The sequence below is a fragment of the Sphingomonas sp. SL1004 genome, assembly GCF_057815015.1.
Window position 1 is genome coordinate 4159842 of sequence record NZ_JBYMUX010000001.1, and the last position, 114410, is coordinate 4274251.

Sequence of the window (114410 nt, forward strand, 5' to 3'; positions counted from 1 at the left end):
CCAAGTCGTGCCCGACGGTCTGGCGATGCTGCCGGTGACGTTCCGGCGGCGGTTGCAGGTGACGCACCAGGCGCGGATCGAGGATATTGACGCGGTGCGTGCTAAATATGCCGAGCATCATATTCCCGCCGAGCTGGCGACGTACCTGCCGGATATGCCCGAGCAGCTGGCGTGGGCGCACCTGGTGATCGCACGCGCGGGGGCATCGACGATTTCGGAGCTGACCGCGGCGGGGCGCCCGGCGATTCTTGTGCCTCTGCCGAGTGCGACCGACGATCACCAGACGGTGAACGCGCGCGAAATCACGAAGGCCGGCGGCGCGCGGACGATCGCGCAGGGAGATTTTACCGCAGTGGAACTGGCCAAGCAGATGCAGAAACTCGGGCTCGATCCGGCGGCGTTGCAGAATGCGGCAGGGCGTGCGCGGAGTTGCGGGCGGCCGAACGCGGCGAGCGATCTGGCCGATCTGGTCGAGAGCCTCGATGCGCCATTGTCGCGCATTCCGGTCGGTGCGCCCTCGAAGCCCAAGGCGCAGTTCGCATGAAGGGCGTCGCAACGGATATCGGCACGATCCATTTCGTCGGCATCGGCGGGATCGGCATGTCGGGCATCGCCGAGGTGATGAAGAACCTCGGCTACCGCGTGCAGGGGTCGGACGTGGCAGAGGGCTATGTCGTGCAGGGGTTGCGCGACAAGGGCATTCCGGTCGCGATCGGCCATGCCGCGTCGAACATCGGCGACGCCGCGGTGGTGGTCGTCTCGACCGCGATCGTGCGCTCGAACCCGGAGGTTGAGGCGGCGCTGAACGCCCGCGTGCCCGTCGTGCGGCGGGCGGAAATGCTCGCTGAGCTGATGCGGTTGAAGTCGACCGTCGCCGTGGCCGGCACGCATGGGAAAACCACGACGACGTCGATGGTGGCGGCTTTGCTCGATGCGGGCGGGGTCGATCCGACGGTCATCAATGGCGGGATCATCAACTCGTACGGCTCGAACGCGCGATTGGGCGCGAGCGACTGGATGGTCGTGGAAGCGGATGAGAGCGACGGCAGTTTCCTGCGGCTCGACGGGACGATCGCGGTCGTCACCAACATCGATCCCGAGCATCTCGATCATTACGGCTCGTTCGATGCGGTGAAGGATGCGTTCGTCGAGTTCGTCGAGAACGTGCCTTTTTACGGCGCGGCGCTGCTGTGCCTTGATCATCCGGAGGTGCAGGGGATTCTCCCTCGGGTGCGCGATCGTCGTGTGGTGACGTACGGTTTTTCGGCGCAGGCGGACGTGCGCGGTGTCGAGGTCACGCCGATCCCTGGCGGCAACCGCTTTGATTGCGTGGTGCGCGAGCGTGATGGTGCGACGCGGACGATCGCGGGGATCGAGATGCCGATGCCGGGTCGGCACAACGTGCAGAACGCGCTGGCGGCGATCGGCGTGGCGCTGGAGTTGGGGATCGCGGATGCGACGATCCAGCAGGGGTTTGCCAAGTTCGGCGGCGTGAAGCGGCGGTTCACCAAGGTCGGCGAAGTGGCTGGTGTCACGATCATCGACGATTACGGCCATCATCCGGTCGAGATCCGCGCCGTGCTCGCGGCGGCGCGCGAGGGCGTGAAGGGGCGCGTGATCGCGGTGGTGCAGCCGCATCGGTATTCGCGTCTCGGCAATCTGATGGAGGATTTCCAGACCGCCTTCAACGACGCGGACCGGGTGCTGGTGACGCCGGTTTACGCGGCCGGCGAGGCGCCTGTGGAGGGCGTCGACGCGGCAGCTCTGGTCGAGGGGTTGAAGCGGCGCGGGCACCGGTTCGCGGGTGTGGTCTCGGATGCTGATGCGCTCGCAGTGGAGTTGGCGGCAACGATAGAGGCGGATGACATGGTCGTGTGTCTCGGCGCTGGCGACATCACGAAATGGGCTGCTGGCCTCGCCGACGCGATCGCGGCCGAGCGCGCGAAGGTGCTGGCGTGAGTGGCGCGCCGCAAATCCTCCCCGGGACGGGGAGGGGGACCATGCAAAGCATGGTGGAGGGGGCTGTCCGCGAGCGTAACGCTTCTGGCGGCGCCCCCTCCACCGCCTTTGGCGGTCCCCCTCCCCGTGCCGGGGAGGATCTGCGTGGTACTCTGACGGCTAATGGCAGTCTGGCGGACTTCATCTGGTTTCGTACAGGTGGCCCGGCGGAGTGGCTGGTGCGACCTTCGGATGTCGATGATCTGGCGGGGTTGCTGAAGACTCTCGATCCTTCGATTCCAGTTCTACCCGTTGGTGTCGGCTCGAACCTGATCGTGCGGGACGGTGGCGTGCCGGGGGTCGTCGTGCGGCTTCCCAAAGCTATGGCTAAGGTTTCGGTGCAGGACGGTCGCGTTCGTGCGGGCGCGGGGGCGATGGGTATTACCGTTGCCAGCGCTGCGCGGGACGCTGGGATTGCCGGGCTTGAGTTCTTGCGCGGGATTCCGGGAACAGTCGGCGGGGCAGTGCGGATGAACGCAGGCGCTTATGGACGGGATGTCAGCGATATTCTGATCGAGGCTACCGTGGTAACGCGCGACGGTTCAGTCGAGACTTGGCCCGCCGAGAAACTCGGCTTCACCTACCGCCATTCGGACCTCCCGGCCGGCGCGGTGGTCGTCGAGGCAGTATTCTCCGGCACGCCCGGCGAGCCCGCCGTGATCGGTGCGGAGATGGACCGGATCGCGGCCGAGCGCGAGGCTTCGCAGCCTCTCCGTTCGCGGACGGGCGGGTCGACGTTCAAGAATCCCGATGGGCACAAGGCTTGGGCGTTGATCGACGCGGCCGGGTGTCGGGGGCTGACTCGCGGCGACGCGCAGGTCAGCGAGAAGCATTGCAATTTCCTGCTGAACCTCGGGTCCGCGTCGAGCGCGGAGATCGAGGCGCTGGGTGAAGAGGTACGCGACAAGGTGAAGGCGCATTCTGGGGTGGCGTTGGAATGGGAAATCCAGCGGGTTGGCATCGCTGCTCCCTCTTCCCTGCGGGGTGAGGTGCAGCCAAGCAGTGCACCGCCCGCGCTTTCCACCAGCGATGCGGCTGGTGATGGCGGGCGCCCACCCCTCGGTCCCCTCCCGCATGCGGGAGGGGAGGCATGACGGTGGTCCTTCACATCGCGGTGCTAATGGGCGGCTGGTCGGCGGAGCGTGAGGTTTCGCTGATGTCGGGCAATGGCTGTGCCGACGCGCTAGAGTCGCTCGGGCACCGGGTTACGCGGATCGATATGGGGCGGGATGTTGCCGCCAAGCTCGCCGAGGCGAAGCCTGATCTCGTGTTCAACGCGCTCCACGGCACACCTGGCGAGGATGGGTCGGTGCAGGGGCTGCTCGACCTGATGGGCCTCCGCTACACCCATTCGGGTCTTGCGACGTCGGTGATTGCGATCGACAAGGTGCTGACCAAGCTGTTGCTCGTCCCCGCGGGCGTGCCGATGCCAGGTGGGCGGATCGTCAAGTCGGCGGACTTGTTCGAGAGCGATCCGATGGCGCGGCCTTATGTTTTGAAGCCGGTCAACGAGGGATCCTCGGTCGGCGTGGCGATCGTCACCGACAGCGGCAATTACGGCAACCCGATCGCGCGCGACAGCGTCGGGCCGTGGGGCGAGTTCGAGGAATTGCTCGCCGAGCCCTATATCCGTGGGCGTGAACTGACGACCGCGGTGCTCGGCGGCAAGGCACTTGGCGTGACCGAGTTGAAGCCGAAGAGCGGCTGGTACGATTACGACGCGAAATACACCGACGGGATGACGGTGCACGTCTGCCCGGCAGAGATCCCCGACGAGATCACCGATGCCTGCAAGAGCCTCGCGCTCGAAGCGCACCGGCTGCTCGGCTGCAAGGGCGCGTCGCGGTCCGATTTTCGGTGGGACGACGAGCGCGGCGTTGACGGGCTTTTCCTTCTCGAGGTGAATACCCAGCCGGGGATGACGCCGCTGAGCCTCGTGCCCGAACAGGCGCGGCATATCGGGATGAGCTATGCCGAGCTGGTGCAGGCGATCGTCGACGAGGCGCTTCAGGACCATCCTTCTCCATGAGCCGCACGATCAAGCGCGGTCCGCCGCCCAAGCGGCCCGCCCCGCGCCGGAAGGTCGCGGTCAAGAAGGTGTCGGTGATGGACCGGCTGGTCGGGATGCTCCCAGTCAGCGAGGACACGCTCCGGAAGATCGCGACGTGGTCGATCCTCGGCGCGGGCGGGGCTATGGCGATCGCGGCGGCGACGTGGGTCGGCATTCCCGGCATGATCGGCGCGGCGGTGGCCGAGGGCGCCGGGCGCGCGGGCTTCAAGGTCGAGCAGATCGAGGTGACGGGCCTCAAGCGGATGGACCGGATGTCGGTCTATGCGGTCGCGCTGGAGGACAAGCAGAACCAGACGTCGATGCTGTCGGTCGACCTGGAGGCGGTGCGGCAGAAACTGCTGCGCTATGGCTGGATCGCGGACGCGCATGTCTCGCGACGGCTGCCCAACACGATGCTGGTCGACATCGTCGAGCGCACACCCGCCGCGGTGTGGCAGGACAATGGCCAGCTGACGCTGATCGACTCGTCGGGTGTGCTGCTCGAGCCGGTCCAGCCGGATGCGATCCCGAATTTGCCGCTGGTGATCGGGCCGGGTGCGGATCGGCAGGAGGCGTCGTACCAGACGTTGCTCGCCGCCGCGCCGGCGCTGAAACCGCGCGTGAAGGCGGCGACGTGGGTCGGCAATCGCCGCTGGGACCTGACGTTCGAGAGCGGCGAGACGTTGGCGTTGCCGGAAGACGGCGCGCCTCGTGCGCTGGTGAAGTTCGCCGAGCTGGACGGCGCAAGGCCGCTGCTGGGGCGCGGCTGGATCCGGTTCGACATGCGCGATCCGACCAAGCTGGTCGCGCGAAAGCCCGGTGCGAGCCTGGCGCACAGCGTCGACGTGCCGGCGCCAGCGAGCGTGCCGGCAACGGGCACTACAGAGACGACGACCCCGTCGCAAACGGCGGGCGCGAACGTAACGGGCGGGGAGGGATGACATGGCAAAGGTGGCACCGGAAGGGCTGATCACGGCGCTCGATATCGGGTCGTCGAAGGTTTCGGCGATGATCGCGCAGAAGGGGGACGGAGGCGAGCTGATCGTGCTCGGCACCGGCCAGCGCGAGAGCCGGGGCGTCAAGCGCGGCTATATCGCCGACATGGCGACGACCGAGGCAGCAGTGCGGGAGGCGGTCGAGCAGGCCGAACGGATCGCTGGGATCAACATCGAGAACGTCTGGGTCGGCTTCTCCGCCGGCGGGCTGGTGTCCGACGTCGCCGAGGTCGAGTTCGAACTGGGCGGCCACCGCGTCGAGCAGCAGGATATCGACGCCTTGCTTGCCGCCGGGCGCAACTCGATCGATCCGCAGGGGCGCATGGTGCTCCACGCGCAGCCTGCGCTTTATACGCTCGACGGGCTGACGGGGGTGAAGACGCCGCTCGGTCTGCATGCCGATCGGCTCGGGGTGCATATCCATGTCGTCGCGGCGGACGGTTCGCCGGTGCGCAACCTCGACCTGTGCGTGCGGTCCGCACATCTCGAAGTGAAATCGATCATTGCCTCGCCGGTCGCGACGGGCTTGGCTTGCCTCAGCGACGAGGAGCGCGAGCTTGGCGTTGCGTTGGTCGAGATGGGGGCGGGGATCACCAACGTGTCGCTGTTCGCAGGGGGCATGCTGGTCGGGCTGACCTCGATCCCGATCGGTGCGCAGGACATTACCGACGACATCGCCAGCGCATTCGGTACGCGGCGGCAGAATGCCGAGCGGATGAAGTGTTTTCACGGCTCAGCCAACGCCAGCCCCCGCGATAATCACGACATGATCCCGGTCATGCCGATCTCCGCCGAGGACGGTGCGGGCGAGGGGGCTCAGATCACCAAGGCGCAGCTGATCGGCGTGATCCGCCAGCGTCTGGAGCATCAGATGGGCGAGGTGCGCAATGCGCTTACCAAGCTGAAGTTCGAGGGGCCGGTCGGGCGTCAGGTCGTGCTGACCGGCGGTGGTGCCGAACTGAAGGGTATCGCCGATTATGCGCAACAGGCGCTCGGGCGATCGGTGCGGATCGGTCGACCCCGTGGTCTGACCGCGCTGCCGGAAGCGCATGGCGGACCGGCGTTCGCGACGCTAGCGGGGTTGGCCTTCTACGCGGCGACCAACCCGATCGACCTTCGCGGGCTCGCGCCGCAGCGGACGACGGTGCATCGGCCAAAGGGTATGGGCATGATGCGCAAGTTGATTCAGGCGGCACGCGCGAATTATTAAGAGTTTCGAGGGCGCTGGCGTTATTTCGGCTGGAACAGGCCGTGACGTTGGTGCACACAGATTAATCAGGGGCCCGGCCGTAGCGTATCTACCGGGTTGTGCGGAGAACGGCGATGAGCATCGAATTCCTTAGTCCCGAAGTGGACGATCTGGCCCCCCGCATCGCGGTGATCGGCGTCGGCGGCGCGGGCGGCAACGCGATCGCCAACATGATGCGGGCCGACGTCCAGGGCGTCGACTTCCTCGTGGCGAACACCGACGCGCAGGCGTTGAAGCAGTCGACCGCACCGCAGCGGATCCAGCTCGGCACCAAGATCACGCAGGGTCTCGGCGCCGGTAGCCGTCCCGAGATCGGTCGCGCGGCCGCCGAAGAGACGATCGACCAGCTCGCCAAGATGCTCGAAGGCGCGCACATGTGCTTCATCACCGCCGGCATGGGCGGCGGCACGGGTACGGGCGCAGCGCCGGTCATCGCCAAGGCGGCGCGCGACATGGGCATCCTGACGGTCGGCGTCGTGACCAAGCCGTTCGCGTTCGAGGGCAACCGTCGCGCCAAGTCGGCCGAGGGCGGCATCGACGAGCTGCAGAAGTATGTCGACACGCTGATCGTCATCCCGAACCAGAATCTGTTCCTCATCGCCAACGCGAACACGACCTTCAAGGAAGCGTTCACGATGGCGGACGAGGTCCTCCAGCAGGGCGTCCGCAGCATCACCGATCTGATGGTGATGCCGGGCCTCATCAACCTCGATTTCGCCGACGTCCGCTCGGTGATGCAGGAGATGGGCAAGGCGATGATGGGCACCGGCGAGGCAAGCGGCGACAACCGCGCGCTCGAGGCTGCACAGAAGGCGATCTCGAACCCGCTGCTCGAAGGCGTCAGCATGCGCGGCGCGAAGGGTGTCATCATCTCGATCACCGGCGGCGACGACATGCGCCTGCTCGAGGTCGACGAAGCCGCGAATCACATCCGCGACCTGGTCGATCCCGATGCGAACATCATCTGGGGTTCGGCGTTCAACCAGGAGCTGGAAGGCAAGATCCGCGTCTCGGTCGTCGCGACCGGGATCGACGCCGATGCGCGCCCGCCGGAAGTCGCGCCTGAGCCGACCCGCTCGTTCAGCTTCGGATCGCGCAAGACCGACGAGAACACCTCGTTCCGTCCGAGCGAGCCTGCCGCGGCCGCGCCTGCGCCGGTCGTGCACGCTGATGAAGAGCCGCTCGACCTGACGGCATCATCCGAAGTCGAGCCGTCGTCGAAGTCGGATGACGAACTCGTGCTCGGCGCTGAGACGATCGTGCCGCAGGCCGCGCCTGCTCCGGTTGCGCCCGCACCGCAGCCGGCCCCTGCGCCGCGCACCTATGGCGACGACTCCTATGGTCGCGGCCCAATCGCGCGTCCGGCTTCGGCATCGGTCGTGCCACCGGCGCGGGCGACGATCGCGCCGGCTATCCCGGTGCCGACTCCGGCGGCCGACGAAGGTGGCGCGCGTCGCCGGTGGCTGGCTCCGGGTGCCGAGGCTACCCCAGAAGCGGTTCCTGCTGCACCACGTGTGAAGCTCGGCGGCACGCTGTTCGAGCGCATGTCGAACGCGGCACGCGGCGCGGCGAAGGACGACGGCGAGGCGGCTCCGCAGGATCCGCTCGACATCCCGCGCTTCCTGCATCGGCAGAACAACCAGTAGGTCGGGGCGAGGACAAGGCCTGCGGGCGTTCGTCCTCTACCATTAAGTGCCACCCCGGCGAAAGCTGGGGCCCAATTGGCAAGATCGTCAAGACGAAGGTTTGTCCTTCGTTTCAACCGTCCCCCAATTGGGCCCCGGCCTTCGCCGGGGTAGTTGCGTCAGTGCAGCTTGAGGCTTGGTCGGACGATCTTGTTGACGTGGCCGACGACGATCAGCGCGGCGCCCTTCAGCCAGCCGTGGATCGCGATCAGGTGCATCCGGTACAGCGACAGATACACGAACCGCGCGAGGCGGCCTTCGATCGCGAGCTTGCCGCCGACCAGATTGCCCATCAGCGTGCCGACCGTCGAGAAGCGGCTGAGCGATACCAGCGAGCCGTGATCCTTGTAGACGAAGGCGCGCGGCGGCTTGCCGGCCATCATCCGGTTGAGATTGTCGAACACCGCCGATGCCATCTGGTGCGCGGCCTGCGCGCGCGGCGGCACGGGGCGATCGCGGCCGGGGAGCAGGCACGACGCGCAGTCGCCCATCGCGAAGACCCGGTCGTCGATCGCGGTCTGGAGCGTCGGCGTGACGACGATCTGGCCGCTGCGCGACAGTTCGAGACCGTCGAGCCCGCCGGGGATCGCCGCCGCCTTCACGCCCGCCGCCCAGACCTGAAGATCGGCGTCGATCCTGTCCCCATTGCCGGTGGTCATGCCCTCGCGATCCGAGGCAGTGACGGGAGTGTTGGTGAGGACACGCACGCCGAGCACTTCCAGTTCGCGCTGTGCCGCCGCCGCCAGTCGTTCGGGCAGCGCGGGTAGGATGCGCGGACCGGCTTCGATCAGCGTCACGTCGAGGCGGCTGCCGTCGAACACTTCGAGGCCGTAATAGCCGAGGGCCGCGGCGGCGTTGAAGAGTTCAGCGGAGAGTTCGACGCCGGTCGCGCCGCCGCCGACGATCGCGACGCGGACGCGCGCGTCGCTGTCGGGATCGGTGGTCATGGTACGCGACACGCGGAGGCACTGGTCGAGCAGGCGATCGCGGAACCGGTCGGCCTGCGCGCGGCTGTCGAGGAAGGTGCAATTCTCGGCGACGCCGGGCGTGCCGAAATCGTTGGTGACCGAGCCATAGGCGAGCACCAGATAATCGTAGCGGATGCTGTGCGCGGCGATGACTTCGCGGCCATCCTCGTCGTTGACCGGCGCGAGATGGACCTGTCGCGCGGTGCGATCGATCGCGGCGAGCGCGCCGTAGAAGAACCGGTAGCCCCAGCGGTGGCAGTGGCTGCGATAGCCGACCTCGTCCATGTTGGCGTCGAGCGAGCCGGTCGCGACCTCGTGCAGCAGCGGCTTCCAGATATGCGTGCGGTAACGGTCGACGACGATGATGTCGTGCCGCTTGCGGCCATAGCGCGCGCCGAGCCGGGTCGCGAGTTCGAGCCCTGCGGCGCCGCCGCCGACGATGACGATCTGAATCTTGGCGGTCATGATAGGATACCTCGTTCAATGGGGCGGGCGGATCGAACCGACGCGGTACGGGCGCGATTGCCAACCATGGTCGGGGCGGCCAAAGGTAGAGCGTGCAGGACAGTTTTACCGAACGAAACCGCCTCGACATCATCGCGGTCGCGACGACGCATTTCGCCGACAAGGGCTTTGCCGGTGCGCGCGTCGACGAGATCGCCGCGGCGACCGCGACATCGAAGCGAATGCTCTATTATCATTTCGGCAGCAAGGACGGTCTGTACCGCGCCGTCCTGACCGAGGCGTATCGCGGCATCCGTTCCGCCGAGCTGGATGCCGGGCTGGGCGCGATGGCGCCGATCGCGGCGCTCGAGCATCTGGTCGCGCTGACGTTCGACTATCATTTCGCGCATCCCGAACTGGTGCGGCTGGTGATGGACGAGAACATGCGACACGGCCCGCATGTCGGCTCGGTCGCGGAGGGGCGCAACGAACTCATCCTGCCCAAGACGCAGGGGCTGCTCGATCGCGGCGTCGCCGACGGCAGCTTCCGGCCGGGGCTCGATGCGGTCGACCTGCACATGACGATCAGCGCGCTCGCCTTTTATTATGTGGCCAACCGCTACACGTTCGGGACGTTGTTCAAGGCGGACATGCAGAGCGCGGAGGCAGCGGCACGACGCCGCGCGCAGGTGGTCGAGACGGTCACGCGCTATTGCCGTGCGGATGCGGACTAGGCGCGGGACGATCAAAACTGCACCTTGACCTGCGACCCTACCGCCAGCGCGTTGCGGGTGGTGCGGAAGCCGAACGCGCCGGGGTCGACGATGTACTGGACGTCGGGGCGGATGCTGAACCAGCGGCGCGCCTGGATGCCGTAGCTCAGTTCGATCGCGGTCTCGCCGGCGGGGAGCGAGGCGTAGCTATCCTCGATAGCTGTCGCTTCGACGGCGGCGTGGCGCAGGCGCGGGTTCGCGATAGCGTGCGTGACGCCCAGCGCGAGCGTGTCGGCGTCGCGGCCCGCGAAGGTGCCGGTCTTGACGAGGCCGGCGGCGTACCAGCGGGTGATCTGCGCCGAGGCTTGCGGATTGGCGGTGAACTGGCCGAAGATCGACAGGCCGCGGGCGCCCTTACCGTCACGCACGATCATCTGGTCGGCGAGGACATAGAGGCCGTGGCGACCGCGGATCGTGCCGGTCTCGCCCTGCCGGGCGACGCGCGACGTGTCGTAATAGGTGCCGAGCTTGTAATGCCCCGGCATGACGCGGCTGCCGGCGATCGTGCCGGGATCATATTCGATTTCGAGCGGCAGGATGACGCCACTGGTGCCGCCGGCAAACGGGCGAAAAGCGTTGCGCTCGTCGCCGAGCCGGGTGTTCACCTGGTACACGCCAGTGCGTAGCGCGATGTCCGGCCGCACCCGGTAGCGGACCGCGCCACCCCAGCGCGCATTCGGATAATTATACCAACCGCTATCGCCCGACAGCGACAAGGGATGCGCGCAGAACGCCGCGTTTACGAAGTTGCAGCCGAGCGCCATCCCGCCGAGATCGTTTCCCATCGCGAAATAGCCGAGCCGCAGGTTGAGCTTGCCGTCCGCGAAATTCTGTTCGTAGCTGAGTTCGCTTAGCCGGGTATATTGGCCGCCATAGGCTTCCTGGATCGGCAGGCGATTGCCGACATAGTCGGACGAGATGCCGACCCCGCGACGATCGTTGAGCGTGACATGGACCTGCGCGCCGGACCAGCCGACCAGAGTATCGAGGTCGAAGTCCATGCCCGCCCGGATCTGCTGCGTGTAGGCGGTGCCGCGCTTTACGCCTCCGCGGACCACGCCGAAGGTTTCGGAGACGTAATCGGCGCGCACGCTGACGCCTGCGTCCTTTAGGTCGGAGCGCAGGCCGCCCCAATCGCCGGTCAGCGTATCGCGCGGGTGAGGCGCGTCGAGCGGCTTGGCGACGGCCGCGCCCTTGGGCACGGCGGCATCCCGTGTCTGCGCTTCGCTGCCGCCGATCGCAATCGCAATCAACAGGCCGCTGCTGGCTAGCCGGACAAGGCCCCGGATGGGGCGGGGGATGTGGCGGATCCCCAGCCCAATTCTTGCGACGGCCACTACAGCGCGTAGGCGATGACATAGTCGCCGCGGTCGGGCGACTGGCGCGTGCCACCGGCGGTGATTACGACATATTGCTTGCCGGTCCTGGGCGACTTGTAGCTCATCGGTCCGCCCTGGCTGCCGACCGGGAGGCGGGCCTTCCATGCTTCGTGGCCGTTCGCCGAGTTGAACGCGCGCAGATAGTAATCCTGCGTGCCGGCGATGAAGACGAGCCCGCCCTGCGTCGCCAATGTACCGCCCAGCGTCGGCAGGCCGATCGGGATCGGCAGGCCCATGCGGATGCCCATCGGGCCGGTATCGCGGACCGTGCCGACCGGGACCTGCCACTTGATCTGGCGGGTCGTCATGTCGATCGCGGTCAGCGTGCCGTAGGGCGGCGCCTGGCAGGGCACGCCGAGCGCGGACAGGAACCGGTCCTTGATCACCGAATAGGGCGTGCCCTTGAGCGGGACGCTGCCCATGCCGGTATTGGTCGCCTCGCCGCCGGTGCTGGCCCCGGTTTTATTGGGAGCCTGCTTCTCATGGGTCTGCGGGAACATCTGTACCCACAGGCCGAGCCGCATGTCGTTGGCGAAGATCGTGTTGGTGGTCGGATCGGTCGACAGCCCGCCCCAGTTCATGCCGCCGAGCGAACCCGGAAAGCTGAGCGACTTGTCGGTGCCGGGCGCGGTGTAGAGCCCTTCGTAGCGCATCCCCTTGAAGGCGATGCGGCACAGCAGCTGGTCGAACGGCGTGGCGCCCCACATGTCCGCCTCGGCGAGCGTGCCCGCGCCGATCTGCGGCATGCCGACCGACAGCGGTTGGGTAAGCGCATAGGGTTCGTTCGGGATATTGGCGGCCTTGACGGGGACGTTGGCGACTTTGGTCAGCGGCCGGCCGGTGGCGCGGTCGAGCACGTAGAGCTGCCCGGCCTTGGTGCCGAACACGAGCGCGGGCACCTTGCGGCCGTTGACCGGGAAGTCGACGAACGACGGCTGCATCGGCAGGTCGAAGTCCCACAGGTCGTTGTGCACGGTCTGGAAATGCCACTTGTCGCGGCCGGTCGTCGCATCGAGCGCGAGCATCGACGCGCCGTAGGTGTGATCGAGCGCGCTGCGGGTCACGCCGTAGAGATCGACCGAGGCGCTGCCGACCGGCATGAAGATGGTGTTGGAGGCCGGATCGTACGACATCGCCGCCCAGACATTGGGGGTCGAGCGCGTGTAGGTCTTGCCCGCGGGCGGCATGCCGGTGATCGCCGGGTTGCCCGGATCGAATGCCCAACGGAGCTTGCCGGTGATGACGTCGAAGCCGCGCATGACGCCGCCCGGCATGTCGGTCTGGACGTTGTCGGCCACGCGGCCGCCGACGATGACCGTCGTGCCGGCGAGCGTCGGTGCCGAGGTCAGCTGATATTTCGGATCGGGTGCATCGCCCATGCCCGCCTTGAGATCGGTCTTGCCGTTGTTGCCGAAGCCCGGGCAGAACTTGCCGGTGTCGGCATCGAGCGCGACCAGTTCGGCGTTGATCGTGTTCATCAGGATGCGGCGCTGGCACACGGCACCGGTGGGCACGGTGACGGCGGTGACCGGCGTGGCGCCGGGGACGTTCGGCTGCTGGAGCGGCGCGTGGACGTCGAAATAGGCGAGGCCGCGGCACCGCATCCACACCGACGCGCGCGCGTTGATGATCGTCTTCCATTTTTCGCGCCCGGTATCGGCGTCGAGCGCGATGACGTTGTTGTGCGGCGTGCAGATGAAGACGGTGTCGCCGACCTGAAGCGGTGTATCCTGGTCCTCTGCGCCATTGCCGTCGCTGACCGCGATGTCGCCGGTGTGATAGGTCCAGGCGACCTTCAAATTCTTGACGGTGTCGCGGTTGATCTGGTCGAGCGCGACGAAGCGGCTGCCGCCGGTGGTGTTACCGTACGCTTCCCAGTTCTTTTGTTCGTGCGCCGCGTCGACCGGGATCAACGGGTTTTCGGTGCCGGCGAAGGCGACCGTGGCATGCGGCACGAACATCGCCGCGGCGCCGCCGGCCGATGCGAGCGCGAGCACGGCGGCGACCCCAAGCGCGGGGCGCCATGCGGGCAGGCGGCCGCTGGCGATGCGGAGCAGCGGATAGGACGCGGCGACCACCGTCGCGCCGACGCTCATCGCCAGCAGGCGGGAGATCAACGGCCAATAGGTGAACCCGACTTCCCACAGCGCCCAGGCGATCGTGACCAGGAACGTGGCGCCGAAGACGAGCGCACCGGCAGGGCGGCGGCGCGCAATCAGGATGCCGGATGCGAGCAGGGCAATGCCTGCGACGACGAAATAAAGGCTGCCGCCGAGCGTGGCGAGCTTGGCGCCGCCGATCGTGAAGACGAGCCCCGCCAGCAGGATGACGGTCCCCAATATGGCGAGCCAAATCTTCGTAAGGCGGCCATTCTTCACGTTCGTGCCCGACATGCGGCAAATCCTTCGGTCCTGGCATGCGTCCAGGACGGACCGCCTGCGATGGTGGCACGCCAACTCTCTTGCCAAACTGGAGTCGTCGTCTCACTCGATGTGTACCATCTAGTACACGTCTCGTCGCAGGGCAATGACCACCTCGGTCGTGAGAGGTTGCCCCGGTGCTCATGCTTGCAAATACTATGGAGAACATACGCGTATCAGCCGAAACCGATCTCGAATTGCTACGTCGGCAAAGCCTAATTGTCAGTCCTCGCGAACCGCCATCCTTCCGGCAGCGCGCGCATGGGGACCGCAATGCACATTCTTCGTTTCACCGCCGCCGTCAGTCTAATCGCCGGTATCGCCACGCCCGCGTTCGCACAGGATACCGCGCCGCCGTCTCCGGTAACCGTAACCGGCTCCGCGACGCTCGCGACCGACTACCGCCTGCGCGGCGTGTCGCAGTCGGACAAGAACGGCGCGATCCAGGGCGGGCTGACGGTCGCGCACGAGAGCGGGTTCTATGTCGGCGCCTGGGGCTCGAACCTGTCGGGCTGGGGCACGTTCGGCGGCTCGAACATGGAGCTCGACCTGATCGGCGGCTACAAACACAAGCTCGCGGACAATGCGACGATCGACGTCGGCCTGACCTGGTACATGTATCCGGGCGGCGCGTCGAAGACCGATTACGCCGAGCCCTATGTGAAGCTCAGCGGCACGACCGGCCCGGCGACGCTGACCGCCAGCGCGTTCTACGCGCCGAGGCAGCAGGCACTCGGCAAATGGTATCGCACCGGCGCCGATGCCGCCGCGGGCGTCTATACGGACGCGGGCGACAAGGAGGACAATCTGTACCTCACCGGAGACGGCGCGTTCGCGCTTCCCGGGACGCCGATCACCGCCAAGGCGCATATCGGCCACAGCTGGGGCAATGACGGGCTTGGTCCGAACGCGACCAGCGCGGCGCCGACCGGCGACTATTGGGATTGGTCGCTGGGTGCGGACACTACGTATCGAAACCTGACGCTGAACGTGAGCTATGTCGACACCGACATTACGCGTCGCAGTGCAGCGTATCTCCAGCCGAGCTTCTCCCGCGGACAGGACGGCACCGGATCGATCGCCGACGGCACCGTGGTTGCCTCGCTCACCGCCGCCTTTTGAAGAGGAACGACCGATGCAGGATCTACTCTGGATAGCGTTCATGGTCGGACTGGTGGCGGCGACGCTCGCCTATGTCCGCCTGTGCGACAACGCCTGAGCCCATGAGGACACCATCATGACCCTCGACCTCTGGCTCGCCGCGATCGTCGCGCTCGGGCTGCTGTTTTACCTCGTGGCGGTGCTCATCCGTCCCGAACGCTTTTAGGAGCGCGTCCTCATGACATTCGAAGGATGGATCCTCATCCTGGGCTTCGTCGGCATCCTGCTGGCATTGACCAAACCGGTCGGCCTGTGGCTGTTCGCCTTGTACGAAGGCCGCCGCACCCCGATCCACGCCATCCTCGGCCCCGTCGAGACCGGCTTCTACAAGCTCAGCGGCATCGACCCGAAACAGGAGCAGGGCTGGCGCCGTTACGCGCTGCACATGATCATGTTCAACGCGATGCTGATGGCGCTGACCTATGCGGTGCTGCGTCTGCAGGGCGTGCTGCCCGGCAATCCGCAGGGCTTGGCGGGGCTCAGCCCCCATCTCGCGTTCAACACCGCGATCAGCTTCACGACGAACACCAACTGGCAGAGCTATGGTGGCGAATCCACCATGTCGAACTTCAGCCAGATGTTCGGCCTGACGATCCACAACTTCCTGTCGGCGGCGACTGGTATCGCGCTGGCGTTCGCGCTGTTCCGCGGGTTCGCGCGTAGGTCGAGTGCGACGATCGGTAATTTCTGGGCCGACATGACTCGCGTCACGCTGTACGTGCTGCTGCCGATCTGCGTCGTCGTGACGCTCTTCTATATCGCCAGTGGCGTACCGCAGACGATGGCCGGCACGGTCGACATTACGACCCTGGAAGGCCTCAAGCAGACACTGACCCTCGGCCCGGTTGCGAGCCAGGAAGCGATCAAGATGCTCGGCACCAATGGTGGCGGCTTCTTCAACGCGAACTCGGCGCATCCGTTCGAAAACCCGACTGCGCTGGTCAACCTCGTGCAGATGCTGTCGATCTTCCTGATCGGCTTCGGCCTCACCTGGACGTTCGGCAAGGCCGTCGGCAACACCAGGCAGGGCTGGGCGATCCTCTCGGCGATGCTCGTGCTGTTCCTTGCCGGCGTCACGATCACCTATTGGCAGGAAGCCGCGGGCAACCCGATCCTCCACAACATCGGCGTCGCGGGCGGTAACATGGAAGGCAAGGAGGTCCGCTTCGGGATCGCCGCATCCGCCTTGTTCTCCGTCGTCACCACTGCCGCATCGTGCGGCGCGGTCAACGCGATGCACGACAGCTTCACGGCCTTAGGCGGCATGATCCCGCTGCTCAACATACAACTCGGCGAAGTCGTCATCGGCGGCGTCGGCGCGGGCATCTACGGCTTCCTGCTGTTCGCCATTCTCGCCGTGTTCGTCGCGGGTCTGATGGTCGGCCGCACGCCCGAATATGTCGGCAAGAAGATCGAGGCGCGCGAAGTGAAACTGGCGGTGCTGGCGATCGCCATCCTGCCACTCGTCATCCTCGGCTTCACCGCGCTCAGCGCCGTGCTGCCGGACGGGCTCGCCGGGCCGCTCAACAAGGGGCCGCACGGGTTCAGCGAGATCCTCTACGCGTTCACCAGCGCGGTCGGGAACAACGGGTCGGCCTTCGCCGGGCTCACCGCCAACACGCCGTATTACAACGGCCTGCTGGGGGTCGCGATGTGGCTCGGGCGCTTCTTCATCATCGTGCCGATGCTCGCCATCGCCGGTGGTCTCGCGGCCAAGAAATACACGCCGGAGAGCGCAGGCTCGTTCCCGACGACGGGCGCACGGTGGGTCGGCCTGCTGGTCGGGATCATCCTGATCGTCGGCGGCCTGACCTTCCTGCCGAGCCTCGCGCTCGGTCCCATCGCCGATCATCTCGCGATGATCAGCGGCAAAACCTTCTGACGGGACAAGCCAAAATGGCACGCACCCCTACCAAGTCGCTGTTCACGGCCGACTTGATCATCCCGGCGATCGGCGACGCTTTCCGGAAACTCGACCCAAGGCAGTTGATCCGCAACCCGGTGATGTTCGTCACCGCCTGTGTCGCCACGCTGTTGACGATCCTCGTCAACGTCGGCGGCGACGGGCTCTCGGTCGGCTTCAAGATTCAGTTGGTGATCTGGCTGTGGCTGACCGTGCTGTTCGGCACCTTCGCCGAAGCGCTCGCCGAAGGACGCGGCAAGGCGCAGGCCGCGTCGCTCCGCGCGACCAAGGCCGAGCTGACCGCACGCCGCATGAAGGGCGACCAGGTCGAGTCCGTCCCCGCCAGCATGCTCCGCGCGGGCGACATCGTCCTCGTCACGATGGGCGACCTTATCCCCGCGGACGGCGAAGTCGTCTGGGGCGTCGCCTCGGTCAACGAAGCCGCGATCACCGGCGAGAGCGCGCCGGTGATCCGCGAGGCGGGCGGCGATCGCTCGGCGGTGACCGCGGGCACGCGCGTCATCTCCGACGAGATCCGGGTCAAGGTCACCGCCAACCCCGGCGAAGGCTTTCTCGACCGCATGATCGCGCTGGTCGAGGGCGCCGAGCGGCAGAAGACGCCGAACGAGATCGCGCTGACGCTGCTGCTCGTCGGCCTGACGATCATCTTCCTGATCGCGGTCGGGACGATCCCCGGGTTTGCCAGCTATGCGGGCGGCCGCGTGCCGGTCGCGATCCTCGCGGCGCTGCTGATCACGCTGATCCCGACGACGATCGCAGCCTTGCTGTCGGCGATCGGGATCGCGGGGATGGACCGTCTGGTGCGCTTCAACGTGCTCGCCAAGTCGGGCCGCGCTGTGGAAGCGGCGGGCGATATCGACGTGCTGCTGCTCGACAAAACCGGCACGATCACGATCGGCGACCGCCAGGCGAGCGAGTTCCGCTCGGTCGGTGGTACGCGTGACGAGGACCTCGCCGAGGCGGCATTGCTCGCCAGCCTCGCCGACGAAACGCCCGAGGGCCGCTCGATCGTCGTCCTCGCGCGCGAGAAGTTCGGCGTGACGACCAGCGAATTGCCGAGCGATGCGGAAGTCATCCCGTTCACCGCGCAGACGCGTATCTCTGGCGTGATCGTCGGCGGTTCGCTGATCCAGAAAGGCGCGGTCGACTCGATCCTGAAGGCCAATCCGGGAGCAGGGGCAACCGCCGCCGCGACCGAACTGCGCCGCATCACCGACGAGATCGCCCGCGCCGGCGGCACGCCGCTGGCAGTCGCCCGCGATGGCCGGTTGCTCGGCGCGATCTTCCTCAAGGACGTCGTGAAGGCCGGCATCCGCGAGCGGTTTGGCGAACTGCGCGCGATGGGCATCCGCACGGTGATGATCACCGGCGACAACCCGCTCACCGCCGCCGCGATCGCCGCCGAGGCCGGCGTCGACGACTTCCTCGCGCAGGCGACGCCAGAGGACAAGCTCGACCTGATCCGCAAGGAACAGCAGGGGGGCAGGCTGGTCGCGATGTGCGGCGACGGCACCAACGATGCGCCGGCGCTCGCACAGGCCGACGTCGGCGTGGCGATGAACACCGGCACGCAGGCCGCGCGCGAGGCGGGCAACATGGTCGACCTCGACAGCGATCCGACCAAGCTGATCGAGATCGTCGGCCTCGGCAAACAGCTGCTGATGACCCGCGGTGCGCTGACGACCTTCTCGGTGGCGAACGACGTGGCGAAGTATTTCGCGATCATCCCGGCGATGTTCGTCGCGCTCTATCCGGGGCTGGGCGTGCTCAACGTGATGCGGCTCGGCTCGCCCGAAAGCGCGATCCTGTCGGCGATCATCTTCAACGCGATCATCATCCCGATGTTGGTGCCGCTCGCGCTGAAGGGCGTGGCGTACAAGCCGATGGCCGCGGGCCCGCTGCTCGCGCGGAACCTCGCGGTGTATGGCCTGGGCGGCCTGATCGCGCCGTTCGTGGGGATCAAGCTTATCGACATCCTGGTCGGTGCCTTGGGGCTGGCATGATGACCGAGACTAACCCGTCATGCGCGCATGCACCCTCACACCAACCCCCAACACCACCCCGGCGAAGGCCGGGGCCCAATTGGAGAGGTCGAGGTAACGAAGTGCAACAGAAGTTGGCGACGTTGCCCAATTGGACCCCGGCCTTCGCCGGGGTGGTGCCAAGGGGAACGGCGGACGAAGCAACCTCCGCCGGCCTCACCCCTGAGAATTGTTCACCCGCGAAGGCGGGTGCCCAGACTGTGTCCCCGCCTCCGCGGGGACACATGGAGACGACAGAATGAACTCCGATTTCACCTCCGCCCTCCGCCCGGCGTTCGTCATGACGATCCTGTTCGCGCTGCTCCTCGGGATCGTCTATCCCCTCGCCATGACCGGGATCGGACAGGCCATCTTCCCCGCGCAAGCGAACGGCAGCCTCATCATGGCCAACGGCAAGGCGATCGGCTCGACCGTCGTCGGCCAGGCCTTCACCACCGACCGCTATTTCCAGACGCGTCCGTCTGCAGCGGGCAAGGGCTATGACGGATTGGCCTCCTCGGGCTCGAACTACGGCCCGACCAGCCAGGCGCTCGTCGATCGCACCAAAGCTGACGTCGTCAAGCGTCGCGCGGAAGGCGTGAGCGGTGCGCTGCCGGCCGACCTAGCTACCGCCTCGGGCTCGGGCCTCGACCCCGATCTGTCGCCAGCCTCGGCCTACGCCCAGGTCGCTCGCGTCGCGCGTACCCGCGGTTTGCCCGCTGATAAGGTCCGCGCGCTGGTCACCGCCAACGTCGAGGGCCCGCTGCTCGGCATCCTCGGCGAGCCGCGCGTCAACGTCCTCGCTCTCAACCGCGCACTGGACGCGACGGGCGCGCGTTGAACGACGACGGACGACCATCCCCCGAGGCCCTTCTGCGACAGGCGTCGCAGGAGGGTCGCGGCCGTCTGAAGATATTTCTCGGCGCCGCCCCCGGTGTCGGCAAAACCTACGAGATGCTCTCCGAAGGCGCCGAACGTCGCCGCGCCGGTGTCGACGTCGTCATCGGCGTGGTCGAGACGCACGGCCGCGTCGAAACCGAAGCCCTCACCAGAGGTCACGAGATCGTCCCGCGCAAAGCGATCCCCTACGAAGGCCGCACGCTCGACGAGATGGACCTCGACGCGATCCTCGAACGCGCGCCCACGCTCGTCCTGGTCGACGAACTCGCCCACACCAACGCGCCCGGCAGCCGCCACCCGAAACGCTACCAGGACGTCGAGGAATTGCTCGCCGCGGGCATCGACGTTTATTCGACGATCAACATCCAGCACATCGAGAGCCTCAACGATGTCGTCGCCTCGTTTACGCGAGTCCGGGTGCGAGAGACCGTCCCCGACAGCATCGTCGAAGCCGCCGAGATCGAAGTCGTCGACATCCCGCCCGACGAACTGATCGAGCGGCTGAAGGCGGGGAAAGTCTACCTCCCGCAGGAGGCCACCCGCGCCCTCTCGCATTTCTTCTCCAAGTCCAACCTGTCCGCGTTGCGCGAACTCGCGTTGCGCCGCGCCGCGCAAGCCGTCGACGCGCAGATGCTCGAACACGTCCGCGCATTGGGCGTCGGCGGCACCTGGGCGGGCGGCGAGCGGATCGTCGTCGCGATCAGCGAACTGCCCGGCGCGCTCGGCCTCGTCCGCGCCACCAAGCGGATTGCCGACGCGATGCACGCGCCCTGGACCGCGGTGTATATCGAGACGCCGCGCGCGCAGACCTTCGGCGAGCCCGAGCACCGCCAGCTCGCCGCGGTCTTCAACCTCGCGACGCAACTCGGCGGCGACGTCGCGACCGTCCCCGCGACGTCAGTGGTCGACGGCCTCAAGACCTTCACGACCGAAGCGCGCGCGACGCAGCTGGTCGTCGGCAAGTCCACCCGCTCGCGCTGGTTCGAACTGCGCCACGGCTCGGTCGTCGACCAGATGGTCCGCGAGTCGCCCGGGATCGCCGTCCACGTCCTGCCGATGGACCCGCCCACCGCGCCCCGCGGCGCGCGCGTGCGGACCGGAGGTTGGGGCAGCAAGGCAGGCTACGCGTGGACGACGGCGATGGTCGCGGGCGTCACCGGCGTCGCGAGCGCGCTGTTCCACATCCTCAACCTCGGCAACGTCGCGCTGCTGTACCTGCTCCCGGTGATGGCCGCGGCGAGCCTGTTCGGCCTGCGCACCGGGCTGTTCGCAGGCATCGCCTCGTCGATCGCGTACAACTTCTTCTTCCTGCCGCCGACCGGCACGCTGACGATCAACAATCCCGAGAACGTGATCTCGATCCTCGTCCTGCTCGGCATCGCGTTCGTGACGAGCCAGCTCACGTCGCGCGTCCGCGCGCAGGCCGATATCGCCGCCGCCAGCGCCCGCACCAACGCCGCGCTCGCGGGTTTCTTGCGCCAACTGACGTCGCTCAACGAGCCCGTCGCACTGGCCCGCGCGATCTGCGAGGAAATCGGCCGGTTGTTCGGAGTGCGCGCGGTGATCCTCGTCGCGGAGGATACTGGCCTCGCGGTGCAGGCGGCGAACGGCGCGGATTACCGGCTAGAGACGATGGAGATGGCGGCCGCGCAATGGGCCTATGACAGCGGCGCTCCGGCGGGTCGCGGGTCGAGCACGCTGGCGGCGTCGGAGTGGTTCTTCCAGCCGTTGCGCTCGGGCGAACGGACGCTGGCGGTGCTCGGACTCGCGCGTGAGGCAGGCGGCGATCCGGTACGGTCGGACCAGTTGCCGTTGCTGATGAGCCTGGTCGATCAGGCGTCGCTGGTGCTCGAACGCGCGCGGCTCGAGGTCGAGATGCGCGATGTCGATGCGGTGCGCGAGCGCGATCGGTTGCGGCAGGCGTTGCTGTCGTCGGTGAGCCACGATTTGCGCACGCCGCTGACGTCGGTGATGGCGGCGGCGGCGGAACTGCACCGCGGCGTCACGCCGGAACTGATCGCGACGATCGAGAGCGAGGCGGCGCGGCTCAACCGGTTCGTCGGCAATCTGCTCGACATGGCGCGGGTCGAGGCGGGGGCGCTCCGGTTGCGGCTTGAACCGGTCGACCTGACCGACGCGGTGGCGGGGGCGGTGCACGACACCAAGCGCGCGCTGGAGGGGCATGCGATCCAGCTCGATGTGCCGCCGAACCTGCCACTGGTCCGCGTCGATCCGCAACTGCTCCACCATTGCCTGCTCAACCTGCTCGACAATGCCGGGCGCTATGCCGATCCGGGGACGCCGATCGTGGTGCGCGGCGATCACCGCTACGGTGTGCTGACGCTGTCTGTGATCGACGAAGGATTGGGCTTGCCGCCGGGTCGCGAGGCCGAGGTGTTCGAGACTTTCCGGCGTCTCGAAGGCTCCGATCGCGCGATTGGCGGGACAGGCCTCGGGCTTGCAATCGTAAAGGCCTTTGCGGAGGCGATGGGGATGACCGTCGAAGCTGCCAACCGTGATCCCGACCAGGGCGGTACGGGCGCGCGGTTCAGTCTGCACTTTCCCAAAGAGCTGTTGGTCCGTGATGCGGAGGGCGGACTTCTGGTGTGAGGGCGCTGGTTCGCCAGGTGCGAACGACGTCGGCCAAGGCGACGTTCGGGCGACGCTCTGCCAGATCTGGCGAGCAGGCGAGCAGGCCGTTGGGGCAGTAGCGGTCGTCGTCCCAGCCGGGGTGATCGAGGATCGGGTAGAGGCACACGCCTTCGACGGGCACGCCGAGCGATTGGGCGATCTTCACCTCGCGCAGGATCATGCGGAGCCAGGCGGGGCGGGAGCTGCCTTCGATGCCGGTTTCCGCGATGAAGATCGGGCGGCCGTAGCGGGCGTACGCGTCGGCGAGGATCGCGTGGAGCGGGCGGCTGAGGGGGTGGTCGTACGACAACGGTGGTCCGCCGTGGATCCACTGGTTGTTGTGGTAGAAATTGACGCCGACGATATCCAGCAGCGCTGAGTGGCCGCCGATCTGGGGCCATGCCTTACCCGCGATCATGTCCCACGCTTGGTATTGCGCGAGGCGGTGGCCTTCGGCGGCGGGGGCGTCGTGCGGGCGGGCGGGGTCGGTGATGACGTTGATGACCGGGTCGGCGTGCACGAACCGCGCGGCAGGGTCGACCGCGAGGATCGCTTCCATCGCGGAGATCGAAGCACGCGCGAGTTGCACCTTGAGTTCGTAGCCGCGTCGTTGCGCGAACGGGTTGAGATAGGCTGCGTCGCCGCCGCCCCAGGCGAAGAACGAGATCTCGTTGACCGGGGCGTAGAAGCGGGTCTCGCCGGGGGCGGCGGGGCCGATATGACGCGCGGCGGCGGCGGCGAAGGCCGCAAAGCGCGTGACGAAGGCGGGTGTCCAGATGTCGATGTCGTCGGGCCAGCCGTAATGGAGCAAGTCCCAGATGACTTCGGTGCCGATCGCCTTCGCGGCTTCCAACTGTCGGTCGAGGCTGGACCAGTCGTAGCGGCCGGGTTCGCGTTCGATCAGATGCCAGCGCAGACCGTCGCGGACCGTCAGGATGCCGAGCTTGGCGAGTTCGGCGTAATCATGCGCGGCGAGGGTGTCGTGATGGCTGGCGGCGATGACGTCGACGCGCTTGTGGTCGTGCGCGCGGCGGTGCGTGGAGGATTCGAAGCCGCCTTGCAGGAAGCTGCGGAAGAGTCCCGTCGGGCGGGGCAGGGGTGGACGGTCGGACAGGACTTCGGCGAACAGCGCTTCCCAGCGGGGGACGACGGCGGCGACGGCGTACTCGCTGTCGACCTTGGCGCGGAGGGCGGTGCCGAGGCGGTTTCGAAGTGCCGGGTCTTCGATGAGTTTCGTGATCGCGGCGGCAACTGTGGGCGGGTGTTCGTGGGGCACGAACAGGCCGCTGACTCCGTCGACGATCTGTTGTTCGGATCCGTTGTCGCGCGTTGCTATGACAGGGAGGCGTGCGGCGCCGGCTTCGGCGATCACGTGCGGCATGCCTTCGCCGCGCGAGAGCCAGACGAAGACGTCGAGCGCGGCGAGCAGGTCCGGCACGTCGTCGCGGTCGCCGAGAAAGGTCAGGGCGGTGTCGAGGCCAAGGGCGTGCGCTCGGTTGCGAAGTGCGACGGCGTATTCGGGGATGAAGGCGTCCGGGCCTCCGATGACGATGAATCTGGCGCGGGGGTGGCGGGCGTGGACGAGCGCGGCGGCTTCAATGAAATCCTCGACGCGTTTCTTCGGGTCGAGACGGCCTAGCCAGCCGATCAGCGGTATGTCGTCGGCGATCCCTAGCGCCGCACGGACTGGCGCGCGTCGGGCGGGGTCGAAGGCGCGCGTATCGACCATCGACGGGATCTCGATCGCGTGGTGTTCGCGGCCGGGCATGCGGCTGGCGGCGGCGTCGCGGATCGAGGCGCAGACGCCGACATAGCGAGCGGTGAAATGCTTGGGACCGGCGAGCGCTTCGGAGACGAGGCCGCCATGCTCGATCAAGGGCGGGCGGAGATGCATGCGTTCGAGCGCAGGATAGATGTCCGCGACGTTCTGGCACGAGACGACCACGTCGTACGCGGGCAGCTTGCTCGCGAGGTAGGCGACGGTCTCGTCGAAGCCGAGCGCGTAGGGCGTGCGGTCGACGGGGACGCCGATCGCTTCCAACTGTGCGTGCGTCTGCTCGGGCATGCCGTCTTTTCGGAAGCAGGCGACGACCTCGATTCGGTAGCGCGTCGGGTCGAGCGCCTGGGCGAGCAGGCGCACCTCCGTCTCCTCGCCGCCGACGACGAGCCAGGCGAAGACGAACAGGATGCGGATCGGGCGGGCGTCGGCAGTGAGTGCGGTACTCAATCGCCGACCTTAAAGACGATCTGGAGGAATTCTGGCCGCTCGCCGACCAGCTTTGCGATGAAGGCGGGGGCGTCGTCATAGGGCACGACATGCGTGATGAGCTGCGCGCGGATCTCGGGGCCGCGGGCGAGCAACAGCTTTACCGTCTCGTTCGCAAGGCGGCGGCGGTCCCATTGGAAGCCAAGCCCGCGCGGGACGCGATTGATCTGCGCGCAGCGCAGGTTGAGGCCGTTGTGGTGGAACTCCTCGCCGAGCCGGAGCCGGTCCGCGCCGCCCTGGTAAAAGGCGAGGTCGATCACCGTGCCCTGCGGTCTCAGCGCGCGCATCGCGGCGTGGAGGCTGGCGGCGTCGGCGCGGGTCTGGAACACGACGTCCGCGCCGCGATCGTCGCCACCGTGCAGCCAGCGTGCCTTGGCATACGCCCAGGCTTGGTCCTCGGTCATCGCGGTGATGCCGAGGCATTCGGCGCGCAGGCGGCGGAAGGGGGACGGGTCGGCGATCACAACTTCGCTCGCGCCCGCAGCCTGCGCGAACAGGGCGGTCAGCATGCCGACGATGCCTGCGCCGATCACTAAGGCGGGGCGACCGCGGATGCCGTCGCCAAGGTTTACCACATTGGGCCCCAGCAGTTCGGCGTCGGCGTGGAGAATGCCGTTGGCGGCGATCGGACCCATCTGGCCGATATAGATGCCGAGGATCGGATCGAGCTCGGGCGGGAGCTTGGTCAGCAGGTCGTTGAACGGGTCTGCGGTGTGGCCGGTCTTGTGCCCGAACACCGTGCCGACGACGTCGCCGTTCGCGAAATCGTCGACCCGGCTGTCGCTGACGCGCGCGCATTCCATGTAGCCGAGGAACGGTACGGGATAGTGGGCGCTCGGCTCGCCAGGGACGAACACGCCGCGCCCTGCGTCCCAGCGGGAGTGGAGATACGGGTTGCTGTTCTTGACGAAGGTGAGCTCGGTCCCGGCGGAAAACCCGGTGTAGAGCAGGTCGAGGCGGACCTGGCCGTCGCCTGGGGGTGCTTCGTCATAGCTGAAGAAATAGGCCTGGCCGGGACGTTCGACACCGAGCGACCGGACGTGGCGCCACTCAGACATGCGCCACCTCGCGCTCGCGGACGTCGATCGCGCGGCCTTCGACGGCGGAGCGTTCGATCGCCAGCGCCAGGCGGAGCGTTTCGAGCGCGGCGGGGTAGGGGCAGCGGATGCGGTTCTCGCCCCCGCGCACCGCGTCGATAAAGTCGCGATCCTCCAGCACGACCGGATCGCTGCCGGTGCCGCGGACCGGACGGCCGCGGCCGATGTCGATCATCACGTCGCGGTCGGTCAGTTCGATCGCGAGTCCTTCGCCGAAGAGGTGGAGGCCGACGCGGTGGTTCCAGTTGAGTAGGCAGGTCGACGCGAAATTCGCGATCGCACCGCTGGCGAAGGTGAGCATCGCGGTGCTGGTGGTGGCGACGTCGAGGCCGGGGAAGGCGGCGCGGTCGATATGGCCCGACTGGCCGTAGACGCGGACGACATCGCCGACGAGATAACGCGCGAGATCGACGAGATGCGTCGTCTGTTCGAGCATCTGGCCGCCCGATGCGTCCTTCTTCCACCACCAGCGCGGCGGCGGGGTGGAGTCTAGCCAATAGCCGGACAACAGGCGGGCGGGGGTTGCCGAGAGGAGCGCCTTCACCTCGTCGACGGTGTCCAGATAACGCCAGTGGTAGCCGACCGCGGTGACGAGGCCGAGCCGGTCGACTGCGGCGGCGACGTCCTCCGCGGTGCCGAGGTCGAGCGCGACGGGCTTCTCGACGAAGAACGGGAGCTTGTGCTCGATCGCGAGGCGTTCGGGTTCGCCGTGCGCGAAGGGCGGCACGCAGATGTAGAGCGCGTCGAGGTCGACCGCGGCCAGCATTGCGGAGGCATCGTCGAACGCGCGCGCGCCGAAGCGGGCGGCGGCTTCGGTCGCGCGCGCCATGTCGACGTCGGCGACCGCGACGATCGCGACGTCGTCGAACTGCTCCAGCACGCCGAAATGGCGATTGGCGATCCCGCCCGCGCCGATGAACCCGATCCGTGTCCGCTCCACGCCGTCTCCCTTTGTGTTTTGGTCTTGCACCGCGGCGTAGACCGCGCGCGTGTCGGCGATCATGCGATCGGCCGAGAATAGGTCCTGCTGGCGTTCGATCGACGCGCTTGCCATTGTTTTCAGGCTCTCGCGATCGGCCAGCAGCGTGACGATCGCATCGGCGAAGCTGGCCGGGTCGGCGGCGGTCAGGCGACCGGTGACGCCGTCCTCGATCGCTTCGGCATTGCCGGGCGCGACGGTGGCGACGACGGGGAGGCCGGCGGCCATCGCTTCGAGTGCGACCAGCGGCAGGCCTTCGAACGCGGACGGCAATACGAGCAGGTCGGCGAGCGTCATCAGGTCAGCGACGTCGTTGCGCGTGCCGAGCATGCGGACAGTGCCAGCCAGCCCCTTGGCGGCAATCGCGCGTGCGGTCTGGGTGAGGAGGGGGCCTTCGCCGGCGAGCAGCACGATCACGTCCGGGTGCGCGTCGCGGATCGCGGGCAGCGCGTCGAGCAGGAGTGCGTGGCCCTTCTGCTCGGCGAAGCGCGCGACCATCAGGAGGACGGGGGCATTGCCGACGCCCCATTCGCCGCGGAGGGCTTCGCGCGAGCGCGAGGGTTTGTGCGCGCCGACGCCGTTGTGGATCGTCGCGACGAAGGCCGGATCGATGCCGGCTGCGCGGTGGCTGTCACCGACCGCGTCCGAGACGCAAATCAGGCGAGCTAGCGCCGCCGACGTATCACGGTGTTCGTCGCGCTGGGCGGGGTCGGTGAGGAGGTAGGGGAGATGTTCGGTGCGGATCACGGGGACGCCAGCCGCGTGCGCAGCGCGGACGGCGGCGTGGCCTTCCCAGCCTATGCCGGCGTGGACGTGGACGATGTCGGGCGCCGCGCGGTCGAGCCAGCGGGCAAGGCCTGCATCGTCGTCGAGCGCTTTCACCGCATAACCCTTGGCGGCGGCGTGTTCGAGCAGGCCGGTTCCGGGCCGCGCGGCGACGACGATCTCGTCTCCGCCCAACCCTTCGGCGAGCGTCATCATATGCGCGCCGACGCCGGACGGGGCGAGGCTGTCGGTCAGCAGGCAGATGCGGGTCATTCGGCGGCCATCACGGGGGTTTCGAGGACGGCGGACTTGGCGACCATCCGGCGATAGGTGGCGAGCGCTTGCCCCACGACCTGGTCCATATTGTAGTAGCGATAGGTCGCGAGCCGCCCGACGAAGGTCACGCCTTCCTCGGCATCGGCGAGCGCCTCGTAGCGTTTGAACAGCGCCTGGTTCTCGGGGCGGGGGATCGGGTAATAGGGATCGCCCTCCGCGCTCGGGAATTCGTAGCTGATGCTGGTCTTCGCGTGGAGCTGCCCGGTCAGGTGCTTATATTCGGTGATGCGCGTCTGTGGCACGGTTTCGTCGGGATAATTGACGACCGCGACCGGCTGGAACTGCGCGGCGTCGTGCGTCTCGTGGCGAAACTGGAGGCTGCGATAGGGCAGCTTGCCGAAGCGGAAGTCGAAATACTCGTCGATCGGGCCGGTGAACACGATGTGGTCGACGTCGACGCGCTCGATCACGTCGCGATATTCCACGCCGAGATCGAGCGTGATGCCGGGGTGATCGAGCATCGCCTCGAACATCCGGGTGTAGCCGTTCGCCGGCATCGCCTGGAATGTGTCGGTGAAATAGCGGTCGTCGGTCGAGGTGCGCGTCGGCACGCGCGCGGTGACGGCGCGGTCGAGTTCGGACGGGTCGAGGCCCCATTGCTTCCGCGTGTAGCCGCGGAAGAACGTCTCGTAGAGATCGCGACCGACTGCGGCGACGACGACGTCTTCGGAGGTGCGAATGTCCTCGACCGATTCCGCGCGGCTGGCGAGGAAGGCGGCGGCTTCCGCGTCGTCCTTGAGTGACAGGCCGTAGAGTTCGTTTAGCGTGGTCCGGTTGATCGGCATCGGCACGAGCTTGTCGTCGACGCTGGCGAGGACGCGATGTTCGTACGGTCGCCAGTCGGTGAAGCGCGACAGATAGTCGAACACGTCGGCGGAATTGGTGTGGAAGATGTGCGGGCCGTAGCGGTGGATCAGCACGCCGGCCGCGTCATGCTCGTCGTACGCATTGCCGCCGATGTGCGGGCGGCGATCGACGACTAGGACGCGCTGGCCGCTGTCGGCGGCGAGCCGTTCCGCCAGCACAGCACCGGCGAAGCCTGCGCCGACGATCAGCGTGTCGTAGCGTTCGCGTTTCGGCGCGGGACGGAAGGTGCGTTTCGCGCCGAGGACGCGGTCGATCTCGGTTGCCATGGCGGTTTGCGTGCGGTCCCAGGATTGCGTGGCGAGCAGGCGGTCGGCTTCGTCGCGCCATGCGCCTTCGCGGGGGAGGGCGAGCGCGGCCTCGCACGCCGCGACGAACGCGTTCGCGTCGGATGCGATCGTCACCGCCGCAGCGTCGCCGTAATGGCGGATCACGTCGACGATCGGTGTCGATACGACGGGCAGGCCGCCGGCGAGATATTCGGGCGTCTTGGTCGGGCTAATGAAACGCGTCGCGGCGTTGATCGCGAACGGCATCAGCGCGACGTCCCAGCCGGAGAGATAGGCGGGGAGCTCGTCGTAGCCGCGTCCGCCGAGCCAGTGGATGTTGGCGCGGCGTGGCAGGTGCGCGGGGTCGATCTTCACGACCGGGCCGATCATGATGAACGACCAGTCGGGCCGGGCTGCGGCGACCGTGTCAAGCAAGGCTAGGTCGATGCGTTCGTCGATGACACCGAAGAAGCCGAGCTTCGGACCGAGGATGCTGCGCTGGTCCTGAGGTTCGATATTCCCGGTCCGCGCGCGTGCGAAATGCGCGACGTCGACTGCCGACGGGAAGGCATGGACGTCGCGGTGACGGCCGCGCTTGGCTTCGTAGAGGCTGTAGCCGCCGGTGAAGACGAGATCGGCGCGCGCGAGCAGCCGCGCTTCGCGGTCGAGCAACGCGGGGTCGGCGAAGCGGAACGCGGACAGTTCGTCCATGCAATCGTAGACGACTGCGGCAGCGTCGAGATGCTCGGCGAACGGGAGCATCATCGGGGTGTAGAACCAGAGGACAGGCTTGGCGCGAACGCTCGTCGCGACCAGCATGTCGAGAAGTTGCCGCAAGCCCGCCTCGACCTGTTCGGCATTCCACCAATGTGGCAGGCGCGGGCGTAGCGCGATCACGTTGTCGGCGGGGAAGGGGTGGTGTTCGAGGAAGGGCAGCGGGTGGTCGCAGGGAATGTGTTCTTCCCAGACGAACACGCTCTGGGTTTGCGCGAACCGCTTCATCAAGTGCTGCGGGCGCTGCGTGACGAAATCCCAGCGGAGATGCGAGAAACAGATCAGCGGCGGGGCACTGGGGTCACCGGATTTCGAGAGGCTGGGAGTAGGTCCGATACCGTGCACGCTCTTCCAATCCGCAAGCCCGCGGTGATCCGCGTTGTCGGTGGAACCTAAGCGCACGTCTCAGACGTGACTATGCAAATGTAATTGCTTTGCATCATGTATTTGCTCGATAATCGGGGAAATCCGGGCAACGCTATGCACCCAAGTCCAACGTTCCAACACGGCTTGGCGGGGCCGGAATTCTTGGTAGGTTTCGCACATTGTAAGGATCGCATCGGCAAACCCGGTCGTCGAAGCGGTCATGCCGGTCTCGGGCAGGATGAACTGCAATCCGCACCGCAATCCGGCATTGGCCAGGACCGGCAGGCCGGCGAGCATGTATTCGGTGAGGATCGCGGGAGCGCCGTCGTCGATGCCGCAGACCACGCCGAATTTCGCGCGGTTCATCAGGCGATTTACCTCGTCGATCGGCACGCCGGGCGGTCCGACGAATTCGATCGAGAGGTTCTGGTCATACGCGCGGCGTCGGAGCGCGTCGGCATCCTCGCCGTAACCGAACACGCAGAGCGCGCGGACGTCGCGCGGCAGTTGTGCGAGCGCGTCTAACAGGATGTCGTGGCGCTTATACGGTTGCGCGGCGGCGACGTAGATCAGGTCGACGTCCTTGGCCGTGCCGAGCGGACGGAACTGATCGATCGCGGCGAACTCGGGCCCGACCGGCAGAATGGTGGTGCGCATGCCGGGGTGGCGCGCTTCCACCTCGTCCGACTGCCACTGCGCACCCGTGATGACGAGGTCGAAATGCGCGCTGACCTCGGGCGGCACGCGCAGTGCGGGAGCGTCGATCGAATTGTAGAGAATGATGCTGCCGGCGCACGCGTCGAGCAATTCGGGTGCGACGCCCAGGCCCAGCACGATCAAGATATGCGGTGCCCCGAATGTTTTAACGAACCCGATCATCTCGGACGACGCGAACGGCGCGGTTTCTTCGTCCAGGCGGAACGCGCGCCGTGCCAATGCTGCAGTGTCACGGCGAAACGGCGGCTCGCCTGCGCCGCGCCAATAATGCCAGATTTCGGCCTGATCGACGATTCCGGCCGCGATCAGCGCGAGCGGCAGGCGTTCCAGATAACCACCCGTAACGTCGACATTCGCGGTACCGTCGCCCGTCCATGGCCGAGACGATGGATCCGTCGCATGCGCTGGAAGTGCGGCCCGATCATCGTCAGACGCACGGTCTCGATGCGAACCCTCGACCCAATCGCTGATCACGACCACCGATCTTTGGTCCGTCAGTCGCACTGCCATCGTCGTTCCTCATCCTGGGCCCGGCCCGAACCCACGATGCCCCACCCAAAATCGGGCGGGGCATCGTGCGTGTTCAAGCTCGGGGCGCATCAGTCCTTGGCGCTGCCGGGCTCTGCCATCTTGCGATGCTGCTCGGCGAGGACCGAGCCGGGAATGACGTTGGCGAGCACACCCTGGACCTTGGTCTTCCAACCCGAAAAGATCGACGCCTTGCCGCCCATCAGCGCGTCCCAGCCGTCCTTGGCGACATCGGCGGGATCGCTCTTGTTCGGATCGGTGCCAACGTCGGTATCGTTCATACCGGCGCGATCGAAGAATTCGGTATCGACGGGCCCCGGCATCAGCGTCGTCAACGTGACTCCGTCGGCGTCCTTGATCTCGTTGCGCAGTGCCTCGGTGAAGCTGTCGATGAACGCCTTGGAGCCATTATACACCGCCTGGAACGCGCCGGGGATGTAGCCCGCGACCGAGCCGACCACGAGCACTTTGCCGTCGTTGCGCGCGACCATCGCTGGCAGCACCTTCTGGATCAGGTACAATGTGCCGGTGATGTTGGTGTCGACCACCAGCCGCCAGTCGTCGACCTTCTGGTCGAGGAAGCCATGACCCAGACCGTGGCCGGCATTGGCGCACAGGACATCGACCTTGCGGCCGTTGGTAGCGGCGAGCAATGCGTCCACACCCTCGATCGTCGAAAGATCCGCCTCGACCGCGGTCACATCGGTGCCGAACTGCTTGAAGTCGGCGGCGGCGGACTGGATCAGCGCTTCGTTGGCGACGACGAGGATGTCGTAACCATCCTTCGCAGCAAGCGTGGCGAGTTCGAAGCCGATGCCCGTCGAGGCGCCGGTAATGATTGCGAATTTATCGGCCATGTCTAAGATCCTCTCAATTGAACCCAGGTTTCAGGACGACCTTGGTCACTTCGTTCTGGTTGTTCTTGAACATGTCATAGCCCTTGGGGGCGTCCTCCAGGTCCATCCGGTGCGAGATCAGGAAGGTGGTGTCGATCTTGCCCTCCAGAATCGCGTTGAGCAGCGCGGGCATGTAATGTTGGACGTGCGTCTGGCCGGTTTTGAGCGTAAGCCCCTTCTCCATGAAGGCGCCGAGCGGGAACTTGTCGATGAACCCGCCATACACCGCCGGCATCGACACCCGCCCGCCCTTGCGGCACGCCAAGATCGCCTGGCGGATCGAATGCGCGCGATCGGTGCCGAGGAAGGTCGACGCCTTGATCTGGTCGATGACGTTGTCGACGAAGAAGCCGTGCGCTTCCAGCCCGACGCTGTCGATCACCGCGTCGGGACCGATCCCGCCGGTCATTACCATCAGCGCCTCGTAGACCGCCGATTGCTCGAAGTTGATCGTCTCCGCGCCGAACTTTTTGGCGAGTTCGAGGCGGTGCGGGAAATGATCGATCGCAATGACGCGCTCGGCACCCATCAGGAACGCCGACTGTACCGCGAACAGCCCGACAGGGCCGCAACCCCAGACTGCAACGGTGTCACCGGGCTCGATCTGCGCATTCTCCGCCGCCATCCATCCGGTCGGCAGGATGTCGGAGAGGAACAGCACCTTTTCGTCCTCGACACCGTCAGGGATCACGATCGGGCCGACGTCGCTGAACGGCACGCGGACATATTCCGCCTGGCCGCCGGCATAACCGCCGGTCATGTGGCTATAGCCGAACAGGCCCGACATGGGCTGGCCGTACAACTCCTGTGCGATGTCCTGGTTGTCGGCGGGAAGGCCGTTGTCGCACGCCGAATACTGGTGCTTGCCGCAATGATAGCAGCTGCCGCACGAGATCGTGAACGGGACGACGACCTTCTGCCCCTTCTTCAAGGTCGATTTCGCGCCGACCTCGACCACTTCGCCCATGAACTCGTGGCCGAGGATGTCGCCCGCCTGCATCGTCGGGATGTAACCGTCGTACAAATGCAGGTCGGAGCCGCAGATCGCCGTCGCGGTGACCTTAATGATGCAGTCGCGTTGATTGACGATTTCGGGGTCGTCGACGGTATCGACACGAACGTCGTGCTTACCGTGCCATGCCAAAGCGCGCATCAGGCCATCTCCTCTTCGCGTTGTTTGCGGTTCATCGCCGCGGTTGCGATCTCGCCGGTTTCCATCAATTGCTTGAAGCGGCGCAGGTCGCGGCGCGCCTGGATCGCAGGTTCGCGCTGAAACATCTTGGCGATCAGTTTGCCGACGATACCGGCGGGCGGATCATAGGCGATCGTCGCGGTGACGACCGTGCCGCGGGCGCCCGCATCGCGGAACTCGACACGGCCGCTGTTGGCGACGTCGGCACCCGGCTCGGACGTCCAGGCGATGACGCTGTCCTGCGCCTCCTCGGTGACGACCGCATCCCATTCGACGGTCTTGCCCGCCGGGGCCTTCACCACCCAGTGCGACCGCGTGTCGCTGAGAATGTCGATCCGTTCGACGTTCTCCATGAACGTCGGCAGATTGGCAAAATCGCGGAAATACGCGAACACTTCGCCGACCGGCCGATTGATTGTCACGGCCCGCGCGACGAACGTGCCGCCCTTCTCATCGGGGATTGCAGACTCCGCCAGGGCATCGCCCTTTTTCCACGTCGTCGGTGGGGCATCGTCGTTATGAGCGGTTCTATCGTCCGTCATGTCGGTTCATCCTGTCCTGTGATGGGGCGGTGTTCGAGGGCTGGCCGGGCGGGTTACATTGTCTTCAGCATCATGATGTGATGCTCGACGACCGGCACGATCCCGGCAGCCGCGGTCTTCAGCGCGGGCGCGGTGCCTTCCGTTGCATAGGCCTTCTGCACGGCGAGAGCCTGGCCATGCGACGCCTTCTGCTGTGCGATATAGGCGGCATCGCGCGCTGTGCCGTTCTCGGCGCGCAGTTCGGTCACCAGCTCCTGCTGCAGCGGCGTGAGCTTCGGCGGTGTCACCTTGACGCGCGACTTCATCGCCGCCGCCTTCACGTCGGCGGTACTCTTGGTGTGCTGCGTCACCATCGTCTGCGCGAAATCGCGCAACGCTGGGTTCTGCGTCGTCTCGAGCACGACCTTGCTCGACGTGATCTCGTACAGATCGCTCGCGCCTGCAGTCATGACGTATTCGCTCGGGGTCATCACCTGCGCCATCGCGGGGGTCGCCAGGAGTGCTGCACCGAATGCAGCGGATATCAGCAAAGTCTTCATGGGGATTGTCCTCTCAGGATCGATCAGTTGCGGATGCCGAAGGCGGCCTTCAGGCGGACGATCGCGTATTGGTTCGCATCATAGGCACCGCGTACGACGGCCCCCATTCCGAACATCTCGTGCGTGACGCCGGGGAAGGTGCGCTGCTCGACCTTGTCGCCGGCCGACTTCATCGCCGCCGCCAGCGTTTCGCCGTCCGAGCGCAGCGGGTCGATCTGCGCGTTGACGATCGTCGTCGGCGGCAGGCCACGCAGGTTCGCACCGACAAGGTTCAGGCGCGGGTCCTGCATGTCGGCCATCGACGACGTATAGTAGTTGCCGAACCACTTGAGCATTGCCGTATTGAGCGGCTTGGCGTCGGCCGAATCTTTGCGCGACGGAAGATCCATGCTGCTGTTGGCGATCGGATAGACCGACAGGATGTGGACCGGCTTCGTCAGATTGTTGTCGCGTGCATAAATTGCGGTCGCGACCGCGAGATTGCCGCCTGCGCTTTCGCCGGCGAGCGCGATCCTAGTCGTGTCGCCACCCCAGGACTGTGCGTTTTGGATCACCCAGGCATAGGCGGCGAAGGCGTCGTCATGCTGTGCCGGGAACTTGAATTCCGGCGCATGCCGATACTCGACCGACACGACGATCGCGTTCAGTTGCTTCGACAAAAGGCGGGGTGCGGAGTCATACGTGTTGACGTCGGCGATCACCCAGCCGCCGCCGTGATAATAGACGATGACCGGCATCGGTGCGCCGGTTGCCGCGACGGGCTTGTAGATGCGGGCGAACTGCATCGGATCGCTGCCATAGGGCAGGTCCTGCGTCGTCACTGCCGGATCGGGCGCGGTCGACAGACCCTTTTGACGCATCACCGCGCGCGCTGCATCTGCAGCCGACGGCTGGATCCGTGCCTTGACCGGGGTCAGCGTCTCGATCGGCTTGGCACCCAGTATCGGGAGCTGGTTGAGCACCGCCTGCATGTCCGGCGCTGCGGCAGCAGGTTGCGTTGCGATATGCTGCAAAACCGGTGGCGGCGGTGCGTTTGTCGACGTGGTGGACTGCGCGATCGTGGCACCCGAGGTCCCGATCAACGCTGCTGCAACAAGAAGTTTCATCGTCATTGTGGTTAACGCCCTGTATCTGCCCCGCGTACCAAGCTTCGCAGGGGGCAGATCGTTCCGATTTTTCCCTGCAGATATGGCCGAACTAACCCAGATTAATCAGAAACTTCCGCTGCCTGCCCCGGTGTCTGCCCCGGTGGCTCTCCGCACTGGCCAGCATATCGGGTCAGGACCAAAGTGATTGACGATGCGCGGTTCGGTATCGACAGCACGATCGGCGTGCCGCGTTCGAATTGATGAGCGCGAACTGGAGTCGAGAACGTGGCAGACGAGGTTTCGAAGGCGTGGAGCGGTGCGACCGTCCGTATCTGGCTGGCGAGTCGGGCTGAGGCGGCGCGTGCCGATCAGGTCGTCGCGGAGAAGGGCGGCCGCGACCGGCAGGACGATTGCGACAAGGCGACCGCGGAGGAAATGGTCTGTTCGCTGATGAACCGGAATGCGGTGATCGAGACGCAGGACGCGTTCGCCAAGGGGCTGGCAACGCTGCTGGATCGCGACGAGTATGTCTGGAGCGGCGTATACAACGACACGCGCTTCGACCGGCACGTGCGATCCTACATCAAGAAACTGGTGAAGATGGCGAAGACCAATACCGGCTTCGAGAACATCACCCATTATCAGTAAGCCGTTCGCTTCGTCGCGGCGATGGTACGACGATAGCACTTTCCACACACCCTGGGACCGCCTAAGCGGCGCCATCCCCGGGGGGCCGCTCATGCGCGGCTGAGAGGTGGGCAGCAGCCCATGACCCGCTGAACCTGATCCGGCTGATACCGGCGTAGGGAGGGTCTGCGGCTGGCCCGTCGTCCCTCCGATTGGAGTGGACATGAGCGTTTTCGACACTGGTTTTCCGTTTTGACCCGCATCGTACGAGCGGCTTCGCAGCGCCGCGTGAGGTGGCTCGCCGTGGCCTTGTCCACGACGATCGTCGCGACGTCAGCGTCGGCGCAGGTGGCATCCGATACGGCTGAAATCCGGGTCGTCGGCAAGCCCGATCCTGCCGGCCTTCTGCCCGATCAAAGCGCGCCGAAAGCGCAGAGCGCGATCTCGTCGGACTTCATCGTGAAACAGGCGCCGACGCTCAACGCGTTCCAGCTGGTGACGTTGCTGCCCGGCGCGAACGTAGCGTCGAGCGATCCATACGGCCTGTCGACGAGTTCTAGCCTGACGTTGCGCGGTCTCGGCCAGGACGAGATCGGCGTGCTGATGGAAGGCGCGCCGCAGAACGACATCGGCTATTATTATGCATACCCGTCACAGTTCGCCGACCCCGAGAATCTGCGGCGGATCACGCTCGCGCAAGGTTCTGCCGATATCGGTTCGCCGACCGTGGGTGGGGCTGGCGGGCTGTTGTCGCTGGCGCTCGACGATCCCAAGACGCATCCGGCCGGGGTCGTCGACCTGTCGCTCGGCAGCTACGCGGCGCGGCGCGGCTTCGTGCGGATCGATAGCGGGACGATCGGTCAGACCGGGCTGAAGGCGTTCCTGTCCTATTCGAACACGCGTGCCGACAATTGGCGCGGCGCGGGCCACGACACCCGCCAGCACATCGACGCCAAGCTGCTGAACGAATGGGGCAACGGCAACCGCGCCAGCCTTGCGCTGTCGTACAATGATGCGAATTCGTCGAGCTATCCGAGCCCGACGCTGGCCGAATGGAACGCGCAAGGTCGCGGGTTCAATTACGACAAGCGGTATAGCGAGGGGAACACCAACTACTGGCGGCTGTACCGCGCGCCGTTCCGCAATCTCTACGGGTCAGCACCGGTGCATCTTGTGCTGAGCGACCGGCTTGCGCTCGACAGCACGAGCTATCTCCAGTTCGGATATGGCAATTCGCCTTACGGGACGCAGCTGACCACGACCGGCAATTATCTCGGCACCGAAGAATTGGCCCAGCCGATCGCGCTGCCGGGTGCTGTAGATGGCTTGGCGACGGTGCTCGGCAATTATACCGGCGATCAGATGCGGACCGGCAACGTGAGCAAGCTGACCCTGAAGGCGGGGGTGCATACGATCACGGCCGGGCTCTGGTTCGACTACGGCACCGACCGCGTCACGCAGTCGTACACGAGCGTCGACGCGGACGGACAGCCGTTCGATCGCTGGGGCTACCGCGCCAAGGCGATCCGCACCGCCGACGGGCGCCTGCTCGCCTATGAGAACCAGCGCACGGTTACGGTGACGAAGAGCTTTTTCGTCGCCGACAGCATACTCGTCGCGCCGCGGCTGACGGTCGATGTCGGGTTCAAGGGCGTCGACTTGCTACGCAACGGCCGCAATTACCTGCCGGGGCCGCAGGACACGGTGCGCAAGGACAGTTTCGCAGCGCTGCCGCGCGCCGCGGTGCATTACCGGATCGACGATCGGCAACAGGTTTTCGCCAATATTACGACCAATTTCCGCACGCCGAACGAGTTCACGCTCTACAACAGCTATTATGGCGGCGAGGTGGTCACGCAGGGCACCAACGCGCTCAAGAACGAATATTCGGTGTCGCAGGAACTGGGCTATCGCTTCATCGGCGAGCAGCTTTCGGCATCGGTTACCGGCTTCCACTACACGTTCCGCAACCGGCAGCTGGCGACCGTGATCGACCAGGGCGGCGCGCAGGTGAACGCGACGCTCAATGCCGGCGGGCAGACCTCGTACGGCGTCGATGCCGAGATCGACTACCGTCCGATCGCCGGTGTCAGCCTGTATCTGTCGGGCGAGTATCTGCATGCGCGGATCGACGACGACCTGCCGGTCGGCGGGGACTTCCTACCGACCAGGGGCAAGCATGCGGTATCCAGCCCGACCGTGCAGTTCGGCGCGGGCGGCACGTATGACGATGGGCGCTTTTTCGGCAGCGTCGCGTCGAAATATCTTGGCCGGCAATATGCGACGTTCATGAACGACGAGCGGATCAAGGGCTATGCGACGTTGGACCTGTCGGTCGGTATGCACCTCGCGGAATGGCTCGACGGCAAGCGCACCGATTTGCGGATCAATGCAATCAACGTCACCGACCCGCATGTCCTGGCCGGCGTGCAGGCGGTCAGCACCAACGCGCAAGATACGGTCGGCCGCGGCGGCACCGTCATCGCTGGCGCGCCGCCGGCCTATTATATCGGCAGCGGGGCGGCGGTGATGGCGACGGTCTCGCGGGCGTTCTGAGGTGAACGCCGTGTCCGCACCCGCACCTGCACCCGCGCCCGCCGATCATCTGGTCCACGGCATGGGCACCGAGATGGAGCCGCCGACCTGGCCCGCGATCACCGCGGAGGACGCCGTGGACACGCTCGCGCGTTTTCCGGCGGCGGGACGGATGACGGCGCTGCATTGGCATTCCCCGCGGCCGTTCTCCGCGGCGGCCTTGGTCCATACGACGCGTGGCGCGCTGTTGCTGAAGCGGCACCATCGCCGCCTTCGATCGATCGAGGGGCTGGCCGAAGAGCATGCGTTCATCGCGCATCTGGCGAATGCAGGCGTGTCGGTGCCGGAAATCCTGGCGACGGCGGACGGTGGCAGCGCGGTCGCGATCGGCGCATGGACGTACGAACTGCACCGCGCGGCGCCGGGGGCGGACCTGTACCGCGACCGGCTGTCGTGGACCCCGTTCCTGTCGCACACGCAGGCGCATGCCGCCGGCGTGGCGCTGGCTCGGTTGCACAGTGCGGCGCGCAGTTTCGCAGGCCCCGCGCGTCTGCAGCAACCTCTGGTCGCCAGTTTCACGATCCTGCCCGCGGCCGATCCGATGGCAGCAGCTGAGGCCTATGTCGCCGCACGTCCGGCGTTGGCGCGGTTCCTGGCCACGCGACCCTGGCGGCAGGAGCTCGCGCGCCTGTTCGGTGCGCTGGGCGAAGGCCTGCCCGCGCTGCTGGCCGACCAGCCGCGCGTGTGGACGCATAACGACTGGCATCCGTCCAACCTGCTCTGGGCGGACGACGGCACGGTGCGGACGGTGTTCGATTTCGGATTGGCCGATCGCACCTGCGCGGTCCACGATATCGCCACCGCCATCGAGCGGACCGCAGTGCGGTGGCTTGATCTGGGGCTCGATCTGGGGCCCAATGTGGCGCTCGACCTGGGGCAGGGGGCGGACGATATCGGCGATCCCGACGCGGCGCTCGCTTTGCTTGCCGGCTACGCGACGGTCCTGCCACTGAGCCGCGCAGAGATTGCGACGATCGTGCGCCTGCTGCCGCTGGTCCATCTCGAATTCGCGCTGTCGGAGGTCGATTACTTCACCGACGTGGTCGCCGACCCGGCTTCCGCTGCGCTGGCATGGGACGGGTATCTGGTCGGCCATGCTAACTGGTTCCTGTCGGCGCCGGGACAGGTGTTCTTGCGACGGATCGACGGCGGGGCGCGCAGCGCATGACGCCGCTCGAGATCGTCGCGGTCATCGTCAGCTTTGCCGGGATCTGGCTCACCGCAAAACGTCGCATGCTGTGCTGGCCGGTCAACCTGGTCGCCTGCGCGCTGTATTTCTCGCTGTTCCTCGACGTCCGGCTTTATGCCGACATGGTGCTGCAGGCGCTGTTCGGGATCGCCATCCTGTATGGCTGGATCGCCTGGGCGCGCGGCAAGGACGATACGGGCGACGTCGTCGTGGCGCCGCTGCGCCCGGCGCGCGCGCTGGCGGGGCTGGCCGCGGGCGCGGTCGGCGCGGTCGCGATCGGGTGGTTCACCAGCCACCATACCAACGCGGCGCTGCCATGGATGGACGCCGCGCTGAGCAGTTTCAGCCTCGTCGCGCAATATTGGACCGCGCGGCGTCATTCGGCCAGCTGGCTGCTCTGGATCGCGGTCGACATCCTCTATGTCGGGATGTTCGTCGCCAAGGGCCTGATGCTGACTGCGGGCCTGTATGCGGCGATGATCGCGCTGGCCATCATGGGCTATCGTCGCTGGCGCGCCGCACGGCCCATGACCGCCGCGCACTTTCCAACCTGACGGTCATTTCGTCGGCGGCGGCGCGCACTATATTGCGGGAGCAACCTGTCGATCGAGCGTGGCACGCCCGGATCGATCGACCAACCGGCGCCGAGCCGAGGGAGAGACCCCGATGACCGACTATACCAAGACCGACGAAGCGATCGCCGCGCTGACGCCCGAGCAGTTCCACGTGACGCAGCAGGGCGGCACCGAACGGCCGGGGACGGGCGCCTATCTCCATACCAAGGAGCCGGGCATCTATGTCGATATCGTCTCCGGCGAGCCGCTGTTCGCGTCGGCGGACAAGTTCGATTCGCATTGCGGCTGGCCGAGCTTCACCAAGCCGATCGAGCCCGCCAACGTCGCCGAGCTGCACGATCGCACCCACGGCATGGTCCGGACCGAGGTCCGCTCCGCCGGTGGCGACAGTCATCTCGGGCACGTGTTCGACGACGGTCCGCGCGACCGCGGTGGCCTGCGCTACTGCATCAACTCGGCGTCGCTGCGGTTCGTACCGCAGGCCGAGATGGAGGCGCAGGGCTATGCCGCGTATCTCGATCAGGTCGATCAGGCCGACTGACCAGAAGGGGCGCGCTTCCCTCGGAAAGCGCGCCCTTCCTTTATGGTTTTACAAGCGTGATGCCGCTTTCGCCCCAAGCGCAGTCGCGAGGCCGAACGCGACGTGGTTCAGCGCGTGCATCCCGATCGTGCTCGCATCCGCCTGCCATTCGGGTTTCTTGACGCCGAGCAGCGGTCCGGTGATCCAGTGCATAGCGGCGTAGAACGCCAGCCCGAAGGCGACGCTCGACCGCACAACACCCGCATCCTCATCGACGGTCGCTGCGAACACCGCACCTGCGGCGGCGGACAGCAACAGATGGCCGCCCTGGATCACGGCCTGCTCGGCGGTGTCCGGCAAGCGCGTATCGGGCGGCACGTGTACACCCAGCTTGTGCGCGCTGGCCCGTTCCAGCAGCGCGAGTTCTGAGGGTTCGCCGTTCTTCGTCTCGCCCGCCATCAGCATCGCGGTGATACCGAGGCCCGCGACCACCCCGCCGAAGATCGCGCCGGCCATCCGTTTTCCGTCCATTGCCGTATCTCCCGTGAGGTTACGCGACGGCGGCGTGGTGGCGTACGATCGCTGCGGCGCCGGCAAGCACGGCGGCATCCTCGACGAACCCCGTCGGGGTCTGGCCGTGATCGGCCATCGCTGCCATGCGCAGTCGCCAGCCGGGATAGGAAGCGACGACCGCGGTGACCCCGCCGACCGCTGCCGCCAGCCAGCGGTGTTTGCGCGGGGCGAGTGCGGCGCCGGCGATCGCCGACGTGATGAAACGTGCGGTGAGGCCGATCGGGACGATCCGGTCGGGCGCGGTCTTCTGCTTGTCGCCCGCCATCTCGCCGATCGCCAAGGCCAGTGCGCCAGCCGCGACGAGCGGATGCGTCAGGATCTTCGGTGCACCGTTGTCGGTGGGCAATTCACCACGTGCCGCGGCGATCGCGACGGCCGCGAGTGGCGTCATCGCGCGCTGGCCACCGACCAGACCCATCTGGAAAGATGCAAGCATATCAAGCTCCTATGATGCTATTTGCACCGGGTAACGCTCGATCGGTTGATTTGGGTACGCATCCTCAAGGGCAATGCGGTCGAAGCGTACGGCTTCACATTTTGGTAGCGCAAGATACCGATGCGATACGGAGTCGCTTCTGTCCTCCGCGCGATCATCGCCTTGATGGCTGCCGAGCGCTGATCGGTGGTCAGCCCTCAGCCCCCGGCAGTCGCTCGGCCAAAATGGCAATGCCCTCGCCCGCGAAGCTGGTGTGCGCGCTTCCGTCGATCAGTATCGGGTGTTCGCTCGACAGCACCGCACCACTGCGGTGCTCGGGATCCAGCGCGAGCCAGTCGCGAACCGCGCGTTCGAGGTTGGTAACCTCCGCAACGTCACTGTCGCCGCGCGGGACGTTCTCCAGCGAGGCACTCATCCGCCAGTTGATCTCAGGCGTCTTGGTGCTGTCGCCCCAGGTTGCTTCTGCCATGTCGTTACCCCTCGCAGTCCATGTTGACCGTACGTGCTCGATACGCAAGCGGCGAGGTGGTGGCGTGGTTCCCTACCGAAACCTGCAGCGCGCCAGAACGGCAGCCGGAGGCGACGGAAGCAGGATCAGGCAGCGGTCGCAGTAGCGTGGTTTGACGCAGTATCGTTCGCGACTACCGCACGCGGCGGCGACGCTACCGTCATGTCCGACGCCCGCTTGGCACGGAGTTTGCGATAGTCGATATACAGCGCGATCAAGGAAAACATGGCAACCTCTGACAGGAAATTGCTGCGACGCAGCATCAGTCGGTCAATTCATCATCGCGCGGTTGCGAGCAAGTGCGTTCTCGCCAACTGCGATTGCGCAATACGCCACCGCAATGCGCGCGGCTGGCACAGGAAACTTCCTTCGGGGGGAGGGCGTTGGCAGATGACCGGAGCAGTTCGCTTCGCGGCATCAGCTGAGCGAGGACACTATCATGGGCCTGTTTTCAAAAGACATCGTGACGTTCGAGGATCTGTTCCTACACCAGCTGCAGGACGTGTATTACGCTGAGAACCAGATCACCAAAGCGCTCCCGAAGATGGTCGAGAAGGCGACGACACCCGCGCTGAAGGCCGGGTTTGAAACGCATCTGGAAGAGACCAAGGGCCAGATCGCGCGCCTCGAGCGGATCTTCGAGTTACTCGGCGAGAAGGCGAAGGCGGTAACCTGCCCGGCGATCGACGGCATCATCAAGGAGGCCAACGAGGTCGCTGGAGAGATCGCAGACAAGGCAGTGCTCGATGCGGCGCTGATCGCATCGGCGCAGGCGGTGGAGCATTACGAGATCACCCGCTACGGCACGCTGATCGCCTGGGCGGACCAGCTGGGCCGCAGCGAGATCGCCGCGATCCTCAAGGAAACGCTCGACGAGGAATATGCGACGGACGACAAGCTCACCGCGATGGCCACGTCAAAGGTAAATGCCAAGGCCGAGGCGGTCACCGCCTGAGCCGAAGGGCGCGGGAACGGGCCGAGTGAATCGGTCCGTTTCCCTTGCCACTGCGCCGGCCCGGCGCTCTGACTTGCGAGGTCGAGCGCGATAAGCCCCGGACATGCGGCGCGTTCGACGTTTTCATCGTTCGAGACACCCGTTTCGCCGTGCCGATGCCAACCGGATGTTGCCGGTTCGGCTCCGCTCTGGTCTAGGGACCGGAGCCTCATGATTCGTTCGTCCCATCATTTATCGACTGCCGTACTGGCGCTGGTGTTGGCAGCAGCTCCTTGTGCGGCGATCGCGCAGGAAGTCGTGCAGGCAATTCCGGGCACGACCGACGCCGACCGGCTCGGCGACGTGATGCGCCGCCTCGCCAGCAACCCGCGTGACGTCGATGCGCTGGTTCGCGCCGGCGACCTGTCGATGGGGCTGGGCGACCTCAGCGGTGCCGCGGCGTTGTTTGCACGCGCTGAAAAGGTGAACCCCCGCGATGGCCGGGTGAAGGCGGGGATGGCGTCGATCCTCGTGCGGTCCGAACGGCCGGGCGAGGCGCTACGCTATTATGCGCAGGCCGAGAGCTTCGGGCTCGATCCCAAGAACTTCGCGGCCGATCGCGGGCTCGCCTATGACCTGATCGGCCAGCAGGACCGCGCACAACGCGATTACCGCGTGGCGCTGCGCGATGCGCCGGACGACGAGACGGTGCGACGCTATGCCTTGTCGCTCGGTATCTCGGGCAAGCAGGAGCTTGCGCTGCAGCAGCTCGGGCCGTTGCTCCTGAAGAGCGATCGTGGCGCGTGGCGCACGCGCGCCTTCATCATGGCGATGAACGGCGACGTGGCGGGCGCCGAGAAGATTGCCACGACGATGATGCCGCGCGGCACCGCGCAGGGGTTGCAACCGTTCTTCCAGCGGCTGCCGAGCCTGCCCGCCAGCGACCGCGCGTTCGCGGTGCATTTCGGTGAGGTTCATTCGACGCCGGCCCGGCTGGCCGATGCACGGATGACGCCGCCGCTCGGCGTGCTGGGCGTCGATCCCACCGCGCCGGTGTTGATGGCCGCGGTAGCGCAGCCAACGATAGTCGCGGCGACGACGACCAAGAAGGGCAAGCGCGATCGCCCTGCCAAGCCCGATCGTGGCAAGCTCGACCGTGCCGAACCTGGCCGTGTCGAGATGGCTGCGGCCGTCACGCGTGCGCCGGTCGTCGCGTCGATCCCGGTTCGCGCGACGGCGCCTGGTCCGACGCCGGCCGCCGCTGCGCCGGTCCAGCTCGCCGCGACACCGATGCAGATGGTGCAGGCCGTCCCGACGCCGCAGCCGACCTATCGTGCGCCGGCGACGGTGGCGCAGGTCGCGCCGCGCCCGACGCCGGCTGCCGAAACCGGCGTCGTCGTTGCCACAACGCAACCGTCCGCGCTTGCGACGGCCGGCAACTCGGTGCCAGCCACCGCGCTGCCGACATCGACAATGGCACGCGTCGCGCCGGTCCCAGCTGCGGCGACCGCTGGTACGTTGCCGGCGAACGTGGTGACGCAGATGGCGGCGATTCCGGTCGGCCAGACTCGCGCTGATCCTACGCGAGCGGCCAACGCATTGGCGGCATCTGCTGCTGCGATGACTTCGGTTGCAGCGGCCCCGGTTGCCGCAACGTCGTCGCCGGTAACGATCCCGGTCCAGCAAGCCACCAGTGCCGCGCCTGCACCCGGTTTCTCGACGGGGACTGCGGCCGTGTCGCCGGTCGCGATCGCTGCGGCGTCGCCTCCGCCGCGGACGCATGCGGTGACCGCGAGCGAGGACTCGATCCTGGCGCGGATCGTCGCCGGGCTGTCGATCCCGGCATCCGAACTCGATGTCGCGCCGATGCATCCGGCGCCCGTCGTCGCTCAGGTCGCGGTGCCGGTATCCGACGACGCCGAGCGGGTGCTGGCCGAGGCGAAGGCCAAGACCGAGCGCGATGCGGCGGCGAAGGCGATCGCCGCCGAAAAGTTCGCTGCTGACAAGAAGGTTGCCGACAAGAAAGCGGCGGCGGACAAGAAGGCTGCGGACCGCAAGGCCGTCGCCGACAAGAAGGCGCTGGCCGAGAAGAAGGCCGCCGCCGCCGCCAAGCTACTCGCCGACAAGGAAGCGGCCGAGGAAAAGCGGATCGCGCGCGCCAATCCCGAGCGTATCTGGGTGCAGGTATCAACCGGCGCGACCGAGGGCGACCTGCCCAAGGCGTGGAAGGGTGCGAAGGCGAAGGCCCCGACCGTGTTCGGTAGTCGCGGCGGCTGGACGACGCCGTGGAAGGCGACCAACCGCGTGCTCGCCGGGCCGTTCAAGACCGACGCGGAGGCGCGCACCTTCGTCAATCAACTCGCCAAGGAAGGCGTTTCGACGTTCAGCTTCACCAGCGACGCGGGCCAGGTCATCACGAAGTTGCTACCGAAGTGAGCTACCGCGCGCCCTGGGCTTCGGACCCGGCGCGCAGCAGAGGACGTCTTCACGAGGAACAGAACGGGTCCACACGCGGGCCTCGGGATGCATTCCAGCGCGACCGCGACCGGATCATTCACTCGATCAGCTTCCGCCGGCTGCGCCACAAGACCCAGGTGTTCATGGCGCCCGACGGCGATCATTTCCGCGTTCGCCTGACGCACAGCCTGGAGGTCGCGCAGATCGGTCGGACGATCGCGCGTACGCTGGCGCTGAACGAGGACCTGACCGAGGCGCTGTGTCTTGCGCATGATATCGGCCATCCACCGTTCGGCCATGCCGGCGAAGATGCGCTGAAGGCGGCGCTGATGCCTGCGGTCGAAGACGGCGGGCAGGGCGGGTTCGATCACAACGGCCACACGCTGCGGACGTTGATGACGATCGAGCGGCCCTATCCGTTATGGAACGGGCTGAACCTCACATGGGAAACGCTCGAGGGGCTGGCCAAGCATAACGGGCCGGTGCGGCATCCCGGCTGGGCGCTGGCCGCGGCGGATGCGGAGTTCCCGCTCGCGCTGACGAGCTTTTCGAGCCTCGAAGCGCAGGTCGCGGCGATCGCCGACGATATCGCGTACGACAATCACGACATCGACGATGGCCTGCGCGCCGGGCTGTTGACGCTCGACCAGATGCTCGCGGTACCGCTGGTCGCGCGCGGCTGGGACGACGTACGGCGACGCTTCCCCGATGTCGCGCCGAAGCGTCTGGTGGGCGAACTGGTGCGCGCGCAGATCGGCACGATGGTCAACGACCTGATCGCCGAGACGCGCAACCGGATTTCCGCGAGCGGTGTCGCCACCGTCGAGGATGTCCGCGCGGCGGGCCACTGCCTGGTCGGCTTCTCGCCGGCGATGCGCGAGGACGAGCGCGACCTGAAGCGCTTCATGTACGCCAACCTCTACCATCATCCCCGCCAGTTGGCGGCGGCGGATGCGGCGAACGGCATCGTTGCGGGGCTGTTCGGCGTCTATCGCGACGATCCGATGACGATGCCCGAAGAATGGCGCGAACGCCTGCCGACGACCGATCCCGATCGCAGCCGCCACATCGCCGACTTCATCGCCGGGATGACCGATCGCTACGCGGTGTCGCGCTACCGCGAACTCGTCGGGCCGATTGATCTGCCCGAGGGGTTCTAGCCGCCGTCTGATCGGCGTCGATACCCCAAACGCAAAGCGGCGGCCGGACCGAAGTCCGACCACCGCTTATTCTGCTTTTAAGGCAGGCTAGGCTTAGCGCGCGACGGCTGCGATGCCGCCGGCAGCACCATTGGCTTCGGCGGTCTTGAACGCGACCGGTACGCCGCCCGACACACCCGACACGCGATCGCCGCGCACGACGAGGTGGAACGCCTGGCCCGACGGATAGCGATGGCCGTCGATGACCTGGCGGTTGCCGGCCTGGGTCGACGTGAAGACGTAGGTGCTGCCCTCGTGGACGAAGCTCTGCTGCGGCTCGCCGGCCATGCCGATCGAGGAAGTCAGGGCCGCGGCTGCTGCTGCGATGATCTTGAAGGTGTTGCGCATGATCGTGTCTCCCGCCGTGTTGCGTTGAGCCGGATCAGGTCCTGTCCCAACTCTCGATCCAGGAAATATTGCGCTGCAGCATAAACTGCAATTGCAAAGCTATCTGTCGCGATTGCAGGGGATGCAACGGTGGCAGTTGTCGGCAAGACAACCACGGAAGGGATAAAAATTGAGCCTCACGCCACTATGAGCTAGAGCGCCCGCTTCCTTACGATACCGGAATTGCCATGACGCTCTACGCCCGTTTCGCCGCGCATATCGATGCGGCGCTCGACACGCTGACTGCGGCGGGCACGCTGCCGGCTGGCCTCGATCGCAAGAACGTCACGGTCGAACCGCCGCGCGACACCAGCCACGGCGATCTCGCGACCAACGCCGCAATGGTGCTCGCCAAGCCTGCAAAGACCAGTCCGCGCGTGCTGGCCGATGCGCTGGTCGCCGAACTATCGAAGCTCGAGGACGTCGCGTCGGCGAGCGTAGCAGGCCCCGGCTTCATCAACATGAAGCTAACGGATGATGCTTGGCGCGCCGAACTGGCCGCTATCCCCGAGGCCGGCGCCAATTACGGTCGCTCGAACCAGGGCGAGGGGATCACGGTCAATATCGAATACGTCTCGGCCAATCCGACGGGGCCGATGCACATGGGGCATTGCCGCGGCGCGGTGGTCGGCGATGCGCTTGCCAGCCTGCTCGAATTCGCCGGTCACAAGGTGATCCGCGAATATTACGTCAACGATGCCGGCGGCCAGGTCGACGTGCTCGCGCGCTCGGTCCACCTCCGCTACCGCGAGGCGCTCGGCGAGACGGTCGAAATTCCCGAAGGCCTGTATCCCGGCGACTATCTCGTCCCCGTCGGCCAATCGCTCGCGAAGGAATTCGGCGACCGCTACGTCGGCGCGCCCGAAAGCGAATGGCTGGTCATCTTCCGCACGCAGGCGGTCGCCGCGATGATGGTGATGATCCGTGCCGATCTCGCACTGCTCGGGATCGAGCACGAGGTGTTCTCGTCCGAGGCCGAACTCCAGGCTGCGAAGAAACCCGAGGCGGCCGAGGCGGAACTGCGGTCGCGCGATCTCGTCTACGACGGCGTACTCGAAGCGCCGAAGGGCGAAACGCCGGACGATTGGGAGCCGGTCGAGCTGCCGCTGTTCCGCTCGTCGCAGTTCGGCGACGACCAGGATCGCCCTATCAGGAAGTCGAACGGGTCATGGACCTATTTCGGCGCCGATCTCGCCTATCATTTTCAGAAGAGCCAGAGTGCCGATCAGCTGATCGACATCTGGGGCGCGGATCATGGCGGCACGGTCAAGCGGATCGTGGCGGCGGTCGCGGCGCTGACCGGCGGCAAGACGCGGTTCGATGTAAAGCTAGTCCAGATGGTTCGCCTGCTGCGTAATGGCGAGCCGGTGAAGATGTCGAAGCGCTCAGGCAATTTCGTCACGCTGGCGGATGTCGTCCGCGAGGTCGGCAAGGATGTCGTGCGCTTCACGATGCTGACGCGGCGGTCGGATGCGCAGATGGATTTCGACTTCGCCAAGGTCGTCGAGGCGTCGAAGGACAACCCGGTTTTCTACGTCCAGTATGCGCATGCGCGGATCGCATCGCTGCATCGGCGCGCTGCAGAGGCAGGTATTACACCTATTTCCGCGGACCTGTCCCGGCTTGATACGGACGAATTGGCATTGGTGCAGCTCGCGGCGCAGTTCCCGCGGCTCGTCGAGATCGCCTCCACCGCGCGCGAACCGCACAGAATTGCTTTCTATCTCTATGACTTGGCTGCCGCTTTCCATGCGCTGTGGAACGTCGGCAACGACCGTCCCGATCGCCGGTTCCTGGTGATCGAGGATCCGCAGGCGACCGCGGCACGGCTTTTCTTGGCGTCAGCAATAGGGCAGATTATTCATAACGGCCTCGCCATCATGGGTGTCGAAGCGGTTTCGGAGATGAAGTGATGGCCGAAGACATGGATCTACGCGAGGAAGACAGGCTCCCCTGGCTCGAAACCGTCGAGCCGGACGAACAGGATACGGTCGGCATCGGCCGCGTCATCGCGCTCGTCGTGCTTGGGCTGGCGGTGCTCGCCGCGATCATCTTCGGCATCTACAAGCTGCAACAGCGTTCACCTGCGGGTGACGGCCAGCTGATCGCCGCGCAGGAAGGCGACTACAAGGTCAAGCCCGACGACGCCGGTGGCCTGAAGGTCAAGGGCGAGGGCGACTCGGCGATCGCGACCAGCGCAGGGAAATCCGGCAACGGTGCGATCGACCTGCGCGGCGTGCCGGAAGCACCCGTCGCCGGCAAGCGTGCTGCTGCGCCCAAGGCGACCGACGCCGCGGGCCGCAACGCGGTCGCACAGGTTCCGGCATCAGGTGGCCGGCTGGTCGCGACCGCACCGATGGCACCATCGCGCTCGGGTGTCGCGGGCACCGCGAGTGGCGGGTCGCTGGTCCAGCTCGGCGCCTATCCGAACGAGACGTCGGCGAACGCGGCCTGGACGAACTTCTCGAAGCGTTTCGCCTATATCGCGCCGCTCGGCAAATCGGTGCAGCCGGTCGCGACCGGCGGACGGACGCTGTACCGCCTCCGCGTGAACGCCGGCAGCGCCAACCAGGCTGCCGACATCTGCGGTCGCCTGCGCGTGGCCGGCGAGACGTGCTTCGTGGCCAGCTGATCCGGGGCGGGGGACATTCGCTCCTCCCGCCTTGAGCCATGATCCGCATGTGGGGAGGATTTGCGCGGTCAGCCAATCGAGCAAGCTGAGGCTCAGGCGGGGAAGGTGGCGTTCCACCACGCCGCGAACGTAGTTCCTTCCTCGTCGGTCAGATGCAGTCCGATCTTGCTGCGGCGCATGAGCGCGTCGTCGGGCATCCTCGCCCATTCGCGATCGTGCATCCAGCGCGCTTCGATTTCGGTCAGCCCGCCGCCCAGATCCACCCCCAACCCTGCAGCATCGCGGATGTCGCCCAGCATCTCGGACAATTGGCTGCCATAGGCATGCGCCATGCGCGCGCTGCGGGCATCGCCGAGGAACGGCCAGCGCGCGCGAACCTGGGGCAAATAGTCGGCGAACGTCGGGATCGCACCGCCGGGGAACGCGCGCGACCGGGTCGCTGGGCGAATGATGACGCCGAGCGCGGGCGCGATCTTCTCCAGCGCTTCTTCGGCAAGGTGGCGCGCGGTGGTAATCTTGCCCCCGAACACCGACAGTAATGGAGCGCCAGTGGTGTCGAGTTCGAGGACATAGTCGCGAGTGACCGCCTTCGCCTCGCTCGCGCCATCGTCATAGAGCGGCCGCACGCCGGACCAGGTGGAGGTGACGTCGGCAGGGGTGATCTGGCGGCGGAAATGCTGGTTCGCGGCGTCGCAAAGATACGCGATCTCGCCCGCGTCGATCACTGCGTCCTCGGGACGGTCGACGGGAATGTCGGTGGTGCCGATCTCGGTCTGGCCCTGATACGGGATCGCGAAGACGATGCGGCGATCGGCGAGTTGCAGGATATAGGCGTGGTCGCCATCGTAGAGCTTGGGCACGACGATGTGACTGCCCTTGACCAGCCGGACGCCGGCGCGCGCGTTGATGCCCAGGCGTCCGAGCAAGTCTGCGACCCATGGTCCGGCGGCATTGACCAGCGCGCGGGCCGTCACGTCGCGACCGTCGGACAACGCTACGCGCCATAGCGTGCCGTCGCGGCGCGCGCTGACGAGTTCGGTCCGGACGGCGATCTCGGCGCCGTTGTCGTGTGCATCCACCGCATTCAGCACCGTGAGCCGGGAATCGTCGACGAACGCATCGGAATAGACGAAGCCGCGCGCGCCCTGCTTGAGCGGCGCGGTATAGGCGGTGTCATCAGCCCTGAGCCCGCGCGATCGCATCAGCGTCATCCGCCCGCCGAGCCAGTCGTACAGATACAGCCCGATCCGGACCATCCACCATGGCCGCACCGCATTCTCGTGCGGGAGAACGAAACGCATCGGTCGGATGATGTGCGGCGCGGCCTTCACCAGCCGTTCGCGTTCCCGCAGCGCCTCGGCAACCAGCTTGAAGTCATAATATTCGAGATAGCGCAGGCCGCCATGGATCAGCTTGGTCGAAGCGGACGAGGTGGCGCCGGCCAGGTCGCCTTTCTCGACGAGCAGGACGGAGAGGCCGTTCAAGGCGGCCTCGCGGGCGATCGCGGCACCGTTGATGCCGCCACCGACGATCAGGAGGTCGTAACTTTGCGTCATGGAGCACGCTTAGCCGTTTGGTAATGGCGGGCCTACCGACTATCTCTGGGGCATGTACAAACCAAAAGCCGGTCTTCCTTCGCGCGAGCAGATCCTCGACTTCATCGCCACTTCCGACGTGCCCGCGGGCAAGCGCGAGATCGCCAAGGGCTTCGGGCTCAGCGCACAGGACAAGATCGGGCTGAAAGCATTGCTGAAGGACATGGCCGACGAGGGGCTGATCGACAGTGCCCCCGGCCGTGCGTTTCACAAGATGGGCGGCATCCCGAAGGTGACGGTGCTGCGGATCGCCGATGTCGACGACGGCGGCAACGTCTGGGCGGTGCCCGAGCGCTGGGAAGCGGAAGGGGTGCCACCGCCGCGTCTGCGGGTACGCGAGCGCAAGCGTGGTGCGCTGGGGGTCGGCGAGCGAATTCTTGCGCGGACCGAGGAGGCCGGGAACGGCTGGATCGCACATCCGATGAAGGTGCTCGCGCCTGCCTCCGAGCAGGTGCTGGGAGTATTGCGCGAGGAGGCTGGGCGGCTCTGGCTGACGGGCGTCGACAAGCGCGAGCGGCGGGAGTTCGCGGTGGCGGACGCGGGAGGTGCAGCGCCGGGCGATCTCGTGCTGGCGGAACTCGCGGGCAAGCCGCCGAAAATTGCCGCGCGCGTCGTCTCCAAGCTCGGCGATCCGTTTGCGGCGCGGAGCTTCTCGCTAATCGCGATCCACAAGCTCGGGATACCGGACGTGTTCTCGCAGGAGGCGCTCGACGAGGCCGAACGCGTGTCGAAACTGCCGCTTGGCGAGGGTCGGGAGGATTTGCGCGACCTGCCGATCGTGGCGATCGATCCCGAGGATGCGCGCGATCACGATGACGCGGTGTGGGCGGAGGCGGATGACGATCCCTCGAATGCGGGCGGTTGGAAGGCGATCGTCGCGATTGCGGACGTCAGCTTCTACGTGCGGCCGAAGTCCGAGGTCGACCGCGAGGCGCGGCGGCGTGGGAACTCGGTGTATTTCCCCGACCGCGTCGTGCCGATGCTGCCCGAGATCCTGTCGGCGGAGGTGTGTTCGCTGAAGGAGGGCGCGGACCGTGCGGCGCTCGCGTGCCATTTGCGGATCGGTAAGGACGGGTCGCTGAAGTCGTGGCGGTTCACGCGGGCGGTGGTGCGGATTGCGGCGAACCTGGCGTATGAAGAGGCACAGGCGATCATCGATGGCATGGCTTCGGAAGGTGCCGCTGGGGTCGATGGCTCCACCCCGTCACCCCAGCGAACGCTGGGGTCTCCCTCCACAGAGGGTGCCCCTGCCGATCGAGGTCCCGACTTTCGTCGGGATGACGGGGGCGTGGCCGCATCTTTGGTCCCTCTCTGGGCGTGCTGGCATGCACTGGCCAAGGCACGTGACGCGCGTGCGCCGCTCGATCTCGATCTCCCCGAACGGCGCGTCGTGCTCGACGAGCAGGGGCGGATCATGTCCGTTTCCCCGCGAGAACGGCTCGACGCGCACCGGCTGATCGAGGATTACATGATCGCCGCCAACGTCGCCGCCGCCAAGGCGCTGGAGGCGAAGAAGGCGCCGGTGATGTACCGCGTCCACGAGCCGCCGAGTCGCGAGAAGCTGGCGGCGCTGAAGGAATATCTCGAAACCTTCGACGTGCCGTTCGCGCTCGGCCAGGTCGTGCGCCCGGCAACGTTCAACCACATCATCGAGCGGATCGGCGATGCGGATTTCCGTCCTCAGGTGATGGAGCAGATCCTCCGCACGCAGACCCAGGCCTATTATGCTCCTGGTAATCATGGGCATTTCGGTCTTAGTCTCGGCAGTTACGCGCACTTCACGTCGCCGATCCGGCGCTATGCCGATCTGCTCGTCCATCGCTCGTTGGTATCGGCCTACGGGCTCGGCGAGGGCGGATTGCCGGCGGACGATGCGGCCAACATGGAGGCGGTCGGCGAGATCATCAGCCGGCTGGAGCGCCGTGCGATGGAGGCCGAGCGCGACACCACCGATCGCTATGTCGCCGCGTTCCTGTCGGAGCGCGTCGGCCAGGTGATGGACGTGCGGATCACCGGCGTGACGAATTTCGGCTTCTTCGCGACGGTCGAGGGGATCGGCGGGGACGGCCTGATGCCGGTGCGCGACCTGGGTGGCGAGTATTTCCGCTTCGACGAGGGCGCGCGGACGCTGACCGGCGAGCATAGCGGCGACGTCTTTGCGCAAGGGCAGACGCTGGAGTTGCGCCTGGCGGAGGCGAACCCGGTGTCGGGTGCGCTGCGCTTCGAGATGCCCGAGGGGAAGGGGGCGGCCCAGCCACCGCGCGGGGGGCGCAAGCCGGTGCGCGAGATCAAGCGGCGCGGTCGCCCGGCGAACATCCGTCATCAGGGCAAGCGCCGTTAGGATTTGCGCAAACCCCCCGCGCTATGCGAGACACGCACGGGGGATTTTGCCATGCTGGGATTGATTTTAGGCCGATCGCGACGACGGATCATCAACGATTTCGTCGCGGCTGGGGCGACCAAGGCGGACCGTGCGATCGTCTATGACGCAGCGGATGCGCGGACGTTTCGACGGCTCTGCAGCTATGGCGCGATCGTCGATGACGGTGCGGGGCGCTATCATCTCGACGCCCGCAAGCTCGGTGCCTTTCGCGGTGCGGTGCGACGGCGCGCTGCGGCGATCGCGACGGCTTCGGGCGTCGTGGCGAGTGCTGCTGCGGCGGCCACGGTGTTCGCGCTTGCCGAATAGGCTGTTGCCCGACGCGCGGCGCGAAGCTCGCGCCGACATCGCCATACCATCATCGATGGAAACCAAGCCGCACCGGATCCGCGGCACCATCCCCGCATTGTTCCTGGCGCGGCATGCGATCGGCCCAAACGACGCGATCGCCTTCGTCCCGCGCGACCCCGGCGAGCGAGCGGCGTTCGCGCGGTTGCGGACACGCGGCATCGTCCGCAAGGCGGCAACCGGCCGCTTCTATTTCAGCCTCGACGCGCATTATGCGGCGGCCGAGCGCCGCCGCCTGATCATTGTCCCGATCGCGATCATCGGATCGGTGCTGATCGCCTGGATCGCGACCTTGTTCTTTCGCGGGTGATCAGCCGACGGTGAAGGTGAGGCCTGCCTTGGCCACCAGCCGGTCGCGCAGTTTGGCCCCCATCAGCGCGCCCGGCGTCCAGATCCCGCCATCGCCCTCGACGTCCTGCACGAGGCACAACGCCGCCTCCGCGATCATCTTGCTGGTCGAGCCATAGCCCGGATCGCGATCGCCGGTCACGACCGCGTCGATCCGCTCGCCGTCGGGCATCAGGCCGACGAACAAAATGTCGTAATGCCCGGCATCGCGCTCCTCTTTCGATGGACCCTCGCCCGGCTTGGGGCCCTTGTCGCCGGCGAACGGATTGAACTTCGCGATCGCGTCGGCGGCGACCTTGCCCAGATCACCGAGCCCGGCCACCATCATCTCGTCATAGACGAAGTCCGCGCCATAGGATTCGCCGAGCAGGAAATTGGTGCGGTGGACGTTCTTGGTGTTGATCGGCGCCATTACGAACGGCGCGACCCAGGCCGAGATGGTCGTGTCGTATTCGGGGATCAGCCCGGTCGGCTGGTGCGGTCCGCTGAAGCCCGGCGTTAGCGCAAATGGGCTGGTCAGCAGTTTGACGATGCCGGGATCGCGCGCGGCGGCGGCAAGCGTCGCCTTGAGGCTGGCCGCGGTGCCACCCGAGAACGTCCCCTGCATTTTCCGCACGCGACCTTTCACGCGAGGCGCGGGCATGCCGTATTTTGCCTTCGCGGCGTCCTGCAACGTCAGCACGCCGAGATCGAACGGGATGCTGTCGAACCCGCACGAGAACACGATCCGCGCGCCGGTCCGCGTGGCTTCGCCCTCATGCGCGTCGATCATGTGACGCATCCACGCCGGCTCGCCACACAGATCGACATAGCCGGTCCCGGTAGTGGCGCAGGCGGCAACGAGGTCGGCGCCGTAGAGTTGGTACGGTCCGACCGTCGAGATGACGACGGTGGTGCGCTCGGCCATTGCGCGCAGGCTGGCGGGATCGTCCGAATCAGCGGTGATCAGAACTGTGTCGGCGGGGGCGCCGATCAGGTCGCGGACCTCCTGCAGCTTAAGCAGCGAGCGGCCTGCCATCGCCCAGCGGACGCCGGTCGGATAGGTCTGGACGAGGTACTCCGCGACAAGCCGCCCGGTGAACCCGGTGGCGCCGTACACGATGATGTCGAAGTCGCGCATGTCCGTCTCCTGTTCCGCTCGAGTTTGCGCGCGTGGGCGCGGCGTCGCAAGCTAAACACCGTCATCGGAGTGGCTCGCCTTCGGCACGCCGATCTGTCAGCATCGGCAGATGGCATCCGATCGCAAAACCGTAACGTTCATTGTCGACCAGGTCGCCGGGGCGGGGGATGTCTCCGCAAAGCCGATGTTCGGCGAATACGCGCTCTATTGCGACGGCAAGATGGTCGGTTTGATCTGCGACGATCAGCTGTTCGTAAAGCCGACCCCAGGCGGTCGCGCGTTTGCGGGGGCAATCGACGAAGCGCCGCCGTATCCGGGTGCGAAGCCGTGCCTGCTGGTCGACGCGGATCGCTGGGACGACGCCGAGTGGCTAGCCGAACTCGTCCGCATCTCGACTGCGGAATTGCCTGCGTCGAAACCTAAAAAGCCGAAGGCCAAGAAGGGCTAGGACGCATCGAGGTTTAGGCTGAGCCTACGACCTCCGTGATGCCAGGCTCGTTCCAGCATCCCCCGGTGGCGCATGATCGATGGAGCTAGGTTTGCGGCACCGCGGACGCCGGAACATTTCGGTGCCTGTCCCTTCTTAAACGCGTGCACCTCCCCGGCGGAGGCCGGGGCCCAGTTGGTGAGGTCGCGGTAACGGAGCGCGGCCGCCGTCATAGACGTTTGCCAACTGGACCCCGGCCTACGCCGGGGAGGCGCTTGTCGGTCGGGTAAGATTACCAACCGAGTCCGGGGAGACGGAGCGCGTGGGGATTATTCCGACCTAAAACGGCCTGCCGCCGATCGCCCCTACGCCGCCTCATTGAACTGCAGGCTCGCCAGCCGTGCGTAGAGCCCGCTGTTGGTCATCAACGATCCGTGCGAGCCCTCCTCGACGATCTGCCCGTCGCTCATCACGATGATTCGCTCGGCCGCGCGGACGGTGGCGAGGCGGTGCGCGATCACCAGCGTGGTGCGGTTCGCCATCAGCCGCTCGAGCGCTTCCTGCACTAAGCGCTCGCTCTCGGCATCCAGCGCACTCGTCGCCTCGTCGAGCAGCAGGATCGGTGCATCGCGAAGGAGCGCGCGGGCGATCGTCACGCGCTGGCGCTGGCCGCCCGACAGCCTTGCGCCGCCTTCGCCCAGGAACGTGTCCAACCCCTCGGGCAGTTTGCGCAGGAACTCAGCAGCGTTGGCGGCTTCGGCGGCGGCCCAGAGCTGGTCGTCGGTCGCGGACCAATCGCCATAACGCAGGTTATCGCGAGCTGAGGCGCCGAAGATGATCGTTTCCTGCGGCACCATCGCGATCCGCGCGCGGACCTCGGCCGGATCGGCATCGCGCAGGTCGATGCCGTCGAGCGTCACGCGCCCCGGGTCGGGATCGTAGAAGCGCTGGACCAGCTGGAACAACGTGGTCTTGCCCGCACCCGAGGGGCCGACGACCGCGACCGTCTCGCCCTGCTTTACGTCGAGCGAAAAGCCGTTGAGCGCGGCGACGTCGCGGCGCGTCGGGTAATGGAACTGCACGTTTTCAAATGCGAGCGCACCCCGAGGCGGCTGCGGCAGCGCGACCGGATTGGCGGGCGCGGCTATCTCGGGCATTTCACGGAGTAGTTCGGACAGTCGCCCGGCCGCACCGGCGCCGCGCAACAGGTCGCCATACACTTCGGTCAGCGCGCCGAACGCGCCCGCGACGATCCCGCCGGTCAGCACGAACGCGGCGATCGCGCCGCCGCTGATCCGCCCCGCTGCGACGTCGATTGCGCCCTCCCAGAGAACGAGCGTGATCGACCCGAAGACGAGCCCTATCACGATTGCAGTCATCACCGCGCGCAACAGGATCCGCGCCCGCGCCGCGGCAAAGGTCGCGGCAACCGCGTCCGAGAAGCGGATCGCCTCGCGGTTTTCCTGCCCGAACGCCTGTACCACCTTCATCGCGCCGAGCGTCTCGGTCGCGATCGAGCCTACATCGGCGACGCGGTCCTGCGAGGTGCGCGAGTAAGTGCGCACCCGCTTGCCGAGCAGCGCGATTGGCAGGATGATCAGCGGAATGCCGATCATCAGCATGCCCGCTAGCTTAGGCGAGATCGCGAAAAGGTAGATCAGCCCGCCGATCCCGGTGAAGGTGTTCCGCAACGCGATCGACACCGTGCCGCCGACCACCTGTTCGATCAGCGCGGTGTCCGAGGTCAGGCGCGACGCGATTTCGGACGGGCGGTTCTCCTCAAAGAAGCGCGGCGTCAGGCGGAGCAAATGGCGCTGCACGTTGGTGCGGATATCCGCAACGACCCGCTCGCCGAGCCACGAGACGTAATAGAACCGTACCGCGGTCGCCAAGGCGAGCACGACCACGATCATCAGCAGATAGTGGAACGAATTGGCGACCGATCCGCCCGCACCCGGGCCAAAGCCGCGATCGATCACGCGCTTGAAGCCGTAGGGAATACCGATCGTCGCCGCCGACGTCATCATCAGCGCGAGCCCGGCGAACGCGATCTGGCGAGGGTATTGGGAGGCGTGCCGCCACACCATCGCGAGATCGCCGATCCGGCGGGACGTCTTCTCTTCGGGTATCGGCTTGGCCATCCGCGCTGCCTAGCAGTGGCGGGGGTGACGCTCAACGAGAACCGGGCGTGGTCAAGGGCGCCGATCCGATCGCGTGGGACGGCACGCCGGTCGATCGCGCGTTGCACTGCGGCAAAATTGCGTTACCACCGTGCAAAGCCCGATGAGGCGAGAGGATACCGCATGCTCTACGATGCCTATGAATTCCAGCGTTCGATGATGGCCGGTGCAAGCAGGATGGCCAGTTTCGGCGCGGATATGCTCAACAATCCGGCAAACCCGTTCGCCTATTTGGGGGGCGGCACGGTGGTCGCGTCCGCGCTCGAAGTGTTCGCACACGCGAATGCGACTCGTGGCAAGCCGGCGTTCGGGCTCGACACGACGACGATCGACGGCCGCGAGGTCGCGGTCCGCGAGGAGATCGTGCTGCGGAAGGACTTCGGGCAGTTGAAGCGGTTCGTGCGCGAGGGTGTCGAGGGCGGTCCGAAGCTGCTGATCGTCGCGCCGATGTCAGGCCATTACGCGACGCTGTTGCGCGGAACGGTCGAGCGGATGTTGCCGTTCGCCGACGTCTACATCACCGACTGGCGAGACGCGCGCAGCGTGCCGCTGTCGGCAGGGCGGTTCGATCTCGACGATTACATCGATTATCTGATCGAATATCTGGAGACGATCGGCGCGAACGAAGGGCAGGGGGGCACGCACATGCTCGCGGTCTGCCAGCCCTCGGTGCCGTGTTATGCGGCCGTCGCGCTGATGAGTGCGGACAAGAACTCGTGCCGTCCGAAGACGCTGACGATGATGGGCGGCCCCGTCGACACGCGCGAGGCACCGACTGCGGTAAATACGCTGGCGACGGAGCGGCCGCATGCCTGGTTCGAGCAGAACGTGATCGCGACGGTGCCGGGCAATTATCCGGGTGCGGGTCGGAAGGTGTATCCTGGCTTCCTGCAGCTTGCCGGGTTCATGTCGATGAATCTGGGCAACCACATGGTCTCGCATTGGGAGATGTATAAGCATCTCGTCCAGGGCGACGGCGAAAGCGCGTCGCAAAGCCAGGATTTCTACGAGGAATACCGCTCGGTCTGCGACATGACCGCGGAGTTCTATCTGCAGACGATCGACGTGGTGTTCCAGAACCATGCGCTGCCGCGGGCGATCATGACGCATCGCGGGCGGCCCGTGAATCCTGCGGCAATTACCGACATCGGCCTGCTCGCCGTCGAGGGCGAGCGCGACGATATTTCGGGGTTGGGCCAGACGAAGGCCGCGCTGACGCTGGCGACGGCGCTACCCGACGAGAAGAAACGCTATCTGATGGCGGAGGGTGCCGGCCATTACGGCATCTTCAACGGCTCGCGCTGGCGGGACAAGATCGCGCCGGTGGTCGAGGAGTTCATTACCGCGAACGGATGATAGCCCCTTACCGTCACCCCAGCGAAAGCTGGGGTCTCCTTGTTGGGTGGGCGTTTCGGCCAACACGGGGAGATCCCAGCTTTCGCTGGGGTGACGGTAAGGCCAGTGCTTTACGCGATCGAGTTTACCACCGCGTGGCTGCTCGATTCTTCCGAGCGGATCGTCCCGCCAAACAGCATCTTGAGGCGGCCGCCGACCGAGATGTCGGTTTCCCAAAGCTCGGCGCTGTCGATGTCGAAGCGCAGCAGCGTGAGGTTCGGGTCTTCCTTGCCGCCGGGAAACCATGCCTCGACCTGGTTGTTCCAGAGCTTGTCGATCTGCGTGCGGTCGTTCGACGTCGAGACGTCGCCCGACATGCACGCGAAGAAGTCATGACCCTTGCCGACGAACTGCGCCATCGCCGCGCCGCCCTTGGCGATACGGTTGTCGCGACCGGCGAAAAAGAACAGCGTATTGGGCTGATCGTCGTCGATCTGCGCGGTCATCGGCTCGGAATGCTCACCGTCGTTAAGGCCGATCATCACGAACGGGCTCGCCTTCAGCTTGTCGATGAACTTCGCTGCGACTTCCTGCGGGGTATCCTTGTCGGCCATCATCATTCTCCTATTGGCTTGGATTGCCTGTGAGAACGGGTGGAGCGGGGGTTGGTTGCGCGCGGGCGGCGCGATCGGCGCGTGCGATGCTGCTTGGTGATTGCGCAGGCGACGCGTCATGGTGGCGGCGGCAGCAAGTCTGCTGCCAAACCGACAAAGGTAAGGTGTATGCAACTTGCCGATCTGTGCTTGATCCTCGGCATGCTCTTCGCCTTCGCGACATTAGTCGTGAAGATCATCGAAGTGTCACGCAAAGGCTAGGTGCACGGGAGGGGCTCGATCTAGCAGTCGAGTCCCAAACGTATTGAGCCCCGGCCGCTAGCACGACCGAGGCTCAGACAAGAAAGGCGGTGTATGCAACGCCAATAAAGCATATGCGCTAAACCTGCATAGCTTTCAAGTTCACAGCACCTCGAACAACCCCGCGGCGCCCATGCCGCCGCCGACGCACATCGTGACCACGACATACTTGGCGCCGCGACGCTTGCCTTCGATCAGCGCGTGGCCGGTCGCGCGAGCGCCGGTCATGCCGTAAGGGTGGCCGATCGAGATCGCGCCGCCGCTGACGTTGAGCAGTTCGTCGGGAATACCGAGATTGTCGCGGCAATACAGCACCTGCACTGCGAATGCCTCGTTCAGTTCCCACAGGCCGATATCGTCCATCTTCAGGCCGAAGCGCTTGAGCAGCTTGGGGATCGCCACGACCGGGCCGATGCCCATCTCGTCGGGCTCGGTGCCGCCGACCGCCATGCCGACATAGCGACCGAGCGGCTGGAGCCCGCGCTGCGAGGCGATCTTCTCCTCCATCAGTACCGAAGACGACGAGCCGTCGGAGAGCTGCGACGCGTTGCCGGCGGTGATCGTGAAGTCGGGGCCCATCACGGGCTTCAGCGACTGGAGACCCTCCAAGGTGGTGTCGGCGCGGTTGCCCTCGTCCTTGATGACCGTCACATCCTTGTACGTGACTTCCTTGGTCGCCTTGTCGACGATGGCCATGTTGGCGTCGACGGGGATGATCTCGGCGTCGAAATAGCCCGCGGCCTGCGCGGCGGCGGTGCGCTGCTGTGACTGGAGCGCGTAGGCGTCCATCGCATCGCGGCTGATGCCGTAGCGCTTGGCGACGACCTCGGCGGTCTGCAGCATCGGCATGTAGACGTCCTTGTGCATCGCGATCAGCTGGGGATCGGGCGCGACGCGCATCTGCGGGGTCTGGACGAGGCTGATGCTCTCGACGCCGCCGCCGATCGTGATGTCCATGTTGTCGGTGATGATCTGCTTGGCGGCGGTGGCGATCGCCATCAGGCCCGACGCGCACTGGCGGTCGACCGACATGCCCGAGACGGTCACCGGCAGCCCGGCGCGCAGCAACGACGTGCGGGCGATGTTGCCGGCCTGGTGGCCCTGCTGGAGCGCGCAGCCGAAGACGACGTCGTCGACTTCCGCACCGTCGATGCCGGCTCGCTCGACCGCGGCCTTGATCGAATGCGACGCGAGCGTGGGGGCGGGGGTGTTGTTGAAGCCGCCGCGATAGGCGCGGCCGATGGGGGTGCGGGCGGTGGAGACGATGACGGCTGAACGCATGGGTATATCCTTATCTGCTCCCTTCCCGCTTGCGGGAGGGGTTGGGGGAGGGGGTGGCCAAAGCAGCCGGAGCAATCGCGGCTATCTCGGACCCTCCCCTGACCCCTCCCGCAAGCGGGAGGGGAATGAGTAATCAAACGAAGACCTGGCTGATCCATTCGGCGATCAGGGCTGGCTTTTCCTGGCCTTCGATCTCGACGGAGAAGGCGTTGGTCTGCTGCCACTGGCCGGGGCGCTTTTCGTCGAACGAGAGCAGCTTGAAACGGCCGCGTACTTTTGAGCCGGAGCGTACGGGTGTCAGGAAGCGGACCGAGTTGCCGCCGTAATTGACGCCCATCTTCGCACCTTCGATCGTGGGAGCGTCGGGGACCTTCGATGACAGCAGCGGCATAAGTGACAGCGTCAGGAAACCATGCGCGATCGTGCCGCCGAACGGGGTTTGCGCCGCGCGTGCAGGATCGATGTGGATGAACTGATGGTCGCCGGTCGCATCGGCGAACTTGTCGATCATGGCCTGCGTGACCTCGACCCAGTCGGACACCGTCTCGGTGCCGATGCGGGCCTGCATTTCGGCAGTGGTGATCGTCGCCACGGCATTCCCCTCATGATTGGCGCTTAACGCTAAGGCGTCTCTAAGCGCGTCGGCAAGGCTCCTGCAAGCCTCGACCAACCTAAAAGTGGAAAAGCCCGTACTTGCTCAGGTGCGGGTGCGAACCCGATATTCTAAACCTCGGTGCGCCCCGGCTTGCCCTCGGGATACGGCATGACCATCGAGCCATCCGGGGCGGCCATCATGTTGACCTGGGTGGGGAAGGCGATCTCGATCTTCTCGTCGTTGAGGCGCTTCAGGATCGCGATGCCGACTGCGGTCCGGCCATTGTAGAAGCTCGCATAATCGGGCCCCTTGCTGTCGAACTGGACCTCGAAATCGAGGCTCGATGCGCCGAAGCCGGTGAAGCCAGCGCGAGTGAAGATCTTGTCGTTGGCTTCGACGATCTCCTTCAACATCGCGGGGATACGCGAACATACCTCCGGTGGCGTTGAATAAGTGACGCCGATGACGAATTTGGCGCGACGGTGGTTGCGCTGCGTGTTGTTGAGAATCTCCTTGTTGAGGAGGTTCTTGTTCGAGATGACGCGCTCCTCGCCGTCGATGCCGCGGATGCGCGTGGATTTGAGGCCGATCGCCTCGACGCTGCCCGAGGCGGTGTCGTAGCTGATCGAGTCGCCGCGGCGGAACGGGCGGTCGAAGATGATCGCGAGCGCGGCGAACAGGTCGGCGAAGATACCTTGCGCCGCCAGACCGATCGCGATGCCGCCGACGCCCAGACCTGCGACCAGACCGGTGACGTTGACCCCCAGATTGTCGAGCACGACTACCAGCGCGACCGCGAAGACGACGAAGGTAACGAGCAGGCGGATCAGGCCCATCGCCGAGAGCAGGGCTTCACCCGAATAATGCTCGGACTGCGTGCGGTGCTCGATCGCGCCTAGGATGATCTCGCGGACCCACACCGCGGCTTGCATGACCGCGGCGACAGTGAAGAGAAAGTTGATCGTCGTCGCGACCTCGCCTGGCGCGGCGGAGTAGCCGGCGACCAGTTTTGCTGCGAGCATGACGATGAAGAAATTGCCGGTACGGGCGATCGCCTTGCCGACGACGATGCCCCAGCCGTTTAGCGCGAGGGGGCGTTCGCAGAGCTTGCTGCCGAAGCGGCGTGCGGTGTGGAGAACGATCACGATGACCGCGCCGATTCCGAACGCGATCAGGATCTGGAGCCAATAGGCTTGAATCCAGGCGACGCTGGCTGTGACGAAGCCTTGCGCCTGGTCGCCGACGTCGCCAGCGTCGAAGATCGGCTGTTTGGGGGCGGTAGTGTTGGACATGGGAATACTCGTCAGGCCGCTTTTGCGATCGTGGCAGTTGCGGGCGTGCCGGCTTCGAGGAAGGTGATCAGGCCACATTCCTCGCGGCTCATGTAGCGCTTGGCGCGCGGGAGGCGGAGCGCCTTGCGGAAGGTCGACTGCCCGGTCTTCACGAGCGCGATGAGCGAAGGGTGGACATAGCTTTTGCGCGCGATCGCGTGCGTGTTGCCGAGCCGCGCGACGACGGGTTCGAGCATCGACTTGAGGCTGAGGTCACGCTCGGCCGATGCTAGCGCCTCGAACGCGGCGACGCTGGCGGCCCAGGTGCGGAAGTTCTTGGCGGTGAAATCGGTGCCGGTGACGTCGCGGATATAGCAATTCACGTCGGTCGAGGTGACGGGATGCGCGACCCCGGCATCGTCGAGCCACGCGAACAGATGCTGTTCGTCAAGGTCCTGGCATTTTTTGACGAAGCTGCTGAGTGACCGGTCGGTGATCTTGAGCGTCCGCATCTTGCCGGACTTGCCCTTGTACTGGAGTTTCAGCGTCGCGCCCTTCACCTCGCCGTGGCGCTTGCGCAGCGTGGTCGCGCCGAAGCTCTCGTTCGCTTCGGCATAGGCTTCGTTGCCGATGCGGATATGGCCGCCGTCGAGCAGGCGGATGACCGCGGCGACGGCACGTTCGCGGGTCAGCGAGCGTTTGCGCAGATCGGCCTCGACCGATTTACGAATCTTGGGGAGGGCGTGACCAAAGTCGGCGCAGCGCTCGTATTTGGCGGCCTCCTGCGCTTCGCGGAAGCCAAGATGATAGCGGTATTGCTTGCGGCCCTTCTCGTCCCAGCCGACCGCCTGGATATGGCCGTTGGGCTTGGGGCAGAACCACGCGTCGCGATAGGCAGGGGGCAGGCCGACCGCGTTCAGCCGGTCGATCTCGTCGCGGTCGGTAATGCGCTCGCCCCTGGCATCCCAATAGCCCCAGCCGTTCCGCATCTTCTTGCGGGTGATGCCGGGTTTGGAGTCGTCGGAATACACGATCTTGGTGGGCAATGCGCTGGTCCTTCCGGTCTCGAAATGTTCGGGGGGGCGCATCGTTCCGGAACGACCCGCGCGACGCGGGGTTGAGGGGGCACGGGATTTCACTGGAGACATGACATGGCCGATCTTTCCCAAGCTCGCGTACTGATCCTCGCCGCCGACGGTTTCGAGACCGTCGAGCTGTTCGAACCGAGGAAGGCGCTGGAGGCGGCGGGCGCGAAAGTGCAACTCGCCTCGATCAAGATGGACCCCATCCAGGGCATGAAGGGCGACATCAACAAGGCCGAGACCGCGACGCCCGACCTGACGCTCGACGAGGTCGATACCGACGATTACGACGCGTTGGTGCTGCCGGGCGGCGTCGCCAATCCGGACACGATGCGCCAGCAGGAGCGCGCGATCGAGATCATTACCGAGTTCATGGAAGACGGGAAGATCGTCGCTGCGATCTGCCATGCGCCTTGGTTGCTGGCCGAGGCCGACGTGATCGATGGGCGTCGCCTGACGAGCTATCCTTCGATCCGCACCGATCTGGAGAATGCGGGCGCGGACGTGGTGGACGAGGAAGTCGTGATGGATGGCAATTTGATCACGAGCCGCAAGCCGGACGATATTCCAGCGTTCAACAAGGCGATCATCGCGGCGCTGGAAGAAGAACTGGCCGACGCGCCCGTGGACTGATCGAACGAGGTTCGGCTCGTAACTCCTTGTTCTCCCGCGAAGGGGGGAGCCCAGGCTGGGTCCCCGCCTTCGCGGGGAAACAAGGAGGAGTGGCCTGCCCCGTTTATAGTTTGTTGAGCCAACGCTGGGCGGGGCGTTCTATCAGGTGGTAGAGGGCGATTGAGGCTAGCAGCACCAAGCCCAGATACGCGGCGATCTGGAATGACGACACGGCCGCTGCATCACTCACGAAGGCGAGCTTGAAGGCCTTCCACAGGATGAAGTGGCCGAGATAGGTCGCGTAGCTGATCTCGCCGAGATAATGCACCGCGCGCGCCTCAAGCGGATTGTGGGGCTGGCCCGCGGTGAGCGCCAATAGCAGCAGAATGGCGGCGAAGAGTGCGGGAACGATCAGCGTTTCCGCCGCGCCGACGGTCCACAGCGTTGCCAACGCCGCAGTCCCGAGCGCGGCAGATAGCGACGTGCCCGCACCCCGCCAGCGCAGCCAGAGCGCACAGACGATGCTGCCGGTGGTGAACTCGATCAGGCAGCGCAGCAGGCCATAGCGCGGAATATCGGTGCCGAGCGTCGGCGCGGCCATCGCAAGATGCAGGCCAAGCAGCAGCGCGGCCGCGATTGCCAGCAGCGCGAGGCTCGGTAACCGCCGCCAGTCGACCGCCATTACCAGCAGCGGAAACAGCAGATACGCGCCAAGCTCTGCGCTGATCGACCAGGCAGGATCGTTCCACCTGAGATGGTCGGTGAAACCCCAGTTCTGGAGCAGCAGAATATGCAGCGGCAGTTCGGAGAACACGAATTGCGGATCGCTGCGGCCGGTCGCCCGCAGTACCAGTGCGAGCGCGACCGCGCCGGCCAGCGTGACCAGATGGAGCGGCCAGATCCGAGCGATGCGCTTTTGCAGGAAGCGGAGCACGCCTGCCCACCCTCCATTCATGCCGCCGGGGCGCAGGCGATCGTTCCACGTCAGCCAGATCACGAATCCGGACAGCAGGAAGAAGAAGTCGACCGCGAGATAGCCCTTGGCGAACACGTCGCGCAGGCCGGTAGGGAGCCCGGCAATCGATAGGCGGATGTGGTAGAACACGACAAACCACGCCGCGATCCCGCGAACCCCGGTCAGGGCCTTTAGTTCGTGTACGGGGGCGCTTGGTTCGGTCATGCCGCGGACGGCACCGCACCGCGGCGCATCGGGCGGAAACTCTGTTCGCTGCGCTTGCGGGCGAGGTAGGTGTCGAGGCCGATCTGTGCGCCGATCAGCATGTAGATGAACGGCTGGAACGCGATGGCGATGAACGCCGCGCCGAGCAGATAGACGATGTGGCCGCTCTGCAGCGCTGCCGCGAGCGGCCCGGCCCAGGCGAATTCGCCTTGCGGATCACTGTAGCGGCGGCGGAGGATCTCCATGCGGAACAGGCCGATGACGTTGATCGCGAGCCAGAGCGCGAGCCCTATATACCCCTGTTCGCCGAGCATCTCGAAATAGGCGCTGTGATAGGCGCGCGCCTTGTCGACCTCGACACGGGGGCCGGGGGCCGCGGCGCCTCCCGTCGTTTTCAGGTCGTAGCGGATATGGTTGCCGCGATACGCCTCGAACCCGCCGCCGAACGGGTGCGTCTTGGCGTATTCGATCGTCCACTGCCACACCGCCAACCGGGTCGAGGCGGATTCGTCGGCGTCATAGGTCTTGATGGTGTTCATCCGGTCGGTGAAGGTCGACGGCAGGAACGGGATCGCCGCCACCGCCAGCACGCCGAGCATCGCAAGGTACGCGACCTTGCGCTTGACGTTGCGGATCGACAGCAGCGCAAGCAGGCCGATGCAGAGCAGCCCGGTGCGCGTCGAGGTGCCGACCGGGATCAGCAGGCACGCGAAGACCAGCGCAATGCAGAAGCCCTTCACGCGCCAGTCGGGCTTGAAAATCGTGCCGTAGGACATGAACCAGATGATGATCGGGATGATCGCGATCGCCACCGCGCTGATCGTGCTGCCCTCGTACAGGCCCGAATTATTGTCGACCATCAGGTTCAGCTGGCCATAGCCGCCGCCGCCGCTGGCGATCGTCTTGATCCCGCCGACGACGATGATCGAGGAGGCCGCGAGGATCATGAACAGCAGCAGCGCCTCGATCCGCAGCCGCGTGCGCAGGGTGAGCGGCAGGAACGCGGCGAAGATCAGCGCCTTCCACACCCAGTCCCATTTCTCCTTGGCCTCGGCGGGGAAATCGGCATTGATCGTCGTGCCCCAGCAATAAAGCATCAACACGATGATCAGGATCTGGCGCCCGCCGACCCGCGTATCGCGCTTGTCGTCGGCGAGGATCCAGCCCCCGACCGCCAGCGCGACCGCGATCAGCGAGATCGGCACGCTGTTGAGCAGGAGATACGTCAACCGCTGCGGCGAGACGATGTCGATATAGACATAGACGAGCACCAGCAGGAACGGGCGCTTGAAGCCCATCCCGAAGAACGCGAGCAAAAAGGCGATGAAGGCGAGATCACGCACCGAAACGGGGCTTCTTGTTGGTGGGCTTTGCCGTCTCGGGTGTATCGTGCGGGCTCGGCTCGCGGTCCAGGTCGGGTCGCTTGAGAAGCAAGAACGCGGCGAGCATCATCAGCCCGTGGCTGAGGCCGAGCGCGAGATTGTCGATCATAAGGCGGCCTCCTTCTGAACCGGGGTATTCGTCATGGGCTTTCGGGATTCGTCCGTAGGCATAGTCGGTTGACGCGCCGTTAAGCGATCTGTGGCAGATGCCGTCGACGATGCGTATCCTTCATATTCTCGATCACGGCCTGCCGCTGCAAAGCGGCTACACGTTTCGCACGCGGGCGATCCTCAAGGCGCAGGAGGGGCTGGGGTGGACCGTCGCGGCGGTCACCGGCCCGCGCCACGGCGTTGCGCCAGCCTCGGTCGAATCGGTCGACGGGCTCACCTTCCACCGTACCGCCGCTGGAGTGAAGCCCGGTCCGGTCGGCGAGATCGCGGGAATCGCTGCGTTCGCCAAGCGGATCGAAGCGGCGGTCGATGCCTTCAAGCCCGACATCCTCCACGCGCATTCGCCGGTGATCGACGCGCTCGCCGCGCTGATCGTCGCGCGCAAGCGGAAGTTGCCGCTGGTGTACGAGATCCGCGCGTTCTGGGAGGATGCGGCAGTCGGCAACGGGACGGGGACCGCGACGTCGCTGCGCTACCGCGCGACGCGCGCGCTGGAGACCTGGGCGGTGCGGCGCGCGGATGCGGTTGCGGTGATCTGCGAAGGCTTGCGTAGCGACCTGATCGCGCGGGGAATTGCGGCGGACAAGATCATGGTGTCGCCCAACGGGGTCGACCTCGACTTGTTCGGCAGCGCGCCGCCGCGCGACGACGCGCTCGGAGCGGAACTCGGGCTCGACGATGCGGACGTCGTCGGGTTCATCGGCAGTTTCTACGATTACGAGGGGCTCGACGATCTGATCGCAGCGATGCCGGCGCTGGTGACGCAGCGTCCCAAGGCGCGGCTGCTGATGGTCGGCGGCGGACCGATGGAGGCGGCGTTGCGCGCGCAGGCGGACGCGTCGCCGGTGGCCGACGCGATCCGTTTCGTCGGGCGTGTGCCGCACCAGGAGGTCGAGCGCTATTACGGGCTGGTCGACATCCTCGCCTATCCCCGCAAGCGTATGCGGCTGACCGATCTCGTCACGCCGCTGAAACCGCTCGAGGCGATGGCGCAGGGGCGGTTGGTCGCGGCATCGGACGTCGGCGGCCACCGCGAGCTGATACGCGACGGCGATACCGGCACGCTGTTTCCGCCCGACGATCCACAGGCGATCGCCGACGCCTTGGCCGGCATGTTCGCGGATCGTTCGGGTTGGGACGAGCGCCGTGCCCGCGGTCGTGCCTTCGTGCAGGACGAGCGTAACTGGTCATCAAACATTCGACGCTATGATCCAATTTATAGACGGCTGATCGCAGCCGCCGCACGGGAAAATTGATGGTCGCCTTGGTCCGCCAAACTCTGATCCGATCGCTGCCGCTGTACGGCGCGGTGGCCGGTGGCCTGATCGCAGCGACCGCCATCTTGCTGATAACGACCGCCGCCTTGGAGGCTTTGGTGTGGACCACTGGTGTCGCCGCGCTGGTTCCGATGGCGGCGCCACCACTCGGGACGACGGCGCGAGCGCTGCTCGCATTGGGGGGCGGTGCGCTGGTCGGGGCGTTGCTCTGGTCGTCGCTGTTCCTGCTGTTCGGGCCCGGGGGGGTGTTTGCGCCGCGCGTACCACGCGAGGACGGCGTGCCGGTGATCCGCCGCGCCGACGCGCATCCCGACGCGCCGCCGCGCAAACCCATGTCGGCCGCCGACTTGGGTACACCGATGATGGAAGTGGGTGTCGGTGCGGGTCTCGGCGCGGGTCTTGGCACGGGGCGTGACGATCGGACGATCCCGGTCGACCTCGATCTCCCCCTCGCGGCGTTCGATCCGAAAGCGATCCTGCCCGTGCCGATGGAGCCCGTGCGGCCGGTAACGCCGCTGGCGCAGCCGACGATGATGGCGCCGGTGATCGAGATGTCGCCGACCGCCGAACCGGCGACGTTCGTGACCGCGCCGTTGGTCGAGCCGATCGAGCAGCGGGTCGGGGTGGCGGCCGACGAGACGCCCGAAATCAATGCACCGACGCCGATCGCCCGGCCGGCACGGGCACCGGCCGAGCCGACTACTCCGCCGACGATCGAGGCGCTGTTACGGCGGCTCGAACAAGGTGCGCTGCGCCGGGGGCGTCTCGGTACGCATTAGGATCGCCCCCCCGGCAGGGGGAAGATCGAAGAATGCCTTAGCGTACCCGACCCGATCGAAAGCGCTGTTTCTATCTTGTTCGCTCTGATACCCATAGCTCGAAAAATATCGAGGAGGGGTCATGGCGGGTGCGAAAACCATCGTGGACGAGCCAGAAAAAGGCGCGTCGCGCTATGCCTGGTACGTGCTGTCGATCCTGTTTCTCGTCTATGTGCTGAACTTCGTCGACCGGCAGATCATTTCGATTCTGGCGGAGGACATCAAGCGCGACCTGGGGCTGAAGGACCAGGACCTCGGGTTCCTGTACGGCACCGCGTTCGGCGTGTTCTATTCGCTGTTCGGCATTCCCCTGGGGCGATTGGCGGATAATTGGCACCGCGTCAGGCTGATGACGATCGGGCTGTCGCTGTGGTCGGTCATGACCGCGCTGTCGGGCTTTTCGAAGACCGGGGGGCATCTTGCCGCCGCGCGGATCGGGGTCGGAATCGGTGAGGCTACGGCCAGTCCGTCGGCGTATTCGATCATCTCGGATTATTTCCCGAAGCGGCTGCGCGCCACGGCCCTCTCGATCTACTCCGCGGGCCTGTACGTCGGCGGCGGGTGTTCGTTGTTCATCGGCGGGCTGATCGTGCAGGGCTGGAACAAGGCCTATCCGGCGGGCGGGCCGCTTGGGCTGGTCGGGTGGCAGGCGGCGTTCATGGCGGTCGGCGTGCCGGGCTTGCTGCTCGCGGTGTGGATCGCGACGCTGAAGGAGCCGATCCGCGGGCTGGTCGAGGGCTTGCCCGAACCGGAGAAGCATCCGGCGCCGTTCCGGGCGTTTGGTGCCGAGCTGGTGACGATCGTCCCGCCGCTGACGCTGATCGGCGCAGCGATGGGCGGTGCAAAGGCGCTGGCGTACAATCTGCTCGCGCTCGCAGTCGTGGTTGCGGCGGTGTCGGGGCTGATCGCGATCGGTGAGCCGTGGCCGCAATGGGTGGCGATCGGGATCGGCGTGTATGCGGTGTTTTCGTGGGCGTCGGCGCTGAAACGTCGTGATCCGCCGACCTTCGCGCTGATCGTGGGGACGCCGGCGTTTTTGTGCACGGTGGTGGCCTATGGGCTGAACGCGTTCCTGAGTTACGCGGCGAGCTTCTGGGCGGCGCCTTATGCGTTGCGCGAGCTTGGAGCGACGCCGTCGTCCGCGGGGTTCATGATCGGCAGTCTCGGCGCGACGGCGGGGTTTCTCGGGCTGACGATCGGCGGGGTGGTGTCGGATCGATTGCGGCAGGGCAATCCGGCGGGGCGGCTTTGGGTGGTGATTTTCGGCGCGGTGGTGCCGGTGCCGTTCCTGATCCTTGCCTTCACCGCGTCTTCGCCGACGGTGTTCTATACGGGGATATTTCTGGCGCAGTTGACCGCATCGTGCGCGCTCGGCGCGGCGGCAGCGACCACGCAGGACATGGTGTTGCCGCGAATGCGCGGGACCGCAACCGCGACGTTCTTTATCGGGACGACGCTGATCGGGTTGGCGCTCGGGCCGTATATGGCGGGGCGGGTGTCGACGCTGACCGGGAGCTTGTCGACGGGGATGCTGTCGCTGCTGGTGGTGACGCCGATCACGCTGGTTTGTGCGGTTGCGGCGTACCGGTTGGCGCCGCGGGCGGAGGCGACGCGAGAGGCTCGGGCGCGGGCTGCGGGGGAGGCGGTTTAGTTCGAAGGGGCGTGTCTATTCCCACCCCCGTTCGTGCTGAGCGAAGTCGAAGCACCTGTGTTCGGGGCGTACCCTTCGACTTCGCTCAGGGCGAACGGGGATGGGGACAGGCAATGCGCGGAACCTGCGCTTCGGTACGCGTCCTCGATACACCGCCTTCGACGGTTACTCGGTCGCTACTCAACACTAACGGAAAGGCGGGCGGACTTAGCCCGCCCGTCCGGCATGACCGAGAGAAGTACGGGCTGAGCTCGTCCGCCCGCCAGTTCAACGTTACCCCGCCTGGAACACCCCGCAGGCAATCCGCCCGCCGCTGTTGCCCGCTGGGTCGGTCATCAGGTCGTCCGGACCCGCATGCACCACGAACGCGGCGCCATCCGCATCCATCAGGCCGGCCATCGTCGCGCCCGGTATCGTGATGCCGATCGTGCCGCGGCCATCGGTGCCGATGATCAGGTTCGGCAGGTCGCCCTCGTGCGGTCCTTGCGGGTTCATGCTGCCGTGCTTCATGCCGGTCGGATTCCAGTGGCCGCCCGCGGTCGTGAAGTCGGGGGCGTCGCAGCGGCCGACCATGTGGATGTGTGCGCCGTGCGTGCCGGGGGGCATCGCCTTGGCGTCGAGCGTGAAGCGGAGGCCGCCCGCGACTTCGGTCGCGGTCGCGCGGCCGACGTCAATCCCGTTCGCGGTCTGGAGCATCGCGGTGGCGCGCTGGCCGCCCGCAACTGGCGTGCCGGTGTCCATGCCGCCCTTTTCGCAGGCGCTCAGGCCCATTGTAGCCGCGCCGAGCAGTGCCAGTGTCGCAATCCGCATGTCGTCTCTCCCTGTTGATCTCTTGGCGAACCCTCCGCCACGCGTCAGGTTCCAAGCCCCCAGCGTGCGACCGGTTCGTAGGTCGCACCCTCGCGGCCGAGATGGCTCTGGTACAGCACGAGATGGGGTAGCGGAAAGGGCACGCTCGACAGTGCGGCATGCGTCGCCAGCCATTCTTCGATCGCGAACCCGACGCCCGCTGACCGCGCCAGTCGTGCGATCGTGATGTGCGGAAGATAGGCGCGATGTTCGGGCGGAAGGCCGGCACGAACGCACGCCTGATCGACCTTGCGGTGGAGCGCGGCGAGCGCGTCGTGCGGCGTCACGCCGGCCCAGAGCGTATCGGTCCTTCCGCGCTTCTCGAACCGGCCGACTCCGGTCAGCGACACGCTCGGCATCGGCGCGACGACCTGACTCAGCGCGACCGCGATATCCTCGGCGACGGGTCGCTCGATCTCGCCGATGAACCGTAAGGTCACATGCAGGTCGTCGTCGTCCTGCCAGCGCGCGGACGGAACGCCCTCCATTATGTCGAGCAAGCTCTGACGGATAGCGGGCGGGGGGCGAAGGGCGACGAACAGGCGGATCATGGATCGCGGCAGGTTAACCGCGAACGGCACACCCGATGCAACCACTCTGCTTGAAAAGCGTCCTGTAAAAGACGATATTCACCGTAACCGGCACCATGCCGGACAAAGGAGCTGATTTCACAATGGCTAATTGGTCTGACCCCCGGCCCCGCGCCGCGTCGTTCGGAACGACGGCCACGGGCCAGCGTACCGAGGCCTATGACGCTGGCCTCCGCTCGTACATGCTGTCCGTCTATAACTATATGGGCTCGGCAGTCCTGCTCACCGGCATCGTCGCGATGCTGTTCGCGATGGGTGGCGCAGAATCGCCCGCCGCGCAGGTGTTTATGAACGGTGGCCCGTTGAAGTACTTCATCATGTTCTCGCCGCTCGCGATCGTGTTCGGCATGAGCTACGGCCAGAACAAGATGTCGACCGGCACGATGCAGATGCTCTTCTGGGGCTTCGCCGTCCTGATGGGCCTGTCGATGTCGACCATCTTCCTGATCTATAGCGGCACGTCGATCGCAGGTGCGTTCTTCGCCACTGCTGCCGGTTTCGCGGCGTTGAGCCTGTACGGCTACACCACCAAGCGCGACCTGTCGGCGTTCGGGACGTTCCTGATCATCGGCGTCGTCGGCCTGCTGGTCGCGAGCGTCATCAACATCTTCCTGCAGTCGGGCGTGATGCAGCTGGTCATCAGCGGCGTCGGCGTGCTGCTGTTCGCAGGCCTCACCGCCTACGACACACAGCGTACCAAGAGCCTGTACGCGCAGGTCGCCGGCACCGACATGGTCGGCAAGGTCGTGATCATGGCGGCGCTGAGCCTCTACCTCGACTTTATCAACATGTTCATGTTCGTGCTGCGTCTGTTTGGTAGCAGCCGTAACTAACTCCCGCTAAGGGTGTGACGAACGCAGGGCTCGGCGGGACACCGCCGGGCCCTTTTTCTTTGGCCTTAGGACAGGAATGGGACGCGCAATGCGGCTCTCGATCGACGTGCGTCTGGATTACGGGATCACGGGGGACGCTGACGTGCTCCTCCAGATCGAAGCGGCGGCGATGGCCGACCAGACGATCGAGTCCGAGTCCCTTACCCTGTGGTCCGACAGTCCGATCCGGGCGGTGCGCGGCGAGGACGGGATCGGCCAACGCTGCTGGTCGCGCGGACATGGGCGGTTCACTGCCGAGTACAAGGCGATCGTTGCGGTGAAGCGCGAGCGGGTGCAGCTCGAACTGTATCCGGCGACGCCGCCACGCATGCTCGATGGCGAGTTGACGCCGTATCTGATGCCGAGCCGCTATTGTCCGTCCGACCGCTTCGAAGGCTTCGTCGCGCGGGAGTTCGGGGGGCTGGAAGGTGGCCCGTTGGCGGCGGCGCTGACCGAATGGGTGTACCAGTCGCTCGACTATCGCTGCGGATCGAGCAGTGGCGAGACGACCGCGCTCGATACGTTTGCGTCGCGCTCGGGTGTGTGCCGCGATTACTCGCATCTACTGGTGTCGCTGGCGCGGGCGGGTGGAATCCCGGCGCGGTGTGTGTCGGCCTATGCGCCGGGCGTGGATCCGCCTGATTTTCATGCGGTGGCGGAGCTTTGGCTGGCGGGGGACTGGCGGCTGATCGATGCGACCAAGATGGCGACGTGCAGCGACATCGCGCGGGTCTGTGTCGGACGCGATGCGACGGATATCGCGTTCATGACGGTGTTCGGGCAGGCGTATCTCTGGGAGCAGACGGTCAAGGTGACACCGCTGGATTGAGCCGTTTCCCGGCGCCCTTCGCGGGAAACAAAGAGCACTTCGACCGTTGGTCATCGCCAAGATTAAAAAGGGACGTCGCAATGACCGACATAGACAAGAGCGCGCTGGATAGCCTTTCGGTAGCGCCCGACGACAAGGATGCGGAGGGCAAGAGCTCTGGTCGCGATCCGCGCCAGGAGGCGGGCCAGGACAAGTCGATCGGCAAGCGCCTGCAGAAGAACCCCGACAGCGCCGACGCGCGTCTCGACAACGGGCTCGACGAGTCGATGGACGGCAGCGATCCGATTTCGGCGACGCAGCCAGGGTCGGGTAGCGAACCTGCAAAGTCTTCGGGTTACGACGAGGATGCCGAGCGGGCGCTGCGCGAAAAGCAGGCGTAACGCGCGGCTCTGCTCAACGAACAGGCGTCGGTCGGCAACGACCGGCGCTTTTTTGTTGCCCAGACGCCTCGCAAGACGATCAAATCGCTTAGTTTCGTTCGGTTCGTCGCAGCCTTGTTGCAGTGCAACAGCTTTCATGGTCGCTTGGCGTTACGGAAAGATGACGCGCGATAGGGTCGTTGTTAACCATCCGAGCGCATAGTCTGCCGGTTCCTTGACGAGAGCGGGGTGACGACATGGCTTCCAGAATGAAACCGGCACAGGGATCGATGACCCTCGCCGAGATGAAGGAATTCGCGGCTTTTCCGAGTTCGACGCAGCGGTATATCCGGCGTTCGTTAGACGTAGGCCTGGACCGCGAGGACGCGATGCAGCGCTGGTCGCGCGACGTGGTCGAAGCGGCAAGCATCCGGGCGCAGGCACGGCTCTACAACAACCTCACCGATCTCCGCGCGATGGTGCCCGACGATAGCGGGCTCGATGCGATCGAACCGTTCCTGGCGCCGTTGATGACGCTGGTGGCGTTCGATCTGGGGCAGGGACGATTGACCAGCTTCTCCGCGTTGCGGTTCCTGTACGAGCGGTTGATCGGGGCGGAGGTTCGGCCTTGGCTGCCGTCGGCGTTCTGTGCAGCGGCAGCGTTGCCGCATCTGCATCCGGAACTGCGGCGGAGACTGCTCCAGTCGATCAGCGAGGCGGCCGCGACCGCGTCGGGCTGGTCGAACCGGCAGCCGGCTTTCTTTCCGTATTGGGTGGAGAAGGTGGATTCGGGGACGACGCTGGCGAGTTGAGGTTTATCCTCTGGTCGTGCTGAGCCCTTCGACGATGATGCGACCGAGCCTTGCCAACAACCCCGGCGAAGGCCGGGGCCCAATGGGAGAGGTCGCAGTAACGATGCGCACTCCCGCACCATTAACGTTCCTCAATTGGACCCCGGCCTTCGCCGGGGGTATTGGCAAGGTAAGAATACGGCAACATGTCGGCTTCTTCGATCACCGGCACGCCCGCCAGCCCGTCGCGCCGCGGTTTGCCTGATCGAGATGCAGGTGATCGGCGTGTGCGGCATTGTAGTCGGGGGACAGCGTCGTCGCGAAGAGCTTGCAGGCGCCGTCGCGTACCTCGCGCAGGAAAGCAGCTTTGGCGTCGTCTCCCTTCCAATCCCGCGCGACCGTGATGCGCGTACCGTCGGTCAGGCGGAAGCCGGCGATGTCGACCGCGTCGGCGGTGGAGTGTTCGCTCCAGTTCCCGGCATCGCGACCGTAGATCCGCCGGCAGCTATAGCTGCCGAAATGATCGATACTCGCGATGCGTACGCCGAAATGCTTGACCGCGGCGGGCTGGACCACGTCCCATTCCCACATCGACAGCGCGGCTGCGACCGGGCAGGCGACACCTAACCCGGCAGGCGAGAACGCGATCTTTCGTGCGCCACCGGTCAGGCTGACGCCATCCGAATATCCGCATTGCCCCTCGCCCTTGCGCGGTGGAAGGACGGTGTAGCGGACCCCGGCGCGGTCGAGCAGAGCGCGGCATTGAGGGAAATCTTCGGTCAGCGCTGTGAGCTTGCGCCCGGTGAACATGCCGATCGGCTGGCCGAGATCGAGCGGCGCCCAGGGCAGGTCCTGGGGTCGCCCGCGCGCCATGGACCACAGCATCAGCGCTAGCGTTGCGAGGACGGCCAGCGCCACGAGCCACGCGATCGTCCGCCGCACCGCGCGCATGTCAGCCGCGCACCGCGTCCGACATCGGCTCCGACGTCACCGGATAGCCGAGGTCGTCGGGAATGCAGAGATGCTCGACGCCGTCGCGATGCTCGGTCCACGGCGTTATGGTCCGCACTTCACGCGCGCGGGCGTCGGCGACCGCCGCGTCGAAATCGGCGAACTGCGCGAGGCGTTCGAGGTTGCGGCGGGTCGGGAAGATGATCGTCGCGCGCCCGGCGTCGGTCTCGGCGAGGATGTGCGCGGCAGTAGACCAGAACAGGCGGACGTTCTCGGTCGCGTCGACGCGGGCGGCGGGGGCGCCGGCGGGCAGGCGGGCGAGGTAGAAGCGCGTGTCGAAAATGCGCGCGTGGGCGTGGGCGGGCCGCCAGCGAGCGAAATATTCGAGCGCGTCGAGGTCCAGCGATGTGCCTGCGTCGGTGAGGGCCTGCGCGAACGGGGTCCCCGCGTGCAGCGCGGCGCGCAACCGTTCGAAGGCTTGGGTGGAGGGCCTCGGCGACAGGCCGATCGGCAGGCCGGCTTCCTCGATCGTCTCGCGGATCGCGGCGACGCGCGCGGCGGTTTCATCGTCGGGTCGGCCGAGCAGTGCGGCGAGCGCGTGGTCGCCCGGATCGACGCGTCCGCCGGGAAACACCAGTGCGCCGCCAGCAAACGCCATCGCCTTGGCGCGCTCGACCATGAGCAGTTCGGCACCGCGGAAGATCACGAGCGTCGCGGCGGGGATGGCGGAGGGGAGCGCTTCGGTCATTGCCGGAGGGTAACGCGTCGGGAGGCGATCGGGTAGCGTCGCGAAAGGGATCCGGCCGGACGCCCGTCATAGAGTGTGCGGGGATCGTAACGGCGCGCAATCTCATTGGCGGCGGTTCCCATTTCGGCCCTGGCCTCTGCCGGGGTGGTCATCGGAGAATGTCATTTCCGGCTGGACCGGTGGTGGTCAATCTTCGAGCATCGCTGACAAAGTGGGGGTCAGGTATTCGCGGACGGTGCCATCGATCGCCGTGACGAGCCGCGCCGCGATCGCGTGCTCGCGCGCTAGGTCGAGGCCGTCCGGGCCAAGGACGGTCAGCGCAGTAGCCCAGGCGTCGGCGTCCAGCGCGGTCTGGTGGATGACGCTGGCGGACACGACGTGCGTTTCGATCGGGCGGCCCATGCGCGGATCGAGCGTATGCGCGCCGCGGCGATAATCGCCCGAGGTCGCCACGGCCTGGCCGTGCAGTGCGACCCGGAGCGGAGGAAGCGTCAGGCCGGGGGGCGTTTCGAGATCGACCCACCAGGGATCGCCGTCCGGCCGGATGCCACGCCCGACGAGTTCGCCGCCGATCTCTACCAGGGCGTTGGCGATGCCGGCGTCGCGCAGCAGGTCGGCGACGGCGTCGACGGCATGACCCTTGGCGATGCCCGAGAGGTCGAGGGCGATACCGCCGGGTTGGTAGAGATGCGCGCCGATGTCGTGGAAGGACAGATGCGACCAGCCGGACGACGCGCGTGCCGCCCGGATCTCTGCCGCGTCCGGGGCGGCGACGACGGGGATCGGCCCAAACCCCCATGCATCGACGAGCTTGCCGATCGCCGGATCGAACGCGCCGCCGGTCGTCTCGGCGATAGCCAGGCCGCGCGCCATGACCTGCGCGAAGTCCGGTGGCAGCGTCGTCCAGGTACCGGGCGCGGACCGATTGAACCGGGACAGCAGCGAGTCCGGCGCCCAGTGGCTCATTTCCGCAACGAGCCCCGCCAATCGCGCGACGATCGCTTTGCGGATCGAGGACGGATCGGTGCCGACGGGGGCGGCGAAGCGTATGCTCCAACTCGTCCCCATCGTCTCACCATCGAGATCGAGCACCACCGCCGCCGGATCGCGCACCGCGAAGGCAGCGGCGTCGATGGTCGGCGGCAGCGCGATCCTCATGCCACCGTCCTCACGCCGCACGCCTTACGGGGTCAGCACTTCGAGAGTCGTGACATAGCTCATCCGCCGCTCGGTCGCGCGCGGCGAGGTCGCCTTGGCATCGGTCAGCGTCGCGTTCAGCCAGTACATGCCGGCGGTCGGCCAGTCGACGCTCAGCACGCCGTCCGCGCCGGTCGTCAGTTCGCGTGCGCCCTCGTCGTTGCGATAGCGCTTGCCGCCGGGGATCACCGTGACCTTGAGACCGGGAGCAGGCTTGCCGTCGACCAGGAAACGGAACTTGGCGGTCTCGCCGGCGACCAGTTCGTCGGGATGCGTGATCGGGGCGAACTCCAGGCCCTTGCCCGTCGGCTTGAAGACGGTGGTGGTCGGCGCGCCCGCTGTCACGAAGATCTCGTTGCGGCCGGAGACTTCGGTGACCTTCACCTCCGTTGCGTTGGCGGGGATGTCGGCAACGGTCAGCGGTGCAGGAGCACCCGGCTGCGGCGGGCCGCGACGGCCGCCGAGGCGCTTCTCGACGCCGTCGGCCTTGAAGCTGCCCATGATCGCAGACATCTGCGTGCCGATCTTCCACGTACCGGGCTTGTCGAGCTGGACGTCGAACACCGAGCGATAGCGACCGGTCGCGCCGTTCTGGAGCGCCCCCTCGCTGCCGTCGGGCTGCCAGACCTTGATGCCGTCGAGGCGGAGCGGCTGGTGATCGAAGAAGAAAAGGTCGTTCGAGACGGCAGCGTCTACCGTCACCCAGCCATCGGTCCCCGAGAACACGGTGGCGGACGGCAGCATCCACATCCGGTGCGCGGACAGAGCGGCGGGGATCGACAGCAGCGCGGCGGCGGCCATCAGGCGTAGGGCGAAAGGCTTCATCGGAGCGATCCTTCTAGCGGGCGGACACGGCGACGGCGCCGAGTTCGGTCTTGCCCGATGCGCGGGCGGGTTTTGTAGGTACCGACAGCGGCACGGAGACGAGCTCGCGGCCACCGGTCTCACGCGCGGCTTCGACGGTCAGGACGTACTGGCCGGGCTTGACGTTGGCGGGCAGGGGGATGCTGTACTGGCCGGGCGCGCGGGTGGCACCGCTGATGCCGTCGGCAGGCATCGTCAGACTGCGGCCGCCCTTGCGCCACCACGCGCGCAGGTCCGCAAGCCATTTGGTGCCGGGATCCTTGCCACGCTTTTTCAGGTCGTACCATACCGCCAGCGTCTGCGGTGCGCCGCCGCCGACCGGCTCGAGCCACACCGCGACATAGGGGTTGTGATATTCGGCAACGCTGAGCCGGGGAATCGTGATGTTCACGGTGCCGGCCGGCGGTGCGGCGGCGGCAGGCGCGGCGATGGCGCCGCCGATCAGCAACAAGGCGGTTGGACGCATGGTATAGCCCCTCAATGGATGAAGATGATGGCGAGCAGGACGGGTAGCACGAGCCCGGCGGCGACGATCGGCCAGGTCGAGGGCCGGTGGCGGGCGTGCAACTGGAGCAGCAACAGGCCGGTGAGCGTGAACAGGATGCAAGCGGCGGCGAACACGTCGATGAACCAGAACCACGCCGCCCCCGCATTGCGCCCCTTGTGCAGGTCGTTGAGGTACGAGATCCAGCCGCGATCGGTGGTCTCGGCGGTGATCTTGCCGGTCGCACGCTCGACGCTGACCCAGGCGTCGCCACCGGGGCGCGGCATCGCGACATACGCGTCGCTGTCGGACCATTCGACCGAGCGGCCAGCAGGATCGATCCCCACGGCCTGCTCGATCGCGGCGGCGACGGGTGCGGGGAGGGGCGTCTCGGGCGTATGCGGCGCGCGCAGCATCGGGAGCAAGGGCGCCGGCAGCGTGCCGGCCTTCTCGACCACGACGGGTGTCGCGCCGATCGAGGATGCGTGGTTCAAGGTGATGCCGGTGATGGCGAACAGCAGCATCGCGGTCAGCGACGCCGCCGCGCTGATCCAGTGCCAGCTGTGCAATTGCTTGAGCCACCAGCTGCGCCATTTGCGCTTCCGCTTGACCGCGGCGGCGGGCGGGGCGTCGATGACTTCGGTGGATCGGGGCGTGCTCACCGGCACCGCCTATCGGGTCGCGAAACGCTTATCAAGGCTATTGCGAGTAATTAGCATATTGGCGATTGCCGAGGGTGAATGGACGAGGGGGCGGTATCTTCGCCGGTGCGGGATCGCGCGGTCTGAACGATTGCGGAGCGGCGCGCGTTGAGGGCGCGCAACTGACAGGGGAACGACGTGGCTTTGGTGTTGAAGATCGTCGGGAGCATCCTGTTGCTGGCGATCGTGGTCGTCGCGCTGGCGGTGACGATCGTGCCGCGGTTCCTCGACCGGGTCTATTACCGCGGGCCGGCAGGCGATCACTTCAACGGCGAGCGGTTCTTCAACCCCGACAATGACGACGATACGCAGCAGATGCAGCCTGCGGGTGGCAGCCGCGCGGGCTTTTTCTGGCGGTATCTGACCGGGAGCGACGGGCGGCCGGCGTGGCCGAAATCGGTCGCGGTCGACAAGATCGCGCCGCCCGCCCGCGTCGAGGGTGCGCGGATGGTGGTGACATGGGTCGGTCATGCCAGCGTGCTGATCCAGACCCAGGGTCTCAACATCCTCACCGATCCGGTGTGGGCTGACAGGGCGGGGCCGCTCGGCACGGGGCCGCGCCGCGTCGCCGAACCCGGCATCGCGTTCGAGGCGCTGCCGAAGATCGATCTCGTGCTGGTCAGCCACAATCATTACGATCATCTCGACAAGGCTGTGCTGAAACGCCTGTGGCAGCGCGATCGACCGCGCATCGTCACGAGCCTCGGCAACGACAGCGTGATCGGCCAGACCGGCGCGCAGGCCACCGCGCTAGACTGGGGCCAGAGCGTGGCGATCAAGCCCGGCGTGGCGGTCGCGGTGACGCGCAACCATCATTGGGGCAGCCGCTGGTTCACCGATCGCAACCGCGCATTGTGGTCGAGCTTCGTGGTGACGCTGCCGGGCGGCAACGTCTTCTTTGCCGGCGACACCGGGATGGGCGACGGCAAATGGCCGGCCGAGGCGGCGGCGCTGGGGCCGATCCGGCTTGCGCTGATCCCGATCGGTGCGTTCCGCTTCGTACCTAGGCAGATGGAATCGGGCAGCCATGTCGGGCCGGTCGATGCGGTCGAGATCTATCGCAGGCTGGGCGCAGCGCATGCGGTGCCGATTCACTGGGGCACGTTCCGGCTGTCGTTCGAGGGCTATGACACACCGCCCAGGATGCTCGCCGAAGCGATGCGCTGCACCGGGCAGGGCGGCTTTGCGCCGATCGCACTTGGCCGGCCGACCGATATCCCGACCTATGCCAAACCCGCGACGCCGCCACCGATGACGCGCGATGCGCTGCTGCACTGTCTCGATACGCCGGCGGTGCGCGCGCTTCGCTGAGCTGGCGAGCGCGCGAACACGGCTGATCTGCGGTATGGACGAAATGTAAGTAATATTGTCCCTTGCCTTTCCCTGCTGCACTGCGGCAAAGGCTAGGGCGTCGGGCAGGTCTGGCGGCTCCGGGAGTCGCCACCAGTCGTGCCGCGTTCGGATTGGAGATCATCCGTGATCGGTATCGTCAGGGTCGCATTGTCGCGCCCGCTCACCTTCATCGTCATGGCCATTCTGGTCGCGATCGTCGGCGTGCTGGCCGCAGTCCGCACACCGGTCGACATCTTCCCCGACATCAAGGTGCCGGTGATCGCCGCCGCGTGGCAATACTCGGGCCTGTCGCCCGACGACATGGCCGGCCGCATCATCTCGCCCTACGAGCGCGTGCTGTCGACGACGGTCAACGACATCGACCATATCGAGAGCCAGTCGATGCCCGGCATCGGCATCGTGAAGATCTATTTCCAGCCCGGCGCCGACATCCGCACCGCGACCGCGCAGGTCACCAGCGTGTCGCAGACCGTGCTGAAGCAGTTGCCACCGGGCGTCACCCCGCCGCTGATCCTGAACTATTCCGCCTCGACGGTGCCGATCCTGCAGCTTGCGCTGTCGGGCATCGGTCTGTCGGAGGGCAAGCTGTTCGACACCGCGCAGAACCAGATCCGGCCGGGCCTAGTCACCGTGCCCGGCGCCGCGATCCCGTTCCCCTCGGGCGGGCGCACGCGCCAGATCCAGATCGATCTCGACCCGCAGGCGCTGCAGTCGAAGGGCCTGTCCGCGCAGGACGTCGGCAACGCGATCGCCGCGCAGAACCAGATCAACCCGGCCGGCTTCGCGAAGATCGGCGGGTTCCAGTATAACGTCCGGCTGAACAATGCGCCGGGATCGATCGAGGAGCTCAACAACCTGCCGGTGAAGGTGGTCGGCGGCGCGACGATCTACATGCGCGACGTGGCGCATGTCCGCGACGGTTCCGCGCCGCAGACCAATGTCGTCCACGTCGACGGCAACCGTTCGGTGCTGATGACGGTGCTGAAGAACGGCACGACCTCGACGCTGGCGATCGTCCAGGGGATCAAGGACGCGCTGCCCAACATCCAGTCGACGCTGCCGGACACCCTCAAGGTCGTGCCGATCGGCGACCAGTCGATCTTCGTGAAGGCAGCGGTTGAGGGCGTCGTCAAGGAAGGCGCGATCGCGGCGGCGCTGACCTCGCTGATGATCCTGCTGTTCCTCGGATCGTGGCGCTCGACCGTGATCATCGCGATCTCGATCCCGCTGGCGATCCTGGCGGCGATCATCGCACTGTGGGCGACCGGGCAGACGCTCAACACGATGACGCTGGGCGGGCTCAGCCTCGCGGTCGGCATCCTCGTCGACGATGCGACGGTGACGATCGAGAACATCAACTGGCATCTGGAGCAGGGCAAGAAGGTGCGCCCCGCGATCCTCGACGGCGCCGCTCAGATCGTGACGCCGGCGTTCGTGTCGCTGCTCTGCATCTGCATCGTGTTCGTGCCGATGTTCTTCCTGCCGGGGGTCGCGGGCTTCCTGTTCGTGCCGCTGGCGCTGGCGGTGGTCTACGCGATGATCGCGTCGTTCATCCTGTCGCGCACGCTGGTGCCAACGATGGCGATGTACCTGCTGAAGCCGCACGGCGATCATAGCGATCACGACCAGCATTCGGCGGGCACGGCCACGTCGCGCAACCCGCTGGTCGTGTTCCAGCGCGGGTTCGAGAACCGGTTCGAGCGGTTCCGCCTGGCCTATGGCCGGATGCTGGAGCGCGCGCTGGAGAGCGGCAAGCCGTTCCTGATCGGTTTCCTCGCCGTCGTGCTGCTGTCGTTCCTGCTGGTGCCGTTCCTCGGTCGCAATTTCTTCCCGGCGATCGATGCCGGCCAGATCACGATGCACGTCCGCGCGCCGATCGGATCGCGGATCGAGAACACGTCCGCCGAATTCGACCGGATCGCCAAGCGCATCCGCCAGGTCATCCCCGCCGACCAGCTCGTCTCGGTGGTCGACAATATCGGCCTGCCGGTCAGCTCGATCAACACGGTCTACAACAACTCGGGCACGATCGGCCCGCAGGACGGTGACATCCTGATCCAGCTGTCGAAGGATCATACGCCGACCGCCGATTACGTCCGCCAGCTGCGCGAAACGCTGCCGGGCGCGTTCCCGGGGACGACCTTCTCGTTCCTGCCCGCCGACATCACCAGCCAGATCCTGAACTTCGGCGCGCCCGCACCGATCGACATCCAGATCTCGGGCAAGAACGCGGACGCGAACTATGCGTACGCGCGGACAATCCTGCGGCGGATCACCGGCGTGCCCGGCGTCGCCGACGCGCGCATCCAGCAGTCGCAGACCTATCCGGAACTGCGCGTCGGGATCGATCGCAGCCGGATCGGCGGGCTCGGCCTGACCGAGCGCGACGTGACCAACGGCCTCGGCTCGTCGCTGGCCGGCACGTCGCAGACCGCGCCGGTCTTCTATCTCGATCCGAAAAACGGCGTGTCCTATGCGGTGGTCGCGCAGACCCCCGAATACCGCGTCGGATCGATGAGCGACCTGTCGAACATCCCGGTCACCGGATCGACCGTCGGCGGCGCATCGCAGGTGCTGGGCGGGATCGGCACGATCACGCGTGCCACCTCGGCCGCGGTCGTCACGCACTACAACATCGCGCCCGCCATCGACATCTTCGCGACCCCGAACGGCCGCGATCTGGGCGCCGTGGCAGGTGACATCGAGACGGTGCTGAAGGTCCTGAAGGCGCAGGCGCCCAAGGGCACGACCGTCACGCTACGCGGCCAGTATGCGACCATGAACGGCGCGTTCTCAGGCCTGTTCTTCGGGCTGATCGGCGCGATCTTGCTGATCTACCTGCTGATCGTCGTGAACTTCCAGAGCTGGCTCGATCCGTTCGTGATCATCACCGCGCTGCCCGGCGCGATCGCCGGGATCATCTGGATGCTGTTCCTGACCGGTACGACGCTGTCGGTGCCGGCGCTGACCGGGGCGATCATGTGCATGGGCGTGGCGACCGCGAACGCGATCCTGGTGGTCAGCTTCGCGCGTGAGAAACTCGCCGAACTGGGCAATTCGCACAAGGCGGCGATGGAGGCGGGGATGACCCGTTTCCGCCCGGTGCTGATGACCGCGCTGGCGATGATCATCGGCATGTTGCCGATGGCGCTCGGCATGGGCGAAGGCGGCGAGCAGAACGCGCCGCTGGGCCGCGCGGTGATCGGCGGGCTGATCGTGGCGACGTTCGCGACGCTGATGTTCGTCCCAGTCATCTTCAGCCTCGTGCACCGCAAGGATGCCGAGAAACGCGCAGCGCGCGATGAGACTTTGGAGCAAGTGCATGTCTGAGTCCGCTAGTTCTGAGCCAAGGCGCGGGTCGCTGAAGACGGTCGGGATCGTCGCGGCGGTGATCGCGCTGGTGCTGGTCGCGATCGGCATCTTCACGCGGCACCGGTCCGATACGCAGCTCGCGACCTGGACCACGGCGCAGTCGACGCCGACGGTGACGGTGATCAAGCCGAAGGCGGAGGGCGCGAGCGATGCGCTGACGCTGCCGGGCAACGTGCAGGCGTATAACAGCGCGGCGATCTACGCACGGACAACCGGGTACATCCGCAAATGGTTCGTCGACATCGGCGATCCGGTGCGTGCGGGCCAGACGCTCGCGATCCTCGATGCGCCCGAAGTCGACCAGCAGGTCGCCGCCGCACAGGCCGACCTGCAGACCGCGCGCGCGAACCGGTCGCTCGCCGCCTCGACCGCGACGCGCTGGCGCGACCTGCTCGCCAAGGACGCCGTATCGAAGCAGGAGACGGACGAGAAGCTGGGCGATCTCGCGGCCAAGTCGGCGATCGCCAATGCGGCATCGGCCAACGTCCGTCGGCTGGGTGCGCTGCAGGGGTTCACGCGGCTGACCGCGCCGTTCTCGGGCGTGGTGACGAGCCGGTCGACGCAGGTCGGCGCGCTGGTGACCGCGGGGACGGCGGCCTCGACGCCGCTGTTCACGATCGCCGACGTCAACCGGATGCGGATTTATGTGCGCGTGCCGCAGGCCTATTCGGGGCAGACGCGGCAGGGGATGCACGCGGTGCTGAGCGTGCCCGAATATCCCGGTCGCGACTTCGACGTGATGCTGACCCGCAGCGCCGATGCGGTCGATCCGCAGTCCGGCACCGTGCTGGTCGAGTTGCAGGCGGCCAATGGCGACCGTGCGCTGAAGCCCGGCGCCTATGCGCAGGTGAAGTTCCCGGTCGGTGGCGGCACGGGCGCGGGCGTGAGGCTGCCGTCGAGCGCGCTGATCATCGGCGCGAAGGGTACGCAGGTCGCAGTCGTCGGCGCGGACGGCAAGGCGCAAATGAAGACCATCACGATCGGCCGCGACGATGGCGACAGCGTAGCGATCAGCGCGGGGCTTACCGCCAATGACCGCGTGATCGACAGCCCGCCGGATTCGCTGCAGACCGGCGATGCGGTTCGTATCGCGTCAAGCGCAGGACCGGCCCGTGCGAAGCGCTAGGCCTTTCCGCAGCGCTGGGCCCCTGCGAAGCGTCAGGCGGGGCGCGGCGGTGGTCGTCGCGGCAAGCCTGGCCGGGTGTTCGCTCGTGCCGCCGTACAGCATTCCGCCTAGCCCCGCGGCTGCGGCGTACAAGGAACTCGGGCCGAAAGGGGAGGGGCCCTGGCAACCGGCGACCGCCGATGCGCAGCCGACCGCCGCGTGGTGGGCCGTGTTCGACGATGCGACGCTGAACGGGCTGGAACAGCGGATCGAGGCGGGCAATCCCGATCTCGCCGCCGCGGTCGCGCGCTACGATCAGGCGCGCGGGCTGCTCGGCGAGACGCGCGCGGCGCGTTTGCCGTCGATTTCGATAGGGGCGGACGGCGGTCGTTCGCGCGTATCGGCGGATCGTCCGCTGTCGCCGGGTAACGCCGCGACCTACAACAACCTCTCGGTCGGCGCGTCGTTGGCGTACGAGATCGACCTGTTCGGCCGGGTGCGCAATTCGGTACGTGCGGACGCTGCCTCGGCGCAGGCGAGCGCGCAGGACGTGGTCGCGGTGCGCCTCGGGCTGCAGGCGACACTGGCCGATTCCTATTTCCAGATGCGCGGGCTCGATGCGCGAACGGTGCTGCTGCGGCAGACCGTGGCGGCGTTCCAGCGTGCCTACGACCTGACCGATACGCGCCACACCGGCGGGATCGCGTCGGGGATCGACGTCAGTCGCTCGGCCGCGTTGCTGTCGAGTGCGCGGGCCGAACTGTCGGCGGTGGCCGGCGCGCGCGCGGCGTTCGAGCACGCAATCGCGGCGCTGGTCGGTGAGACGCCTTCGACCTTCGCGATTCCGGTCGCCGATACATTGCAACAGCCGCCCGCCATTCCGGTCGGCGTGCCCTCGACGCTGTTGCAACGTCGCCCTGACATCGTTGCCGCCGAGCGCCGGATCGCCGCGGCGAATGCCCGGATCGGTGTCGCACGGGCTGCGCAATACCCGTCGCTGACGCTTGGCGGCACCGGCGGGTTCGAGGCGGGGAACAGCGACATCCTGAGCGCCTCGAACAGCTTCTGGGCACTAGGACCCTTGTCGGCTGCGCTCGCAGTCTTCGACGGCGGCGCCCGACGTGCACGCGTGCGTATCAGCCGCGCGCAATATGACGAGGCGGCGGCAAGCTATCGCTCGACCGTGCTGACCGCCTTCCGCGAAGTCGAGGACGATCTCGCGCGCGGCCGGGCATTGGCGGCACAGGAACAGGACCAGCAGGCCGCGACCCGCGCCGCCGAACGCACGCGCGACCTAGCGCTGATCCGCTACCGCGACGGCGCGTCCGATTATCTCGACGTCGTCACCGCGCAAACTGCGGCGCTCGACGCGCAGCGACTGTTGCTGGAGGTCCAGGCCGCGCGGTTGCAGATCGCGGTCGACACGGTGCGCGCGATCGGCGGTACCGTCAGCTGACGTCGAACACGCCAGCCTGAAACGCCGGAGTCGCGTTTCGGGGCCAGCATCGCTTTCTGGCGGGCTTTCGTTACCGTCGCTCAAGCCGCGCCGGTCAGGTCCTTCAGCGGCATGGTCGCATCTGCCATTCGAGCCGGATCTAGCACAGCGCGGGTCGTGACCAGCTTGCGACCCTGGACATAGTCCTTGACCCCGTTGACGCAGTCGAGCGCGATGACATGGCCATCACGGAGATAGACGATCGAGAAGCTGCGCGTCGCGGGATCGCCGCGCGTGACAGCGGTATCGAACCCGGTCGACAATCCGACCGTCTGCAGTTTCAGGTCATATTGGTTCGACCAGAACCACGGCACCGCATCATAGGGCTGGCCGCTGCCGACGATCGTCTTGGCCGCGACGGTCGCCTGGTCGTTGGCGTTCTGGACTGATTCCAGCCGGATGCGGGCACCGTCGGCATAGCTATTGATGTGCAGCGCGCAGTCGCCGATCGCAAAGACGTCGGGCAGGGTGGTGCGGCACAGTTCATCGACCGCTACGCCGTTGCCGCCATCCGCCCCGGCGGCGACGAGCGGCGCGACCGCGGGGACGATACCGATGCCGACGACCACCATGTCCGCAGGCAGGATCGTGCCGTCGGCAAGCTTGACGCCGGACACCCGACCATCCTCTCCGATCAGGCTGTCGACACCGACCCCGAGGCGCAGTTCGACGCCGTGCGCTCGGTGCTCGGCTTCGAAGAAGCGCGAGAGCGTCTCGCCGGCAACCCGCGCCAGCACGCGGTCGAGCGCCTCCAGGATCGTCACGTGCTTGCCGAACTTCGACAGCGTGGAAGCGGCTTCGAGCCCGATATAGCCGCCGCCGACGACCACGACGCGGGTCGTACTCGACAATTCGGCTTCGAGGCGATCCACGTCGGCGCGCGTTCGGATCGCATGAACTCCGCCGAGGTCGGCGCCATCGCACGGCAGGCGGCGAGGTGCGCCGCCGGCCGCCCATACCAGAATGCCGTACCGTAGCGTCGCACCGTCTTCGGTGGTCACGGACTTCGCGACCGGATCGACCGACACGACACGGCGGTTCATCAGGACGCCAATTTGCCGCTCGTCCCAGAAGCCGGGCTGACGGATCAGGATGCGCTCGAACGGCTTGTCCCTGGCCAGATAGTCCTTGGACAGCGGCGGCCGTTCGTACGGATAATCGTGCTCTTCGGTAACCATCGCGATCGTGCCGGCAAAGCCCAGTTGGCGCAGCATGATCGCGCACTGCGCCCCGGCATGGCCGGTGCCGACGATCAGGACGTCGTAGGTAGTCGTCACAGGCGATCCTCTCGTGCGGTCGTCATCTGGCACGGCGATCGTGCCGCCCAGGCGATCGCGAAGTAGCGATGCGCCGTCTACCTTCGCACGAACGATGCACCCTATCGAGGTCAGGCGCTCATTCGGAGTCGTGATCCGGATCGAGCGTGAATGCGAGTTCGTCCGCCGAGCCGACTTTTTCCTGGCCGGTGAACAGCCGGTCCAGTCGTGAGTCGATCTCGCTGCGGTGATCGCGCGAGGCGATCCGGCGATAGGGTCCGATCGCCAGTTCGTCACCGATCGTCAGCTTGATCCGCTTGAGCGCATCCTCGCTGAGCACGTTGGCGGCGCGCAGTTCGATACAGAGCTGGATCAAACCGACGGCGGTCGCCTGCGCGCGAAGGCCGACGTTCGTGACGTCGTGGTGCAGGCGTTTTTGCTTTTCATACGTGTTGGTCATGAACCTCTCCGTTCGTGCGGTCCGGTCTTATGACCAGTTACCTGCCTATAAAACCAGCGGGATGTCGCAATGTTCAAACTTTGGCCCCAGGCACGGGCAGGGCGGCGACTATCTTGCCATCGCCGACGACTGGTCGACGGGTACGACCGGAAGCCATACCGCGCTCGCTCCGCCGTCGCCGTGAACGATCGTCACCGTCGCCTTCTGGTAATCCGCCTTCTTGGCGAGGAAGATGTTCGGGACGAAGGTTTGCGGGTTGCGGTCGTAGAGCGGGAACAGGCTCGACTGCACCTGGATCATGATCTTGTGCCCCGGCTGGAACACGTGGTTGACCGTCGGCAGGCGGAACTTGTATTCCTGGATCTTGCCCGCCGGAATCGCGGTCGGCTTGGCAAAGCTCTGGCGATAGCGCCCACGGAAGATATCGAGGCTGATCGGCAGTTCATAGCCGCCCATCTTGGGATCGGTGGCGTTCTCGGCCGGGTACACGTCGATCACCTTCACGACGAAATCGCCATCGGTGCCGGTCGTCTTGGCGAAGATGTCGGCGATCGGCGCACCCGATACGCGTACCGGCGCGGTCAGCGCTTCGGTGGTATAGGTAATCACGTCGGGGCGGCCATCGACGCCGCGCTGGTCGCTGACCAGCCAGTCGCCCCAGCGGCCGTCGCCGAAGTTCACGGGGCGCGGCAAATGCGGGACCGGCTTGGCAGGATCGGACACATAGCTGTCGCCGCCGGCCGCCGCCTTGCCGAACTCGAGCGCGCCGCCGGCCTGAAGGTAGATTGGTTTGAGTGGCGATGCGCACCCCGTCTCGCACGCGAGCGGCCAGGTGGCGAAATTGTCCCAGTGGTTCTCGCCAGTGTTGTAGATCGCGGCGGCGGGCAGGGCGACGGCCGGACCATCCTTCAGATACTGGTTGAAATAGGGAAGGATCATCGTCTCGCGATATTGCTGCGCGGTATCGCCGTTCCACTGGAACGGGCCGAGGCTGCGGCCCTCGCGGTTGATCTGGCTATGCCGCCACGGGCCCATCACGAGGTGGTTGTTGCCGAGCTTGCCCTTGGCCTTGAGCGCTTCCCACGCGGTGATCGCACCGTACATGTCCTCCTGGTCCCACAGGCCCTGTTCCCAGATCGTCGGCACGTTCGACGGATTGGCGGCGAGCAGCTTGTCGAGTGCCTGGCCCTGCCAGAACCCGTCATAGGCGGGATGCGACACCATCCGCTGCCAATAGGGCAGTTGATCGTAGCCCGACTTCTTCGCCCAGTCGCCCGCCGAGCCTACCTCGCGGAAATTGTCGTAGTCGTCATAGCCACCGGTGGGCGGGGCCTTGCCGGCGCCCTTGTAGCCGGTCTGGCTGCCGAGCCAGGCGATGTTGGCGAGCCGGAACGCGCCGTAATGGAACCAGTCGTCGCCCATCCAGCCGTCGATCATCGGGCTCTGTGGCGCCGCGACCTTCAGCGCCGGGTGTGGATTGAGCAGCGCCATGACGACGGTGAAGCCCTCGTACGAAGAGCCGATCATGCCGACGCGGCCGTTGCTCTCGGGCAGATTCGCCTTGTTCACCAGCCAGTCGATCGTGTCGTACGCGTCGGTGACGTGATCGACCTTGGTGGAGTTCAGCGGACCGATGACCGGACGCGTGACGACATAGTCGCCCTCCGACCCGTATTTGCCACGGATGTCCTGATAGACGCGGATGTAGCCCGCCTTCACGAACATCTCGTCCGACAGTGGGAGGGTGGCGAGGATGCTCGAACTGTCCGATCGGTTCGCGCGACCCTTCGCGTTGTACGGCGTGCGGGTGAGCACGATCGGCGCGTTGGTGATACCCTTGGGATAGACGATCACGGTGTACAGCTTCGTCCCGTCGCGCATCGGGACCATGACTTCGCGCTTCACATAGTCCTGCGCGACGGTGGGCGGCACGAACTGGGCGGGAATGTCGCCGCCGACGGGCGCGGTCCTGTCTTGCGCAGGGGCAATCGTCGCGAGTGCGATGGTGGCGAGCAGGGCGAATTTGAACGTCATGGCGGCACCTTCCGGAAATGCTGCGGAGAAGCTACGCGCAACCGGCCTTTGCGGGCAATCGCGATCGACGCCGGGTGGCGAAAATCTCGTGATCGTGGCGCCGGCAGGCGGTTGGTGTGATACCTTGATATGTGCGCTGTCGAGATGTTCGCCGGCCGCGGAGAATACCATCTCACTCGCCCGCACTAATATGCCGAGGCTACCCACCGTGATCGCGGACGGCCCGGGCGGCCCGCTGCATATGCGGGCTTTTATCGTCGTGCGAATCCGTATCCGACAGGCGGGCAGGTCGGAATGAGCGCGCGTTCCCGAGACACGAGGCGGCGATAACGAAGCGCGAATGGCTTCGACAGCGTCCGGTCACTCGGCAAGCACGGATCAGGAGATGGCAATGACTCGCGAAACCGCGTCCGGCAGTACCAAACGGCTTTTGTCGATCCCCGGGCAAAGCCGGTCGGAGGAGCAGTCGATGGCGATGATCGTCGCGCTTACTTCGGAAGTTACCGTCCTGCGTGCACGACTGGATGCGTTCGAGCGGCTGGCGCAGGCGAGTGGTGTGGTGACCCAGGCTGCGATCGACGGCTTCGTGCCCAACGCAGGCGCCGATGCCGAACGCGCCGCGCTGCGTGCGCGGACGCTGCGTCGCGTCTTCCGGTCGATGCGCGAAGCGGCGGCCGAAGACCTGATTGCCGCAAATGCAGAATGACCGAACCCGCTCCAATCGCTAGGACCTGTATGATCGCCTCACATCCCATGATCCCCGCACCATCGCACGACGAGATGGCCGAGCAGCTGTTCGTTCGCGATCTCAAGATGTTCGTGATGACCGAGCTCGAGCCCGCTCAGCGGGGCATCGCCGCACGCGTCGCGGGTGATCTGGCGCCGACGCGGGGCAACGACCCGATCGGTGCCTTGCGCGCGCAGATGATGGACCGGGAAAGCTTTCGCCATTGGGTAGGGCTGCGTCGTGAATCGCAGCGGGTGTTGTGGGACGTGGTCGGCGATAGCCTGGACCGACGGCGCGACGAACTGGCCGAGCGTGCGACGATCGCCGCGCCGCTCGGCTCGGTCCGTCTCGATCCCGAATTCATCGCGCCCGAGTATCTCACCGACTGGGACGTCCACCTCATGCCCGGCGGCTATACCGCCGATAGCGCGGGATCGGTCGTGCAGGGGGCGATGATGGATCGTGGCGGCGCGATCTACATGCTGGGGCGCAACGGTGGCGAACTGAACGATTTCCGCGGCCATACCGCGATGGCGCATGTGCTGACCTGCTATCCCGATCTCAAGCCGACGCGCATTCTCGAACTTGGTTGCGGTGTGGGATCGAGCACGGTGCCCGCCACGCTGTGCTTTCCGGATGCCGAGGTCCACGGCGTCGACGTTGGTCCGTCGATGCTGCGCTATGCCCATGCCCGCGCCGAGCGGCTGGGTGCGGCGATCCACTTCTCGCAACAGAGCGCCGAGCGAACCGACTTCGCCGATGGCAGTTTCGATCTGGTTTATAGCTGTGCAGTGCTCCACGAGACGTCGGAGCAGGCGGTCGCCAACATCCTCGCGGAAAGCCGTCGGCTGCTCGCCCCCGGCGGCGTGGCGGTGCATCTCGAAGTGCCGTTGCTGATGACCGTCGGATCGATGTGGGAAGAGCTGACCGCCGAACTCGAGTCCGATTATAACAACGAGCCGTATTGGCGCGGCGCGCTGACGACGGATTATGCGGCACTGATGCAGGACGCCGGCTTCGTCGCACCGAAAACCGGGTACCAGCGCGCGACGATGGCGGGAGCACGGGACGCCAGCCTCCACTTCGGGCCGGACAATGAAGGCGTGTTCCGGTCGTGGTTCATCGCCTCAGGACAGGTATAAGCTCATGATCACGCGTCGTACCCTCGCCACTGGAACCGCGGCTGCCGCGGCCGCTGCATTCCTCAACAGGGCGGCACACGCGGCGTCCCTTCCGGCTACGGCCCCGGTCGTTCCGCCAAAGGGACCGTGGACCGGGTCGGGCGATCTGCGCCGAGCAGGCGGGACGCTGCACTATGCCACGCTGGGCGACGATCGCAGCCGCCCGCCGATCGTGCTGCTGCACAAGCTCGGCGGCTGGCTGTCCGACTGGCGTTTCGTCGCGCCGGCGCTGGCGCAGGGTCGCCGGGTCATCGCGTTCGACCTTCCCGGGCATGGCGGATCGCGCTGGCTTGGCACACCGCCCTATATCCAGTCGCTGGGCGAGACCGCGGCGCTGCTGGTAGGCGCGCTCGACGAGTTGGGAATCGACCGGATCGACCTGCTCGGCACGTCACTCGGCGGCTGCACCGCAGTCCCGCTCGCCGCGTTCTGGCCCGAACGCATCAACAAGCTCGCGATCATTTCGAGCGCGCTTGGCGGGCGGCGTTCGCTTGCCGAGATCGCGATCAACGTCGATGAGAAGCAAAAGCCGCTGTTCGATGCTGCCGGCAACCCGATCCCGACCGAGCCGGCTTTGCTGGAGCAGATCTTCGGGATGGTCCATGCCGCGGCGATCAACGTCGACGGCATCGCCAGCCGCAAGGCGGCAGGGCATTGGATCCAGCCGTCGGAGCGCGGCGTCGCAATCACCGACATTGCTGGCACGATGAAGCGGATCGAGGCGCCGACGCTGCTGGTTTATGGCGACCGCGACAAGGCTTACCCGAAGTTCCGTCCCGCCGCCGAAGCTGCGCTGAAGCATGGGCGGACCGCAATCGTGCCGAATTCCGGCGCGTTCGTCATGCAGGACAATCCGCCTGCGACGGCCGTCGTGCTCAAGACGTTCCTCGACGAGGCATGAGATCATCGACCGGCGCCCGCATGGGGCGCCGGTCGATCGTTTACCTGGTGCGGTGCTGTTTCAGATACGCACGCGCTCTCAGCACGGCGTTCTCGCGGACGTTCTCGTAGAACAGCCCGATATCGTGGTAATGCATGCTGCCACCGGGAAGCGGCGTCAGGTCGAGCGAGGCTGCCGGCGTCACTCGCAACATCCCGTTATCGCAGTGTGCGGAGACCTGGTGACGAACGATCGGCTTCAGCGGCCCGACACCCGGCGCACCGGGTACAGCACCACGACTGGCAGAGGCGGGTGCGGAGGGCTTCGATCGATCGAAAGTGAGCGGGTTGATGCACGACAGCGTCTTGCCGGGCACGTCGCCGTAGCGATCGACATAGCCGGACTCGATCAGTGCCGCGAAACTCTGCGGGTTCGGCATCGTCTCCAGCACACTGTTCCAGGCGACCACGCACCCCGTCTGCGCAGGCGTGTCGCACGCCGGGATCGACTTGAGGCTACGGCCGAAATCGCCTTCGGTCAGGCCACCGCCGATGACATAGGCTGCGACCAACTGGCGGGCGAGGGGCGTGCCGTCGATCCGTTCTTCGAGCAGTTGCGCGATATGCGCCGCGCCCTGGCTATGACCGACCAGGATGAACGGCCGACCGTGATTGTCGCGGCGGAGATAGTCTTCGAACGCCCTCACGACATCGCCATACGCGACCGCAAACGCCGCCTTGCGGATGACGGGATCGCGGAACGCGGCCACCGCCGACTGGCGATACCGCGGCGCGAATATCCGGCAGCATGCGTTGAACGCACCGGCCTGGCGCGCGATGACGCTGTCGTCGGTCCACCGATTGACCGCGGCATCGGCCACGTCCTGGTTCCAACGCGTGGTGCTCTTGTCGGTGGTCGGGTGGACGTAGAACACGTCGACCCCGGCAGCGCGAGCGGCGGCGGTCGCCCCGCCCGCGACCGCACTCGCTGCACCTTCGCTACCGGGGCGGGCGGCCCAGTTCTGCGCGAGCGCATAGTCGGGGGCAGGCGGCGCCACGCTAGCTGGCGTGCCGACCGGCGTCTGCGCGGTGGCCGAGGCGAACGGAAGGCACAGCGCCAGCGCCGCGGCGGCGGTGAGGAGCAAAGCGCGCATCAGTTCCACATCGTCGGTTCGCGGCCGAGCGCCGGGTTCGCGACGAACGCGTTCTCCGGACGGGGCAGGCCGAGATTCTCGCGCAACGTCGCGCCCTCATATTCGGTGCGGAACAGTCCCCGCTTCTGCAGGATCGGAATGACCTGGTCGACGAAATCGTCGAGCCCGCCTGGCAGATAATTCGGCGACAGCGAGAAGCCGTCGGCGCCGCCTTCGCGAAACCAGAGTTCGCACATGTCGGCGATCTGCTCGGGTGTGCCCGACAGCGAGAAGCTCGCCCGCGACACCACGACGCGGCGCGCGAGCTGGGCGATCGTCAGGCTCTCGTCGCGTGCCATCTTGACGATCTGCTGCTGTACCCATTGCCCGCCATTGGTCAGCGGCAGGTCGGGCAGCATCGCGTCGGGCGCATAGCCCGAAAGGTCGACGCCGAGCTGCAGCTGGAGCGTGCGGAGCGCGAGCGCGTCGGGGATCAGGTCGAGCAGTTCCGCCTCCGCGAGCTTCGCCTCCCGCTCGGTCGACCGGACCATCAGCTGGACCGACGGGATCACGAGCAGGTGGTCGGGATTGCGCCCGAAGCCGACCGCGCGCTGCTTCATGTCGTCATAGAAGGTCTTGGCGCCTTCGAGCGTGCTCTGTGCGGTGAAGATCAGGTCTGCGGTGCGCGCGGCGAGCGCGCGACCGACGCCCGATCCGCCCGCCTGGACGATGATCGGATGGCCCTGGGGCGGGCGGTTGACGTTGAGCGGTCCGGCGACCTTGAAGAACTTGCCGACATGATCGAGCTGGTGGACGCGATCGGTGTCGAAATAGCGGCCCGCCGCACGGTCGCGCAGGATCGCGCCGTCTTCCCAGGAGTCCCACAGGTTCTTGACGACGTCGACGAATTCCTCGGCGCGCGCGTAGCGGTCGTCATGGTCCATGTTGGCGTCGCGCCCGAAGTTGCGCGCCTCGTTGTCGCCGGCCGAGGTGACGACGTTCCAGCCGCCGCGCCCCTTCGAGATATGGTCGATCGACGCGAACCGGCGGGCGATCGAATAGGGATCGTTATAGGTGGTGGATGCGGTCGCGATCAGGCCGATATGCTTGGTGACGACGGCGAGCGCGGCGAGCAGCGTGGTCGGCTCGAGCTTGCCCGCATAGTCCGTCGCGGCGAACGCGTCCTTGCCCGAGATCTGCGGGAAACCGACGGAATCGCCGGAGAAATAGCAGTGCATCTTGCCGCGTTCGGCGGTCTGGGCGATGTGCGCGTAATGCTGGAAGTCGTGCTGGTCGACGGCCTCCGCACCCGGATAGCGCCAGCCGCCGGGATGCGCGCCGCTGTTGTGGATGAAGGTGGCGAGGATCATCTTCCGGTTGGGGTCGGTCATCATCTATCTCCGGGATTCAGGTTCGGCTGGACCGGACGACGCGGGCGAGTTCGCCGTCGTCGGTCATGCGGGCATAGGCGCGGGCGGCGAGCAGGAAGCAGCCGGCGGCGAGCAGGAAGCAGGGCAGGCCGACGATCAGGAAGGCCTGGCCGAGGCGCAGCGGGTCGCCGAGCAAGGTCTGCGTGACCCAGGCGATCGCGAACGGTCCGCCGGCGCCCGCCGGGATCGCGACGACCACGCCGAGGAACGCGAATGAGAAGCCGCGCATGTCGTTCGAGACGATCTCCTGGATGGTCACGTTGGTCGCGACGTTCAGGATCGGCGTCGCAAAGCTGATCGTGGCGAGCGCGAGGATCGCGACCAGCACGCTCGGCGCATAGCCGGCGAATGCGCAGGGGAGCGCGATCAGCGGCAACAGCGCCATCAGGCGGAGGCGCTTGCCGGGGTTACCGTGCGAGACGGTGTCGACGATGAACCCGCCGAACAGATAGCCGGACAGTCCTGCGACCAGTGCGACCCCGCCGAGCAGGCCGGCAAAACTCGTCAGGCCGACGCCGAACGTCCGCATCAGCAGCGGTACGGTCCAAGACAGCACGCCGATGAACGCGACGTAATAGAGCGTGAACCCGCCGAACAACGGCGCCACTACGGCACGTTGGCGCCAGAGATACGCGAGCTTGTCCTTCACGTGCGACGGCGTGGTTTCGATCGCCTTCAGGCCGTGGCGGACCGGCTCCTTGATCGTGAAGAACAGCAATCCGACGACCGGGCCGATCATGCCGCACAGCAGGAAGGTGGTGCGCCACGGCACGACCTGGCCGTAGCCGGGGATCGAGAGGTGCAAATTCTCGCTGAGGATCCAGCCGGGGATGATCGACGACAGCGCCGTGCCGACCGAGGCGCCGATCATGTAGCCGCTGATCGCCCGACCGCGGCGTACGGGCGGGAACATGTCGGCGAGCAGCGAAAGCGCGGCGGGGGCGATCGCGCCCTCGCCGAGCCCGACGAGCGCGCGGAACACGAAGAAGCTGGCGAAGTTGGGCGCAAGACCGCCGGCGGCGGTGGCGAGGCTCCACAGGATGATGCTGCCGGCCAGGATGTTGCGACGAATGCCGCGGTCCGCGAGGCTGCCGAGCCAGAGCCCGCAAATCCCGCTGAGCAACGTGAACGCGAGCCCGAGCAACAGCCCCATCTGGATGTCGCTGATGCCGAGATCGGCCTTGATCGGCTCGGCAAGCACGCCGACGATCGCCTTGTCGATGCTGTAGAGATTGGCGGCGAGGAAGAGCAGCAGCATCGGCCACCAGCTCTGGCGCAGCGACGGGTAGGAGGGGGCCGCCCCGGTCGCGCGCTCAGTCAACGCGAACGGTCCGGCCATCGATGCACGCCAGCAGGCGGCCATCGGCATCGTTCAGAATCTCCACGACGTCGTCCTTCAGGTAAATGATGTCTTCGAAATGGAATTTGCCGACTTCCGGCCCGATCCAGGGCAGGTCGCAGCTGAGCACCATGCCGTCGACCAGCGTGAAGCTGTGCATGCCGCCGCCGGGATGCGGGTGATCGGTGTGTTCGAGCCCGACCGAGTGCAGCCCGCAAGCGCGGAACTCGGGGTTGCCGTTGGCCTGGATGCACGCGACCACCGCCTTCTCGACGTCGGTCGACAGCGCGCCAGCCTTGAAATGCGGCAACGCCTCACGCCAGCCGAGCCGCGTCGCGTTGTATCGGCGGAGCTGCTCGGGCGACGGCTCGCCGATCACCGCGGTGCGGCCGATGTCGCTGGTGTAGTGACCGAACTCGGCGGTTGCATCGAAGGTGACGGTATCGCCGGGTTCGAGCGCCGCGTTCTTCGGCAAGCGGCCAAAATTGGCGCGGTACGGCGTGATCAGCAGGAATACCGGACGCCCGCCGGCGAGCGCAGCGGCGGACCAGAAGACCCGCTCGGCTTCGGCGCACGTCGCGCCAGCGGCGATCGCCTCGGCCGCAATCTGCAACGCGAGTTCGGTTTTCCGTGAGGCGGCGCGCATGTTGGCCATTTCCGGCGCGGTCTTCACCATGCGAATGTCGCGCAACAGGTCGCGCGCTTCGACGACTTCGATCGTCCCGCCCAGCAGTGCTGCGACGTCGATGCCCAAGCCGCGGTCCTCGAACGCGACCCGGCCCTTGTCGAGGCCCTGCTCGCGAAGATGCGCGGCGACCGCTTCCGGGTGGTTCTGCGGCAGGCCTTCCGCGTTCATCGTCGCCTGGATGCCGCCTGCGCCAATCCCGGCCTTGCGTGCATAGCCGCGGACGATCATCCACGTGCCCTGGCCCTGTTGCGGCTGACCCATGTCGACCTCGACGGTCAGGACGGCCGCGTCGCGCGCGTGGTCGCGCGGAAGGATCGCAAGCGCGAGATCGCCGAAACCCCAGCTTGCATCGGTCGCCCAGCTGCTGAGGTAGAAGGTGTTGATCGGCGTCGATGCGACGATCGCCGTCACGCCGTTACGGTCCATCAGGGCATCGGCCCGGTCTCGGTTCAGAAGCATCTTAACGCCTTTACGAAAGGGAACAGGAGAAGGTGGATCCTCTGCTGGGGAGAGCGGCATTGGCCGCTCGGTCCGCCGTTCGGGCGGGCCAGTTGCGTCGGCCGCGCACGAGGCGGCCGGGAAGCGCGCCGGTCGATCGATCGTCGCGGCTGGTGACCGTACCTGACACGATCGTCGCGACATAGCCCTTGGCTGCCTGCGTCAGTCGACGCCCGCCGGCGGGCAGATCGAAGCTCGCGCCGGGTGGCGACAGGGACAAGGCATCATAGTCGATGACGTTGAGATCGCCTTTGAAGCCGGTGCCGACGATGCCGCGATCACCGAACCCGCCGATCGACGCGGTATGACCGGTCATCAGCCGTACCGCCTCGGGTATTGAGAGCCGGTCACCCTTGCGGTCGCGTGTCCAGTAGCTGAGCATGTACGTCTGCATGCTGCCGTCGCAGATCGACCCGACATGCGCGCCACCGTCGCCGAGGCCGAGCACGGTATCCTCGCGCCCCAGCATCGCGTGGACAACGTCGAGATTGTACCGGGTGAAATTGCGTGCCGGAAAATACAGGATGCCTTCGCCGTTCGCTTCGAGCAGCGCGTCGTACGCCACCGCCTCGACCGAACAGCCACGGCGTGCGGCGACTATGTCGAACCGATCGGATTCGGCCGGCGAATAGTCCGGATCATCGCCCATCGCGTAGCAGAGCGCGATGTCGCGCATGAACGCCGGGTAGACATCGGTATCCAGCGGCCGCGCCATCTCGGCCAAAATCGCCGCGCGGACCTCGGACTTGCGCATTTCGGCTGCGCGCACCGCGACGGGTAGATGGTCGATCCGGTCATAGCTGGGGCAGCCGCGGAACGGGTGGAGCGTGAGTTGCAGCCCGTACAGCACGCCGACCGGCCGGCCCACGACCTGTCCATAGATGTCGACGCCGCGTCGGCGCTCGGCGGCACATGCCTCGGCGATCTCGTGCCAGCGATCGGGAAATTCGTTATACTGGAGGAGCGGAAACGTCGTGGTCAGCCCGGATGCTTCGGCGATACGTGCAAGCATGCGAAATTCGCTGGAGAAGCCGTCGCTCGTATCGAATTCGGAGGCCGACATGAACAGCGAGCGGCCATGCGGCTTCATCGCCATCGCGATCGCCATCAGTTCTTCTTCGCTCGCGGTCGTGACCGGAAGCTGCTCGCCGCTCGCGGTACGGTGACCGACGACGCGAGTGGTCGAGAAACCGAACGCGCCGACGTCGAGACCTTCGCTGACGAGCGCGGCCATCGCCTGCATGTCGGCGGGAGTGGCGGACTCGCGGTCGATCGCGCGCTGGCCCATCACGTGGACGCGGATCGGGATATGCGGCACCGCGACAGCGAAGTCGGCGTCCATCGGCCGACGCTCGATCGCGTCCATATAGTCCGGGAAGCTCTCCCAGTTCCACGGCAGCCCTTCGGCCATGACGATGCCGGGAATGTCCTCGACGCCTTCCATGACGTCGATCATCTGCGTGCGGCGGTCGGGCGTGCAGGGGGCAAAGCCTACGCCGCAATTGCCCATCAGGACGGTGGTGACGCCGTGGTTGGTGGACGGCGAGAACTGCGTGTCCCACGTCACCTGCGCGTCGTAATGCGTGTGGATATCGACGTAACCCGGCGTGACGAGCTTGCCGCGCGCGTCGATCTCTTCGGTGCCCGATCCCGGAACGATGCCGACTGCTGCGATCTTGCCGTCCTTGATCGCGACGTCGCCTTCCCAAAGCCGGCCACCGGTGCCGTCTGCCACGGTTCCGCCCCGTACTACGAGATCATAGGCGCTCATCGTCGCTCCCTCGAATTAAGACGGCCGCCGGACGGCTGACCGACGGTATCTCAAAAGGGCACGACCACAGGCCGCGCCCCCGGTCGGTCAGAAGTTGTAGCGACCGCGCAGGCCGAACGTCCGCAGGTCGCGCAGCGCTACGGCCACGGCCGATGGGATAGCCAGTTTCGAGAAGGTGCGGTCGAACGTGTAGAAATCGATCGCGCTGGCATAGGCCTTGTCGTTCAGGACGTTGTTGACGAACGCCTCGATCGAGATCCGGTCGTCGCCCACGCCCAGCCGCAGATTGACCTGCTTCATGTCGGGGGTCTTCAGGATGTTGGCTGCGTTGGTGTAGACGCCGGATTTGTACGTGAAGTCCGCCCGTCCGAAGGCTTTCACGCCGTCGGTGCCGATCGGCACGGTGTACTGCGCCGAAGCAGATGCCGAATATTTTGACGTCAGCGGATTCTCCTTGCCGCGGAAATCGGTGATCCCGGTCAGCTGTGTCGTCGTCGGGCTGCTCAGTCTCAGGATATGCGTGTCGTTGATCGAGCCACTGAGGTTGAAGTTCAGTTGCGACGAGGCCCGTGCCGACAGTTCGGCTTCAAGACCGGAGACGCGGACCTTGCCGGTATTGTCGGTCGACTGGATGACATAGGGCAGGCCGGTCGCCGGATCGGTCGTCGCGACGGTGATGGCGTTGATCTGGTTGTTCCAGATCCCGTAATAGGCGCTCAGGCTGTAGCGGATGATGTTGTCGAACAACCGGCCCTTGATGCCGACTTCGTAGTTATCGAGCTTCTCGGGTTCGACTGCGACCTTCAGGCCCGCCGCCGCGGCTGCACGCTGGACCGCGGCAGGATTGCTGAGGAACACGGTGTTGAACGCGCCGGGATTGATGCCCTTCGAATACGAAGCATAGACCATCGTTTCCGGCGTGACGTCGTAATTGACGATGACGCGCGGCATGAAGTTCTTGTATTTGTCCTGAGCCAGTATCGACCCGCCGGGATAGATGCCTGCCGGCGCGAACTCGCTGGTGGTGAGCGTCAGGCCGTCGGGCTTGGTGTAGGCGATCAGGTGATCCTCCTGATACCGTCCGTCGAAGTTGATCTTCAGTCGCGACGTGATGTCATAGCCCAACCCGAAGAAGACGCCGGTGGTCTTGGAGCGCGTGGCGCCGCTGACGAGGCTGAACGCGCTGACGCCAAGGGCACCGTTGTTGCCGCCGCCGCTGCCCTGGAAGAAGGCGTTGAGATAACTTGCGCCAAGCGTGGCGTGGAACGGGCCGCCCGGTTCGTAGCTGGCACGGACCTCCTGCGAAACGTCGCGGCTGACGGCTTCGACCAGATACGGATAGTTGAAATAGGCGGGGGCGCCGGCGGCGGTGCTGGGGTTCGCGACCGTCGTGTCGTAATACAGATCGAGATCGGACAGCTGGCTGCGGCGCTCGTTATTGTAGCCGGTCAGCGACGACAGCGTGATGCCGGTGTCCCCGATCTCCCAATCGACGTTCAGATGAAGATGGTAATAGCGGCTCTTGAGGCCATAGCCCTGCACGCCATCCTTCGGATCGACCACCCGGCCCCGCGGGTTGGCGAGAAAGTTGGTGATGAACGAGTCGTTTGCCGAGTTGACCGACGGCGCGCCCGCCGCGAGCTTTGGCACGGTGCCGCAGAAAAACCGGTTCACGACAGGCGTGCCCGCCGACGTCACGCCGTTGAGCGAGCAGTTGGACTGGTCTGGGACGACGACCGCGCCGGTCGTTGGATTGGTGACGCCATATGCGGAAACGAACCCTGTCGCATTCGGACCGTCGTTGTTCGCGGAAAGAAGTCCGAACGCCTTGAAGGTCAGGTTGTGCGTCGGCTGGAACTGCAACGACAGCGTTCCGGCGCGGGTACGCTGGTCGCCCAGCGTCTGACCGGGAACGGCGGCGTTCTTGTAGGAGCCGTCCTTGGCGGTTTCCTGCACGGTCGCACGGAAGCCAAGTACGTCGCCGAAGATCGGGCCGCCGATCGCCAGCTGCACGTCGTGGTTGTTGCGCGTTCCGATCATGCCGGTCGCACTGCCTTCGAACGTCTGGGGCGGTGCCTTGGTGACGACGTTGACGGCGCCGGCAAACGTCTGGCGACCGAAATACGCGCTCTGCGGGCCCTTCAACACTTCGATCCGCTCGGGATCGCTGATAGTCTGGATACCTGTCGCGGTGGAGACCGGAACGCCGTCGATGAACAGCGAGGTCGTCTGCGCGGCCGCACTCGATGGCGTGAAGCCACGAATGATGACCTGCTGGAACGAACGATCGTTGCGGCCTGACGACGTGCTGACGATCTTCATGCTCGGCGTGAAGGCGGACAGATCGGTGATCGACTGGATACCACGCGCCTGGATATCTGCGCTGGTGAACGCAGTGATCGAGATCGGCGTCTTCAGGATGTCCTCGGCGCGCTTGCGGGCGGTGACGAGGATTTCGTCGGATACCGCGTCCGCGACCGTCGGCGCGTCGGTCGCGGCTATCGGCAGTGCCTCGGACGGCGCAACCGGCGCAGGAAGAGGGGCGGGTACGGGTAACGGCGCGGTTTGCGCCATGGCCGGGGATACCATTGCACCAAGCACCAGCATCGATACGGATGTGACAAGACACGTCCGGGCCATCTTATTGGAAAAACAATACATTCACGCGATCCCTTTGCTGGAAACGGCCCGGCGCCTGACCGCCTTTTGCCGCAGATAGGTTGTCGGTGTTCTGCCCATCGATCTCGCGCTGCTGCCATTATGGGCGATCAGCGATCGGGGGTTCCTGCGAACGATCGTCGTGTCGTGCGTCACCGATTCGTCGGCTTGTGTCGCTACGACAATCGTGATGCCGGCTCGACCGGTCTGGCGCCAGATCGTCGCCTTATCTGTCCGCCACGCAGATAATCGCGGGCGGCGATCGCCGTTCATCCGTCGAGGAAGCGCGTGATCTCTGTCACGACACGGTCATGCTCGATCGACAGAACGCCGTGGCGGGCGCCGGGCATGTCGTAGCGTCGCCCGGCCGGAAAGCGATCGGCGGTAGCGCGCGTGACCTCCCACAGGTCATCCTCGGGGTTCATCACCAGAACCGGTTGCGCGACCTCCGTCATCGCGGCGAGGAAGTCGTATGTGTAGACCGAGATATAGGCCCAGGGCATTCGTGTCCCGAGGCGCAGGCATTCCGCCATGCCGACATGCATTTCCTCGGCGCTCATCCGGGGGTCCATCAGCGACTGCATGATGTCCCACAGCTTATGGACGTGGTTGAGATTGCGTTCGGGAACGGGAAAGTTGTCCCGCAGTCGTGCGAGCTTGTCGGCACGGGCCTCGGCCGGATAGGCGGCCAGGCCGAAGAGTACCGCGCGTCGTACCCGGTCGGGCATCGACTTTGCCAGTTCGGTCGCGATCAAGGATCCGGTGTGATAACCCATCACGTCGAACGGCCCTGCAGCGATCTCGCCGCGCGTAGCCAGATCGTCCATGAGCTGTGTCATGACGCCGGCAAAATCCTCGATTTGCGCCGGTTCGGGCGGCGGTGAACTCATGCCATAGCCCGGCGTGTCGGCAGCGATGACGATCCGCGTATCGCCGAGCGTCGGCAGGACGGGCGCCCAGTCGCCGCCGTTGCCGGGGGTCTGGTGGAGGCATAGCAACGGGATCGCCGAGGTCGGCTTCGGCGGCCTGACGATGCGGTAATGCACCTGGCCATACCGCGAGTCCGCATAGGCGCGCTTGATCGGGTCCATATCTGGTCTTTCGAAAAGGGCCGCGATCAGGCGGCGAAGGGCTGGGCTTCGGTGACGACCCACGGTTCGACGGCGTCGGTGCGTCGCATCCGGCGAACGGTGAGCAAGCCGAGCAACGTCGCTGCACCCAGCGACGCCACACCGACGATCGCCATCGACTGGCCGACCGCCTCGGGCGCGCCAAACACGTGCTGCGTCAGATACGCGACCGCGAGCGGACCGAGCGATCCGCCGATCATCGTCATCACGAACGCATAGAGCGCAACGGCAAGGCCGCGTGCACCGGGCGGCGTGATCTGCGAGATGACCGACAACATGGTAGTGCCGAACACTGCGCTGGCAAACATGATCTCGGACAGCAGGATGACGGCTAGCGTGCCGTTGCCGACGAGTCCCGCGATCGTCGCGGGGATCGCGGCGAGACACAGCGCGGCGGCCAGCTTGACCTTGCCCGCGGCGCCCGCATCCCGCGATACGCGGTCGACGAGCACGCTGGCGACCAGTGCGCCGACGATCGCCCAGGTGATCTGGCCGACGCCGAGGCCCTTGCCGGCTGCGCCGATCTGGAACCCGAACGAGCGGGTCAGCAGCACCGCGCCCCAGCCGGTCGCCGCCGACCCACCCATCGCGAACAGCGCGAGCATCCCGTACAGCGGCAGGAATACGCCGCGCTGGTCGATGAAGTGGCGCAGCGACGCGCGGAACGCGGTCTTGCCCTTTACGCCCGGCACGCTGCCACGGCGAGGCGGCTCACGCAGCAGCGCCAGAAGGCAGGCGATAACGAACCCGAAACTGCCGACCAGCACGAACACGATCCGCCATGGTGCCAGGTCCGCGAGGAACGGCACGCCGCTGAATACGCCGGTTGGCGCGATCTGGAGGATGTAGCCGCTAACCAGTGAGCCGACCCCGTAGGCAACCATCGATCCGAGTACGTACACCGCGATCGGCCGACCGCGTCGGCTCGGCGGGAACATGTCGCCGATCATCGTTACCGCGCACGGGCCCAGCACGGCTTCGCCTACGCCGATGAAGACGCGCGAGGCGAACATGTGCCCGAAATCCTGTGCCAGCCCGCCGCCAATCGTTGCTGCGCTCCACACGATGATCCCGCCGATCAGCAACCGGCGGCGGTTTACGACGTCGGCGACCGCGCCGAGAGGCAGGCCGATGGTCACGTAGAACACCGAGAAGGCGAACCCCTGCAGCAGCGCGATCTGGATTTCGCTGATCGACAGGTCGGCACGGACCGGATCGATCACCAGTGCGAGCATGCCGCGATCGATCGTCGAGACGATCTGCGCGATGCACAGGATGACGACCGCGAACCACGCCGCGGCACCGCCATTGCCGTCATGACCTGTGGCGGACGGGGGCTGGGTGCCGGACGGAACGGAAGGGAAGGGATGCGCCATGCAGAACTCCTGTTGCCGCCATCTTGACGCAGGCGCGTTCCCGGACGCGTTGCGCCCGCGATCTGGTCGCCAGTCGGATAGTCGAGGCTCGGCAACCATAGTGCGGGGCATGACCGTTAGACCGGTGCACGACATGGCCGGCGTAGGGACACTCCGATGAAGTTGCTTGCTTTCCTGATGCAGACCGGCGGTCATATCGCCGGCTGGCGGCACCCTCGCGCGGCGAGCGACGCGCTGACCGATATCGACTATTTCACCGCACTCGGCCGGGTCGCCGAGCGCGGGCGGTTCGACGCGGTCTTCCTTGCGGATTACGTCGGCTATCATCCGGTCAAGGGCGCATCGGTGTTCGCCGGGATGGAGACTCCCAAGCTCGATCCTCTGCTGTTGTTGTCGGTGATCGCTGCAACGACGAGCAAGCTCGGGCTGATCGGCACCGCCTCAACGACGTACAACGAACCCTATGATCTGGCTCGCCGGTTCGCGACGCTCGATCATCTCAGCCACGGTCGCGCGGGGTGGAACATCGTTACCTCGACGATGGAGAACGAGGCGCATAATTATGGTCGCGAGGCGCATCTGGCGCACGGCGTCCGCTACGAACGTGCCGCCGAGTTCGTCGATGTCGCGCGCAAATTGTGGGACAGCTGGCAGGACGGCGCTGTCGCCGCGGACAAGGCGAGCGGCCGCTACACCGATCCCGCGCGTATCTCGGCCGTAAACCATGACGGCGCCCATTTCCGCGTCGCCGGTCCGCTAACCGTGCCGCGCTCGCCGCAAGGGCATCCCGTGCTGGTCCAGGCCGGCGCGTCGGCCACCGGCCAGAATTTCGCAGCCAGTTGCGCGGAGGTTATCTTCACCTCGCATCCCAGCATCGAAACGGCGCGCGTGTTCCGTGCGAACATGCACGCGCAACTCGGCGCCTTCGGCCGGACGCCCGACACGTTGAAGATCATGCCGGCGGTGACGCCGGTGATCGGCCGGACGCGTGAGGAAGCGACTTCGCTGCAGCGCGAGCTCGACGGACTGATCCCGGCCGAAATCGCCATCTCGAAACTCGGCGCGCTCCTTGGTAATATCGACCTGTCGAACGTCGACCCTGACGCGCCATTGCCGCCGCTTCCGGAAGTCGCTTTGCAGGGTGAGAATTCCACGCGCGACCGCGTGCTGGAATTGAGCCGGAACGAAAATCTGCCGGTCGCCGAACTCGCGCGTCGGGTCGCGGCGGGGCGCACCAGCCGGACGATCGTCGGCACGGCGTCCGACGTCGCCGACGAACTGCAGAAATGGGAAGCCGAGGGTGCGGCCGATGGGTTCGTGATCGCTGCCCCCTTCCTGCCGGGCGGGCTGGAGGATTTCGTCGACCAGGTCGTGCCGATCCTGCAGGGGCGAGGCCTGTTCCGCACGGAATATGAATCGGACACGCTGCGGGGCAATCTCGGCCTGTTGCGTCCGGACAATCAGTATGAGATCGACCCGTCGCGCCGCGCGGAACCGGAGATCTGGTGATGGAGGCGGCCCGGACCGGCGGCATCGGCGGCAGGATCGCGTATCTCGGGGCGGATGGCCGCGAGATCGGACGCGAGCGGTTCGAGATACTCCACCATCCCGGCGGCCATGTCCTGCGTGCGCTATGCGAGATCGATGACGAGGCGCTGCTGCGCGACATGACACTGGCGATGGATGCGGATTGGCGGCCGAACGACGGCTTTTGCCGTATTGTCCAAAACGGCCAGCCGCTGGCGGCGATGTGGTTCGACGTCGGCGCGGAATCGGTTCGCGTCACGGCCCGCATCGGTCAGCAGTCGAGCAACGAACTGCACCTCTTCACCCAGGGGCGGTTGCCCTATCTCGGGCTCCACCCACTGCAGGGCGACGCGCTGATCGCGGCAATCCGCGGCACCGACGATCCGGGGCGGTTCGTCGGCATCGATGCCGTGACCAACTCGGTATCCCCCAATGGGGACGAGGCATGTCGCGCCGTGCCGGTGCGGATCGATGTGGCCTATATCGGTGAGGAGACCATCTCCGTGATCGCCGGTCGCTTCGACGCGCGTCGCTATGCGGTGCGCTGGCGCGAGGATTGGCCGGCCGCCGACCTGTGGGTGAGGGGCAGCGATCATCTGTTCCTCCGCATGCAATGGGCGCTCGTGCCGACCACTTACGAACTGACCGCGGTCCGGGAGCTTTCGGCATGACGCTACTCTCCGTTTCCTCGCTCATCCGCGGCACGATCTTCGTCCGCGACCTGAAACGGGCTGCGGCGTTCTACGCAGCGCTCGGGTTCGACCGGATCTATTACGAAGGCGTGATCTCGGACTCCTCGGCATCGACCATCCTCGGTTTTGCCGAACATGGGCCGCTGAGCGTGCGGATCGTGAAGAGTGGCGGTCCCAATTTCGGCATGATCGGGCTGTTCCTGATCGATCCTGCGCTGGCACCCGAGGTCGTTCCGATGGCCGAAGGTCCGGCGAGGATCGGCGAGGTCGCGCTGGTCTTCTACGTCCGCGCGCTCGACCCCGTCCTCGCCGCGCTGCGCGCTGCCGGCGCGAGCTGGTCGCCCGAGCCCGAGATGTTCCGGATGGCGCACCGTGCCCAGCGCGAAGTCTGCCTGCGCGACCCTGACGGCGTGCTGCTCAACCTGGTCGAGACCGATCCCGAAGACCAAGATCTTACCGGCGTCGAGGGCGGCACCCCGGACGTCCGCGACACGACCGGCTGAAAAGAGGAAGCATCCCATGGCCATGCCAATCCCGCTGATCGATCGCGACCGTGCCCAGCGCGTGCTGGACGACTTCGGCGTCTCGGCGATGATCCTCGCCGATCCGACCAACGTCTATTACGCGACGGGCTTCTGGCCTCAGACGGTGGCGATGGGTCAGACCGGCGTATCGCTGGCCATCGTCCCGCGCGATCGCTCGGCGCCGGTCGTTCTCGTGACCAGCCAGTTCATGCATTACCTCTACGATCTGGAGGACACGCCGGCGGCTTGCCCGTTGCGCATCGCGCTTTATACCGCGCCCGACGGCCTGGAGGGCGATACCGCCGCCCCGCCGATCTTCTTCGCGAGCGCCGAGGGCGGCACGCCGGATCCCTTCGATCGCATCACGCGCGAATCCACCGAGCGGCAATTGGCGACATACCCAGCACATCCGGACGTAAAACGGGCGCTCCGTGGGGCGTTGCACGACGCTTCGATCGATGGACTGGTGGCAGTCGATTCTGCCATTCCGCAATCCTTCTTCGGTGACGAGTTCGCCTATCGCCCGGCCGATCCGCTGCTGCGGCGGATCCGCATGGTCAAGACGCCGGCCGAGATCCTGCTGATGCGCCACGCCGCGCAGAACAACGCGCAAGCGGCCCGCACAGCAGTCCAGTCGATGGCGGTCGGCCGCAGTTTCGACGATCTGCGCCGGGCGTTCTTCGCCGAAACCGGTGCGCAGGGCGGCGTACCGCTGTTCATCTCGACCGACAGCATGCCGGTCCGCCAGCGCGACGGCATCATCCGCGCCGGCCGCTCGTTCCAGATCGACGCGGTAAGCCATTATGCGGGCTATCACGGCGATTACGGGCGCACCGTGTTCGTCGGCACGCCCGACCCGGCCGTCCGCCGCGCACTCGATGCGGCGATCACCGCCAACGAGGCGGTCGCAAAGGCGCTCAAACCGGGTCTGCGTTATTCCGAGATCACGCGCATCGGCCGGGAGGCGGTGGCGAAGGCGGGGCTCGACATCCTGATCGCCTGTTCGGCGCACAGCGTCGGGCTGTTCCACACCGACGAGGCATTTCGCGACGATTCGCTGAACTTCGCCAAGGCAGATCACGTGCTGGAAGCGAACATGGTGATCAGCGTCGACTGTCCCGCACTTCAGGCGGACGCGTCGGGCAACGTCCATCTCGAAGACCTCTGGCTGATCACTGCAGACGGCTGCGAACCGCTCAACGAACGCGACGCGCCGTTCATCCAGATATAGCGTCGCCAAGCCCCAGGCTGGTGCCGCGCTCGACGAGGTCGCAGCTCAGCCAGATCCGTGGCGCAGGCGTCCCCATCGACGCCATGCGCGCCGTCAGCGTCGAAACCGCGGTCTGGATCAGCGCGACGACCGGAATGCGGACCGTCGATAACTGGTGCGATAGCCAGGTCGACGGCGCAGTGTCGCCAAAGCCTATGATCGACATGCCGCCAGGGACGGTCAGGCGGCTGTCCCGGCGCACACCGTCGAGCACGCCGATCGCCACCGCGTCCGACGCGGCGAATACGACGTCCGGCACGTCCTCGCCTGCCAGCATGCGCGCCGCGGCGTCCAGGCCGTCGGCGTAGCTCCATCCCGTATCGATCCAGCGACACGGTGCAGCGCCTGCCGCGTTCATCGTATCCGCAAAGGCCTCCAGCTCGCGCGATCGTTCCGGCGCGGTGGCGATCACGGCGGGGCGTCGCCGTCCTTCGGCGAGCATGCGTTTGGCGACCGCGCGACCGATCTCTGCACTGTCGATCCAGACCAGGCTCGCATCCTCGACCCGCTCGTTGCGGTCGAGGATCACGATTGGAAGCTCGCGCGATCGCGCCTCCGCTAGCACCGCGCGCGAGGGGACCGCGGAGAACAGGATGATGCCGCCCGCATCCGCCGCGATGGCGTTGCGGACCAGGTCGTCGATCTTGGTCGGATCGGACGAGATGGAGAACAGCGTATTCAGGCCTCGACCGGCAAGCTCCGCGCTGAGCCGATCGCTCAGTTCGGCAAAATAGGGGCTGAGGACGTTGGCCATGATGACCGCCACCGGGCGATCGGTGCGGGCGCTGGCGGGTCGATACCCAAGTTCGGCGGCAGCGGCGAGCACGCGCTGGCGCGTGTGCGGCGCGACGCTCGCACCGGTGGTAAAGGTCCGCGACACCGCCGACCGCGATACCTGCGCTAGCTGGGCGACGTCGCTGGACGTGATGCGGCGGGGCAGGGGCTGTATCATGGTCACAAGTCCGAAGTTGATGGTGCCGCGGTCGGGATCCGTTGCACATTATTGCACAAAGCTCGGCGACGGAAGTCCATCCCGCCAAGCACGAGGCCCATGATCGCCTGACGAATACACTGCGGACCTTCCATGCACCCGCGTGCACGATCGTTGCACAAGACGACATCACGCGATCAATCGGGATGTCGTTCGATGCCTTCTCCCATTCTCATTGCCGGCGCCGGGATCGGCGGCCTCGCCGCGGCGCTCGCACTGCAGCGCCAAGGGTTCCGCGTCCGGCTGTTCGAACGCACCGCCACCGTCGGTGACGTCGGCGCGGGCATAGCACTCGGCGCAACCGCAAGCCGCAGCCTGTATTCGCTCGGGCTCGAACAGGCCCTGACTGCCGTCTCGGACCGTCCGCAGGCCTCGGCCGCGTTCGACTATCGGACCGGCGAAGTCCTGGGCGGGGCGTTCGCGCGTCGGAACTGGAGTGCGGCCGATCTGGTCGACGTCAACATGCTCCATCGTGCCGATCTGTTCGCGGTGCTGAGGGCGGCGGTCGACGCCAACGACCGCGACGCGATCCAGCTCGATTGCTCGGTCGTCGGGTTCGAACAGACCGCCGACGACGCGACGATCCTGCTCGCAGACGGGCGTCGTTTCACCGGGCAGGCGCTGCTCGGCTGCGATGGCCTGCGCTCGACCGTGCGGACCCAGATGCTCGGCGCTGGCGAGCCCCGCAAGACCGGCCGCGTCGCCTACCGTTTCCTCGTGCCGATCGAGGATGCCGCGCCGTTCATGGGCGACTGGACAGCCGGCATCTATGTCGGCTCACGCGTCGCGCTGGCGCGGTACATGATTCGTAAGGGCAGCGTCGTGAACTGCGTCGCCTTCGCGCATGCGCCGGAGATCGAGGACGAGGACTGGTCCGCGCAGGCCACGCGCGAGGAATTGCTGGCGCTGTTCGAGGGGTGGAACGCCAACGTCGTCGGGCTCGCGTCCTGCGCGCCGCTCGACCGGACCGCACGTTGGGCCTTGTACGACCGCGATCCGCTCGACGTCTGGACCGACGGTCGCGTCGGGTTGCTCGGGGATTCCGCCCATGCGGTGCTGCCGTTCTTAGGGTTCGGCGCAGCGCTCGCGATCGAGGACGCGATCGTCCTCGGGCGGGCGTTCGCCACCGGCGCAGAACCGCAGGCGGCACTCAACCTCTACGAGCGCGCGCGCCGCGACCGAGCCAACGCCATCCTCCTCGAATCGCGCCGACAAGGCGAGATCTTCGACGCCGGGCCCGGTGGCGCGCCCGAAATCGCTGCCGAGGATCGCGAGAGCCGCAAACCCTATGACGCGCTGACCGTCGAACTGCCGGTCGCCGCGTGACCCGCTTCCCCCACCCAGAAGGATCGACATGATGGCGAGACAATTCAGGACCAAGATCGTCGGGCTGCTCGCAGCGGCAGCGGCGTTCCTGCCAGCCACGTTCCTGCCGAGCGCATCGGCGAACGCTGCGGACTCGCTGCTGACGTGGGACGATCTGCGCGCGCTGAAGATCTATCACGCCTATGCGGCCAGCGACGGCAAGAGCTATCTCGAGGAGATCTCGATCCCTTCGCAGGAGACCACGCACAAGTCCGGTGCAGCGCTCCAGACCTATTTCAACATGCAGAGCCCGCACCAGATCACGATCGGGCGGGGCGTGCAGGGGGCTATGTTCGAATGGCATGGTGCGGTCGACTACCGGCATTTGATCATCGCGCTCCAGGGCGAGATGTTCTTCGATCTGGGCGATGGCCGCACGCTGAACCTCAAGCCCGGCGAAGCGATCCTCGCCGAGGACTGGACCGGTCGCGGCCACCGCTCCGGCTGTTCGCCGTCGAAGGTCAAAGCGACCTGCGTGGCGATGGACATCCTGATGGACCCGAACC

At 66.3% G+C, this 114410-nt stretch carries 99 protein-coding genes and 1 riboswitch (2 of these 100 cut by a window edge); of the genes, 50 read left to right on the top strand and 49 right to left on the bottom strand.

The annotated features are described in order from the left end of the window. The 7 genes from murG to ftsZ form a co-directional block, all read left to right on the top strand. On the top strand, nt 1–544 hold the 3' portion of the coding sequence (murG, locus tag AC3D24_RS19240) for an undecaprenyldiphospho-muramoylpentapeptide beta-N-acetylglucosaminyltransferase (protein WP_489032650.1). It extends 599 nt beyond the left edge of the window; 544 of the gene's 1143 nt are visible here — the last part of the coding sequence; its start codon lies off the left edge, out of view; the stop codon is at nt 542–544. After that, nucleotides 541–1959 carry a UDP-N-acetylmuramate--L-alanine ligase gene (gene murC, locus AC3D24_RS19245; RefSeq protein ID WP_489032651.1) on the top strand — a complete coding sequence of 473 codons (1419 nt, stop codon included), beginning with the start codon at nt 541–543 and terminating at the stop codon, nt 1957–1959. The genes murG and murC overlap by 4 nt, the downstream gene beginning before the upstream one ends. 41 nt (nt 1960–2000) lie before the next feature. Next, nucleotides 2001–3092, top strand: a complete 1092-nt coding sequence (murB, locus tag AC3D24_RS19250; protein WP_489032652.1) for a UDP-N-acetylmuramate dehydrogenase — start codon at nt 2001–2003, stop codon at nt 3090–3092. Beyond that, nucleotides 3089–4027: a D-alanine--D-alanine ligase gene (locus tag AC3D24_RS19255; protein WP_489032653.1), complete on the top strand. Its 939-nt coding sequence runs from the start codon at nt 3089–3091 to the stop codon at nt 4025–4027. Before murB ends, AC3D24_RS19255 begins: the two co-directional genes overlap by 4 nt. Next, complete coding sequence (locus tag AC3D24_RS19260; protein WP_489032654.1) at nt 4024–4989, top strand: cell division protein FtsQ/DivIB; 966 nt, start codon at nt 4024–4026, stop codon at nt 4987–4989. Before AC3D24_RS19255 ends, AC3D24_RS19260 begins: the two co-directional genes overlap by 4 nt. A 1-nt stretch (nt 4990) precedes the next feature. Next, nucleotides 4991–6253 (top strand): cell division protein FtsA, encoded by a 1263-nt coding sequence (gene ftsA, locus AC3D24_RS19265; RefSeq protein ID WP_056051322.1) that lies wholly within the window; start codon nt 4991–4993, stop codon nt 6251–6253. 113 nt (nt 6254–6366) lie between these two features. After that, nucleotides 6367–7938, top strand: a complete 1572-nt coding sequence (ftsZ, locus tag AC3D24_RS19270; protein WP_489032655.1) for a cell division protein FtsZ — start codon at nt 6367–6369, stop codon at nt 7936–7938. A gap of 158 nt (nt 7939–8096) precedes the next feature. Here ftsZ and AC3D24_RS19275 read toward each other — a convergent pair whose 3' ends face one another. Beyond that, complete coding sequence (locus AC3D24_RS19275; protein WP_489032656.1) at nt 8097–9410, bottom strand: NAD(P)/FAD-dependent oxidoreductase; 1314 nt, start codon at nt 9408–9410, stop codon at nt 8097–8099. 92 nt (nt 9411–9502) lie between these two features. Between AC3D24_RS19275 and AC3D24_RS19280 the strand changes: the two genes are divergently transcribed. Continuing rightward, a complete protein-coding gene (locus AC3D24_RS19280) occupies nt 9503–10123 on the top strand; it encodes a TetR family transcriptional regulator (protein WP_489032657.1) in 621 nt (206 codons plus the stop codon). An 11-nt stretch (nt 10124–10134) separates the two neighbouring features. On the opposite strand, the gene AC3D24_RS19285 is transcribed toward AC3D24_RS19280, so the two are convergent. Continuing rightward, a complete protein-coding gene (locus AC3D24_RS19285; protein WP_489032658.1) occupies nt 10135–11415 on the bottom strand; it encodes a carbohydrate porin in 1281 nt (426 codons plus the stop codon). An 83-nt stretch (nt 11416–11498) separates the two neighbouring features. Next, nucleotides 11499–13934, bottom strand: a complete 2436-nt coding sequence (locus AC3D24_RS19290) for a membrane-bound PQQ-dependent dehydrogenase, glucose/quinate/shikimate family (RefSeq protein WP_489032659.1) — start codon at nt 13932–13934, stop codon at nt 11499–11501. 300 nt (nt 13935–14234) lie between these two features. Between AC3D24_RS19290 and AC3D24_RS19295 the strand changes: the two genes are divergently transcribed. From AC3D24_RS19295 to AC3D24_RS19320, 6 genes are all read left to right on the top strand, one after another. Beyond that, a complete protein-coding gene (locus tag AC3D24_RS19295) occupies nt 14235–15083 on the top strand; it encodes a TorF family putative porin (protein ID WP_489032660.1) in 849 nt (282 codons plus the stop codon). A 115-nt stretch (nt 15084–15198) separates the two neighbouring features. After that, nucleotides 15199–15288, top strand: a complete 90-nt coding sequence (gene kdpF / locus AC3D24_RS19300) for a K(+)-transporting ATPase subunit F (protein ID WP_055875324.1) — start codon at nt 15199–15201, stop codon at nt 15286–15288. A gap of 12 nt (nt 15289–15300) precedes the next feature. Next, nucleotides 15301–17004, top strand: coding sequence for a potassium-transporting ATPase subunit KdpA (gene kdpA / locus AC3D24_RS19305; RefSeq protein WP_489032661.1), 1704 nt, complete (start codon nt 15301–15303; stop codon nt 17002–17004). Between the two features lie 14 nt (nt 17005–17018). Next, nucleotides 17019–19049 carry a potassium-transporting ATPase subunit KdpB gene (gene kdpB / locus AC3D24_RS19310; RefSeq protein ID WP_489032662.1) on the top strand — a complete coding sequence of 677 codons (2031 nt, stop codon included), beginning with the start codon at nt 17019–17021 and terminating at the stop codon, nt 19047–19049. Nucleotides 19050–19326: 277 nt separating this feature from the next. Continuing rightward, the gene (gene kdpC, locus AC3D24_RS19315) at nt 19327–19908 is read left to right on the top strand and encodes a potassium-transporting ATPase subunit KdpC (RefSeq protein ID WP_489032663.1); all 582 of its coding nucleotides are present in this window, start codon (nt 19327–19329) and stop codon (nt 19906–19908) included. Then, the gene (locus AC3D24_RS19320; protein ID WP_489032664.1) at nt 19905–22577 is read left to right on the top strand and encodes a DUF4118 domain-containing protein; all 2673 of its coding nucleotides are present in this window, start codon (nt 19905–19907) and stop codon (nt 22575–22577) included. Before kdpC ends, AC3D24_RS19320 begins: the two co-directional genes overlap by 4 nt. Here the strand turns inward: AC3D24_RS19320 and AC3D24_RS19325 are convergent. The 10 genes from AC3D24_RS19325 to AC3D24_RS19370 all read right to left on the bottom strand — a co-directional run bounded on the left by AC3D24_RS19325 (nt 22516) and on the right by AC3D24_RS19370 (nt 35840). Beyond that, the gene (locus tag AC3D24_RS19325) at nt 22516–24825 is read right to left on the bottom strand and encodes a glycosyltransferase family 4 protein (RefSeq protein WP_489032665.1); all 2310 of its coding nucleotides are present in this window, start codon (nt 24823–24825) and stop codon (nt 22516–22518) included. The two genes, AC3D24_RS19320 and AC3D24_RS19325, sit on opposite strands and share 62 nt — an antisense overlap. Then, the gene (locus AC3D24_RS19330) at nt 24822–25922 is read right to left on the bottom strand and encodes a zinc-dependent alcohol dehydrogenase (RefSeq protein WP_489032666.1); all 1101 of its coding nucleotides are present in this window, start codon (nt 25920–25922) and stop codon (nt 24822–24824) included. Before AC3D24_RS19330 ends, AC3D24_RS19325 begins: the two co-directional genes overlap by 4 nt. Further along, a complete protein-coding gene (locus AC3D24_RS19335; RefSeq protein ID WP_489032667.1) occupies nt 25915–27978 on the bottom strand; it encodes a glycosyltransferase in 2064 nt (687 codons plus the stop codon). Before AC3D24_RS19335 ends, AC3D24_RS19330 begins: the two co-directional genes overlap by 8 nt. Continuing rightward, nucleotides 27975–30176, bottom strand: coding sequence for a UDP-galactopyranose mutase (gene glf / locus AC3D24_RS19340; RefSeq protein WP_489033244.1), 2202 nt, complete (start codon nt 30174–30176; stop codon nt 27975–27977). The genes AC3D24_RS19335 and glf overlap by 4 nt, the downstream gene beginning before the upstream one ends. A gap of 177 nt (nt 30177–30353) precedes the next feature. Then, nucleotides 30354–31505 carry a glycosyltransferase family 4 protein gene (locus AC3D24_RS19345; protein WP_489032668.1) on the bottom strand — a complete coding sequence of 384 codons (1152 nt, stop codon included), beginning with the start codon at nt 31503–31505 and terminating at the stop codon, nt 30354–30356. Nucleotides 31506–31630: 125 nt separating this feature from the next. Continuing rightward, nucleotides 31631–32416, bottom strand: a complete 786-nt coding sequence (locus AC3D24_RS19350; protein ID WP_489032669.1) for an SDR family NAD(P)-dependent oxidoreductase — start codon at nt 32414–32416, stop codon at nt 31631–31633. A 13-nt stretch (nt 32417–32429) separates the two neighbouring features. Continuing rightward, on the bottom strand, nt 32430–33608 hold the full coding sequence (locus tag AC3D24_RS19355; protein ID WP_489032670.1) for a zinc-dependent alcohol dehydrogenase: 1179 nt from the start codon (nt 33606–33608) through the stop codon (nt 32430–32432). Beyond that, a complete protein-coding gene (locus tag AC3D24_RS19360; protein ID WP_489032671.1) occupies nt 33608–34189 on the bottom strand; it encodes an SRPBCC family protein in 582 nt (193 codons plus the stop codon). Before AC3D24_RS19360 ends, AC3D24_RS19355 begins: the two co-directional genes overlap by 1 nt. Before the next feature lie 53 nt (nt 34190–34242). Beyond that, nucleotides 34243–34728 carry a DUF4142 domain-containing protein gene (locus AC3D24_RS19365; protein ID WP_489032672.1) on the bottom strand — a complete coding sequence of 162 codons (486 nt, stop codon included), beginning with the start codon at nt 34726–34728 and terminating at the stop codon, nt 34243–34245. Nucleotides 34729–34751: 23 nt separating this feature from the next. Then, nucleotides 34752–35840: an alpha/beta hydrolase gene (locus tag AC3D24_RS19370; RefSeq protein ID WP_489032673.1), complete on the bottom strand. Its 1089-nt coding sequence runs from the start codon at nt 35838–35840 to the stop codon at nt 34752–34754. Between the two features lie 261 nt (nt 35841–36101). Here AC3D24_RS19370 and AC3D24_RS19375 point away from each other — a divergent pair, with 261 nt between their 5' ends. The 5 genes from AC3D24_RS19375 to msrB all read left to right on the top strand — a co-directional run bounded on the left by AC3D24_RS19375 (nt 36102) and on the right by msrB (nt 41343). Beyond that, nucleotides 36102–36464, top strand: a complete 363-nt coding sequence (locus AC3D24_RS19375; protein ID WP_489032674.1) for a hypothetical protein — start codon at nt 36102–36104, stop codon at nt 36462–36464. Between the two features lie 68 nt (nt 36465–36532). Then, nucleotides 36533–36642: riboswitch (TPP riboswitch) on the top strand. 110 nt (nt 36643–36752) lie between these two features. Then, nucleotides 36753–38999: a TonB-dependent receptor gene (locus tag AC3D24_RS19380; RefSeq protein WP_489033246.1), complete on the top strand. Its 2247-nt coding sequence runs from the start codon at nt 36753–36755 to the stop codon at nt 38997–38999. A gap of 61 nt (nt 39000–39060) precedes the next feature. Then, nucleotides 39061–40206 (top strand): phosphotransferase enzyme family protein, encoded by a 1146-nt coding sequence (locus AC3D24_RS19385; RefSeq protein ID WP_489033248.1) that lies wholly within the window; start codon nt 39061–39063, stop codon nt 40204–40206. After that, nucleotides 40203–40781 (top strand): nicotinamide riboside transporter PnuC, encoded by a 579-nt coding sequence (gene pnuC / locus AC3D24_RS19390; protein ID WP_489032675.1) that lies wholly within the window; start codon nt 40203–40205, stop codon nt 40779–40781. Before AC3D24_RS19385 ends, pnuC begins: the two co-directional genes overlap by 4 nt. Before the next feature lie 112 nt (nt 40782–40893). Continuing rightward, nucleotides 40894–41343, top strand: a complete 450-nt coding sequence (gene msrB, locus AC3D24_RS19395; RefSeq protein ID WP_489032676.1) for a peptide-methionine (R)-S-oxide reductase MsrB — start codon at nt 40894–40896, stop codon at nt 41341–41343. Nucleotides 41344–41391: 48 nt separating this feature from the next. On the opposite strand, the gene AC3D24_RS19400 is transcribed toward msrB, so the two are convergent. From AC3D24_RS19400 to AC3D24_RS19415, 4 genes are all read right to left on the bottom strand, one after another. Next, nucleotides 41392–41853, bottom strand: coding sequence for a hypothetical protein (locus AC3D24_RS19400; RefSeq protein ID WP_489032677.1), 462 nt, complete (start codon nt 41851–41853; stop codon nt 41392–41394). A 19-nt stretch (nt 41854–41872) separates the two neighbouring features. Next, nucleotides 41873–42331, bottom strand: coding sequence for a DUF4126 family protein (locus AC3D24_RS19405; protein WP_489032678.1), 459 nt, complete (start codon nt 42329–42331; stop codon nt 41873–41875). A 190-nt stretch (nt 42332–42521) separates the two neighbouring features. Further along, the gene (locus AC3D24_RS19410; RefSeq protein WP_489032679.1) at nt 42522–42800 is read right to left on the bottom strand and encodes a hypothetical protein; all 279 of its coding nucleotides are present in this window, start codon (nt 42798–42800) and stop codon (nt 42522–42524) included. Nucleotides 42801–42925: 125 nt separating this feature from the next. Further along, a complete protein-coding gene (locus tag AC3D24_RS19415; protein ID WP_489032680.1) occupies nt 42926–43066 on the bottom strand; it encodes a hypothetical protein in 141 nt (46 codons plus the stop codon). Nucleotides 43067–43278: 212 nt separating this feature from the next. Between AC3D24_RS19415 and AC3D24_RS19420 the strand changes: the two genes are divergently transcribed. From AC3D24_RS19420 to AC3D24_RS19430, 3 genes are all read left to right on the top strand, one after another. Next, nucleotides 43279–43794, top strand: a complete 516-nt coding sequence (locus AC3D24_RS19420; protein WP_489032681.1) for a YciE/YciF ferroxidase family protein — start codon at nt 43279–43281, stop codon at nt 43792–43794. Nucleotides 43795–44004: 210 nt separating this feature from the next. Further along, nucleotides 44005–46209 carry an SPOR domain-containing protein gene (locus tag AC3D24_RS19425; RefSeq protein WP_489032682.1) on the top strand — a complete coding sequence of 735 codons (2205 nt, stop codon included), beginning with the start codon at nt 44005–44007 and terminating at the stop codon, nt 46207–46209. Beyond that, nucleotides 46206–47390, top strand: coding sequence for a deoxyguanosinetriphosphate triphosphohydrolase (locus AC3D24_RS19430; RefSeq protein ID WP_489032683.1), 1185 nt, complete (start codon nt 46206–46208; stop codon nt 47388–47390). The genes AC3D24_RS19425 and AC3D24_RS19430 overlap by 4 nt, the downstream gene beginning before the upstream one ends. Before the next feature lie 93 nt (nt 47391–47483). On the opposite strand, the gene AC3D24_RS19435 is transcribed toward AC3D24_RS19430, so the two are convergent. Beyond that, nucleotides 47484–47777, bottom strand: a complete 294-nt coding sequence (locus tag AC3D24_RS19435; protein WP_489032684.1) for a hypothetical protein — start codon at nt 47775–47777, stop codon at nt 47484–47486. A 227-nt stretch (nt 47778–48004) separates the two neighbouring features. Here AC3D24_RS19435 and argS point away from each other — a divergent pair, with 227 nt between their 5' ends. Next, the gene (gene argS, locus AC3D24_RS19440; RefSeq protein WP_489032685.1) at nt 48005–49729 is read left to right on the top strand and encodes an arginine--tRNA ligase; all 1725 of its coding nucleotides are present in this window, start codon (nt 48005–48007) and stop codon (nt 49727–49729) included. Further along, nucleotides 49729–50448 (top strand): SPOR domain-containing protein, encoded by a 720-nt coding sequence (locus AC3D24_RS19445; protein WP_489032686.1) that lies wholly within the window; start codon nt 49729–49731, stop codon nt 50446–50448. The genes argS and AC3D24_RS19445 overlap by 1 nt, the downstream gene beginning before the upstream one ends. 92 nt (nt 50449–50540) lie before the next feature. On the opposite strand, the gene glpD is transcribed toward AC3D24_RS19445, so the two are convergent. Then, nucleotides 50541–52004, bottom strand: coding sequence for a glycerol-3-phosphate dehydrogenase (gene glpD, locus AC3D24_RS19450; RefSeq protein ID WP_489032687.1), 1464 nt, complete (start codon nt 52002–52004; stop codon nt 50541–50543). 52 nt (nt 52005–52056) lie between these two features. On the opposite strand from glpD, the gene AC3D24_RS19455 reads away from it, so the two are divergent. From AC3D24_RS19455 to AC3D24_RS19465, 3 genes are read left to right on the top strand one after another with little or no spacing between them, the layout of a single operon-like run. Further along, nucleotides 52057–54384: a ribonuclease R family protein gene (locus AC3D24_RS19455; RefSeq protein WP_489032688.1), complete on the top strand. Its 2328-nt coding sequence runs from the start codon at nt 52057–52059 to the stop codon at nt 54382–54384. A 51-nt stretch (nt 54385–54435) separates the two neighbouring features. Further along, a complete protein-coding gene (locus tag AC3D24_RS19460; protein WP_489032689.1) occupies nt 54436–54732 on the top strand; it encodes a hypothetical protein in 297 nt (98 codons plus the stop codon). Next, nucleotides 54722–55081 carry a hypothetical protein gene (locus AC3D24_RS19465; RefSeq protein ID WP_489032690.1) on the top strand — a complete coding sequence of 120 codons (360 nt, stop codon included), beginning with the start codon at nt 54722–54724 and terminating at the stop codon, nt 55079–55081. Before AC3D24_RS19460 ends, AC3D24_RS19465 begins: the two co-directional genes overlap by 11 nt. Here AC3D24_RS19465 and AC3D24_RS19470 read toward each other — a convergent pair whose 3' ends face one another. Next, nucleotides 55082–56239: a saccharopine dehydrogenase family protein gene (locus AC3D24_RS19470; RefSeq protein WP_489032691.1), complete on the bottom strand. Its 1158-nt coding sequence runs from the start codon at nt 56237–56239 to the stop codon at nt 55082–55084. A 109-nt stretch (nt 56240–56348) separates the two neighbouring features. Here AC3D24_RS19470 and AC3D24_RS19475 point away from each other — a divergent pair, with 109 nt between their 5' ends. Next, a complete protein-coding gene (locus tag AC3D24_RS19475) occupies nt 56349–56687 on the top strand; it encodes a TfoX/Sxy family protein (RefSeq protein ID WP_489032692.1) in 339 nt (112 codons plus the stop codon). 344 nt (nt 56688–57031) lie between these two features. On the opposite strand, the gene AC3D24_RS19480 is transcribed toward AC3D24_RS19475, so the two are convergent. Beyond that, the gene (locus AC3D24_RS19480; protein ID WP_489032693.1) at nt 57032–58807 is read right to left on the bottom strand and encodes an ABC transporter transmembrane domain-containing protein; all 1776 of its coding nucleotides are present in this window, start codon (nt 58805–58807) and stop codon (nt 57032–57034) included. 162 nt (nt 58808–58969) lie between these two features. Here AC3D24_RS19480 and AC3D24_RS19485 point away from each other — a divergent pair, with 162 nt between their 5' ends. Then, nucleotides 58970–60202, top strand: coding sequence for a polyhydroxyalkanoate depolymerase (locus tag AC3D24_RS19485; protein ID WP_489032694.1), 1233 nt, complete (start codon nt 58970–58972; stop codon nt 60200–60202). A gap of 110 nt (nt 60203–60312) precedes the next feature. On the opposite strand, the gene AC3D24_RS19490 is transcribed toward AC3D24_RS19485, so the two are convergent. From AC3D24_RS19490 to AC3D24_RS19510, 5 genes are all read right to left on the bottom strand, one after another. After that, nucleotides 60313–60795: a pyridoxamine 5'-phosphate oxidase family protein gene (locus tag AC3D24_RS19490; protein WP_489032695.1), complete on the bottom strand. Its 483-nt coding sequence runs from the start codon at nt 60793–60795 to the stop codon at nt 60313–60315. 402 nt (nt 60796–61197) lie between these two features. Beyond that, nucleotides 61198–62376 (bottom strand): acetyl-CoA C-acyltransferase, encoded by a 1179-nt coding sequence (locus AC3D24_RS19495; RefSeq protein ID WP_489032696.1) that lies wholly within the window; start codon nt 62374–62376, stop codon nt 61198–61200. Nucleotides 62377–62509: 133 nt separating this feature from the next. After that, a complete protein-coding gene (locus AC3D24_RS19500; protein ID WP_248521501.1) occupies nt 62510–62944 on the bottom strand; it encodes a MaoC family dehydratase in 435 nt (144 codons plus the stop codon). A 155-nt stretch (nt 62945–63099) separates the two neighbouring features. After that, nucleotides 63100–64263, bottom strand: a complete 1164-nt coding sequence (locus AC3D24_RS19505) for a mechanosensitive ion channel family protein (protein ID WP_489032697.1) — start codon at nt 64261–64263, stop codon at nt 63100–63102. A gap of 11 nt (nt 64264–64274) precedes the next feature. Further along, a complete protein-coding gene (locus tag AC3D24_RS19510) occupies nt 64275–65330 on the bottom strand; it encodes a DNA topoisomerase IB (RefSeq protein WP_489032698.1) in 1056 nt (351 codons plus the stop codon). Nucleotides 65331–65393: 63 nt separating this feature from the next. On the opposite strand from AC3D24_RS19510, the gene AC3D24_RS19515 reads away from it, so the two are divergent. Beyond that, nucleotides 65394–65957: a type 1 glutamine amidotransferase domain-containing protein gene (locus AC3D24_RS19515; protein WP_489032699.1), complete on the top strand. Its 564-nt coding sequence runs from the start codon at nt 65394–65396 to the stop codon at nt 65955–65957. Nucleotides 65958–66060: 103 nt separating this feature from the next. Here AC3D24_RS19515 and AC3D24_RS19520 read toward each other — a convergent pair whose 3' ends face one another. Genes AC3D24_RS19520 through AC3D24_RS19530 form a run of 3 tightly spaced genes read right to left on the bottom strand, consistent with a single transcriptional unit; the run spans nt 66061 to nt 68607 of the window. Beyond that, nucleotides 66061–67116: an acyltransferase family protein gene (locus AC3D24_RS19520; RefSeq protein WP_489032700.1), complete on the bottom strand. Its 1056-nt coding sequence runs from the start codon at nt 67114–67116 to the stop codon at nt 66061–66063. Further along, nucleotides 67113–68459: a putative O-glycosylation ligase, exosortase A system-associated gene (locus tag AC3D24_RS19525; RefSeq protein ID WP_489032701.1), complete on the bottom strand. Its 1347-nt coding sequence runs from the start codon at nt 68457–68459 to the stop codon at nt 67113–67115. The genes AC3D24_RS19520 and AC3D24_RS19525 overlap by 4 nt, the downstream gene beginning before the upstream one ends. Continuing rightward, entirely contained in the window at nt 68452–68607 is a 156-nt protein-coding gene (locus AC3D24_RS19530) for a hypothetical protein (RefSeq protein ID WP_489032702.1), read from the bottom strand. Before AC3D24_RS19530 ends, AC3D24_RS19525 begins: the two co-directional genes overlap by 8 nt. Before the next feature lie 109 nt (nt 68608–68716). Between AC3D24_RS19530 and AC3D24_RS19535 the strand changes: the two genes are divergently transcribed. The 3 genes from AC3D24_RS19535 to AC3D24_RS19545 all read left to right on the top strand — a co-directional run bounded on the left by AC3D24_RS19535 (nt 68717) and on the right by AC3D24_RS19545 (nt 72415). Continuing rightward, on the top strand, nt 68717–69925 hold the full coding sequence (locus tag AC3D24_RS19535; protein WP_489032703.1) for a TIGR04063 family PEP-CTERM/XrtA system glycosyltransferase: 1209 nt from the start codon (nt 68717–68719) through the stop codon (nt 69923–69925). Continuing rightward, nucleotides 69925–70725 carry a hypothetical protein gene (locus tag AC3D24_RS19540; RefSeq protein ID WP_489032704.1) on the top strand — a complete coding sequence of 267 codons (801 nt, stop codon included), beginning with the start codon at nt 69925–69927 and terminating at the stop codon, nt 70723–70725. Before AC3D24_RS19535 ends, AC3D24_RS19540 begins: the two co-directional genes overlap by 1 nt. A 121-nt stretch (nt 70726–70846) precedes the next feature. Beyond that, on the top strand, nt 70847–72415 hold the full coding sequence (locus AC3D24_RS19545) for a spinster family MFS transporter (RefSeq protein WP_489032705.1): 1569 nt from the start codon (nt 70847–70849) through the stop codon (nt 72413–72415). 273 nt (nt 72416–72688) lie between these two features. Here AC3D24_RS19545 and AC3D24_RS19550 read toward each other — a convergent pair whose 3' ends face one another. Together AC3D24_RS19550 and thpR are read right to left on the bottom strand one after the other, a co-directional pair. Further along, the gene (locus AC3D24_RS19550) at nt 72689–73225 is read right to left on the bottom strand and encodes a superoxide dismutase family protein (protein ID WP_489032706.1); all 537 of its coding nucleotides are present in this window, start codon (nt 73223–73225) and stop codon (nt 72689–72691) included. Nucleotides 73226–73269: 44 nt separating this feature from the next. Next, complete coding sequence (gene thpR / locus AC3D24_RS19555) at nt 73270–73815, bottom strand: RNA 2',3'-cyclic phosphodiesterase (RefSeq protein WP_489032707.1); 546 nt, start codon at nt 73813–73815, stop codon at nt 73270–73272. 122 nt (nt 73816–73937) lie between these two features. On the opposite strand from thpR, the gene AC3D24_RS19560 reads away from it, so the two are divergent. From AC3D24_RS19560 to AC3D24_RS19575, 4 genes are all read left to right on the top strand, one after another. Next, complete coding sequence (locus AC3D24_RS19560; protein WP_489032708.1) at nt 73938–74687, top strand: Bax inhibitor-1/YccA family protein; 750 nt, start codon at nt 73938–73940, stop codon at nt 74685–74687. Nucleotides 74688–74775: 88 nt separating this feature from the next. Then, nucleotides 74776–75555 (top strand): transglutaminase-like domain-containing protein, encoded by a 780-nt coding sequence (locus AC3D24_RS19565; protein WP_192974415.1) that lies wholly within the window; start codon nt 74776–74778, stop codon nt 75553–75555. Nucleotides 75556–75635: 80 nt separating this feature from the next. After that, nucleotides 75636–75935 (top strand): hypothetical protein, encoded by a 300-nt coding sequence (locus AC3D24_RS19570; RefSeq protein WP_060526722.1) that lies wholly within the window; start codon nt 75636–75638, stop codon nt 75933–75935. Nucleotides 75936–76171: 236 nt separating this feature from the next. Next, the gene (locus AC3D24_RS19575) at nt 76172–76726 is read left to right on the top strand and encodes a hypothetical protein (RefSeq protein ID WP_489032709.1); all 555 of its coding nucleotides are present in this window, start codon (nt 76172–76174) and stop codon (nt 76724–76726) included. Between the two features lie 201 nt (nt 76727–76927). Here AC3D24_RS19575 and AC3D24_RS19580 read toward each other — a convergent pair whose 3' ends face one another. The 6 genes from AC3D24_RS19580 to AC3D24_RS19605 form a co-directional block, all read right to left on the bottom strand. Next, nucleotides 76928–77656 (bottom strand): extensin-like domain-containing protein, encoded by a 729-nt coding sequence (locus AC3D24_RS19580; protein WP_489032710.1) that lies wholly within the window; start codon nt 77654–77656, stop codon nt 76928–76930. Between the two features lies 1 nt (nt 77657). After that, on the bottom strand, nt 77658–78404 hold the full coding sequence (locus AC3D24_RS19585) for an NUDIX hydrolase (protein ID WP_489032711.1): 747 nt from the start codon (nt 78402–78404) through the stop codon (nt 77658–77660). A 186-nt stretch (nt 78405–78590) separates the two neighbouring features. After that, nucleotides 78591–79562 carry an FAD:protein FMN transferase gene (locus tag AC3D24_RS19590; protein ID WP_489032712.1) on the bottom strand — a complete coding sequence of 324 codons (972 nt, stop codon included), beginning with the start codon at nt 79560–79562 and terminating at the stop codon, nt 78591–78593. A 24-nt stretch (nt 79563–79586) separates the two neighbouring features. After that, the gene (locus AC3D24_RS19595) at nt 79587–80426 is read right to left on the bottom strand and encodes a DUF4198 domain-containing protein (RefSeq protein ID WP_489032713.1); all 840 of its coding nucleotides are present in this window, start codon (nt 80424–80426) and stop codon (nt 79587–79589) included. A gap of 13 nt (nt 80427–80439) precedes the next feature. Further along, on the bottom strand, nt 80440–80931 hold the full coding sequence (locus tag AC3D24_RS19600) for a DUF2271 domain-containing protein (RefSeq protein ID WP_489032714.1): 492 nt from the start codon (nt 80929–80931) through the stop codon (nt 80440–80442). Nucleotides 80932–80942: 11 nt separating this feature from the next. After that, nucleotides 80943–81584, bottom strand: coding sequence for a PepSY-associated TM helix domain-containing protein (locus AC3D24_RS19605; protein WP_489033251.1), 642 nt, complete (start codon nt 81582–81584; stop codon nt 80943–80945). Nucleotides 81585–81797: 213 nt separating this feature from the next. Between AC3D24_RS19605 and AC3D24_RS19610 the strand changes: the two genes are divergently transcribed. The 4 genes from AC3D24_RS19610 to AC3D24_RS19625 all read left to right on the top strand — a co-directional run bounded on the left by AC3D24_RS19610 (nt 81798) and on the right by AC3D24_RS19625 (nt 88936). Continuing rightward, entirely contained in the window at nt 81798–82961 is a 1164-nt protein-coding gene (locus AC3D24_RS19610) for an MBL fold metallo-hydrolase (RefSeq protein ID WP_489033253.1), read from the top strand. Nucleotides 82962–83126: 165 nt separating this feature from the next. After that, the gene (locus AC3D24_RS19615) at nt 83127–86333 is read left to right on the top strand and encodes an efflux RND transporter permease subunit (RefSeq protein WP_489032715.1); all 3207 of its coding nucleotides are present in this window, start codon (nt 83127–83129) and stop codon (nt 86331–86333) included. After that, nucleotides 86326–87501, top strand: coding sequence for an efflux RND transporter periplasmic adaptor subunit (locus AC3D24_RS19620; RefSeq protein WP_489032716.1), 1176 nt, complete (start codon nt 86326–86328; stop codon nt 87499–87501). The genes AC3D24_RS19615 and AC3D24_RS19620 overlap by 8 nt, the downstream gene beginning before the upstream one ends. Before the next feature lie 22 nt (nt 87502–87523). After that, nucleotides 87524–88936 carry an efflux transporter outer membrane subunit gene (locus tag AC3D24_RS19625; RefSeq protein WP_489033255.1) on the top strand — a complete coding sequence of 471 codons (1413 nt, stop codon included), beginning with the start codon at nt 87524–87526 and terminating at the stop codon, nt 88934–88936. 80 nt (nt 88937–89016) lie between these two features. On the opposite strand, the gene AC3D24_RS19630 is transcribed toward AC3D24_RS19625, so the two are convergent. The 3 genes from AC3D24_RS19630 to AC3D24_RS19640 all read right to left on the bottom strand — a co-directional run bounded on the left by AC3D24_RS19630 (nt 89017) and on the right by AC3D24_RS19640 (nt 92725). Continuing rightward, nucleotides 89017–90252 carry an NAD(P)/FAD-dependent oxidoreductase gene (locus tag AC3D24_RS19630; RefSeq protein ID WP_489032717.1) on the bottom strand — a complete coding sequence of 412 codons (1236 nt, stop codon included), beginning with the start codon at nt 90250–90252 and terminating at the stop codon, nt 89017–89019. 118 nt (nt 90253–90370) lie between these two features. After that, nucleotides 90371–90691 carry a hypothetical protein gene (locus tag AC3D24_RS19635; protein WP_489032718.1) on the bottom strand — a complete coding sequence of 107 codons (321 nt, stop codon included), beginning with the start codon at nt 90689–90691 and terminating at the stop codon, nt 90371–90373. A gap of 108 nt (nt 90692–90799) precedes the next feature. Then, entirely contained in the window at nt 90800–92725 is a 1926-nt protein-coding gene (locus tag AC3D24_RS19640; RefSeq protein ID WP_489032719.1) for a CocE/NonD family hydrolase, read from the bottom strand. A gap of 391 nt (nt 92726–93116) precedes the next feature. Here AC3D24_RS19640 and AC3D24_RS19645 point away from each other — a divergent pair, with 391 nt between their 5' ends. Genes AC3D24_RS19645 through AC3D24_RS19655 form a run of 3 tightly spaced genes read left to right on the top strand, consistent with a single transcriptional unit; the run spans nt 93117 to nt 95534 of the window. Then, complete coding sequence (locus AC3D24_RS19645) at nt 93117–93431, top strand: hypothetical protein (protein WP_489032720.1); 315 nt, start codon at nt 93117–93119, stop codon at nt 93429–93431. Between the two features lie 29 nt (nt 93432–93460). Beyond that, a complete protein-coding gene (locus AC3D24_RS19650; RefSeq protein ID WP_489032721.1) occupies nt 93461–94594 on the top strand; it encodes a class I SAM-dependent methyltransferase in 1134 nt (377 codons plus the stop codon). Between the two features lie 4 nt (nt 94595–94598). Then, nucleotides 94599–95534, top strand: a complete 936-nt coding sequence (locus AC3D24_RS19655; RefSeq protein WP_489032722.1) for an alpha/beta fold hydrolase — start codon at nt 94599–94601, stop codon at nt 95532–95534. Between the two features lie 40 nt (nt 95535–95574). Here AC3D24_RS19655 and AC3D24_RS19660 read toward each other — a convergent pair whose 3' ends face one another. The 8 genes from AC3D24_RS19660 to AC3D24_RS19695 all read right to left on the bottom strand — a co-directional run bounded on the left by AC3D24_RS19660 (nt 95575) and on the right by AC3D24_RS19695 (nt 107535). Further along, nucleotides 95575–96666, bottom strand: coding sequence for a DUF3089 domain-containing protein (locus AC3D24_RS19660; RefSeq protein WP_489032723.1), 1092 nt, complete (start codon nt 96664–96666; stop codon nt 95575–95577). Next, nucleotides 96666–98036 carry an LLM class flavin-dependent oxidoreductase gene (locus AC3D24_RS19665; protein WP_489032725.1) on the bottom strand — a complete coding sequence of 457 codons (1371 nt, stop codon included), beginning with the start codon at nt 98034–98036 and terminating at the stop codon, nt 96666–96668. The genes AC3D24_RS19660 and AC3D24_RS19665 overlap by 1 nt, the downstream gene beginning before the upstream one ends. A gap of 16 nt (nt 98037–98052) precedes the next feature. Continuing rightward, complete coding sequence (locus tag AC3D24_RS19670; protein WP_489032726.1) at nt 98053–99414, bottom strand: MFS transporter; 1362 nt, start codon at nt 99412–99414, stop codon at nt 98053–98055. Continuing rightward, the gene (locus AC3D24_RS19675; RefSeq protein WP_489032728.1) at nt 99389–100561 is read right to left on the bottom strand and encodes a M24 family metallopeptidase; all 1173 of its coding nucleotides are present in this window, start codon (nt 100559–100561) and stop codon (nt 99389–99391) included. Before AC3D24_RS19675 ends, AC3D24_RS19670 begins: the two co-directional genes overlap by 26 nt. Nucleotides 100562–100571: 10 nt before the next feature. Continuing rightward, nucleotides 100572–102371, bottom strand: coding sequence for an N-acyl-D-amino-acid deacylase family protein (locus tag AC3D24_RS19680; protein ID WP_489032730.1), 1800 nt, complete (start codon nt 102369–102371; stop codon nt 100572–100574). A gap of 87 nt (nt 102372–102458) precedes the next feature. Then, the gene (locus AC3D24_RS19685; RefSeq protein WP_489032732.1) at nt 102459–104945 is read right to left on the bottom strand and encodes a TonB-dependent receptor; all 2487 of its coding nucleotides are present in this window, start codon (nt 104943–104945) and stop codon (nt 102459–102461) included. Nucleotides 104946–105298: 353 nt separating this feature from the next. Continuing rightward, nucleotides 105299–106120: an alpha/beta fold hydrolase gene (locus AC3D24_RS19690; protein ID WP_489032734.1), complete on the bottom strand. Its 822-nt coding sequence runs from the start codon at nt 106118–106120 to the stop codon at nt 105299–105301. A gap of 26 nt (nt 106121–106146) precedes the next feature. Then, nucleotides 106147–107535 (bottom strand): MFS transporter, encoded by a 1389-nt coding sequence (locus AC3D24_RS19695; RefSeq protein WP_489032735.1) that lies wholly within the window; start codon nt 107533–107535, stop codon nt 106147–106149. 156 nt (nt 107536–107691) lie between these two features. Here AC3D24_RS19695 and AC3D24_RS19700 point away from each other — a divergent pair, with 156 nt between their 5' ends. The 4 genes from AC3D24_RS19700 to AC3D24_RS19715 are packed head-to-tail and all read left to right on the top strand — an operon-like array spanning nt 107692 to nt 111509. Beyond that, nucleotides 107692–109044 (top strand): LLM class flavin-dependent oxidoreductase, encoded by a 1353-nt coding sequence (locus tag AC3D24_RS19700; RefSeq protein ID WP_489032737.1) that lies wholly within the window; start codon nt 107692–107694, stop codon nt 109042–109044. Beyond that, nucleotides 109044–109733, top strand: coding sequence for a hypothetical protein (locus AC3D24_RS19705; protein WP_489032739.1), 690 nt, complete (start codon nt 109044–109046; stop codon nt 109731–109733). Before AC3D24_RS19700 ends, AC3D24_RS19705 begins: the two co-directional genes overlap by 1 nt. Continuing rightward, nucleotides 109730–110257: a VOC family protein gene (locus AC3D24_RS19710; RefSeq protein WP_489032741.1), complete on the top strand. Its 528-nt coding sequence runs from the start codon at nt 109730–109732 to the stop codon at nt 110255–110257. The genes AC3D24_RS19705 and AC3D24_RS19710 overlap by 4 nt, the downstream gene beginning before the upstream one ends. Nucleotides 110258–110273: 16 nt before the next feature. Further along, nucleotides 110274–111509 (top strand): M24 family metallopeptidase, encoded by a 1236-nt coding sequence (locus AC3D24_RS19715; RefSeq protein ID WP_489032742.1) that lies wholly within the window; start codon nt 110274–110276, stop codon nt 111507–111509. Here the strand turns inward: AC3D24_RS19715 and AC3D24_RS19720 are convergent. Next, complete coding sequence (locus AC3D24_RS19720) at nt 111496–112500, bottom strand: LacI family DNA-binding transcriptional regulator (RefSeq protein WP_489032744.1); 1005 nt, start codon at nt 112498–112500, stop codon at nt 111496–111498. The two genes, AC3D24_RS19715 and AC3D24_RS19720, sit on opposite strands and share 14 nt — an antisense overlap. A 195-nt stretch (nt 112501–112695) precedes the next feature. On the opposite strand from AC3D24_RS19720, the gene AC3D24_RS19725 reads away from it, so the two are divergent. Beyond that, complete coding sequence (locus AC3D24_RS19725; RefSeq protein ID WP_489032746.1) at nt 112696–113865, top strand: FAD-dependent monooxygenase; 1170 nt, start codon at nt 112696–112698, stop codon at nt 113863–113865. A 31-nt stretch (nt 113866–113896) separates the two neighbouring features. Beyond that, nucleotides 113897–114410 carry the 5' portion of a cupin domain-containing protein gene (locus AC3D24_RS19730; RefSeq protein WP_489032748.1) on the top strand. The gene runs 38 nt beyond the window's last position, so the window shows 514 of its 552 coding nt (coding positions 1–514); its start codon is at nt 113897–113899; its stop codon lies off the right edge, out of view.

Bases quoted from the DNA above. Each gene is read 5' to 3' on its own strand.
- murC (WP_489032651.1), top strand. From the start codon at position 541: ATGAAGGGCGTCGCAACGGATATCGGCACGATCCATTTCGTCGGCATC.
- murB (WP_489032652.1), top strand. From the start codon at position 2,001: ATGCAAAGCATGGTGGAGGGGGCTGTCCGCGAGCGTAACGCTTCTGGC.
- AC3D24_RS19255 (WP_489032653.1), top strand. From the start codon at position 3,089: ATGACGGTGGTCCTTCACATCGCGGTGCTAATGGGCGGCTGGTCGGCG.
- AC3D24_RS19260 (WP_489032654.1), top strand. From the start codon at position 4,024: ATGAGCCGCACGATCAAGCGCGGTCCGCCGCCCAAGCGGCCCGCCCCG.
- ftsA (WP_056051322.1), top strand. From the start codon at position 4,991: ATGGCAAAGGTGGCACCGGAAGGGCTGATCACGGCGCTCGATATCGGG.
- ftsZ (WP_489032655.1), top strand. From the start codon at position 6,367: ATGAGCATCGAATTCCTTAGTCCCGAAGTGGACGATCTGGCCCCCCGC.
- AC3D24_RS19275 (WP_489032656.1), bottom strand. From the start codon at position 9,410: ATGACCGCCAAGATTCAGATCGTCATCGTCGGCGGCGGCGCCGCAGGG.
- AC3D24_RS19290 (WP_489032659.1), bottom strand. From the start codon at position 13,934: ATGTCGGGCACGAACGTGAAGAATGGCCGCCTTACGAAGATTTGGCTC.
- AC3D24_RS19295 (WP_489032660.1), top strand. From the start codon at position 14,235: ATGCACATTCTTCGTTTCACCGCCGCCGTCAGTCTAATCGCCGGTATC.
- kdpF (WP_055875324.1), top strand. From the start codon at position 15,199: ATGACCCTCGACCTCTGGCTCGCCGCGATCGTCGCGCTCGGGCTGCTG.
- kdpA (WP_489032661.1), top strand. From the start codon at position 15,301: ATGACATTCGAAGGATGGATCCTCATCCTGGGCTTCGTCGGCATCCTG.
- kdpB (WP_489032662.1), top strand. From the start codon at position 17,019: ATGGCACGCACCCCTACCAAGTCGCTGTTCACGGCCGACTTGATCATC.
- kdpC (WP_489032663.1), top strand. From the start codon at position 19,327: ATGAACTCCGATTTCACCTCCGCCCTCCGCCCGGCGTTCGTCATGACG.
- AC3D24_RS19330 (WP_489032666.1), bottom strand. From the start codon at position 25,922: ATGTCTGAGTGGCGCCACGTCCGGTCGCTCGGTGTCGAACGTCCCGGC.
- AC3D24_RS19335 (WP_489032667.1), bottom strand. From the start codon at position 27,978: ATGACCCGCATCTGCCTGCTGACCGACAGCCTCGCCCCGTCCGGCGTC.
- glf (WP_489033244.1), bottom strand. From the start codon at position 30,176: ATGAAGCGGTTCGCGCAAACCCAGAGCGTGTTCGTCTGGGAAGAACAC.
- AC3D24_RS19350 (WP_489032669.1), bottom strand. From the start codon at position 32,416: ATGGCCGATAAATTCGCAATCATTACCGGCGCCTCGACGGGCATCGGC.
- AC3D24_RS19355 (WP_489032670.1), bottom strand. From the start codon at position 33,608: ATGCGCGCTTTGGCATGGCACGGTAAGCACGACGTTCGTGTCGATACC.
- AC3D24_RS19360 (WP_489032671.1), bottom strand. From the start codon at position 34,189: ATGACGGACGATAGAACCGCTCATAACGACGATGCCCCACCGACGACG.
- AC3D24_RS19365 (WP_489032672.1), bottom strand. From the start codon at position 34,728: ATGAAGACTTTGCTGATATCCGCTGCATTCGGTGCAGCACTCCTGGCG.
- AC3D24_RS19370 (WP_489032673.1), bottom strand. From the start codon at position 35,840: ATGACGATGAAACTTCTTGTTGCAGCAGCGTTGATCGGGACCTCGGGT.
- AC3D24_RS19385 (WP_489033248.1), top strand. From the start codon at position 39,061: ATGGGCACCGAGATGGAGCCGCCGACCTGGCCCGCGATCACCGCGGAG.
- pnuC (WP_489032675.1), top strand. From the start codon at position 40,203: ATGACGCCGCTCGAGATCGTCGCGGTCATCGTCAGCTTTGCCGGGATC.
- msrB (WP_489032676.1), top strand. From the start codon at position 40,894: ATGACCGACTATACCAAGACCGACGAAGCGATCGCCGCGCTGACGCCC.
- AC3D24_RS19400 (WP_489032677.1), bottom strand. From the start codon at position 41,853: ATGGACGGAAAACGGATGGCCGGCGCGATCTTCGGCGGGGTGGTCGCG.
- AC3D24_RS19405 (WP_489032678.1), bottom strand. From the start codon at position 42,331: ATGCTTGCATCTTTCCAGATGGGTCTGGTCGGTGGCCAGCGCGCGATG.
- AC3D24_RS19410 (WP_489032679.1), bottom strand. From the start codon at position 42,800: ATGGCAGAAGCAACCTGGGGCGACAGCACCAAGACGCCTGAGATCAAC.
- AC3D24_RS19415 (WP_489032680.1), bottom strand. From the start codon at position 43,066: ATGTTTTCCTTGATCGCGCTGTATATCGACTATCGCAAACTCCGTGCC.
- AC3D24_RS19420 (WP_489032681.1), top strand. From the start codon at position 43,279: ATGGGCCTGTTTTCAAAAGACATCGTGACGTTCGAGGATCTGTTCCTA.
- AC3D24_RS19425 (WP_489032682.1), top strand. From the start codon at position 44,005: ATGATTCGTTCGTCCCATCATTTATCGACTGCCGTACTGGCGCTGGTG.
- AC3D24_RS19435 (WP_489032684.1), bottom strand. From the start codon at position 47,777: ATGCGCAACACCTTCAAGATCATCGCAGCAGCAGCCGCGGCCCTGACT.
- argS (WP_489032685.1), top strand. From the start codon at position 48,005: ATGACGCTCTACGCCCGTTTCGCCGCGCATATCGATGCGGCGCTCGAC.
- AC3D24_RS19445 (WP_489032686.1), top strand. From the start codon at position 49,729: ATGGCCGAAGACATGGATCTACGCGAGGAAGACAGGCTCCCCTGGCTC.
- glpD (WP_489032687.1), bottom strand. From the start codon at position 52,004: ATGACGCAAAGTTACGACCTCCTGATCGTCGGTGGCGGCATCAACGGT.
- AC3D24_RS19455 (WP_489032688.1), top strand. From the start codon at position 52,057: ATGTACAAACCAAAAGCCGGTCTTCCTTCGCGCGAGCAGATCCTCGAC.
- AC3D24_RS19460 (WP_489032689.1), top strand. From the start codon at position 54,436: ATGCTGGGATTGATTTTAGGCCGATCGCGACGACGGATCATCAACGAT.
- AC3D24_RS19470 (WP_489032691.1), bottom strand. From the start codon at position 56,239: ATGCGCGACTTCGACATCATCGTGTACGGCGCCACCGGGTTCACCGGG.
- AC3D24_RS19475 (WP_489032692.1), top strand. From the start codon at position 56,349: ATGGCATCCGATCGCAAAACCGTAACGTTCATTGTCGACCAGGTCGCC.
- AC3D24_RS19480 (WP_489032693.1), bottom strand. From the start codon at position 58,807: ATGGCCAAGCCGATACCCGAAGAGAAGACGTCCCGCCGGATCGGCGAT.
- AC3D24_RS19485 (WP_489032694.1), top strand. From the start codon at position 58,970: ATGCTCTACGATGCCTATGAATTCCAGCGTTCGATGATGGCCGGTGCA.
- AC3D24_RS19490 (WP_489032695.1), bottom strand. From the start codon at position 60,795: ATGGCCGACAAGGATACCCCGCAGGAAGTCGCAGCGAAGTTCATCGAC.
- AC3D24_RS19495 (WP_489032696.1), bottom strand. From the start codon at position 62,376: ATGCGTTCAGCCGTCATCGTCTCCACCGCCCGCACCCCCATCGGCCGC.
- AC3D24_RS19500 (WP_248521501.1), bottom strand. From the start codon at position 62,944: ATGCAGGCCCGCATCGGCACCGAGACGGTGTCCGACTGGGTCGAGGTC.
- AC3D24_RS19505 (WP_489032697.1), bottom strand. From the start codon at position 64,263: ATGTCCAACACTACCGCCCCCAAACAGCCGATCTTCGACGCTGGCGAC.
- AC3D24_RS19510 (WP_489032698.1), bottom strand. From the start codon at position 65,330: ATGCGCCCCCCCGAACATTTCGAGACCGGAAGGACCAGCGCATTGCCC.
- AC3D24_RS19515 (WP_489032699.1), top strand. From the start codon at position 65,394: ATGGCCGATCTTTCCCAAGCTCGCGTACTGATCCTCGCCGCCGACGGT.
- AC3D24_RS19520 (WP_489032700.1), bottom strand. From the start codon at position 67,116: ATGACCGAACCAAGCGCCCCCGTACACGAACTAAAGGCCCTGACCGGG.
- AC3D24_RS19530 (WP_489032702.1), bottom strand. From the start codon at position 68,607: ATGATCGACAATCTCGCGCTCGGCCTCAGCCACGGGCTGATGATGCTC.
- AC3D24_RS19535 (WP_489032703.1), top strand. From the start codon at position 68,717: ATGCGTATCCTTCATATTCTCGATCACGGCCTGCCGCTGCAAAGCGGC.
- AC3D24_RS19540 (WP_489032704.1), top strand. From the start codon at position 69,925: ATGGTCGCCTTGGTCCGCCAAACTCTGATCCGATCGCTGCCGCTGTAC.
- AC3D24_RS19545 (WP_489032705.1), top strand. From the start codon at position 70,847: ATGGCGGGTGCGAAAACCATCGTGGACGAGCCAGAAAAAGGCGCGTCG.
- AC3D24_RS19550 (WP_489032706.1), bottom strand. From the start codon at position 73,225: ATGCGGATTGCGACACTGGCACTGCTCGGCGCGGCTACAATGGGCCTG.
- thpR (WP_489032707.1), bottom strand. From the start codon at position 73,815: ATGATCCGCCTGTTCGTCGCCCTTCGCCCCCCGCCCGCTATCCGTCAG.
- AC3D24_RS19560 (WP_489032708.1), top strand. From the start codon at position 73,938: ATGGCTAATTGGTCTGACCCCCGGCCCCGCGCCGCGTCGTTCGGAACG.
- AC3D24_RS19565 (WP_192974415.1), top strand. From the start codon at position 74,776: ATGCGGCTCTCGATCGACGTGCGTCTGGATTACGGGATCACGGGGGAC.
- AC3D24_RS19570 (WP_060526722.1), top strand. From the start codon at position 75,636: ATGACCGACATAGACAAGAGCGCGCTGGATAGCCTTTCGGTAGCGCCC.
- AC3D24_RS19575 (WP_489032709.1), top strand. From the start codon at position 76,172: ATGGCTTCCAGAATGAAACCGGCACAGGGATCGATGACCCTCGCCGAG.
- AC3D24_RS19580 (WP_489032710.1), bottom strand. From the start codon at position 77,656: ATGCGCGCGGTGCGGCGGACGATCGCGTGGCTCGTGGCGCTGGCCGTC.
- AC3D24_RS19585 (WP_489032711.1), bottom strand. From the start codon at position 78,404: ATGACCGAAGCGCTCCCCTCCGCCATCCCCGCCGCGACGCTCGTGATC.
- AC3D24_RS19590 (WP_489032712.1), bottom strand. From the start codon at position 79,562: ATGAGGATCGCGCTGCCGCCGACCATCGACGCCGCTGCCTTCGCGGTG.
- AC3D24_RS19595 (WP_489032713.1), bottom strand. From the start codon at position 80,426: ATGAAGCCTTTCGCCCTACGCCTGATGGCCGCCGCCGCGCTGCTGTCG.
- AC3D24_RS19600 (WP_489032714.1), bottom strand. From the start codon at position 80,931: ATGCGTCCAACCGCCTTGTTGCTGATCGGCGGCGCCATCGCCGCGCCT.
- AC3D24_RS19620 (WP_489032716.1), top strand. From the start codon at position 86,326: ATGTCTGAGTCCGCTAGTTCTGAGCCAAGGCGCGGGTCGCTGAAGACG.
- AC3D24_RS19635 (WP_489032718.1), bottom strand. From the start codon at position 90,691: ATGACCAACACGTATGAAAAGCAAAAACGCCTGCACCACGACGTCACG.
- AC3D24_RS19640 (WP_489032719.1), bottom strand. From the start codon at position 92,725: ATGACGTTCAAATTCGCCCTGCTCGCCACCATCGCACTCGCGACGATT.
- AC3D24_RS19645 (WP_489032720.1), top strand. From the start codon at position 93,117: ATGACTCGCGAAACCGCGTCCGGCAGTACCAAACGGCTTTTGTCGATC.
- AC3D24_RS19650 (WP_489032721.1), top strand. From the start codon at position 93,461: ATGATCGCCTCACATCCCATGATCCCCGCACCATCGCACGACGAGATG.
- AC3D24_RS19655 (WP_489032722.1), top strand. From the start codon at position 94,599: ATGATCACGCGTCGTACCCTCGCCACTGGAACCGCGGCTGCCGCGGCC.
- AC3D24_RS19660 (WP_489032723.1), bottom strand. From the start codon at position 96,666: ATGCGCGCTTTGCTCCTCACCGCCGCCGCGGCGCTGGCGCTGTGCCTT.
- AC3D24_RS19665 (WP_489032725.1), bottom strand. From the start codon at position 98,036: ATGACCGACCCCAACCGGAAGATGATCCTCGCCACCTTCATCCACAAC.
- AC3D24_RS19670 (WP_489032726.1), bottom strand. From the start codon at position 99,414: ATGGCCGGACCGTTCGCGTTGACTGAGCGCGCGACCGGGGCGGCCCCC.
- AC3D24_RS19675 (WP_489032728.1), bottom strand. From the start codon at position 100,561: ATGCTTCTGAACCGAGACCGGGCCGATGCCCTGATGGACCGTAACGGC.
- AC3D24_RS19680 (WP_489032730.1), bottom strand. From the start codon at position 102,371: ATGAGCGCCTATGATCTCGTAGTACGGGGCGGAACCGTGGCAGACGGC.
- AC3D24_RS19685 (WP_489032732.1), bottom strand. From the start codon at position 104,945: ATGGCGCAAACCGCGCCGTTACCCGTACCCGCCCCTCTTCCTGCGCCG.
- AC3D24_RS19690 (WP_489032734.1), bottom strand. From the start codon at position 106,120: ATGGACCCGATCAAGCGCGCCTATGCGGACTCGCGGTATGGCCAGGTG.
- AC3D24_RS19695 (WP_489032735.1), bottom strand. From the start codon at position 107,535: ATGGCGCATCCCTTCCCTTCCGTTCCGTCCGGCACCCAGCCCCCGTCC.
- AC3D24_RS19700 (WP_489032737.1), top strand. From the start codon at position 107,692: ATGAAGTTGCTTGCTTTCCTGATGCAGACCGGCGGTCATATCGCCGGC.
- AC3D24_RS19705 (WP_489032739.1), top strand. From the start codon at position 109,044: ATGGAGGCGGCCCGGACCGGCGGCATCGGCGGCAGGATCGCGTATCTC.
- AC3D24_RS19710 (WP_489032741.1), top strand. From the start codon at position 109,730: ATGACGCTACTCTCCGTTTCCTCGCTCATCCGCGGCACGATCTTCGTC.
- AC3D24_RS19715 (WP_489032742.1), top strand. From the start codon at position 110,274: ATGGCCATGCCAATCCCGCTGATCGATCGCGACCGTGCCCAGCGCGTG.
- AC3D24_RS19720 (WP_489032744.1), bottom strand. From the start codon at position 112,500: ATGATACAGCCCCTGCCCCGCCGCATCACGTCCAGCGACGTCGCCCAG.
- AC3D24_RS19725 (WP_489032746.1), top strand. From the start codon at position 112,696: ATGCCTTCTCCCATTCTCATTGCCGGCGCCGGGATCGGCGGCCTCGCC.